This is a genomic window from Marinomonas shanghaiensis, from assembly GCF_003259175.1.
Lineage (GTDB): Bacteria > Pseudomonadota > Gammaproteobacteria > Pseudomonadales > Marinomonadaceae > Marinomonas > Marinomonas shanghaiensis.
Map to the genome: position 1 here is coordinate 57,672 of NZ_QGOK01000012.1, position 115,343 is coordinate 173,014.

Annotated in this window: 104 protein-coding genes (2 of these 104 cut by a window edge); 53 read left to right on the forward strand and 51 right to left on the reverse strand. The window is 43.9% G+C overall.

The window, feature by feature from the left end:
- A protein-coding gene (locus DKT73_RS10670) for a hypothetical protein (protein WP_111638540.1) crosses the window boundary here: on the forward strand, positions 1-172 show its 3' portion. It extends 194 nt beyond the left edge of the window; 172 of the gene's 366 nt are visible here — the last part of the coding sequence; its start codon lies off the left edge, out of view; the stop codon is at positions 170-172.
- Positions 173-287: 115 nt separating this feature from the next.
- On the opposite strand, the gene DKT73_RS10675 is transcribed toward DKT73_RS10670, so the two are convergent.
- From DKT73_RS10675 to DKT73_RS10695, 5 genes are read right to left on the reverse strand one after another with little or no spacing between them, the layout of a single operon-like run.
- Positions 288-2,237: an EAL domain-containing protein gene (locus tag DKT73_RS10675; protein WP_111638541.1), complete on the reverse strand. Its 1,950-nt coding sequence runs from the start codon at positions 2,235-2,237 to the stop codon at positions 288-290.
- A 10-nt stretch (positions 2,238-2,247) separates the two neighbouring features.
- On the reverse strand, positions 2,248-2,937 hold the full coding sequence (locus tag DKT73_RS10680; protein ID WP_232827843.1) for a transglutaminase-like cysteine peptidase: 690 nt from the start codon (positions 2,935-2,937) through the stop codon (positions 2,248-2,250).
- 7 nt (positions 2,938-2,944) lie between these two features.
- Complete coding sequence (locus DKT73_RS10685) at positions 2,945-3,238, reverse strand: DUF1244 domain-containing protein (protein ID WP_198666599.1); 294 nt, start codon at positions 3,236-3,238, stop codon at positions 2,945-2,947.
- A gap of 42 nt (positions 3,239-3,280) precedes the next feature.
- Entirely contained in the window at positions 3,281-3,886 is a 606-nt protein-coding gene (locus tag DKT73_RS10690; protein ID WP_111638542.1) for a tRNA-uridine aminocarboxypropyltransferase, read from the reverse strand.
- 24 nt (positions 3,887-3,910) lie between these two features.
- On the reverse strand, positions 3,911-4,636 hold the full coding sequence (locus tag DKT73_RS10695) for a pyridoxine 5'-phosphate synthase (RefSeq protein WP_111638543.1): 726 nt from the start codon (positions 4,634-4,636) through the stop codon (positions 3,911-3,913).
- Between the two features lie 145 nt (positions 4,637-4,781).
- Between DKT73_RS10695 and DKT73_RS10700 the strand changes: the two genes are divergently transcribed.
- From DKT73_RS10700 to DKT73_RS10710, 3 genes are all read left to right on the forward strand, one after another.
- The gene (locus tag DKT73_RS10700) at positions 4,782-5,456 is read left to right on the forward strand and encodes a DNA-3-methyladenine glycosylase I (RefSeq protein ID WP_111638544.1); all 675 of its coding nucleotides are present in this window, start codon (positions 4,782-4,784) and stop codon (positions 5,454-5,456) included.
- Between the two features lie 38 nt (positions 5,457-5,494).
- On the forward strand, positions 5,495-6,136 hold the full coding sequence (locus DKT73_RS10705; protein WP_111638545.1) for a DsbA family oxidoreductase: 642 nt from the start codon (positions 5,495-5,497) through the stop codon (positions 6,134-6,136).
- Positions 6,137-6,312: 176 nt separating this feature from the next.
- Complete coding sequence (locus tag DKT73_RS10710) at positions 6,313-6,507, forward strand: (2Fe-2S)-binding protein (protein WP_111638546.1); 195 nt, start codon at positions 6,313-6,315, stop codon at positions 6,505-6,507.
- A gap of 13 nt (positions 6,508-6,520) precedes the next feature.
- Here DKT73_RS10710 and bfr (DKT73_RS10715) read toward each other — a convergent pair whose 3' ends face one another.
- The 3 genes from bfr (DKT73_RS10715) to parC all read right to left on the reverse strand — a co-directional run bounded on the left by bfr (DKT73_RS10715) (position 6,521) and on the right by parC (position 9,849).
- The gene (gene bfr, locus DKT73_RS10715) at positions 6,521-6,985 is read right to left on the reverse strand and encodes a bacterioferritin (RefSeq protein WP_111638547.1); all 465 of its coding nucleotides are present in this window, start codon (positions 6,983-6,985) and stop codon (positions 6,521-6,523) included.
- Positions 6,986-6,994: 9 nt separating this feature from the next.
- Entirely contained in the window at positions 6,995-7,468 is a 474-nt protein-coding gene (bfr, locus tag DKT73_RS10720; protein WP_111638548.1) for a bacterioferritin, read from the reverse strand.
- Positions 7,469-7,548: 80 nt separating this feature from the next.
- Positions 7,549-9,849, reverse strand: coding sequence for a DNA topoisomerase IV subunit A (parC, locus tag DKT73_RS10725; protein ID WP_111638549.1), 2,301 nt, complete (start codon positions 9,847-9,849; stop codon positions 7,549-7,551).
- Between the two features lie 184 nt (positions 9,850-10,033).
- Between parC and DKT73_RS10730 the strand changes: the two genes are divergently transcribed.
- Complete coding sequence (locus DKT73_RS10730) at positions 10,034-10,759, forward strand: hypothetical protein (protein WP_111638550.1); 726 nt, start codon at positions 10,034-10,036, stop codon at positions 10,757-10,759.
- 13 nt (positions 10,760-10,772) lie between these two features.
- Here DKT73_RS10730 and DKT73_RS10735 read toward each other — a convergent pair whose 3' ends face one another.
- From DKT73_RS10735 to DKT73_RS10805, 15 genes are all read right to left on the reverse strand, one after another.
- On the reverse strand, positions 10,773-11,660 hold the full coding sequence (locus tag DKT73_RS10735) for a GNAT family N-acetyltransferase (protein WP_111638551.1): 888 nt from the start codon (positions 11,658-11,660) through the stop codon (positions 10,773-10,775).
- 325 nt (positions 11,661-11,985) lie between these two features.
- Positions 11,986-12,864 carry an N-carbamoylputrescine amidase gene (gene aguB / locus DKT73_RS10740; RefSeq protein ID WP_111638552.1) on the reverse strand — a complete coding sequence of 293 codons (879 nt, stop codon included), beginning with the start codon at positions 12,862-12,864 and terminating at the stop codon, positions 11,986-11,988.
- Between the two features lie 49 nt (positions 12,865-12,913).
- Complete coding sequence (gene speA, locus DKT73_RS10745) at positions 12,914-14,818, reverse strand: biosynthetic arginine decarboxylase (protein WP_111638553.1); 1,905 nt, start codon at positions 14,816-14,818, stop codon at positions 12,914-12,916.
- Positions 14,819-14,978: 160 nt separating this feature from the next.
- Positions 14,979-15,938, reverse strand: coding sequence for a lipoyl synthase (gene lipA / locus DKT73_RS10750; RefSeq protein ID WP_111638554.1), 960 nt, complete (start codon positions 15,936-15,938; stop codon positions 14,979-14,981).
- Position 15,939: 1 nt separating this feature from the next.
- Positions 15,940-16,584 (reverse strand): lipoyl(octanoyl) transferase LipB, encoded by a 645-nt coding sequence (gene lipB / locus DKT73_RS10755; protein ID WP_111638555.1) that lies wholly within the window; start codon positions 16,582-16,584, stop codon positions 15,940-15,942.
- Complete coding sequence (locus tag DKT73_RS10760; RefSeq protein ID WP_111638556.1) at positions 16,585-16,890, reverse strand: HP0495 family protein; 306 nt, start codon at positions 16,888-16,890, stop codon at positions 16,585-16,587.
- A 30-nt stretch (positions 16,891-16,920) separates the two neighbouring features.
- Positions 16,921-18,069, reverse strand: coding sequence for a D-alanyl-D-alanine carboxypeptidase family protein (locus DKT73_RS10765; protein ID WP_111638557.1), 1,149 nt, complete (start codon positions 18,067-18,069; stop codon positions 16,921-16,923).
- Positions 18,070-18,150: 81 nt separating this feature from the next.
- Positions 18,151-19,095: a septal ring lytic transglycosylase RlpA family protein gene (locus DKT73_RS10770; protein WP_111638558.1), complete on the reverse strand. Its 945-nt coding sequence runs from the start codon at positions 19,093-19,095 to the stop codon at positions 18,151-18,153.
- Entirely contained in the window at positions 19,082-20,140 is a 1,059-nt protein-coding gene (gene mltB / locus DKT73_RS10775) for a lytic murein transglycosylase B (protein WP_232827845.1), read from the reverse strand. Before mltB ends, DKT73_RS10770 begins: the two co-directional genes overlap by 14 nt.
- Positions 20,137-21,258, reverse strand: a complete 1,122-nt coding sequence (rodA, locus tag DKT73_RS10780) for a rod shape-determining protein RodA (RefSeq protein ID WP_111638560.1) — start codon at positions 21,256-21,258, stop codon at positions 20,137-20,139. Before rodA ends, mltB begins: the two co-directional genes overlap by 4 nt.
- Positions 21,248-23,131: a penicillin-binding protein 2 gene (mrdA, locus tag DKT73_RS10785; protein WP_111638561.1), complete on the reverse strand. Its 1,884-nt coding sequence runs from the start codon at positions 23,129-23,131 to the stop codon at positions 21,248-21,250. The genes rodA and mrdA overlap by 11 nt, the downstream gene beginning before the upstream one ends.
- Before the next feature lie 10 nt (positions 23,132-23,141).
- Positions 23,142-23,609 (reverse strand): 23S rRNA (pseudouridine(1915)-N(3))-methyltransferase RlmH, encoded by a 468-nt coding sequence (gene rlmH, locus DKT73_RS10790; protein WP_111638562.1) that lies wholly within the window; start codon positions 23,607-23,609, stop codon positions 23,142-23,144.
- A 10-nt stretch (positions 23,610-23,619) separates the two neighbouring features.
- Positions 23,620-23,973 carry a ribosome silencing factor gene (rsfS, locus tag DKT73_RS10795; protein ID WP_111638563.1) on the reverse strand — a complete coding sequence of 118 codons (354 nt, stop codon included), beginning with the start codon at positions 23,971-23,973 and terminating at the stop codon, positions 23,620-23,622.
- Positions 23,974-23,987: 14 nt separating this feature from the next.
- The gene (nadD, locus tag DKT73_RS10800; RefSeq protein ID WP_232827846.1) at positions 23,988-24,656 is read right to left on the reverse strand and encodes a nicotinate-nucleotide adenylyltransferase; all 669 of its coding nucleotides are present in this window, start codon (positions 24,654-24,656) and stop codon (positions 23,988-23,990) included.
- Positions 24,646-25,905 carry a glutamate-5-semialdehyde dehydrogenase gene (locus DKT73_RS10805; RefSeq protein ID WP_111638565.1) on the reverse strand — a complete coding sequence of 420 codons (1,260 nt, stop codon included), beginning with the start codon at positions 25,903-25,905 and terminating at the stop codon, positions 24,646-24,648. Before DKT73_RS10805 ends, nadD begins: the two co-directional genes overlap by 11 nt.
- 135 nt (positions 25,906-26,040) lie before the next feature.
- On the opposite strand from DKT73_RS10805, the gene tsaA reads away from it, so the two are divergent.
- Both tsaA and DKT73_RS10815 read left to right on the forward strand, forming a co-directional pair.
- On the forward strand, positions 26,041-26,760 hold the full coding sequence (gene tsaA / locus DKT73_RS10810; RefSeq protein ID WP_111638566.1) for a tRNA (N6-threonylcarbamoyladenosine(37)-N6)-methyltransferase TrmO: 720 nt from the start codon (positions 26,041-26,043) through the stop codon (positions 26,758-26,760).
- Between the two features lie 11 nt (positions 26,761-26,771).
- A complete protein-coding gene (locus DKT73_RS10815) occupies positions 26,772-27,020 on the forward strand; it encodes a hypothetical protein (RefSeq protein WP_111638567.1) in 249 nt (82 codons plus the stop codon).
- A 144-nt stretch (positions 27,021-27,164) separates the two neighbouring features.
- On the opposite strand, the gene rpsA is transcribed toward DKT73_RS10815, so the two are convergent.
- The 6 genes from rpsA to gyrA form a co-directional block, all read right to left on the reverse strand.
- A complete protein-coding gene (gene rpsA, locus DKT73_RS10820) occupies positions 27,165-28,847 on the reverse strand; it encodes a 30S ribosomal protein S1 (RefSeq protein WP_111638568.1) in 1,683 nt (560 codons plus the stop codon).
- Between the two features lie 180 nt (positions 28,848-29,027).
- Positions 29,028-29,711 (reverse strand): (d)CMP kinase, encoded by a 684-nt coding sequence (cmk, locus tag DKT73_RS10825; RefSeq protein ID WP_111638569.1) that lies wholly within the window; start codon positions 29,709-29,711, stop codon positions 29,028-29,030.
- Positions 29,712-29,730: 19 nt separating this feature from the next.
- Positions 29,731-31,941: a bifunctional prephenate dehydrogenase/3-phosphoshikimate 1-carboxyvinyltransferase gene (locus DKT73_RS10830; protein WP_232827847.1), complete on the reverse strand. Its 2,211-nt coding sequence runs from the start codon at positions 31,939-31,941 to the stop codon at positions 29,731-29,733.
- Positions 31,942-32,000: 59 nt separating this feature from the next.
- Positions 32,001-33,122 carry a prephenate dehydratase gene (gene pheA / locus DKT73_RS10835; RefSeq protein ID WP_111638571.1) on the reverse strand — a complete coding sequence of 374 codons (1,122 nt, stop codon included), beginning with the start codon at positions 33,120-33,122 and terminating at the stop codon, positions 32,001-32,003.
- A gap of 57 nt (positions 33,123-33,179) precedes the next feature.
- Positions 33,180-34,262, reverse strand: a complete 1,083-nt coding sequence (gene serC, locus DKT73_RS10840; RefSeq protein WP_111638572.1) for a 3-phosphoserine/phosphohydroxythreonine transaminase — start codon at positions 34,260-34,262, stop codon at positions 33,180-33,182.
- An 89-nt stretch (positions 34,263-34,351) separates the two neighbouring features.
- Entirely contained in the window at positions 34,352-37,069 is a 2,718-nt protein-coding gene (gyrA, locus tag DKT73_RS10845; protein WP_111638573.1) for a DNA gyrase subunit A, read from the reverse strand.
- Positions 37,070-37,389: 320 nt separating this feature from the next.
- On the opposite strand from gyrA, the gene ubiG reads away from it, so the two are divergent.
- The 3 genes from ubiG to DKT73_RS10860 all read left to right on the forward strand — a co-directional run bounded on the left by ubiG (position 37,390) and on the right by DKT73_RS10860 (position 41,966).
- Positions 37,390-38,112 (forward strand): bifunctional 2-polyprenyl-6-hydroxyphenol methylase/3-demethylubiquinol 3-O-methyltransferase UbiG, encoded by a 723-nt coding sequence (gene ubiG, locus DKT73_RS10850; RefSeq protein ID WP_111638574.1) that lies wholly within the window; start codon positions 37,390-37,392, stop codon positions 38,110-38,112.
- A 20-nt stretch (positions 38,113-38,132) separates the two neighbouring features.
- Positions 38,133-38,876 carry a YciK family oxidoreductase gene (locus DKT73_RS10855; RefSeq protein WP_111638575.1) on the forward strand — a complete coding sequence of 248 codons (744 nt, stop codon included), beginning with the start codon at positions 38,133-38,135 and terminating at the stop codon, positions 38,874-38,876.
- Positions 38,877-38,948: 72 nt separating this feature from the next.
- The gene (locus DKT73_RS10860; RefSeq protein ID WP_232827848.1) at positions 38,949-41,966 is read left to right on the forward strand and encodes an insulinase family protein; all 3,018 of its coding nucleotides are present in this window, start codon (positions 38,949-38,951) and stop codon (positions 41,964-41,966) included.
- Here the strand turns inward: DKT73_RS10860 and DKT73_RS10865 are convergent.
- Together DKT73_RS10865 and fabV are read right to left on the reverse strand one after the other, a co-directional pair.
- The gene (locus tag DKT73_RS10865; RefSeq protein ID WP_111638576.1) at positions 41,952-42,512 is read right to left on the reverse strand and encodes a hypothetical protein; all 561 of its coding nucleotides are present in this window, start codon (positions 42,510-42,512) and stop codon (positions 41,952-41,954) included. The two genes, DKT73_RS10860 and DKT73_RS10865, sit on opposite strands and share 15 nt — an antisense overlap.
- A 103-nt stretch (positions 42,513-42,615) precedes the next feature.
- Positions 42,616-43,818, reverse strand: a complete 1,203-nt coding sequence (gene fabV, locus DKT73_RS10870; protein ID WP_111638577.1) for an enoyl-ACP reductase FabV — start codon at positions 43,816-43,818, stop codon at positions 42,616-42,618.
- Positions 43,819-43,982: 164 nt separating this feature from the next.
- Here fabV and DKT73_RS10875 point away from each other — a divergent pair, with 164 nt between their 5' ends.
- Entirely contained in the window at positions 43,983-45,221 is a 1,239-nt protein-coding gene (locus tag DKT73_RS10875; protein WP_198666591.1) for a glycosyltransferase, read from the forward strand.
- Between the two features lie 12 nt (positions 45,222-45,233).
- Here DKT73_RS10875 and DKT73_RS10880 read toward each other — a convergent pair whose 3' ends face one another.
- The 3 genes from DKT73_RS10880 to DKT73_RS10890 all read right to left on the reverse strand — a co-directional run bounded on the left by DKT73_RS10880 (position 45,234) and on the right by DKT73_RS10890 (position 47,348).
- Positions 45,234-45,428, reverse strand: a complete 195-nt coding sequence (locus DKT73_RS10880) for a DUF1289 domain-containing protein (protein ID WP_111638578.1) — start codon at positions 45,426-45,428, stop codon at positions 45,234-45,236.
- A gap of 70 nt (positions 45,429-45,498) precedes the next feature.
- Entirely contained in the window at positions 45,499-46,215 is a 717-nt protein-coding gene (locus tag DKT73_RS10885; RefSeq protein ID WP_111638579.1) for a YebC/PmpR family DNA-binding transcriptional regulator, read from the reverse strand.
- Positions 46,216-46,445: 230 nt separating this feature from the next.
- Positions 46,446-47,348, reverse strand: a complete 903-nt coding sequence (locus DKT73_RS10890) for a 1-acylglycerol-3-phosphate O-acyltransferase, YihG family (RefSeq protein ID WP_111638580.1) — start codon at positions 47,346-47,348, stop codon at positions 46,446-46,448.
- Between the two features lie 231 nt (positions 47,349-47,579).
- On the opposite strand from DKT73_RS10890, the gene DKT73_RS10895 reads away from it, so the two are divergent.
- The 9 genes from DKT73_RS10895 (at position 47,580) to DKT73_RS10935 (ending at position 58,501) form a co-directional block, all read left to right on the forward strand.
- The gene (locus tag DKT73_RS10895) at positions 47,580-48,986 is read left to right on the forward strand and encodes an ATP-binding protein (RefSeq protein WP_111638581.1); all 1,407 of its coding nucleotides are present in this window, start codon (positions 47,580-47,582) and stop codon (positions 48,984-48,986) included.
- Positions 48,987-49,017: 31 nt separating this feature from the next.
- A complete protein-coding gene (locus DKT73_RS10900; RefSeq protein ID WP_111606598.1) occupies positions 49,018-49,695 on the forward strand; it encodes a response regulator in 678 nt (225 codons plus the stop codon).
- Between the two features lie 17 nt (positions 49,696-49,712).
- A complete protein-coding gene (locus tag DKT73_RS10905; RefSeq protein WP_111638582.1) occupies positions 49,713-50,669 on the forward strand; it encodes an AEC family transporter in 957 nt (318 codons plus the stop codon).
- 84 nt (positions 50,670-50,753) lie between these two features.
- Positions 50,754-52,832: a PAS domain-containing sensor histidine kinase gene (locus DKT73_RS10910; protein ID WP_111638583.1), complete on the forward strand. Its 2,079-nt coding sequence runs from the start codon at positions 50,754-50,756 to the stop codon at positions 52,830-52,832.
- A 1-nt stretch (position 52,833) separates the two neighbouring features.
- Entirely contained in the window at positions 52,834-54,207 is a 1,374-nt protein-coding gene (locus DKT73_RS10915) for a sigma-54-dependent transcriptional regulator (RefSeq protein ID WP_111638584.1), read from the forward strand.
- A 149-nt stretch (positions 54,208-54,356) separates the two neighbouring features.
- Positions 54,357-55,244: a helix-turn-helix domain-containing protein gene (locus tag DKT73_RS10920; protein ID WP_111638585.1), complete on the forward strand. Its 888-nt coding sequence runs from the start codon at positions 54,357-54,359 to the stop codon at positions 55,242-55,244.
- 13 nt (positions 55,245-55,257) lie between these two features.
- On the forward strand, positions 55,258-55,794 hold the full coding sequence (locus DKT73_RS10925; RefSeq protein WP_111638586.1) for a flavodoxin: 537 nt from the start codon (positions 55,258-55,260) through the stop codon (positions 55,792-55,794).
- Between the two features lie 242 nt (positions 55,795-56,036).
- Complete coding sequence (locus DKT73_RS10930) at positions 56,037-56,351, forward strand: DUF3301 domain-containing protein (protein ID WP_111638587.1); 315 nt, start codon at positions 56,037-56,039, stop codon at positions 56,349-56,351.
- Between the two features lie 260 nt (positions 56,352-56,611).
- A complete protein-coding gene (locus tag DKT73_RS10935) occupies positions 56,612-58,501 on the forward strand; it encodes a methyl-accepting chemotaxis protein (RefSeq protein WP_111638588.1) in 1,890 nt (629 codons plus the stop codon).
- Positions 58,502-58,591: 90 nt separating this feature from the next.
- Here the strand turns inward: DKT73_RS10935 and gltX are convergent, their stop codons facing one another.
- Together gltX and xni are read right to left on the reverse strand one after the other, a co-directional pair.
- Positions 58,592-60,073: a glutamate--tRNA ligase gene (gltX, locus tag DKT73_RS10940; protein ID WP_111638589.1), complete on the reverse strand. Its 1,482-nt coding sequence runs from the start codon at positions 60,071-60,073 to the stop codon at positions 58,592-58,594.
- 102 nt (positions 60,074-60,175) lie between these two features.
- Positions 60,176-60,967, reverse strand: coding sequence for a flap endonuclease Xni (gene xni, locus DKT73_RS10945; RefSeq protein ID WP_111638590.1), 792 nt, complete (start codon positions 60,965-60,967; stop codon positions 60,176-60,178).
- Between the two features lie 171 nt (positions 60,968-61,138).
- On the opposite strand from xni, the gene DKT73_RS10950 reads away from it, so the two are divergent.
- Both DKT73_RS10950 and DKT73_RS10955 read left to right on the forward strand, forming a co-directional pair.
- Positions 61,139-62,365, forward strand: a complete 1,227-nt coding sequence (locus tag DKT73_RS10950) for a hypothetical protein (RefSeq protein WP_111638591.1) — start codon at positions 61,139-61,141, stop codon at positions 62,363-62,365.
- Between the two features lie 195 nt (positions 62,366-62,560).
- A complete protein-coding gene (locus DKT73_RS10955) occupies positions 62,561-63,886 on the forward strand; it encodes a TolC family outer membrane protein (protein ID WP_111638592.1) in 1,326 nt (441 codons plus the stop codon).
- A gap of 68 nt (positions 63,887-63,954) precedes the next feature.
- On the opposite strand, the gene DKT73_RS10960 is transcribed toward DKT73_RS10955, so the two are convergent.
- Positions 63,955-65,253: a M18 family aminopeptidase gene (locus DKT73_RS10960; protein ID WP_111638593.1), complete on the reverse strand. Its 1,299-nt coding sequence runs from the start codon at positions 65,251-65,253 to the stop codon at positions 63,955-63,957.
- 124 nt (positions 65,254-65,377) lie between these two features.
- Here DKT73_RS10960 and DKT73_RS10965 point away from each other — a divergent pair, with 124 nt between their 5' ends.
- The 5 genes from DKT73_RS10965 to DKT73_RS10985 all read left to right on the forward strand — a co-directional run bounded on the left by DKT73_RS10965 (position 65,378) and on the right by DKT73_RS10985 (position 70,893).
- Positions 65,378-67,426 (forward strand): carboxy terminal-processing peptidase, encoded by a 2,049-nt coding sequence (locus DKT73_RS10965; RefSeq protein ID WP_198666592.1) that lies wholly within the window; start codon positions 65,378-65,380, stop codon positions 67,424-67,426.
- Positions 67,427-67,522: 96 nt separating this feature from the next.
- Positions 67,523-67,852 (forward strand): LexA regulated protein, encoded by a 330-nt coding sequence (gene ybfE / locus DKT73_RS10970; protein WP_111638595.1) that lies wholly within the window; start codon positions 67,523-67,525, stop codon positions 67,850-67,852.
- 97 nt (positions 67,853-67,949) lie between these two features.
- A complete protein-coding gene (locus DKT73_RS10975; RefSeq protein WP_111638641.1) occupies positions 67,950-68,528 on the forward strand; it encodes a thymidine kinase in 579 nt (192 codons plus the stop codon).
- Between the two features lie 2 nt (positions 68,529-68,530).
- Complete coding sequence (locus tag DKT73_RS10980; protein WP_111638596.1) at positions 68,531-69,427, forward strand: recombination-associated protein RdgC; 897 nt, start codon at positions 68,531-68,533, stop codon at positions 69,425-69,427.
- Between the two features lie 299 nt (positions 69,428-69,726).
- Positions 69,727-70,893 carry a cation diffusion facilitator family transporter gene (locus tag DKT73_RS10985; protein ID WP_111638597.1) on the forward strand — a complete coding sequence of 389 codons (1,167 nt, stop codon included), beginning with the start codon at positions 69,727-69,729 and terminating at the stop codon, positions 70,891-70,893.
- 220 nt (positions 70,894-71,113) lie between these two features.
- On the opposite strand, the gene rmuC is transcribed toward DKT73_RS10985, so the two are convergent.
- Positions 71,114-72,427 carry a DNA recombination protein RmuC gene (gene rmuC, locus DKT73_RS10990; RefSeq protein ID WP_111638598.1) on the reverse strand — a complete coding sequence of 438 codons (1,314 nt, stop codon included), beginning with the start codon at positions 72,425-72,427 and terminating at the stop codon, positions 71,114-71,116.
- A 139-nt stretch (positions 72,428-72,566) separates the two neighbouring features.
- Between rmuC and DKT73_RS10995 the strand changes: the two genes are divergently transcribed.
- From DKT73_RS10995 to DKT73_RS11025, 6 genes are all read left to right on the forward strand, one after another.
- Positions 72,567-73,184, forward strand: a complete 618-nt coding sequence (locus tag DKT73_RS10995) for a YigZ family protein (RefSeq protein WP_111638599.1) — start codon at positions 72,567-72,569, stop codon at positions 73,182-73,184.
- A gap of 2 nt (positions 73,185-73,186) precedes the next feature.
- The gene (gene rapA / locus DKT73_RS11000; RefSeq protein WP_111638600.1) at positions 73,187-76,015 is read left to right on the forward strand and encodes an RNA polymerase-associated protein RapA; all 2,829 of its coding nucleotides are present in this window, start codon (positions 73,187-73,189) and stop codon (positions 76,013-76,015) included.
- An 18-nt stretch (positions 76,016-76,033) separates the two neighbouring features.
- The gene (locus DKT73_RS11005; protein WP_111638601.1) at positions 76,034-76,672 is read left to right on the forward strand and encodes an RluA family pseudouridine synthase; all 639 of its coding nucleotides are present in this window, start codon (positions 76,034-76,036) and stop codon (positions 76,670-76,672) included.
- A 1,668-nt stretch (positions 76,673-78,340) separates the two neighbouring features.
- Complete coding sequence (locus tag DKT73_RS11015) at positions 78,341-79,282, forward strand: hypothetical protein (protein ID WP_111638603.1); 942 nt, start codon at positions 78,341-78,343, stop codon at positions 79,280-79,282.
- A gap of 35 nt (positions 79,283-79,317) precedes the next feature.
- The gene (locus tag DKT73_RS11020) at positions 79,318-80,190 is read left to right on the forward strand and encodes a restriction endonuclease (RefSeq protein WP_198666593.1); all 873 of its coding nucleotides are present in this window, start codon (positions 79,318-79,320) and stop codon (positions 80,188-80,190) included.
- A gap of 59 nt (positions 80,191-80,249) precedes the next feature.
- Complete coding sequence (locus DKT73_RS11025; protein WP_111638604.1) at positions 80,250-80,873, forward strand: hypothetical protein; 624 nt, start codon at positions 80,250-80,252, stop codon at positions 80,871-80,873.
- Positions 80,874-80,941: 68 nt separating this feature from the next.
- On the opposite strand, the gene DKT73_RS20200 is transcribed toward DKT73_RS11025, so the two are convergent.
- Positions 80,942-81,157, reverse strand: coding sequence for a hypothetical protein (locus DKT73_RS20200; RefSeq protein WP_111638605.1), 216 nt, complete (start codon positions 81,155-81,157; stop codon positions 80,942-80,944).
- A gap of 549 nt (positions 81,158-81,706) precedes the next feature.
- Between DKT73_RS20200 and DKT73_RS11035 the strand changes: the two genes are divergently transcribed.
- Positions 81,707-83,866 carry a KAP family P-loop NTPase fold protein gene (locus tag DKT73_RS11035; RefSeq protein WP_111638606.1) on the forward strand — a complete coding sequence of 720 codons (2,160 nt, stop codon included), beginning with the start codon at positions 81,707-81,709 and terminating at the stop codon, positions 83,864-83,866.
- Positions 83,867-83,996: 130 nt separating this feature from the next.
- Positions 83,997-84,158: a hypothetical protein gene (locus DKT73_RS20055; RefSeq protein WP_157959175.1), complete on the forward strand. Its 162-nt coding sequence runs from the start codon at positions 83,997-83,999 to the stop codon at positions 84,156-84,158.
- 222 nt (positions 84,159-84,380) lie between these two features.
- Here the strand turns inward: DKT73_RS20055 and DKT73_RS11040 are convergent, their stop codons facing one another.
- From DKT73_RS11040 to DKT73_RS11060, 5 genes are all read right to left on the reverse strand, one after another.
- Positions 84,381-84,653 (reverse strand): BrnA antitoxin family protein, encoded by a 273-nt coding sequence (locus DKT73_RS11040; RefSeq protein WP_111638607.1) that lies wholly within the window; start codon positions 84,651-84,653, stop codon positions 84,381-84,383.
- Entirely contained in the window at positions 84,646-84,939 is a 294-nt protein-coding gene (locus DKT73_RS11045) for a BrnT family toxin (RefSeq protein ID WP_111638608.1), read from the reverse strand. Before DKT73_RS11045 ends, DKT73_RS11040 begins: the two co-directional genes overlap by 8 nt.
- Positions 84,940-85,286: 347 nt before the next feature.
- Positions 85,287-85,604, reverse strand: coding sequence for a HigA family addiction module antitoxin (locus DKT73_RS11050; protein ID WP_111638609.1), 318 nt, complete (start codon positions 85,602-85,604; stop codon positions 85,287-85,289).
- Between the two features lie 6 nt (positions 85,605-85,610).
- Complete coding sequence (locus tag DKT73_RS11055) at positions 85,611-86,558, reverse strand: histone deacetylase family protein (protein ID WP_111638610.1); 948 nt, start codon at positions 86,556-86,558, stop codon at positions 85,611-85,613.
- Positions 86,559-86,631: 73 nt separating this feature from the next.
- Positions 86,632-87,735 (reverse strand): HD domain-containing phosphohydrolase, encoded by a 1,104-nt coding sequence (locus tag DKT73_RS11060; RefSeq protein WP_111638611.1) that lies wholly within the window; start codon positions 87,733-87,735, stop codon positions 86,632-86,634.
- Positions 87,736-87,903: 168 nt separating this feature from the next.
- Between DKT73_RS11060 and DKT73_RS11065 the strand changes: the two genes are divergently transcribed.
- A complete protein-coding gene (locus DKT73_RS11065; RefSeq protein WP_111638643.1) occupies positions 87,904-88,362 on the forward strand; it encodes an EVE domain-containing protein in 459 nt (152 codons plus the stop codon).
- Between the two features lie 112 nt (positions 88,363-88,474).
- Positions 88,475-89,422 (forward strand): OmpA family protein, encoded by a 948-nt coding sequence (locus DKT73_RS11070; protein ID WP_198666594.1) that lies wholly within the window; start codon positions 88,475-88,477, stop codon positions 89,420-89,422.
- A gap of 7 nt (positions 89,423-89,429) precedes the next feature.
- Here the strand turns inward: DKT73_RS11070 and DKT73_RS11075 are convergent, their stop codons facing one another.
- Positions 89,430-90,134 carry a hypothetical protein gene (locus tag DKT73_RS11075; RefSeq protein ID WP_111638613.1) on the reverse strand — a complete coding sequence of 235 codons (705 nt, stop codon included), beginning with the start codon at positions 90,132-90,134 and terminating at the stop codon, positions 89,430-89,432.
- 205 nt (positions 90,135-90,339) lie between these two features.
- Between DKT73_RS11075 and miaB the strand changes: the two genes are divergently transcribed.
- The 5 genes from miaB to lnt are packed head-to-tail and all read left to right on the forward strand — an operon-like array spanning position 90,340 to position 95,698.
- Positions 90,340-91,695, forward strand: coding sequence for a tRNA (N6-isopentenyl adenosine(37)-C2)-methylthiotransferase MiaB (gene miaB, locus DKT73_RS11080; RefSeq protein ID WP_111638614.1), 1,356 nt, complete (start codon positions 90,340-90,342; stop codon positions 91,693-91,695).
- A 28-nt stretch (positions 91,696-91,723) separates the two neighbouring features.
- Positions 91,724-92,770 (forward strand): PhoH family protein, encoded by a 1,047-nt coding sequence (locus DKT73_RS11085; protein ID WP_111638615.1) that lies wholly within the window; start codon positions 91,724-91,726, stop codon positions 92,768-92,770.
- On the forward strand, positions 92,770-93,234 hold the full coding sequence (ybeY, locus tag DKT73_RS11090) for an rRNA maturation RNase YbeY (RefSeq protein WP_111638616.1): 465 nt from the start codon (positions 92,770-92,772) through the stop codon (positions 93,232-93,234). Before DKT73_RS11085 ends, ybeY begins: the two co-directional genes overlap by 1 nt.
- A gap of 12 nt (positions 93,235-93,246) precedes the next feature.
- Positions 93,247-94,119, forward strand: coding sequence for a CorC family transporter (locus DKT73_RS11095; protein ID WP_111638617.1), 873 nt, complete (start codon positions 93,247-93,249; stop codon positions 94,117-94,119).
- A gap of 7 nt (positions 94,120-94,126) precedes the next feature.
- Positions 94,127-95,698: an apolipoprotein N-acyltransferase gene (lnt, locus tag DKT73_RS11100; protein ID WP_232827850.1), complete on the forward strand. Its 1,572-nt coding sequence runs from the start codon at positions 94,127-94,129 to the stop codon at positions 95,696-95,698.
- 449 nt (positions 95,699-96,147) lie between these two features.
- Here lnt and DKT73_RS11105 read toward each other — a convergent pair whose 3' ends face one another.
- Entirely contained in the window at positions 96,148-96,585 is a 438-nt protein-coding gene (locus DKT73_RS11105; RefSeq protein ID WP_198666595.1) for a hypothetical protein, read from the reverse strand.
- Positions 96,586-96,774: 189 nt separating this feature from the next.
- Here DKT73_RS11105 and leuS point away from each other — a divergent pair, with 189 nt between their 5' ends.
- The 7 genes from leuS to dapA all read left to right on the forward strand — a co-directional run bounded on the left by leuS (position 96,775) and on the right by dapA (position 106,318).
- Positions 96,775-99,222 (forward strand): leucine--tRNA ligase, encoded by a 2,448-nt coding sequence (gene leuS / locus DKT73_RS11110; RefSeq protein WP_111638620.1) that lies wholly within the window; start codon positions 96,775-96,777, stop codon positions 99,220-99,222.
- Between the two features lie 66 nt (positions 99,223-99,288).
- Positions 99,289-99,804, forward strand: coding sequence for an LPS-assembly lipoprotein LptE (locus tag DKT73_RS11115; RefSeq protein WP_111638621.1), 516 nt, complete (start codon positions 99,289-99,291; stop codon positions 99,802-99,804).
- A 25-nt stretch (positions 99,805-99,829) separates the two neighbouring features.
- Complete coding sequence (gene holA, locus DKT73_RS11120; protein WP_111638622.1) at positions 99,830-100,861, forward strand: DNA polymerase III subunit delta; 1,032 nt, start codon at positions 99,830-99,832, stop codon at positions 100,859-100,861.
- A gap of 41 nt (positions 100,862-100,902) precedes the next feature.
- Positions 100,903-101,559 (forward strand): TIGR02466 family protein, encoded by a 657-nt coding sequence (locus tag DKT73_RS11125; RefSeq protein WP_198666596.1) that lies wholly within the window; start codon positions 100,903-100,905, stop codon positions 101,557-101,559.
- 184 nt (positions 101,560-101,743) lie between these two features.
- Positions 101,744-102,352, forward strand: a complete 609-nt coding sequence (locus DKT73_RS11130; protein WP_111638623.1) for a flavin reductase family protein — start codon at positions 101,744-101,746, stop codon at positions 102,350-102,352.
- Positions 102,353-102,378: 26 nt separating this feature from the next.
- Complete coding sequence (locus DKT73_RS11135; RefSeq protein WP_111638624.1) at positions 102,379-104,994, forward strand: cyclic nucleotide-binding domain-containing protein; 2,616 nt, start codon at positions 102,379-102,381, stop codon at positions 104,992-104,994.
- A gap of 451 nt (positions 104,995-105,445) precedes the next feature.
- Positions 105,446-106,318 carry a 4-hydroxy-tetrahydrodipicolinate synthase gene (gene dapA / locus DKT73_RS11140; protein ID WP_111638625.1) on the forward strand — a complete coding sequence of 291 codons (873 nt, stop codon included), beginning with the start codon at positions 105,446-105,448 and terminating at the stop codon, positions 106,316-106,318.
- 74 nt (positions 106,319-106,392) lie between these two features.
- Here dapA and DKT73_RS11145 read toward each other — a convergent pair whose 3' ends face one another.
- Complete coding sequence (locus DKT73_RS11145; protein WP_111638626.1) at positions 106,393-106,632, reverse strand: GlsB/YeaQ/YmgE family stress response membrane protein; 240 nt, start codon at positions 106,630-106,632, stop codon at positions 106,393-106,395.
- A 229-nt stretch (positions 106,633-106,861) separates the two neighbouring features.
- Here DKT73_RS11145 and DKT73_RS11150 point away from each other — a divergent pair, with 229 nt between their 5' ends.
- The gene (locus tag DKT73_RS11150; RefSeq protein ID WP_111638627.1) at positions 106,862-107,545 is read left to right on the forward strand and encodes a P-loop NTPase family protein; all 684 of its coding nucleotides are present in this window, start codon (positions 106,862-106,864) and stop codon (positions 107,543-107,545) included.
- Positions 107,546-107,630: 85 nt separating this feature from the next.
- Here DKT73_RS11150 and DKT73_RS11155 read toward each other — a convergent pair whose 3' ends face one another.
- The gene (locus DKT73_RS11155) at positions 107,631-108,494 is read right to left on the reverse strand and encodes an oxaloacetate decarboxylase (protein ID WP_111638628.1); all 864 of its coding nucleotides are present in this window, start codon (positions 108,492-108,494) and stop codon (positions 107,631-107,633) included.
- A 533-nt stretch (positions 108,495-109,027) separates the two neighbouring features.
- Positions 109,028-110,761, reverse strand: a complete 1,734-nt coding sequence (locus tag DKT73_RS11160; RefSeq protein WP_111638629.1) for a tannase/feruloyl esterase family alpha/beta hydrolase — start codon at positions 110,759-110,761, stop codon at positions 109,028-109,030.
- Positions 110,762-111,104: 343 nt separating this feature from the next.
- Here DKT73_RS11160 and DKT73_RS11165 point away from each other — a divergent pair, with 343 nt between their 5' ends.
- From DKT73_RS11165 to DKT73_RS11175, 3 genes are all read left to right on the forward strand, one after another.
- Positions 111,105-112,391 (forward strand): cation:proton antiporter, encoded by a 1,287-nt coding sequence (locus DKT73_RS11165; RefSeq protein WP_111638630.1) that lies wholly within the window; start codon positions 111,105-111,107, stop codon positions 112,389-112,391.
- A gap of 188 nt (positions 112,392-112,579) precedes the next feature.
- Complete coding sequence (locus tag DKT73_RS11170) at positions 112,580-113,425, forward strand: alpha/beta fold hydrolase (RefSeq protein ID WP_111638631.1); 846 nt, start codon at positions 112,580-112,582, stop codon at positions 113,423-113,425.
- Between the two features lie 110 nt (positions 113,426-113,535).
- Positions 113,536-114,447: a homocysteine S-methyltransferase family protein gene (locus DKT73_RS11175; protein WP_198666597.1), complete on the forward strand. Its 912-nt coding sequence runs from the start codon at positions 113,536-113,538 to the stop codon at positions 114,445-114,447.
- A 50-nt stretch (positions 114,448-114,497) separates the two neighbouring features.
- Here the strand turns inward: DKT73_RS11175 and DKT73_RS11180 are convergent, their stop codons facing one another.
- Positions 114,498-115,094, reverse strand: coding sequence for a PqiC family protein (locus DKT73_RS11180; protein WP_111638632.1), 597 nt, complete (start codon positions 115,092-115,094; stop codon positions 114,498-114,500).
- Between the two features lie 18 nt (positions 115,095-115,112).
- Positions 115,113-115,343, reverse strand: partial view of an intermembrane transport protein PqiB gene (gene pqiB, locus DKT73_RS11185; protein ID WP_111638633.1) — the end only. The gene runs 1,416 nt beyond the window's last position; only the last 231 of its 1,647 coding nucleotides appear in the window; its start codon lies beyond the right edge, outside the window — the gene reads right to left on this strand; it ends in the stop codon at positions 115,113-115,115.

Genomic DNA, 115,343 nt, shown 5'->3' on the forward strand with positions numbered 1-115,343 from the left:
GGATTTAATCGATCTATTAACAGAAAAACGCTTAATACAATTTACCGAGTTACCTATCGCGGCACAGAAAAAGTTATTAAGCCGAAAATGGGTACGTGGTGTTCACAATCATCATGACGATAGCTTAATGATAGACAACACCAATGAAGGCGACGATGACGTATTGATTTAATGGGAAAGTAAGACAAGCCAGGAGGTTAAGGGATGACCAAACCATTCAATATCATCGCTTGTCTTACCTGAACTGTCTATCAATCAACACGCAATCAAAGCCTAAGATCGCCACTTTACATTTCTTGCGCTCGGCCTAATAAAAAGCCTTGTCCACCAGTGACATCAAATCGCTTCAATGCATTCAGTTGTTTCTCGCTTTCAACTCCCGTTGCAATGACTTCAATATTTAAGCTGCTAAACATTTTACAGAGAGTATGCATAAAAAAGGATTCCGATTCTTTTCCTGTCGCCATACGGGTATAGGATGAATCTACTTTGACATAATCTGGCATCAGAGTCTGTAAATACTGAAACGCAGAGAACTGCTTACCCACATTATCAATACCGAATTTCAGGCCTTGCTTTTTCAGCATTCGAATTAACGTGTTGGCCTGCTCTTCTTCAATCAAGACGCTCTGCTCTGAAATTTCAAACATCAATTTTCTTTTCACATCACTAGAAAGTTGACCCAAGGTCTTATCAAGCCATTCGATAAAAGCAGGCTTGGCATAAGACGAAGCGGACAAGTTCACTGTTAATGGTGTTGTTAAACTCTTCGTTTTAATGAATTCAATCACCCGTTCAATAATGACCTGATCAATCTGACTGGCCAAATCGAACTGCTCAGCGAGACCAATAAAATAGCCAGCATGGTACTCCTTACCACCATGCTCTAGCCCCATAAAGACTTCTTCATGAAGCGTAATTGATGACTCATCTAAGGTGGCTATTTTTTGCTTTTTCAGCTTAAAGGAACGATTCTGAATAGCCGTTTCCAGTATTCCTTTCCAAGAGGTTCTGTTAATGGCCATGTTTTGACCCATGTTGAGATCAAAAACTCTATAGGTATTTATACCCTCTCGTTTTGCTTCACGTAGAGCGGCATCCGCTTGAGACATAGCGCCTGAGCGTTCAACTGAAGCATCAATCGTCACCGCACCGATGTTCGCTACCGCAACCGAGTAACTAATACTCGCCGTATTCAGTTCCATCAATTCATGCATAATATCACTGACCACTTGCTTTAATTGGTGGTGATCAATGTTCGGAATCAAGAGAACAAAATCAGCACCAGACAAGCGCGCTAAGGTCGCAAAAGATGAGAGTGTAGCCACTTTTTTGGACAAAATATCCGCAGCAGACTGAATAAACATATCCGCCGATTCATAGCCACGTTCATTATTAAGCTTGGCTAAATCCGCTAAGCTAATAAGAGCCAAACCATCAACACCACGTTCAGCTTCTGTAAAGTGTGACTTAATCTGGCTTTCAAAAAAGTGGCGATTTCCCAGCCCACTCACTGGGTCTTTAAAAGCTTTCGCCTGAAGCCACTGCGCTGTTTCCACTTCAGAAGCAAACTCTTTTTCTAGCTTCTCAGCCATGCGGTTCATCGATAAAACAACCGCTCTTAGCTCTCGCGTCTTCGGCACTTTGATCATTTTAATGAAGCGCCGCTGCTGTATCGCTTCCGCTTGTTTTTCAAGCTCAACCAGAGGTTGAAATAAATACCGAAGTGCGATGCTTCCTAACACCAGCGTGATAAACCCAATCACCACGAAGGAAACCAATAAATCCCGTGACGCAAGCCATAATTGATAGTAACCGTAACCCGCACTGCCAGTAACATAGACTTGACCTAATTCATTCCAACCATTTGAAACAACAGAGCGCGCCACTGGCACTTTGAAATCGATTAACTGAATAAACCAAGCAGGAACACCATCAATTTTGGTTTCATTAGAGCGAACTATGTTTTCATCGGTTTCATAAACATGGATACGCACCTCCGAGAAATAGCCACTATCAAATACGGCATTCACACTGCTTTGTACGGACGCGTAATCTTCCTGTGCCATAAAATCAGACACAGACATACTTAAAGACGTGGCAGAGTCTTGCGTTGTCGATTGCAACTGACTGATTAAATAACCTTTCGTGGTATTAAAATTGATGCCCATAACCACAACCAGCATCAATGAGAATATGGCAACAATCGTCATTATTAATTGGCGGAACAGCGTCATCCAAGTTCTCCTAATTCGTCATCGTATTAAAACGATTATTTAAGTCTGTCCACAAGCTCAATCGTGATGAGCCCCCTACCAAGACACCGCGCCCTTTCTCTTTTGACAACCACAAATTGTCAGCATTAAACGAGTAAATAGGTAAAAGGTCATTACGTTTCGACGCGGGTTTTAATTCTTTATCAAGATTGTCCAACAACACAGGAATGGACGTTGGCTTATGATAGTACGCCAACACCATGTGATGCTGATTCAAAGTTAAGGCTTTAACATAAACCAGACGAAGCTTTTCGTCTGGCACCCCAAGCTCTCTGAGCGTAAAATATTTCGCAATGGTGAAGTCTTCACAATCTCCGGCACGCATACCCAAAAATTCAATAGGAGTCGCCCAATAATCTTCCTTGCCCCATAACGTAATATCGTCCACGAAGTCCATTTGATTAAAAAAATCGTTCACTTGGGCAAGTTGATCCGTGATAGGCAAGGATTTGGCGTCATTAATCAGCCTCCGCCAAGCAAGAATACGCTTTTCAGCATCACTGCCGTAAACACTTCCGGCCTGTTTCGCCAGTTTTTGATATTTATCTGACACATCAGCGTAAAGCCACCAGTGTGGGATACACAAAACAATAAGACACACACAAGCCATACGTTTGCGTGTTTCAATAAAAGAAAAAAACGAAGCGATTCGTTTTTTCACAGTAACCTTATTGGCCAGTCTTAGATTTTGCATTAAAAGCAGCCAACTGTTCGGCTGTGGCCTCAGGCTGATACTTGGCTTTCCAAGTATCATAAGGCTCGCCATAGACAAACTCGCGCGCCTCATCGTAGTTTATTGTAACGCCTTGTTGCTCTGCCTCCGCCATATACCACTTGCTTAAACAGTTACGACAAAATCCCGCTAAATTCATTAGATCAATATTTTGCACAGACTTATTGTCGTCAAGGTGCTTCAAAAGGCGACGCAGGACAGCGGCTTCAATTTCAGTTTGTTTGCTCATCATAATTTCACATCTCTCTACTGTCTTATAAGACATTAATGATTAATCAAGGTGTCGATGCTTCAACGGTTGCTGACGCCACTGCCATTCTTGCGCCGCCACCATAAACACCCTTAACGGTTGCATATTCTCGCCTGCAATTTGCTCTATGGCATAGGCGCAAGCTTCTAAAGTCGATAATGACTGAACATTGGGTGATTTGCGAATACTGTATTGCCCTTCGGGCGGATGCGAAAAGCACACGGCACCGAAAGTACGCAATAAGGGCTCGGTAAAATACAACTTCTTCGCTTTTCGCCACGTCGCATCTAACAGAATGATCCCCTCAATCTCAGCCGCCAATTCGGTGCCTAAGGATTCTATGCAAACAGCACTATCTGCTGGAAACACCAAACGCCATTTTGCAGGATCTTTTTGTTTCAAAACCTCGTGCAATATGGCTTGATTTGCTGTCGAAACGCATTCCACCGACGGCAAACCTAATAACAGTAATGATACGGTGTTTTTAGCGTGTTGTGCTTCTTTCGGATCTTGCAAAATCAGGACGTTTAATCGTGTAGCAAGCTCAGGTATCCATGGACAAACACACTGATTCACTAAAAAATCACATCGACCACAGCGTGTTCTTGTTCTGCCTTGCCTACTCAAGTTGCTAAACCTGCAGCCACTTTCTCAAGCCAACTTCTCTAGGTAGGCTTTTACCACGTTATTCCAACCTAGATCCAAGGATTCAACAGTCAATGCATGGCCGATTGATACTTCCATAATTCTACCCTCTGCACACAAAGCCTGGACATTATTTAAATCTAAGTCATGACCTGCATTTACTTCTAAACCAACATCCAAGGCGGCTTGGGCGGCTTGCTGGTAAGTTTCCAGTACATCGTCGAAACCGTCTTTGCCAAACGCATTAGCATAAGCCTCTGTATAAAGTTCGACTCTGTCCGCACCCACTTCCTTCGCCAGAGCCATATTTTCAGGCTCTGGATCCATGAATAAAACAACACGGATCCCCTTTGCTTTGAGTTTAGCAATGACGGGACGTAATGCATCTTGATCACGAGCAATATTCCATCCGTGATCAGACGTCAACTGATTGGGGTCATCTGGCACTAAGGTGCATTGGTCAGGCTCTACCTCTAATACAACGTCTAAGAATTGAGCATCGGGAAACCCTTCGATGTTTAATTCAGCGCCTGGAAAACGTTTCAATAATTCTTTCAAATCATAAGCATCTTGATAAGTAGCATGACGCTGATCTGGCCTTGGGTGAATGGTAATGCCAAACGCACCTAGCTGTAAGGTACGCTCTGCCATAGCAATCAAATTTGGATAATCTCTTCCACGAGAATTTCGAAGTAAGCCAATTTTATTTAGATTAACGCTTAAGTGTGTCATGTAACTTCTCTCGACAGGGTCATTTATTGGCATTATAGGACAAACACATAGCGTCCATCACTAAAATACCAAACAAGTTATTCACTCAGTCATTATATGACGCAAAGCTTATGGTAAACTGGCCGCCACAAAATAGGAGTCCACGATGAAATACGAACTCTTTCAATCTATTTATGACCGAGCCGCCCTTCGACATGGCGGAGCAAAACACCTAGAAACCATGCTTTCGACTCCGCTAAGCACGGCACAGCTTAATCAACACACGGATGATCGATGGCTGGCGGCTTTCTCTCAAAAAGTCTTTCAATCCGGCATTAATTGGCAAGTAGTGCGCAACAAATGGCCCGGTTTTGAAACGGTATTTTTTGGTTTTGACATTGAAAAAATGCTACTCATTCATGACGAAATGTGGGAAGAAAAAGCCAAAGACATACGCATCATTCGTAACTTCGGCAAGGTGATGACGATTAGAGAAAACGCCTTAATGATTAGCGAATGCCAGGCCAGTCATGGATCCTTCTCTCACTTTGTTGCTAGCTGGCCAAAAGATGACATCATCGGTTTATGGGCTTATTTAAAAAAACATGGAGCCCGTCTTGGTGGCAACACAGGACCTTACACATTAAGAGCAATGGGCAAAGACACCTTCATGCTCACCAGAGACGTTGAAGGGTATTTACGTCAGCACGAGATCATTACCACAGGAAGAGATACCCAGTCTGCATGGAAAGCCGCACAAACCGCTTTTAATCATTGGCATAAAGAAAGCGGTCGCTCTTACACAGAAATCAGTCAATGCATTGCGCTGAGCGTCAATTAAACACCACCGCCTCTATTTTTTAATTTTTAGGAGAAAACATGGCCGACCTTCGTATCGACATTATTTCAGATGTCGTTTGCCCTTGGTGCTATTTAGGCTACTCTCGCCTTAAACAAGCGATTGAACAATTGGGGGATGATTATCGCATCGACATTCGCTGGCAACCCTTTGAGCTGCATCCCGATATGCCGCAAACAGGAGCTGATCGAGAAACCTATCTTGGCGAACGTTTTGGCAGCCCAGAAAAACTCAACGAGGCGACTCACGCCATTCAGCAAGTGGGAATTGAAGCCGGTATTCAGTTCAACTTTTCAGAAAAAGATCGCATCCCTAACACCAAACTGGCCCATCAATTTGTACTGGCGGCAACAAAGTCACAGCTAGCGACCCCTTTTGTCTTAGCGCTCTTTCACGCTTACTTTACCGATGGCAAAGACATAGGAAAACAAAACATTCTTGAAGAAATTGCCTTGGGTATTGGCATGAAAACCTCAGACATTGAGTACGCACTGAGCGCAAAGGCAAAAACATTGACAGAGAAAAAGCTACAACAATTACGCAGTATCGATATCCATTCGGTTCCAACCTATGTCATCAATGATAAGTACCTGATTCAAGGCGCTCACACGCCAGAGTCCTTTCTGAAAGTTCTCAATGACATTGCAGAAAAAGAATCATAGCCACTAACACTCAACACTAAGGCCAATAAAGCGCAATTAAGGTTGTTTGCGCTTTATTGTCCGTCGCAAAAAAAACTATCAAATATCAGAAATAGATAAATTTTTATCTATTGATAATCATTAACATTAAAAATAGAATCGCATTACTAGAATATTGGTGAGAGTGATTTTCATTTATGTACGTTTGTATTTGTAACAGTGTTTCAGACAAAGCCATTAAGGCCTCTATTCAGGAGGGCATGACTACCATGCGTGACCTCTACAAAGAACACAACATTGGCAGTCAATGTGGAAAGTGCTGTCAGTGCGCAAAAAAGCTACTAAACAGTGAGTTAATCAAAATTGCTGAAAACCAAGTTCAAGTCGCTTAATTGCAGCATTGAGTTACATCTGCGACTGAAGGTAATTTTCAATGCCAGAGCTTGCGATTAGATGCTGCTGTGTTTCAAGCCAATCAATTTGCTCTTCCTGCTCTTCTAAAATTTTCTCCAAAGCATCACGGCTGATAAAATCCTTCTTCTGCTCACACAAATCAATCGCCGCTTTTAATGTTGGCAAAGTATCCAATTCAAACTCTAAGTTAGCTGAAATCATTTCTTCACTGTTTTCGCCAATACGCAGACGACCAAGATCCTGCAGGTTTGGCAAACCTTCTAAAAACAACACTCGTTCAATCAAACGGTCTGCGTTTTTCATTTTCTGAATAGATGTTTTATAGTCCGCTTTGTCAAGCACACTAAAACCAAAGTCTTTAAACATACGGGCATGAAGAAAATATTGGTTAATGCCAACCAATTCATTGGCCAATACCTTGTTTAAACTTGAAACAACCTCACGATCTCCTTTCATAACGCCCCCTTAATTTGCCATTTGAGATTGATAATAGTTTTGCATGCCAATTTTATCCATCAGACCAAGCTGTTTTTCTAACCAATAAACATGATCTTCTTCCGTATCAAACAACAAACGCTCAAGTGTCTCTCGCGTTTGGTAATCGCCTTCTGACTCACACACCGCAATCGCATCTCTCACGCTGCTCACCACTTCCAGCTCAAGAATCAAATCGTTACTCATCATGGAGCGCACGTCGGAGCCGATCAGCAAGTCGCGACGCTTTGTCATGCAAGGTACGCCTTCCAAAAACAGAATCCGCTTGATAAGCCAGTCTGAATGCTGTGTTTCTTCTTCCATCTCATGATTGAGACGCTCATAGAGCTTATTAAGCCCCCAATCGTCGTACATACGAGAGTGAATAAAATACTGATCAATCGCCGCTAATTCATTCGCCAACAATGAGTTCAAACTGTCTATTACTTTTTTACTGCCTTTCATGTTCATTTCCTCTTATTGAGAGTCAATTCATTTTTGCATCGTAAGATGATAAGTTTATGACCTTGACGCCAATTTATCCATTATTCAAGCAACCCTTGAGTTGTTGACTCTTCTATTTTTGCCAACTTACCTTCGCCGACTTTCACTTCTAGGCTATCAATTCTTTGCAACCCGCGAGGCAATTTTAAACCTCTACGGCCACGCTCACCTAGATATTCCTCCAGCTCTTTTGCCGCAAAGGAAATGAAACGCTTACCAGCATGAGCGATTAGCAAATCATCTGGCTGTACACATGCCAAAGCCGCCACTAGCTCTTCTCTATCGGCAGCACGAGCACTTGGTATACTGATCATTTTGTTGCCTTTACCCTTTGCCATTTGCGGCAAAGAAGCCACATCGAAAGCCAACATACGACCTTCATTGGAAATCGCCACCACACGACCTTGCTCAGGGTTTTGAACAAACACAGGCGCCATCACTTGAGCCCCTCTGGGCAAGGATAACGTCGCTTTACCCGCTTTATTTTTCGCGTAGAGCTCTTTGAGCTGAGCGACAAAACCATAACCGGCGTCACTCGCAATCAGATAGTAAGCCTCTTCGTTATCCAGTACCGCAGATACAATGGTGGCGTCTTTTTCTAATGAAATACGCCCTGTAATAGGTTCTCCCTGACCACGAGCAGATGGCAATGTATGCGCTTTAATGGAATAGCTTCGACCATTAGAAGCAAGCAATACCAAGGTTTGATTCGAGCGCCCCTTAGTGCTGACAAGGAACTCATCTCCAGACTTGTAGCTCAGACCATTAACGTCAATATCATGACCTTTCGCGGCACGAATCCAACCCTGTTTAGATATAACAACGGTAATTGGATCGTTCGACAATAAATCCTCCTCACTGAACGCCTGCGCTTCTTTTCGAGCCACAATGGGCGTACGGCGGTCATCACCGAAATCATTAATGGCTTCTTGAATTTCATCGGTAATCAATTTTTTTAACTTGCGATCCGAGGACAACAAACCCTCTAACTGCTTACGCTCTTTTTCTAACTCGTCTTGCTCCCCCTTGATGCGCATTTCTTCTAGCTTCGCAAGGTGACGCAACTTCAATTCTAGAATCGATTCAGCTTGCATATCACTCAAACCAAAACGCGCCATCAGCTCAACTTTGGGTTTTTCTTCTGTTCGAATAATATCAATGACTTCATCAATGTTTAGATAGGCAATTAACAGACCTTCTAAAATATGCAGACGGTTCATTACTTTATCAAGACGAAACTGCAATCGACGTCGGACAACATCGATACGGAAGCGAAGCCACTCAGACAAAAAGTTCTTGAGAGGTTTAACTTGCGGCAAACCATCCAATCCAATCACATTCATGTTAACACGATAGGATTTTTCTAAGTCTGTTGTGGCAAAAAGATGCGTCATCAGCGCATCAATATCCACTCGATTTGACTTAGGCACAATCACCAAACGCGTCGAATTTTCATGGTCAGATTCATCGCGTAAATCGACCACCATAGGCAGTTTTTTCGCCTGCATCTGCGCCGCAATTTGCTCTAGTATTTTACTACCCGAAACCTGATGAGGCAGTTCGTTAACCACCACCTCCCCTTCCTCAATGGTAAAGCGAGCTCTTGCTTTAATCTGCCCTTTACCCGTTTCGTATAATTTAACAATATCATTTCTTGGCGTAATGATTTCGCCACCTGTAGGGAAGTCTGGTCCTTGTACAAAATTAAGTAGATCGTCTAATTCAGCGTTAGGATTATTCAACAGATGAATACAAGCACCGCCGATTTCACGTAAGTTATGTGGCGGAATATCCGTCGCCATCCCTACAGCAATGCCTGTCGTACCATTAAGCAATAAGTTCGGTAAACGAGATGGCAAAACGGAAGGTTCTTGTAAGGTACCATCAAAATTGGCAGTCCAATCGACCGTACCTTGACTCACTTCCCTTAGTAGGACGTCCGCGTATTTTGACAAGCGGGATTCTGTGTAACGCATTGCGGCAAAAGATTTTGGGTCATCGGGTGCCCCCCAGTTACCTTGCCCATCAACCAGAGGATAACGATATGAAAAAGGCTGAGCCATTAACACCATGGCTTCATAACAAGCACTGTCTCCATGCGGATGAAATTTACCTAACACATCCCCCACGGTACGAGCTGATTTTTTATATTTCGCGCTGGCCTTTAAGCCCAATTCACTCATTGCATAAATAATACGGCGCTGAACTGGTTTTAATCCGTCACCAATGTGCGGTAAAGCGCGATCTAAAATAACGTACATCGAATAATTCAGATACGCTTTTTCTGTATAGTCTTTTAATGAAAGGGTTTCATTCGACTCGAAATTTAACAACTCACTCAAGGAAACTTTCCTTCTACTATCGTTTGCATAGGCAAATAATCAGCCTATGGGGTTTTCATAAATAAAGATGGGCTCAACTATAAAGAAACACCCTAACTCACTGCAACATTACCGCTAAGATTATCATGGAAAGCTCACTATTCTCGTGTTTCAATACACTGCACAATTAAAAAGGTATCTCTTGGTGAACACATCTGATCAAAATACCCTCGGTTTAATGAGCCACAGCCTTGGCGACCCGAGCAAGCGCTTTATAACATGCCAGCGGGAAGATCTTTTTGTTGCTCATGAATCCCTTTATCAACATGCTACGCCAACACGCTTTTATCACCATCAAGCAGACACCTTTGTCTTTATCATTAAAGGTGAAGTCTATCTGCAGCAAAAAACACCCCTCAGTCTTCACCCAACTGAAAAAGAGACGGTTCTTAAAACCCATCAAGGAATGTGGTTAGCAGCACAGACGCTCACCAATGTGACCCTATTAACCCCAACGGTTGAACTTTGCCTAATACGTTTGCATTCAACTGGACACATTGAAGAAAATGAACGGTTCAAAAAAGTGTCTTCCGGCACAGTTGAGTTCACCCCAGGCAGAAACCATATAAAAACCTGGCCTCTTTGGCAGGGCGCAACAGGAAAAATCGCCCTAGAATTATACCCACCACATTACAAAGAAACGCTCTACTACCAAAAAGCAGCCACTCAATACCTTTTCCCTTTAAATGGTATCACTTATGTCTCTAATGGCAAAAAGCCACCTGAAGCCTGTCCTACTCTAGGAAAAATCATCTGCAAGCAAGAGCGTCGAGCCATTTTAAATCCCAGCAAAGAAAGCATCACACTATTGACTGTCGTGACAGGGCCACAAAGTAAAGGGCGAATCCTAGTACTCAGCAAACAAAATTAAACACCCTATTCCGTCAGCGTAATACTAAGGCTGTTAAAATATGATCTTCCCAACAGCCATTGATCTTCAGATAGTCTCTCGCAATCCCCTCTTTATCGAAACCCAGTTTTTTTAGCACCGCCGCACTTTTGGCATTTCTTGGCATATAGCTGGCTTGAATTCGATCAATATGTAACTCTTTGTGTATATACTCTAACCCTGCACTAAGCACTTCATTCATAATGCCCTTACCCTGCTCACTTTCACGTAAGCTGTATCCGAGGTTACACGCTTGAAAAACACCGCGGATTATATTTGAGTAATTGCTGTAAGCGAGCATTCTGTCTTCAGTGGGAGATAAAAAACAAAACACCACACCCTTGTCTTCTAAAAAATCTCGACGCATTTCTCGGACACGCAATTGACAGGTTTCAAGGGAATAGTAAGCCTCACTGCGTTGCGGCTCCCATGGGGAAAGAAAGGCCTTTTCCTGATTAACATAATCGTACAAAAGTGGGGCTTGAGATTCGTTCAGTATCGTTAAGACCCCCCTTTTTGTCACAATCCGAGGAAAACGAGACGCATGCAAAGCTTGATTAGAGTTCTTAAATGACATATCACTCTTCACTTCAAACAATTTTAACGAATATTCTTCGTACCAAAAATTCTCACCGATGGATAAGATTCTACGCAGCATATCATGATTCAACCATGCCTCAGCGGACTCTTTCGTTTGCCAATAAGTAATCAGCAAATCCATTTCCCCAGCAGCGTATTCGGTGCCAAGAAAACCAGACTGAACTCTCGCCAGTTCAAGCACTTTTTCCGTCATAATACGGTAAGTGACATCGTTCAATATAAGCTTGCTAGACAAAGAAACAGCAAAATAAGGCAGTACCATTGGGGAACTAAATACCTTCATCGACACTCAAAACTACACGCTGATTTGTTTAATAAACACACAATATTAAAATTATGCCCGCACTTTTTAAAATATCGGACTATAGTTAGGATAGATCTACACTGATAATCAAACGCCCGAATAGAGTGACATAACCTGCACACCTAGAAGGCATTTAACTTGTTGTCAGTGATATTTAGGATTGCACTATACTACTTATAATTTTTTAGGCTTAGTGACGGCCAAGTGCAAATAGATCTCCCTTATTGATGTTCCCCCCTTCAGTCAATAAGGATAAGGACAGCTTGTGCCCGCGTTATGCGGGCACTTTTTTATGCTTTAAACACTATTTTTCCCAAGAGCTGCCGGCACCCGCCGTGATCGCTTGATATTGATCAGGGCGGCGATCTCTAAACAGTCCAAAAGATCGACGAGCCTTACGGATAGCCTCTAAATCATAGTCAGAATACAGAATCGTACTTTCGTCACGACCCGCAACACACTTCATTGCTCCCATTTCATCCGTCATAAAAGAAGAGCCATAAAACTGAATAAAGCTATTTTCCCCTTCTTCTCGACCAACGCGGTTCGCTGCAATAACAGGCACCATGTTAGCGGCTGAATGCCCCTGCATGGTTCTTTGCCAATGATCCTTAGAATCCCATTCTGGGTAAGGAGGTTCTGATCCTATAGCGGTAGGATAAAAAATCAGCTCTGCGCCTTTTAACGCCAATTCTCGAGCTAATTCAGGAAACCACTGATCCCAGCAAATACCACAACCGATACGACCAAACTGTGTGTCCCACACTTTCACACCAGTATTGCCAGGGGTAAAATAGTATTTTTCTTGATAACCTGGGCCATCAGGAATGTGCGTCTTACGGTACAAGTCCATGACGTCGCCATTCGCATCAATCATCACCAAAGAGTTATAAAACACATTACCATCACGCTCAAAAAAACTGATTGGCAATACAACACCAAGCTCTTTAGCAAGGCTGCTCATGGTTTTAATCGCTAAGCAATCATTAACGGGTTGAGCCCAATCAAAATAAGCGGGTTTCTGATCAATACAAAAATACGGCCCCATAAACAATTCTTGCAACAGAATAATGTTCGCCTGATTGGCAGCGGCCTCTCTGACTTGCGCCACCGCGTTATCTAAATTTGCCTGAAAATCTGTACTGACCGCCATCTGAACGCAGGCCACTTTTACATTACTCATACTCTACTACCTCCAAAATAATCCTGTACAACAAGCCAACATACTTATTTTATACTTGAGTCAAATAGGTGGTGCCTGCTAAAACTTTTTTATACGTTGCCAGCAAAGTGACTTTTTCTTCTTGGCTTAGCGGGCTCGCAGCAATCTTATCTTCATAGCTTTTTATTAATTCCAGTTCATTATAGCTAACCGATTTAAGTACATCCTGAACACTATCGCCTTTTAGCACATGATCAATTCTAAAACCGTCGTCTGTCAAATAAACATCCACAGAACAGGTATCACCAAAAAGATTATGCAAATCCCCTAGCGTTTCCTGATACGCACCCACTAAAAAGAACCCCATCAGATAATCTTCACCTTTTGGCGGTGGTGGTGGCAAAGGCAAAGAAGATTCAATACCTTGACCATCTACATAGCTGTACAAACAACCATCTGAGTCACAGGTCACGTCTTGGATTTTACCGCGAAAGGACGGTGCTTGATCTAAGCCTTGTAAAGGCAACACTGGGAACAATTGATCGATGCCCCAAGCATCTGGCATGGACTGAAATACCGATAAGTTCACAAACAATTTTTCAGCTAAACGCTCGTTCAATTCGTCAATCACAGCGCGATGACCGCGATTACGATTATCTAAACGCGGTAACAAGTTTCGACATGCGGATAAAAATAAGTTTTCCGCTTGTGCCCTTTGCGACAGATTTAGCTGACCATGATTATAAAGCGTTAAACTATCATTAAAGTCATCAAGTAAATCATGGTAAATTTCAACTAGAGAGCGACTTTCTTCGTCATTCTGCCCTTTCAAGCTTTGATAACAAGCCCAAAGGCGTTGCAATTCAAGCTCGCTGTCCTCGGCAGGTTCTTCAATCGGTAAAAGCTCAGCACCGTGAGAGAATACATCTGCAATCATCATGGCATGATGAGCCGTAACCGCACGACCTGATTCAGAAATCAAATGAGGGTGTGGCAATTCATATTGTTCACAGACATTGTGGAAAGCAAACACCACATTATTAGCGTATTCCCCAATGCTGTAGTTTGCAGAAAAATCATTTTGACAGCGAGTGCCTTCATAGTCGACACCCAAACCGCCACCTACATCGACCCACTTCACTTCGACACCCATTTGGTGAAGTTCTGCGTAGTAGCGAGCACACTCTTTTAAGCTGTTTTGAATATCACGAATACGGGTAATCTGTGAGCCTAAATGGAAATGAATAAGCTCAAGGCAATGCAACAAATCTAACTCACGTAGACGTTCGATAGCACGCAATAATTGCGATGTCGTTAATCCAAATTTCGATTTTTCACCACCACTGTTACCCCAGTGAGTGGTGCAAGTTGATGCCAAACGGATACGAATACCAATACGAGGCTGAACCCCTATTTTGTCGGCTTCTTCTAAAATCCAATCGAGCTCGTGCATTTTTTCAACGACAATAAACACCTGATGACCCATTTTTTCGGCCATCAAGGCAAGATGAATAAACTCACGGTCCTTATAACCATTACATACAATGATGCCATCGGCGTTTTTATGCATGGCTAACACAGCCATGAGTTCAGGCTTACTACCAGCCTCTAAACCCACAGTGGAGGCATTGTCTGGCTGACAGGCCGCAATTTCTTCTACCACACGACGCTGCTGATTGACTTTGATTGGATACACAATGGCGTATTTTGCCTGATAATCGTAATGATCTATGGCCTGCTGAAACGAATTGGTAATTTTCTCTATACGCGAATGAAGAATATTCGGGAATCGGACCAAACAAGGATAAGGAATACCTTGTTGTTTTAGAGCCACTGAAAGCTCTGTTAGATCAATACTATTTTCCCTATCAGGTAACGCAATAGCACGCCCTTTGTCGTTAATTGAAAAAAAACCACTGCTCCAATGGCCTACATTGTAAAGTTCCATCGAGTCTTTAATTGACCAAGGTTTCATATCATCTCCAAAAGTCTAAATAACTATAAAATAGCGGCTGTTTCTAATCAGACAATCATAGTAAAACACGTACATGTTATACTTTTTAGATTGAGTTAAAATAAAAAAAAGCGGTGCTAAGAAACCTCTTAACGCCGCTTTATTCTAACGAACGAACAAATTAAGAAACGCGTTCACCATGGGCTTGCTTATCCGCATGGTACGACGAGCGGACCAAAGGACCACACGCAGCATGCTTAAAGCCTAGTTCTTTTGCCACTTGCTCATAGCGCGCAAACTCTTCAGGCGGCACAAAGCGAGCCATAGGAAAATGATGCTTTGACGGCTGTAAGTATTGCCCGATTGTTAACATATCTACATTATGAGCTCGTAAATCTTTTAGCACTTCAACGATTTCTTCAAATGTCTCGCCCATACCAACCATCAAGCCTGATTTCGTTGGTACATCCGGACAACGATCTTTAAAGTTTTTCAAAAGATCTAAAGACCATTGATAGTCAGATCCAGGCCTTACTTGACGATATAAGCGAGGAATGGATTCTAAGTTATGGTTAAACACATCAGGTGGTGCTATTGAAAGCGTATCAATAGCCACTTCCATGCGACCACGGAAATCGGGCACCAATGTTTCGATTTCGATATTAGGGCTTTCTGCTCGTGTCTCTCTAATACAATCAACAAAATGCTGAGCACCACCATCACGCAAATCATCACGATCCACAGAAGTGATTACCACATATTTCAATTTCATATCACGAATAGCCGCGGCCAATTCTTTCGGCTCATCCGCACTAAGCGGATTAGGTCGACCATGTGCCACATCACAAAAAGGACAACGACGAGTACAAATTTCACCCATAATCATGAAGGTAGCAGTGCCATTACTGAAGCACTCACCCAAGTTTGGGCAATTTGCTTCTTCGCATACGGAGGCAAGCTTATGCTCGCGTAGCGTTGCTTTGATACGAGCAATCTCCGGTGACGCTGGCATACGAACACGAAGCCAATCAGGCTTACGTGGTATCTCTTCTGTAGGAACAATTTTAATCGGGATACGCGCCATTTTATCGGCACCACGTAGTTTTTCCCCTTGGACAACGCGCTTGCGTTCTGCTGTCATTCTATTTCCACCCTTGTTGGATAGCCGGATAACTATATCCGAGTTGCTCAGCCAGCTGATTCGCCAACTGAACCTTTACATTTGATAAAATAGCGTCTTTGTTTAGACGCTTCATATCCACCATCTGCAAGCCTTGATAGCCGCATGGGTTGATACGATTAAATGGGGTGAGATCCATATCAACATTTAAGGCCAGTCCATGAAACGAACAGCCCCTACGAACACGCAATCCCAGCGAGGCAATTTTCTGCTCATTGACATAAACGCCTGGCGCATCAGGTTTTGGGTACGCTTCTATTGAGCTTTGAACTAAAGTGCCGACCACGGCATTCTCTAACACACTCACTAGATCTCGAACACCAATACCTAAGCGCTTTAAATCCACCATCACATAGGCCACTAATTGACCGGGCCCATGGTAGGTAACTTGTCCACCACGATCAACCTGAATAACAGGAATATCACCTGGAGCAAGAAGATGCTCTTCTTTGCCGGCTTGTCCTTGGGTAAACAAGGAGGGATGCTCTAACAACCAAATTTCATCAGCATCGTCTTTAGAACGAACCTGAGTAAATTGCTTCATCCTCTCCCATGTTACAGCGTAATCGATCACGCCCAAATCACGGCAAATCAAATCACGCCCCATTTACATGACCATCTTAACGGCATCAATTGACATCAAATCTCGATGTAATGCCGATAATTGATTTTCACTTTGAGCCACAATGCGAAAACTAAAGCTTACAAAGCGTCCTTTACTAGAGCGATTTGTATTCTCAGCTTTAGTGTCCATCTCTGGCGCGTGAACAAGCAAACACTCCGTAATCTTTGCATGAACATCATCAACATCAAGTGAAACGACCTTGATAACATAATTTTCGCAAGGAAACTCTATTTTAGGTGCATCCGCCGTTTTTTCAGCTTGATCACCATTTTTTGTAATTAGCGCCATTAATTCAATCTACCATTCACCTATTGGGGCTTAAAACAAGTTCATAAAGAAAAGTTTAATTTTATCAAACATTCGCTTGAAGAAACCACCTTCTTCTACTGCTTCCAACGCAACCACTGGGCGTTCTAGCAAAACATTACCTTCTGTGCCTACCGTGATCTTACCAAGCACATCGCCTACCGCGATTGGTGCAACGATCTCCGGCTGCATGTCCAGCGTTGCAGTCATAGCGTCACTTTGCTGACGAGGCATAGTGACCAGAACATCTTCGGCAAAGCCAACTTTCACACTAGACTGGCTACCACCCCAAACTTGGGCATTATTCACCACTTGACCACGGCTGTAGAGTTTACGAGTTTCATAATATCTAAAACCAAAGTCTAATAATTTTTGCGCTTCTGCGGCACGAGCTGCATCTGATTTGGTCCCCATTACCACTGTAATCAAACGCGTTCCATTACGTACTGCCGATGCCGCCAAGCAATAACCCGCCGCTTCTGTGTGTCCCGTTTTCAAGCCATCAACAGTTTTGTCACGCCATAACAGACGGTTACGGTTAGGCTGACGAATATCGTTGTAGACAAACTCTTTTTCAGCGTACATGGTGTAGTTTTCTGGAAACTGCAGGATTGTCGCGCGGGATATTTTTGCAATATCATGAGCACTTGAATAATGATCTTCTGCAGGAAAACCTGTCGAATTGACAAAGTGCGTGTTGGTCATGCCCAGCAACTGAGCGTGCTGGTTCATCAAATCAGCAAAAGCCGACTCACTGCCAGCGATGTACTCGGCTGCTGCCACACTCGCGTCATTACCTGATTGAATGATGATACCGCGCAACAAATCTTCTATAGAAACTTGCGTCCCTTCACGTATGAACATACGTGAACCTTCCATACGCCACGCATTTTCACTCACCGTCACTTTATCTTGCAAAGACAAGTTTCCACGAGCAAGTTCATACTCAACAATATAAGCCGTCATCAATTTAGTCAGACTCGCTGGCGGCAAAGCCTCATCAGCGTTGTGCGCTACTAAGACATCACCAGTATAGGCATCCATCAAAATATAACTACTTGCTGATAACTGGGGAGGCGTCGGTATCAACGCAGGTGCAGCGAATACAGAGCCGCCAATAAAGCCAAACACGAGGGATAAAGTAACCAGAAGTTTTTTCATACTCAAAAATATCGTCTTCTTAAAAATGTTGGTGAATAATACTAGAGCATTCTATGAATCTCTAGCCCAAACAAAATAGCACTAAGGCAATAAAGCTACCCTTACTGGGCTACCAAAACCTTCTTGCTGTAATTTTTGTTGCCATTCGGCCAGAGAACCTTGGCTTTCAAAAGGTCCAGCCAAAACTTTATACAAGCCGTCATCCTGCTTATGAATGGTGACTTTAATACTGGTATCAAACGCCTCAAAGAGACGCTGCTTTAGTTTGTTCGCCGATTCTTCTGCACTGAAAGCACCAACTTGAAGATGGGAAAAAACTATATCAGATGATGCGCTTGTGGACCCTTTTGACAAGGACGAAACCGTAGGCAAAGCCTTAGCTGGCAAGCTTTTCAATGGTTTGGTTTGCGTTTCAAGAACGGCTTTAGAGGGGCGATAAACATCACCTTTTGCGGGTGTGATTGCCTCAACTCTAACCCGTGCGACGCCTTTCTTGTGATAGTCCAATCGTGCCGCTGCGGCATAAGAAAGATCAATCAAACGGTCCCCATGAAACGGCCCCCTATCATTGACTCGCACTATAACAGAACGATGATTATCGAGATTTGTCACTTTGACATAAGTGGGTAGTGGCAGCGATTTGTGTGCTGCGGAAAAGCCATACATGTCATATGTTTCCCCATTTGACGTCTTATGTCCATGGAATTTATTGCCATACCAAGAGGCTTTACCTTCTGCAACGTAACCCTGAGCGGAAGCCATCACCCAGTACTGATTCCCCCAAACTTCATAAGGACTCTTGTTTCCGCCTCGACTTTTTGGCTCCCACTTGGGTACCGGCTCAGGAATATGATCGGTATTAAAATCCCCAGTCGGACCATGATCTTGCAATATAGTATAGCGCCCTCCACCAGACGCTTTCTCATAGTCAATTTCATCTTTCCCAAGCACATGACGCGTACTCATACACCCATTCAATACTAGCAAGCTTAAGCCAGCAACAAATAGCATATTAATGATTTTCATAGCTACCTATACTCTCAGCGAGTTCCAATACCGACATGGCATATCGCCTACTAGGGTTGTAATCCATAATGGTAAAAAAGTTCTTATAACCTAACCAGTAAGACATCTCTTCAGGCCCTGTTCTCAAAGCAATTAAACCTGTTTTTTGAGGTATAAAAGACTGAGTCGGCAACACATTCAGTGCTGACCAAGCGACCATATCTTTACTCGGTTCTCTACCACGATTAATTTCATCTTTTACTAACTCGGGATCGCCAACAGAGGCCATCACGAACCAAGGCTGATCTTTCTGCCAACCATGATGCTTAAGATAATTAGCAACGCTCCCTATCGCATCTGCATCAGAACCCCATAAATCGATATGACCATTTCTGTCGTAGTCTATAGCCAATTTTTGATAGTTACTGGGCATAAACTGCACCATTCCCATCGCCCCACTATATGACCCCTTTGTTTCCCCAATGTTCCATCCTTCTTGACGCGCTAATAATAAATACGCTTCAAGTTCACTCTGGAAGTAGACTTTACGTCTGGGATAATCAAAAGCAAGCGTCGTGAGAGAGGTAAAAACATCTCTAGACCCCGTAATACGTCCGTAATATGTTTCCACACCAATAAGAGCAACAATAACATATGGGTCAACGCCAAACTCCTGTTCAGCTTTTCGTAACCAATCAGCGTTTCGTTGTGCGTAGTGATAGCCTAACTTAGCCCTTTCTTCGTTCACAAAACGCGTTTTATATTCATAATAGGGTATTAATACTTCAGGCTGGTTATCGGATTTTTCTATTACTTTTGGACGCACTTTAATGCGAGAAAAAGCCAATTCCAAACGTTTTCTATCGTAATTATGCTCTTTTACGAGACGGTCAATAAAAATCTGAACCTCTGGGTTACCCGCGTAAGAATCTGCCCATTCTGCTGGCATATCTTCCAAAAGCGCTTCACTAACGCCAGAACTTAAAGGCAACTCCGAATGATCCACACTACTACACGCAGTTAGACCAAGCGTTAAAAATACCACTACAGCTTGCTTAATCATCATCTCGCTCTTTTATGTGTTTGTACTGACATTAAAATTCCGAATGTCGCCATGATAGTAATAATAGAGGTACCACCATAACTGACCAGAGGTAAGGGTACCCCAACAACTGGCAGAATACCTGATACCATGCCAATATTTACAAACATGTAAACAAAAAAAGTCAGTGTCAAACTGCCTGCTAACAAGCGCGCGTAATTATCCTCAGCATTCGCTGCAATATATAAGCCCCGAGCAATAACAAGACAATAAGCCAGAATCAAAACACCGCAGCCCAGCATGCCGAACTCTTCAGCCAAAACAGCAATGATAAAGTCTGTGTGGCTTTCAGGTAAAAAATCCAACTGAGCCTGCGTTCCTTCTAAAAAACCTTTACCGTACAGACCGCCAGACCCAATCGCTGTTTTGGACTGAATAATGTTCCAACCAGATCCAAGCGGATCACTCTCAGGATTCAAAAAGGTCAATACTCGCTGACGTTGGTACTCGCGCATAAACTGCCACAATATATAACCAGCGATAGGCGCCAAAGCTGCTGCACCAATAATATAACGCCAGCCAAGCCCAGCTAGAAAAAGGACAAAAACCCCAGAAACAGCCACCAGCAAAGAGGTCCCCAAATCTGGCTGTTTAGCAACCAATACCACAGGAAGAGCAATGAGCACCATCACGGTGACGATTTGTTTAAAACTCGGCGGCAGCTGCTTATCAGAAAAGTACCATGCAATCATCATAGGCATAACTATTTTCATAATTTCTGAAGGCTGAAAACGCAAGCCTCCAGGCAAAGCCAACCAACGCTGAGCCCCCTTCGCCCCCACACCAAATAACAACACGCAAATCAATAATATCGTAAGAAAAATAAACAATGCAGGCGAGGCTCGACGCATATATTTAGGAGGTAACTGCGCCAGCACTAAACATACCAACATACCCACAGTTAACCGAAACACCTGCCGCTCAACCATGGCCACATCTTGCCCTGAAGCGGAGTACAAAATAACTAAGCCCCCGGCAATCAGCAACAACAAAGAGCCAAGCAATAAGATATCAACATGAACCAAAAGCCATAAACGCGCGTTGGTAAAGGATATTGCCCTGCGGTAAAAACTATCCTTCATCTTTGTTACCTTTTAAATAGTCGTATTCTGCTGGATAATCATCATACAAATACGCATCGAACAATTTTTTGGTCAAATCCGCTGGTTTCGAACTACTGCCACCGTTTTCAAAAATAGCAAAAACAGAGATTTTGGGTTTATCTGCCGGAGCAAACCCTATAAACAAAGCATGGTCATGCAAACGCTTCTCTAGCGAATCCGCGTCATATTCTTGATCCTCTTGAAGACTGAATACTTGCCCAGTCCCCGTTTTACCCGCGATTTCATAGGGCGTGCCCTGCAACCGCCGTGCCGTACCTTGTGAGTCGGTGATGACTTTACGCATCGCTTCAACCATTCGCTCCCAATTACGCTGATCCTTAAGAACAATATCATGCTCTTCGCCAAGCCCTTCTTCAAACTCAGCAGGCTTATCACCTATGGTCGCCGCCATCCTAGGATAAAAGTAATGGCCTCGACTTGCTAATGCGGACGTCGCCGAAGCAATTTGGATGGGTGTGGCCACCATGAAGCCTTGACCAATGCCAACGTTAACGGAGTCTCCCGGATACCAAGGCTCTTTGTATTTTGCCTTTTTCCACTCATTTGATGGCAATAAACCAATGCTATCACCATTTAAATCAAGCAAGGTACTGCGCCCAAAACCAAAACGTGACAAAAAATTATGAATGGGGGTAATACCCATCTTATTGGCTAACTGATAATAATAAGTATCGACCGATTCAATAATAGAACGCTCTAAATCAATCCATCCATGTCCTGTACGCTTCCAGTCACGATAGCGACGACCATCTGGATTAATTTGATAATACCCTCTCGCAAAATACCGTTCTGTCCAATTGGCAAAACCATATTCTAATCCGGCCAGCCCCATAAAAGGCTTAATGGTTGACGCAGGCGGATACCCCCCCCGCAAAGCACGATTAAAAAGCGGTAATTTAGTAGACTTACGAAGTGCGGAGTAATCATCATAAGAAATGCCCCGAACAAATAAATTCGGATCAAACCCAGGCTTAGAAACAAGAGCAAGAATCCCGCCTGTTTCAGGATCTATGGCCACAACAGAACCAGTATAGTCACCTAAAAGATCATAAGCGTACTGCTGAAGCCTAGCATCTAAATACAAATGCAAATCTTTACCCGGGGTAGGATTTTGTCGCTCCAGTTCGGACATAATGCGACCACGAGCATTCACTTCCACCTTACTAAGACCGGCTTCACCAAAAAGCGTTTTTTCGTAAAAGCCTTCTATGCCCGTCTTACCTATGAACAAAGCACCTTGATAAGCCAACCTATCAACTCGCTCCAAATCATCGGTTGTGATTCGTCCAACATAACCAATAGCGTGAGCAAAAGCTTCACCATAGGGGTAATAGCGCGTCAATTGGGCTTCTACCTGAACACCATCAAGCCTATAGAGATCAACCGACACTTTCGCCCATTCTTCATCGGTTAATTGTGACTTTAAAGTAAGAGATTGATAAGGCCGACGGTACTCTTTTAGGCGACTCTCAAAATCTTCCCACTCGCTATCGCTGATAGCGACTATCCCCGAAAGCATTTGCTTTAATTTAGAAAAGTCTTCAACCCGTTCAGGAATCACAGTCAAGCTGTGTATCGGCCTATTATCAGCGAGTACCAAGCCATTACGATCGTAAATCAGACCTCTAGGGGGTGGCTCGGTAACCAACATAACACGGTTATCATCCGCCTTGGTTTGGTAGAGTTCATGTTGTACCACTTGCAGATAAAACAATCGCGCCATCAGCACAAGCGCCATTAACAGAACAAAAATAGCGGACGCAATAACACGACCTTGTGTCAGTCGCTGCTCTTGACGATAATTTCGGAAGTTTTGATGTCGACGGCTCACCAGGTTTACCTTATCTGTGATACGGATGGTTATTCATGAGCGTCCAAGCACGGTAAATTTGTTCTGCCAGAATCACTCTCACCATAGGATGCGGCAATGTCAAACGGGATAAAGACCAAACTTGGTCCGCACGAGCCGTACATCTAGGATCGAGACCATCAGGTCCACCCACGAGCAAACTCACGTTATGACCATCCATCCGCCACTGTTCAGTCTGATCTGCCAGCTGATCGGTGGACCATTCCTTTCCAAGCACTTCCATGGCGATGACTTTGTCTCCAGAAGGTATAGCCTCTAGCATGCTATCTCCTTCTTTGCGAATGGCTTTTGGTATATCCGTATTTTTCCCACGTGGTGACATAGGAATTTCAACAAGTTCTAAGGAAAAATCCTTTGGCAAGCGCTTAGCGTACTCATCGTACCCCTCAGTCACCCACTTCGGCATTTTACTACCAACAGCAATCAAACGAACGCGCATTAAAGGAGCCTTACATTTTTTCTGGCTTAATATCCCACAACTTCTCGAGATCGTAAAATGCTCGAGCTTCATCAGTCATCACATGCACAACGACATCATGTAGATCGACTAAAACCCAATCACTGCCCATACCACGACCTTCAGAACCTAATGGTTGAAGACCCTGTGTTTTCAAATGTTCAAATACGTTTTGACCCAAAGCATTCACATGACGTTTTGATGTACCCGTACAAATCACCATGTAATCCATCATATCCGTATGATTACTTACGTTTAATACGGTGATTTTATCACCTTTCACATCTTCCAATGCTTCAACAGCAAAAGCCAAAATTTGATCTGCCGTTAAGTTAAGCTGACTCATATAATTACGTTACCCTATCGATATAATTGATGTCGTTCTATGTATTTTTGGACTGGCTCTGGCAAAAGGTAAGCAATTGACTCGTTATTACGAGCAAGCGCTCTGATCATGCTAGAGGATATCCCCAAAGGAGTGAGAGTCTCAAACCAGACCCGCCCTGAGGGCGCGCATTGTAACTCATGCGAGGAGGCGGCACGATAGTTTTCGCAAAAACCGCTTAATTCAGAGATTAAATCGGGCTCCCAGCCAGGTCGAGAGACAACCAGTAGGTGAGCATACTGAATTATCTCTCGCCAATTATGCCAGGTTGGAAGCGATAAGAAGCTATCCATCCCCAACACCATAATCAGCGGTTCATCTGGACCAATTTCAGATCGTAAATCTCGCAGTGTATCAATACTATAACTTGGACCTTCCCTATCAATCTCACGCGCATCGACACTCAAGCGCGCATCACTCGATATTGCCAGTCTGGCCATTTCTAGCCGCTGCTCAGGCAAAACACTTGGGCGATCTTTATGAACCGGCTGAAAACAGGGTATCAACTTCATAGCCGAGTAATGGTAACGATCTAAAATCTCAACCGCGGTTCTTAAGTGGCCATTATGAACAGGATCAAATGTCCCGCCCATAATCGCTAGGCCCGACTTTATTACCACACGCTTTGTACTATTAATTGTCACGGGTATGACCATCACCCAACACTATGTACTTTTGGCTGGTCAATCCCAACAATCCGACCGGGCCACGAGCATGAATTTTGTCGGTAGAAATACCAATTTCTGCCCCAAAACCATATTCAAAGCCATCAGCAAAAGACGTCGAAGCATTCACCATCACCGATGATGAGTCCACCTCAGTCATAAACGCCCGTGTTTTTGAATAGTTCTGCGACACAATCGCATCGGTGTGATGGGATCCATACTTATTAATGTGCGCAATCGCTTCATCCATATTAGATACTATCTTAATAGACAATTTAGGCGCTAAATATTCCGTATACCAATCTTCCTCTGTCGCGGCCTCAATAGATGCATCGATAGCACGAGTCTGATCACATCCCACCAAAGACACACCCTTTTCTTGCAAAGCCGACACCAATTTTGGCAAGATTTTTTCAGCGACTGCACAATGTACCAATAAAGACTCCATAGCATTACAGACACCGTAACGACGCGTTTTGGCATTCATCGCAATAGCAAAAGCTTTGTCCAAATCCGCTTCATCATCGATGTATACATGACAATTTCCATCTAAATGCTTTATCACAGGAACACGGGCATCTTTACTGATACGTTCAATTAAACTCTTGCCACCACGCGGAACGATCACATCAACAAACTCCGGCATTGAAATTAGCATCCCAACCGCATCTCTGTCTGTCGTATTAAGAACTTGAACCGCATGCTCAGGCAGCCCAGCCGCGACAACACCGGCCGTTACCGCTTCAGCTATGGCTTGGTTGGAATAAAACGCCTCAGACCCACCGCGTAAAATAGTCGCATTACCCGATTTTAGACACAAACTTGCCGCATCAATCGTCACATTTGGTCGGGACTCATAGATAATGCCAATCACGCCTAAAGGAACACGCATTTGCCCTCGTTGAATTCCAGATGGCAAATACACCATATCAGAAATTTCACCTATCGGATCAGGCAAAGCAGCTACCTGCCTCAAACCTTCGATCATGCCATCAATACGCTTGTTATCTAACAGCAATCTATCCAACAATGCAGAATCAAGCCCTTTGGCACGGCCATTTTCCATATCTTTAGCGTTCTCAGATATCAATCGAGGTCGAGCATTTTCCAAAGCCTCAGCCATAGCAAATAATGCCATGTTTTTTTGCTGGGTGGACGCTTTAGCAAGCAGACGAGAAGCCGCCCTAGCTTGCTGACCAATTCGACTCATATAGGATTCTAAAGACATTTTCACTCTCTGATAAAAGTTAAAAAGAACAGAACAACGAATCGCTAAATTAAGTCGCGACCCGTTTCATCTAAGCAGTATACTATCACATTATTTTTATTCATTTAGCGCAGATTTACACGAAAGGATCGTTCATTGTCATCCCTTAATTCTTTTAACCTAACCACCATTGGCGTAATACATTCTTGCTACAAGGAAAAGTTCGGCATTCCACGCCAACCGGGGCTTGTCACGGAAGCAACGGCACGCTTAGAGCTTATCCCACCCTACAACCGATTGGACGCCTTAGAAGGGCTCGATGGCTTTTCACACATCTGGATCCAATTTATTTTCCACGCTTGCATGTCGGAAAACTGGAAAGCCAAAATACGACCTCCACGTCTAGGTGGAAAGATCAAAATGGGCGTCTTTGCCACACGAGCTACCCATAGACCCAACCCGATTGGACTCTCTGTCGTCAAAATTGGACGAATCTACCAAGAAGATAAAAAAACCTTTATCGATCTGCATGGAGCGGATTTGTTGGATGGCACTCCCGTTCTGGATATAAAACCCTATCTACCTTATGCAGACAGTATCGCCGACGCAAAAGGAGGCTTTGCCCCAACACCAGCGCAAACATTGAAAAAAACAGTCATTTTTTCCGAACTAGCAAAAAATCAATGTGCGCAGTACCAAAACTTGCACAATAAAGAAATAACCACTTTAATAAAACAGATTATTGAACAAGACCCAAGACCATCGTACCTATCAGAACAGTTAGACAGAGAGCATGGTATTAAGATTTGGGACCTCAACGTGAAGTGGTGTGCAAGAATCGATCACTTTGAAATACTTCGAATAGAGCCAACTTAAGAGACTAAGAAATGAATAAAAAACAGTTCTTAAACACTTATAAAAAAATCGATGCTCTTGAAAAAGAAAAACCAATAACGGATGAAAAGCCATCACTTTATCGCTCTGAGCACGATGAACGCCTTATAAAAGACTTTCATTATGCAAAATTCCAAAAAAACCTTCATAACACTCAGCAAAGCCAAGCACTAAAAGCTTTATTAGAAAAAGACAGCTGGACAGAAGAAGACACTAAAACACTGCTAAACTCTTTGCGCTAAAGAAACATACACCAGGTCTATACCCATGGTTATCCACATGTTATGTGTATAGTTTTCTTGTCAATAAATTCGATAAAAAACGATAAAAAATTCAAAAAAAAAGCGGACCCAAGTCCGCTTTTTATCACAACCCAAAATCAAATCTTAGTTTTGATTTTCTAGTTGCGCTTTGATCAAATCACCAATGGTAGTAGGACCATTTGATTCAGCTTGTTGTTTCTCAGAATGAGATTTCAACGCAGCCTTCTCTTCAGTCGCATCTTTCTGCTTGATAGATAGGGTAATAGTACGAGCTTTACGATCAACATTGATGATCGCTGCTTCTACTTTGTCGCCTTCTTTCAATGCAGTCGTTGCATCTTCGATACGCTCACGGCTGATTTCAGACACTTTCAACGTAGCTTCTACGCCTTCAGCAAGAACAACAACCGCACCTTTCGCATCTACTGAAGAAACAGTACCGTTTACGATAGTGCCTTTGTCATTTTCAGCAACGAAAGCAAGGAATGGGTCTTCTTCAAGTTGTTTAACACCCAAAGAAATACGCTCACGCTCAGCATCGATAGACAATACAACAGTTTCTAGCATATCGCCTTTCTTGTATTGACGTACGGCTTCTTCACCCGTTTCGTCCCAAGATAGGTCAGATAGGTGAACAAGACCATCAATACCACCGTCAAGACCAATGAACACACCAAAGTCAGTGATAGACTTGATTGCGCCAGAGATTTTGTCGCCTTTGTTGAAAGACGTCGCGAATTCTTCCCATGGGTTCATTGTGCACTGCTTGATACCCAAAGAAATACGACGACGCTCTTCGTCAATATCAAGAACCATAACTTCAACTTCATCACCAATCTGAACAACTTTAGATGGGTGAATGTTTTTGTTAGTCCAATCCATTTCAGAAACGTGTACTAGACCTTCTACGCCTTCTTCAAGTTCAGCGAAGCAACCGTAATCAGTCAAGTTAGTTACTTTAGCAGTAACTTTAGTGTTTTCTGGGTAACGAGCTTTGATAGCAACCCATGGATCTTCACCCAACTGTTTAAGGCCTAAAGACACACGGTTACGCTCGCGGTCGAATTTAAGAACTTTAACATCGATCTCATCGCCAACAGCAATGATTTCGCTTGGGTGCTTAATGCGTTTCCAAGCCATGTCAGTGATGTGTAGAAGACCATCAACACCACCAAGATCAACGAACGCACCGTAGTCAGTAAGGTTCTTAACGATACCTTTAACTTCTTGACCTTCTTCAAGAGAAGCAAGTAGTGTTTCACGCTCAGCGCTGTTAGTCGCTTCCATAACGGCACGACGAGATACAACAACGTTGTTACGTTTTTGATCAAGCTTGATAAGTTTGAACTCTAGATCCACACCTTCCAAATGAGATGTGTCGCGGATTGGGCGAACATCTACCAAAGAACCAGGCAAGAAAGCACGGATATTAGCGATATCAACTGTGAAGCCACCTTTGACTTTACCATTGATAACACCGTGAACAATGGCGTTTTCTTCGTAAGCTTTTTCTAGAACAGACCAAGTTTCTGCACGTTTAGCTTTTTCGCGAGACAATTTAGTCTCACCGAAACCATCTTCAACAGCATCAAGCGCAACTTTAACTTCGTCACCGATTTTTAAGTTGAACTCACCACTTTCCGTTAGGAACTGAGAACGAGGAATTACGCCTTCAGATTTAAGACCTGCATGAACAGTTACCCACTCACTGTCAATATCAACAATGATACCAGTAACAATTGAGCCTGGCGCCATTTCGACGGTTAATAGGCTTTCTTCAAACAGTTCTGCGAAGCTTTGAGTCATTGTATTTCCTATATAGTCGGCCTATATAAATAACTAGGCCATATCCACATTGCCAGCGATGCGGGTCAGTTTTTTTGGATGATGCGATAAAAGCTTGCTGGCACTTTTATCGACTTGAATAACATTTGAACTATTATAGCACATTCTAGATACAAAAAAGTAGACGCAAAAAACAACAGATTACACAAGACCTGCTTTCACAGCCTCTGCAAAAACGATCTCAACAACCTGCTCTATCGTCAACTCAGTACTGTCTATTACCAAAGCGCCTGCAGCAGGCACAAGAGGAGCGATGGCCCTATTGGCATCTCGCTCATCTCGCTCTTTTATCGTTTTAACCAGTTCCGCGAGATTAACCTCCTCACCTTTTTGCTGCAATTGCTGCAAACGACGCTGTGCACGCTCTTCTGCGGAAGCCGTTAAAAATATTTTAATCTGGGCGGAAGGGAAAACCACTGTCCCCATGTCTCGACCATCAGCCACCAAACCAGGCGTTTGTGAAAAAGCACGCTGACGTAATAACAACCCCTCTCGAACCTCAGGAATAGCCGCCAATTTTGACGCACAATTACCCACATCTTCGGTACGAATAGCTTGAGTAACCACTTCGCCCTCGAGAATAATTTCAACCTTACCCTCTTCTGACTGCTGAAACTGTATATCCAAATGCTCTGCCAGAACCTTGAGAGTATCAACATCATCAGACGACATACCATGATGAGATACAGCCAGCGCAAGCAATCGATATAAAGCACCGCTATCCAGTATATGCCATCCCAGCTTTTCTGCGATTAACTGACTTACAGTGCCTTTACCCGCACCACTTGGACCATCAATCGTAATAACTGGGCCTTGGTTGATCATAACTATTCCTCTTAAAAAACTACTGCGTCACTGAACAATGAAAACCTAATTGCACAGAAACACTCTCCAACTCGTTAAATTCTTCTAATAATTTTTGGCAATCATTCACTTTCGTTATGGACTGGCTGCGCGCACCCAACGCCAACATGGCAAGCGCTAATTTGTCATCGCCAGCGCAATCCAACTCACCACCCTGAGGCAACCCGCCTTTGATTCGTAAATCACCATTTTCGTACACGCAAGCAATTTTCATGTGCTCAAGCGCATCAATAAAGGCCAATACCCTGTCCTCGTGATAGTAGGGTAGAGAACCTATACCCTGAATAACACTCTCACCTTTTGCATAGGCCGCCGCCACACACAGCAAAGGCAACTGCTCTCTGAAACGATAACTTTGCTCTGGCAATAAATGGAACGACTGCAATTCAGCAAAACTCGCCTGCACTCGGCCGTCAAACAACCCAGAGCGGCCTTGCTGGGGCAGAGACACATCAGCACCGATCGAATTCAAAAAAGTCAACAAGGCAAAGGACACTGAATCCAAGCCAGCATTCTCAATCGTCAAATCCGAACCAGGCAAAAGACTTGACAGCAACACCCACCACGTCAATTCATATTCATCACCTGACAACGTTATGTCCGCCCCGACCAATGAAGCAGGAGACACCTTAAACCCTTCTGAATCATCCTGTATTGTCACACCAAAATGACGCAACAACACCTCACAATGAGACAGTTCTTTTGACAATGTCGTAACACTACCTTCTGCTGGCGAATACAAGGTAGCCAAAAATGCCGACATGCGCAGACGCTCAGAGCCTGCTTTTAAATTCACAGACACATCTAAAGGAGTACCGGGCAGCAGATTAACAGGTAAACAATCCGCCATTTCAGATACAACACGACCACCCATTTGACGCACTAAAGAAAATAAATCCGCCATCGACTGATTCAAAAGCTTACCTTCTGCAACAACAGACACAGGAAATGACTGTCCAGCCAGCACCGGCAATAATAAATACAAGCTTTCTCTAGATTGATGGACATTAATGGGCGCAATCGGCGCCTTTAACCCTCTAATCCCTACACCATGAACCCGCAAGTGATCCACCGAAGCCTCTTCTATGACGACTCCCATATCTCGAAAAGCCTGCATAGTAATGCGCACATCGCCCGTCAAATCGATGTTCTTGATTTCACTCACGCCTTCTGACAGCGCGGCTATGGTAATGGCTTTATGTGACAAAGATTTGTCACCCAACAAAGAAACTTCGCCTTTAATGGCTGAAGCAGGCAACACAGAAACAGATACCGGACGAACCTCTTTTGTGGAGCCAATTGTACGCTGCTCTAGTAATCGAAGAAAATGATCTCGCGCAGACTTTGCTCGGGTAAACACACCGAACATACTGGCACCATCACCCAGCTCAATAGCTGTACGCATGTCCGCTAATCGATCGGTAAAATGATCCAACGTTGCGAGTGTCGCGTCTTTATTCGCTAAAAAAACATCTCGCCACATAACCGGGTCACTCGACGCGATTCGCGTAAAGTCACGAAAACCACCCGCTGCAAACTTAAAGATATCTTGGCTGCGTTCACCATTCGCAAGCGCATCAACCAAAGTATAAGCTAGCAAGTGAGGCAAATGACTAGAAGAGGCCAACACATGATCATGGTGATTAACATCCATACTCACCACGTCAGCACCCACCGCACGCCAGAGGCGATGCAGGCGGTCAAGCAACACAGGACTGCTGTCTGCCAAAGGCGTTACGATTGCCATATGCTTTTCAAAAAGCTGAGAATTGGATGCCAAAACACCGCTTTTTTCTGCACCGGCAATTGGGTGACCAGGAATAAAGTTCGTCGGCACATAGCCAAAGACACGACGCACCGCCTCGACCACACTGCCTTTTGTCGAACCCACATCCGTGACTAGCGTCTGATCAGACAAAAAAGGCTTAAGATCCGTTAAAACAGACTCCATCGCCCTGACAGGCGTTGCAAGAACGATAACATCCATCTTAGAGACAAACTCTGCTGAAAGCTCAGCTGGATGATCAATCACCCCGGTAGACACCCCTAAGGACAGCTCACCATCACGGCGATCAACCGCATACAAAGTCGCCAAACCACGCTCTTTCAACGCCTTTGCGAAGGAGCCACCTATCATGCCAAGACCAATGATCATGACATTGCCGAACTTCTTTTTTTCCTGAGACGCCATATCTATGGACGCCTGAAAATCACTTTCACCAATCAAAGCATAACACTCTCAAGTAATTGCTAAAGCACAGCCACTGGGTAGGAACCCAACACCTTCACTTCCGATGCACGTTCACGTAAGTCATCAATCACAGCACGGCAATCGTCGTCCAAATAATGACCAACGAAGTCGATATAAAATATATACCCCCAACGGCTCATTAAAGAAGGACGTGTCTCCAAGCGAGTCATATCAACACCATGACGCTCAAACGCTTCAAGCAACCGATACAAAGCACCAGGTTCATTTTTAGCACTAATAAGCAAAGACGTTTTATCCTTGCCGCTTGGCGGCACATCTTGATTACCAACGATTAAAAAGCGCGTCGTGTTATCAGGACGATCTTCAATATTAGAAGATACTTTCGATAAACCATACAATTCACATGCCACTTCGCCCGCAATCGCCGCAATCGCACGACCACTTCGACCGGCATCTGCGACAAGACGAGCAGCTTCCGCATTCGAACTGACAGCAACACGTTCAACGTGTGGCCAATAACGATCCAACCACGCACGACATTGCGCAAGTGATTGTTGGTGTGAATAGATATGCGTCACATCATCCGCATTAATATTGGGGCTGACCAAAAGATGATGGTGAATACGCTCTTCCACTTCACCACAAATTTTCAAACGCGAATCTCGAAAACTATCCAAGGTATGATTGACCACGCCCTCTGTGGAGTTTTCAACAGGCACGACACCATAGTTTGCTGCACCAGACTCTACCTCACGAAACACTTCATCTATGGCAGCCATTGGTGCACTGATAATAGATTTACCAAAATGCTTCAATGCCGCTTGCTGAGTAAAGGTTCCTTCGGGGCCTAAAAAGGCAATACGCATCGGTTTCTCAAGCGCCAGACAAGAAGACATCACTTGACGAAAAATCTTCGCCATTTCTTCATTACCCAAAGGCCCTTCGTTACGTTCCATCACCCTGCGTAAAACTTGTGCCTCACGCTCTGGACGATAAAAAACAACGGCCTCACCTCCCTGTTCAGCCAGTTTTACCTCCGCTACCTTTTGAGCGCATCTCGCGCGCTCATTTATCAGCATTTGTATTTGTGAATCAATAGAATCGATACGATCACGCAATAAAGGCAGCGTATCGGGCACTGCTTGCTTAGAGTTTGACATGCTATTAATTATCCGTGGTTCTTGTTGCCGGTTAGGTTCTTGCTGCTTTTTTGATATTCATTGTCCGTGGCGTTCTGCAAAGCCACGCATAAAATCAATCAAAGCCTCAATCCCTTCCATCGGCATAGCGTTATAAATGCTTGCTCGCATACCGCCTACTGAACGATGTCCAGCTAACGTACGTAAACCAGCCGCTTCAGACTCTTGTAGGAAAAGAGACTCAAGAGACTCATCCGCCAAAATAAACGGCACATTCATACGCGATCTGTAAGCAGGATCAACCGGGTTGGAGTAGAAATCACTCGCGTCAATAAAGTCATATAGAGCTTGTGCTTTGCGAATATTGATCTTTTCAATTGCTTCGACACCACCTTGAGCCTCTAACCACTCAAACACCAAATCGGCCAAATAAATGGCAAAGGTTGGCGGTGTATTAATCATGGAGTCATTTGCCGCTAAATTGGCAAAATTCCAGATAGACGGCAATGCATCACTGCTACGAGCGAGCAAATCTTTGCGGATAATACAGATAACCACACCCGCAGGCCCCACGTTTTTCTGAGCTCCAGCATAAATTAAACCGTATTTACTGACATCTATCTTGCGAGACAAAATCGTGGAAGACAAATCGGCAACGATAGGCAAATTTGTTTCAGGCAAGTCAGAGAACTCTAAACCACCGATGGTTTCGTTTGGACAAAGATGCAAATACGCCGCACTTTCATCCAATGCTAAAGTGGAAAAATCGGGAACGGTGAGATAGTTTTGCGCTTTTGACGAACCAACAACATTGACTTTCGTATATCTTTTCGCCTCGTTTATCGCTTTTGAAGACCAAGCACCGGTATCCAAAAAGCAAGCAGAATCAAAACCATTCACTAGGTTTGCAGGAATCTGAGCAAATAAAGTAGACGCACCACCCTGAACAAACAAAATCTCATAGTCGTCACTGATATTCATCAAACGTGACAAGCGCGCCTTAGCCGATGCAAGAATGGACATAAACTCAGCACTACGGTGGCTCATCTCCATAACAGAAACGCCAGCACCATGCCAATCTAACATTTCAGCTTGTGCTTTTTTCAAAACCGCTTCAGGAAGCGCTGCTGGACCAGAACAAAAATTATATACTCGGCTCATCCTGCTTGTTACCTCTAGTATGTTCAGGAATTACTTTACAAGAACGATCTACAACAAAAGCGACGCACCTAGGTGCGTCGCTTTACTATCTACTCTGCATCAGAATCAAGATTGTCAGGTGACTCTTCGTCATCCGTCGGAGATTGATCAATAACAGCATCATCTGCATCATCTGCCTCATCAATCTCAACGTCCCCTTCATCGTGCTCAACGACAGCTTCGTCATGTTCAACAACACGCTCAATGCCAACCAGATGCTCATCATTCGTCAAACGAATCAAGGTCACACCTTGCGTATTTCGGCCTTGACAAGACACTTCAGTCACTCGAGTTCGAACCAAGGTTCCTTGATCTGTAATCAAGATAATCTCATCGGTTTCATCTACCTGAGCAGCACCGATCACTGGACCGTTACGCTCTGACACTTGAATACCGATAACACCTTGACCACCACGACCATAGACAGGGAAATCTTCGACCAAAGTACGCTTACCGTAGCCGTTTTCACATGCCATCAATACCGCAGAGCCATCTTGAGGAACAATAAGCGACACGACTTTAGCGTCTTCACCCAAGCGAATACCACGAACACCAGCAGCAGTACGACCCATTGCACGAACATCAGACTCTTTAAAGCGAATGGTCTTACCAGAAGAAGAAACCAACATAATGTCGTTCTCACCATTGGTAACCGACACACCAACCAACTCATCTGTTTCATCTAGACTAAGCGCAATCAATCCCGTTGAGCGCGGACGAGCAAAATGTTGCATCGCCGTTTTCTTAACGGTTCCATTTGCTGTTGCCATAAAGATATAGCTACTGGCTTCAACAATCGCGTCATCAGCAACGTCTTCATCTGTTTCAGAGTCAGCGTCAACGGCTTCAACCACTGGCAAAGGCAACAGAGCAGAGATAGACTCTCCCTCTCTTAAAGGCAGCAAATTGATAATAGGACGCCCTTTCGCACTGCGACTCGCTACCGGAATCTCAAACACACGCAACCAATACACTTTACCAAAATTACTGAACAGCATAATGGTGTCATGACTACTGGTGACCAATAAATGCTCAATATGATCTTCGTCTTTCATACTTGCAGAAGACTTACCACGACCACCACGACGCTGAGCTTGATACTCTTCTAGCGGCTGAGATTTCGCATAACCCGTATTTGAGATCGTCACCACCATTGGCGCTTCATCAATCAAATCGGCAATCGTCAAGTCTTGGCGAGAGGTTAGAATCTCCGTACGACGCGCATCACCAAAAGTATCTCGAACTTCTTCTAGCTCTTCACGGATAACTTCCATCAAGCGATCAGGATTCGACAAAATATTCAACAACTCACCGATGGTTTCAATAAGTGCTTTATATTCACCTAGTAATTTATCATGCTCTAAACCCGTTAAACGATGCAGACGCAAATCCAAAATCGCTTGTGCTTGGTCAGGCGACAAGTGGTAGGCACCATCGACAAAACCATACGCTGCATCCAGATCATCTGGACGACACGCATCCGCACCAGCACGTTCAAGCATGGCCATGACATTACCTGGTTGCCAAGACTCACTGACGAGTTTTTCTTTCGCCTCGGCCGAAGTAGGCGAGGTACGAATTAACTCAATCACGCGATCAATGTTGGCTAAAGAAACCGCCAAACCCTCAAGGATATGACCTCGTTCACGCGCTTTACGCAGTTCAAAAATAGTACGGCGAGTCACCACTTCACGACGGTGCTTCACAAAACATTCTAAAATCTGTTTTAGATTCAGCAATTGAGGACGGCCATCAACGAGAGCCACCATGTTCATGCCAAAAACAGACTGTAATTGCGTTTGTGAAAAAATATTGTTCACCACAACGTCAGGGTTTTCGCCACGACGCAGTTCAATAACAATACGCATACCATCTTTGTCAGACTCATCTCGAAGCTCACTGATGCCCTCGAGTTTTTTCTCTTTTACCAGCTCCGCGATTTTTTCGATGACTTTCGCTTTGTTTAACTGATAAGGAATCTCAGTAAAGACGATGGACTGGCGATTACCTTTCTCCATGTCTTCAAAATGATGGCGGGCACGCATATAAATGCGACCTCGACCTGTTTTATAGGCTTCTATAATGCCTGCACGGCCATTAATAAAAGCGCCTGTAGGGAAGTCGGGCCCTGGAATATGGTCAATAAGCTCATCAATAGTAATGTCAGCATTGTCAATAATCGCTAGACAACCATCGATAATTTCACCCAAATTATGAGGTGGGATATTAGTCGCCATACCCACTGCGATACCCGCTGAACCATTTACTAACAGTCCAGGCACGCGCGCAGGCAGCACTTCTGGCATAAACTCCGTGCCATCGTAGTTTGGCACAAAATCAACGGTTTCTTTCTCAAGATCCATCAAAAGATGATGAGCAATTTTCGCCATTCGAATTTCGGTATAACGCATTGCCGCAGCACTGTCACCATCGACAGAACCAAAGTTACCCTGACCATCAACCAAGGTGTAACGCATTGAAAAAGGCTGCGCCATACGAACAATCGTATCGTATACAGCAGAATCACCATGCGGGTGATATTTACCGATTACATCACCGACGATACGCGCCGACTTTTTGTACGGTTTATTCCAATCATTTTTAAGTTCATTCATCGCAAATAGAACGCGACGATGAACAGGCTTCAACCCGTCTCGTACATCAGGTAATGCTCGACCGACAATAACGCTCATCGCGTAATCTAGGTAAGATCCCTTAAGTTCATTTTCGATACTGACGGGAATAATTTCTTTGGCTAATTCACCCATAGATACAATCGATCCTTATGCCTTGGAGTCAAAAAGACTCCCTAATATCTTTTTATAAGCGCCGCATTGTAACATAAGGAAATAAATAACACCCCTTTGAGGAGCATGTTTTGTGACTCAATATAGTAATTATGCCCCACACAATCTCAATTCAGCACCCCCCATTTCATCCAAGCACGCTAAGTGGTTATACTATTAATACAAAAGAAGTTTACTATTGGTCACCTGTTGGGTTGGCGCTATACTACTAAAATGAGCTTTATCCATTTAACATCACTTTACTTCAGCCTCAGCAACACTGAAAAACGGAAGCCAAACAAATGACAAATCCTCAGCAAAACAACGTAGATCTAGATGAAGTTGCCAAGTTTGAAGCGCTCGCGAGCCGTTGGTGGGATACCGAAAACGAGTTTAAACCATTACACGATATCAACCCTTTACGCACCAACTACATCAATGAACGCGCCGAAGGCTTACAGGGCAAAAAAGTGATTGATATCGGTTGCGGCGGCGGTATTTTGTCAGAAGCCATGGCAAAACTAGGCGCCAACGTCAAAGGCATTGACATGGGCGAAGCACCGTTAGCGGTAGCCAAACTGCACTTGGCAGAATCGATGCTTAACATTGATTACGAGAAAATCACTGCCGAAGAAATTGCACAACGCGAAGCGGGTCAATACGATGTTGTCACATGCCTAGAGATGTTAGAACATGTACCAGACCCAGCGTCGGTAATAACCGCCTGCATGGCGTTAGTCAAACCAGGCGGACATGTCTTTTTCTCTACCATAAACAGAAACCCAAAAGCCTACCTGTTTGCCATTATAGGAGCGGAATATGTGCTCAAAATGCTACCAAAAGGCACCCATGATTATGCTAAATTTATCCAACCAGCTGAACTCAACAACTACGCAAGACAAGCGGGACTAGACGTCATCCATATGACTGGAATGACCTACAACCCTCTGACTAAAGTGTATAAACTGAACGATAAAGATGTGTCAGTCAATTATCTAATGCACACCCAGAAAGTCAACGTCTAACAAAGACGCAAGGAGGAGATATGTTTGATTATCAAGCCCCAAACCAACTGCTTAAAGACAAAATAATCCTTGTAACAGGCGCAGGTGACGGCATAGGAAAGGCAGCCGCCATCACTTATGCAAAACACGGCGCCACTGTCATTCTATTGGGTCGAACAACCAAGAAACTGGAAGCGGTTTATGACTACATAGAAAAACAGCACTACCCACAGGCCGCTATCGTTCCGTTAAATCTAGATGGTGCTGCAGGACATGACTACCTGGAACTGGCCAACACCATTGAAAGTGAATTCGGCCACCTTGACGGCATCTTGCACAATGCCAGTCTTCTGGGTGAACGCACCAGCCTAGCAAACTATGATCCCGTACTGTTCGAGCAAGTAATGCGCGTCAATGTGACCAGTCAATTATTACTCAACCAAGCCTTACTGCCTCTTATGCAAAAGGCTGACAATGCGTCTATTATTTTCACCTCCTCTGGTGTTGGAAGACAGGCCAAAGCAAACTGGGGAGCCTACGCCATCTCTAAGTTTGCCACAGAGGCGATGATGCAACTCCTGTCTAGCGAGCTGCCAAATCTCTCACCCAACGTTCGGGCAAATGCCATCAATCCCGGAGCAACAAGAACCAACATGAGAGCCAATGCCTACCCAGACGAAGACCCTCAAACACTTCCTAGCGCGGAGGATATCATGCCGCTTTATCTTTATTTAATGGGCAATGACAGCCTTCATATAAACGGCCAATCCTTAGACGCCCAATAAAACACTCTTTTTTGGCAATGGACAGAAAACTTGTCCATTGCATCTCACCGCAGGCTTCAGTAATCTGAGGCCATGACAAACACCATTAAAAAAATCACTCACTATTTTGCACTTATTCTTTTACTTGCTTCTTTTTCGATTCAAGCAAGCCACTCTATCCCAACAGAAAACCACCATCAGCCAGACATAAGCAACCCGATAATGCCAAGCACAACACACTATGCAAAACCCGTTAACGACGAAATAAACACAGCCAATAACGGCGCTCCCTACCCCCCTTCAGCAGCAATGCATATGATTCAGATCCCCAACAAAAGCCTAACAGACCAAAACGACTATCGACTGATCACCCTACCCAACCACCTCAAAGTCTTGTTGGTTAACGACCCACAAGCAGAACGCTTTTCCGCCTCACTGGCGGTCAACGTTGGTAGTTTTCAAGACCCAAAAGATCAACAAGGCCTGGCACATTTTTTAGAGCATATGCTGTTTCTTGGCACCGAAAAATACCCAGAACCTGGGGACTATCAATCCTATGTAAACACCCATGGTGGCTCAAATAACGCTTACACCAGCTCAGACACCACAAACTATTTTTTCGATATTAAACCTTCAGCATACGAAGGTGCGCTGGATAGATTTTCACAATTTTTCACCACACCTCTGTTTAGCGAATCCTTAACACAAAGAGAGAAAAACGCCGTTGACTCTGAGTACAAAGCCAAACTGAAAGACGAAAGTCGTCGCAATAACCAAGCTTTTAAAACCCTATTGAATAACAATCATCCGTACAGTGGGTTTTCCGTCGGCAATCTCGACACATTGAAAGACAGACCTGAGAACTCATTAAGACAACAGCTTTTATCACTGTATAAGGAATACTATTTCAGTGAAAATATGGCGCTTGTGCTGATCACTAACCTCCCCCACGAAGAGATGGCCACTTTCGCAAAGCGCTACTTTTCCGACATACCTAGCAAGCAGGCACCAACAAAACACACTTACCCAGCACTGCTTACCACGGGTCAGCCACAGCTGCAGTTTGTCAAACCCCTAATCGATAGCAATACACTGTCTTTCCAATACCAAATTGATGCCCAAGACAACAACTATAAAACCCGCCCCACACGCTATATATCATACATCCTAGGCAACGAAAATGAGGGGTCTCTGTATGCATCACTCAAAGCAGATGGGCTAATAAACAGCCTTTCAGCAGGCGTTAGCCCAGACTATGGAGATAACGCTTTTTTCACCATTACAGCACACCTAACAAATCACGGCCTGGAAAATATAGACACGGTAGCGCAACGCATTTTCGCCACCATTGGACTGTTACAGTCGACACCAATCAATCCCATGTACCAACAAGAAGGAGTACAACTCAGCCAACTTATGTACAACAATCAAAACTACACTCCTCCTCAAAGCCTCGCTCGCACACTCTCTGCAAAACTGCTAAAAGTCCCTGCCACTGACATTTTAAGCAGCTTTCGTATCGAAAAAGCAGCGGATAACCAACACGTTCGCCAGCTCCTAAAACAACTCGATACAAACAATCTATTAGTGCAGGTTGTCACCAACAGAACCTTCCCTGAGCATTGGGCAAAACAAAAGCCGATATGGCAAATTGAACCTTGGTATCAAAGCACATACAGCAACAATAATTTCAGCACTTTGTTTTTAGATTTTATCCGCCTATCGGTGAAAAACACCCACGTCAGCCTACCTGAGAAAAACCGTTTCATACCAGAAAATCTAGACTTAGTTGACGAAACAGACACCACACCATATAGCGTTTTTCAGCAACCAGGCTTTACTTTTTGGCACAAATCCGACCCAAGCTTTGGCAAACCTACCGCCATGAACTTCATGGCGATACGATTCAGCCACGCAGCCAACACCCCAAAAAATGCTTTATTAAATCAACTATGGAGTCGACTTTATAACGACAGCATAAGCGAGCTTACCTACTCACCTTATGTTGCTGGGCTAGGCTACCAATTTTACCCTCATGCCAATGGCGTCACTTTACGCACCAGCGGCTACTCAGATAAACAAAATACCTACGCCACCTGGCTGATCGACCAAATTTTCTTATTTCGCCCAAGCACAGAACGCTTTGATCAAATAAAAACCCAACTAACCAAAGACCTTGCCAATCAAAAAAGCAGACAAGCCTACGGCAATGCCTACAGTGCGCTCAGCACGCTCATAACGAAAGACAGTTTCACGACAGAGCAACTTGAAAGCACACTCACAGAACTATCGTTTAAGGACCTAGAGGAATACATAAAAGACGCTCGCGCAAGCTTTGACCTCGTTGGCTACAGCACAGGCAACGTCACTAAAGAGCAAACTCAAGCGCTCGCTCACTCTCTACATGAACGCTTTGTTGGACGACTCACCCCAAAAGACCCAGTAGAAATCCAAAGCAAAAACATTCCAGCCAATCAAAAAATGCACTACTCATTTACCTCAACCAGCAGTGATAATGTGGTGTTATACACATTGATAGATACGAGCCAAGATGCATCGAGCAAAGCCATCACAGAAAAAGTCTACTTCGCCCTACTGAGAAAACTCATTAACAGTCGATTTTATCAGGAACTTAGAACCCAAAAGCAACTTGGCTACATCGTTGGAACACAAGATCTAAGCGCTCGAAATACACCCATTTTAGGTCTATTGGTGCAATCCCCTAATCAGAACACGGTAACGATCATCCACGCGATTGAAGATTTTTTAAAAGAAGAGGAAAAACAGCTCAAAACTCTAACGGCGGAAGAGTTTAGTTTCACAAAAACCGCGCTATTAGACGAACTTAACATGACAGCCAAAAATCTAAGCGATAACGCTCTGGAAGAATGGCATCAAATTGCCAAACCTTCACCAGATTTTCAAACAAAGACAGCGTGGATAGACGCGTTAGAAGCCATAGACAGAGCAGACTTCATGGATTTTCTCGAAAACAAACTTTCATCACCCAGTATCAGCAGAATTATCATTCACAACCAGGCCTTTCCCGCAGAACTGACCTCACAATATGGCTGGATAGAAACCTCACCCGAACAATTAACCACCGATTAATTGCTCAAGTCTCTCCTTGTCCGTTGCAGGTGCACTTTTTGCACCATTGCTCTGATCTGGCACATTAGGCTGACCTGAAGAGACCCCCTTACCGATAGGAGAAAAATCGCCTGCATTGGGTGCCGAGTTATCCTCGGGCTGCACTTTCGGCTCAACTTGATCACCGAAAATGCCGATTTCAGGCATCATACGAAGACGCTTTTCTTGAATCTCTTCGGGAATATTTCCGGTAAACAAAACGGTAAAAGGCGCCTCTTCGGTTCGCTTATTTACTTCATCATAGATAGCTTGCTCACGTTCAGCGATCGCATTCTCTTCCAAATAGGACAACCCCTGACCATCTGCTGTTATCACCACATTTGGCCCCAAGGTCCCAATAGCCTTTTCAGCAGGAATCACGGCCACCTCTTCTTTCGAACTCACAACCACTTGATGTTGAGTACGAATCACTTGATTGCCATAAATGATATCCACTGGCTGACGCTCGATTGTCTGAGCATTTGCGACTAAAGAAACAGCACACAACAATGCTATTGAATATTTCATACACACCCCGAAACCCAATCTCCTTCACTATAGGAGATTACAAGCTATAAAAAAAGGAGCCAAAAGCTCCTTTTTAGTTTTTACCGCACAAGACCTAAGACACTTATAGTGTCACAACATCAAAGTCCACTTCTGGATTGACATCCGCATCATAGTCGACACCGCCCAAGCCAAAACCAAACAGCTTCAAAAATTCGTCTTTATAAAGTTGATAATCCGTTTCCGCAAACAAATTAGCATCATTCACTTGCGGCCAAAGCTCACGACAAGCCTGCTGAACGTCTTCACGCAACTCCCAATCATCCAAACGAAGACGATTTTTATCATCTGTCAATTCTGCTGGATTATGATTATTGTACAAACGCTCTGAGAACATGCGATAAATCTGATCCATACAACCTTCATGGATACCTTTCTCACGCATGACTTTGAATACCATCGCCAAATACAAAGGCATAACAGGAATAGCAGAAGAGGCCTGAGTCACAACAGACTTCAACACCGCCACGTTCGCGCCACCACCAATCTTAGATAACTGAGCATCAATAGCCGCTGAAGCACGATCTAAATCTTCTTTCGCCTTGCCTAACGCACCATGCCAATAAATCGGCCAAGTAATGTCAGAGCCAATATAAGAATAAGCAACGGTACGAGCACCTTCAGCTAAAACACCCGCCTCTTGCAAAGCCGACATCCAAAGTTCCCAGTCTTGACCACCCATTACCGTGGTTGTCGCAGCCACTTCTTCTTCTGTTGCAGGCTCAATTTCCGCTTCAATGATCACATCTTTATTCGTATCAATAGCTGTAGAGCGATACGGCTGACCAATCGGCTTAAGCACTGAACGAACCACTTCACCAGTATCCGGCATTTTACGAACGGGAGAAGCAAGAGAGTAAACCACCATATCCACTTGACCAAGATCCTGCTTAATCAAATCGATAACCGTGTCACGCGCTTCATTAGAGAAAGCATCACCATTGATACTTTTAGCATAAAGACCTTCTTCTTTAGCCACCTTGTCGAAAGCCGCGGAGTTATACCAACCCGCTGTTCCAGGTTTCTTATCCGTTCCTGGCTTTTCAAAGAAAACGCCAATAGTCGCCGCGCCAGAACCGAAAGCCGCTGCAATACGAGAAGACAAGCCATAACCACTTGATGCACCGATTACGAGTACTTTTTTAGGACCGTTTTCAATTGCCCCTTTGCTTTTAGTAAAAGCAATTTGCTCTCTTACGTTTTGCTCACAACCAACTGGATGTGTTGTTGTACAAATAAATCCGCGAATCTTTGGTTTTATGATCATAATATCTTCTCAACGTCATGTTTTGCTTACGTCTTGCCTGACAATCCCTACAAACGAGGCAGGCAAGACAAATCTGTGCGCCATGATACAATAGCCAGACGAATATGTCCTGATTCTCGTAAAAATACAGAATCAAAAGCTCACAGAGGTCTCAAGAAATCACCGTGCATCTACTTATTATTGGCTACGTCTGGCCTGAACCCAACTCCTCTGCTGCAGGCAGCAGAATGATGCAACTGATCAACTGCTTTTATAAACAGCAATGGCAAATATCGTTTGCAAGCCCAGCCCAACAAACGGAACACATGGCTGACTTGTCTCAACTAGGCATCGACGCCGAGCACATAGAACTCAATAAAGCCTCATTTAACACCTACATTTCAAATAAAAAACCCGATGTTGTGATATTTGATCGCTTCATGATGGAAGAGCAATTTGGTTGGCGCGTGGAGAAATTCAGTCCAGACTCGCTACGTGTTCTTAATACAGAGGATCTTCATTCATTAAGACAAGCTAGACACGATGCGATTAAGCAAAATAGACCGTTTGTCATAGAAGCTCTTTACAATGATCATGGCATTCGTGAAATCGCAGCCATTCATCGTTGCGATTTAACCTTGATGATTTCCGAAGTCGAGACAAAATTGTTAATCGATGAATTTCACGTACCAGAAACTCACGTATTTCACCTACCCTTTATGCTACCCGCACCACAACACACCGACACCTTACCAAGCTTTGAAGAGCGTCAGCACTTCATCAGTATTGGCAATTTTCGCCACGCACCAAACTGGGACGCCGTATTACAGCTAAAAACAGACATATGGCCAAAGATTCGCAAACGCCTCCCCCACGCTGAAATGCATATTTATGGCGCCTATCCTCCGCCAAAAGCCACCCAACTACACAATGCAAAAGAAGGTTTCCTGATAAAAGGCTGGGCTGAAAACGCTCAAAAAGTCATGCAACAAGCGCGACTTTGCTTAGCTCCATTACGCTTTGGCGCAGGTATTAAAGGCAAATTGGTGGAAGCTATGCAAATGGGCACACCAAGCATAACTACAACCATTGGCGCAGAAGCCATGAATGGCGCATTCCCATGGAACGGAGTGATAACGGATGATATAGACACCTTTGTCGACGCTGCTGTTTCCCTCTATGAAGACAAAGAAAGCTGGCTACTGATGCAACAAAATGGCAACAGAATTCTACAAGCTCGCTATCAAGCAGAGGAGTGGGAGCCAAAATTAATCAATCGATTAACACTGCAGGTTCAACTGAAGGACAGCTTAAGGAAAAAACATTTCTTGGGGTTAATGCTGCGACACCACAGCCTAAAAAGCACGCAATACATGTCGCAATGGATAGAACTGAAAAACAAAAATGGAGCGGAACAAGACTAAGAGCTCAACGCACTAGCCAGAAACAAAATGACTTTTGGCTTCCCGCTCACGAACTTTTTTCATCACCGCCTGCTGTGAGGCTTTGTTCATACTACCCCATTGACTGATTTCTTTACCGGTTCGATAACAACCAACACAAACATCTTCATCATCAAGAAGGCAAACATTAACACAAGGGGATTTAAGCTGAGGTTTTGGCTTAGTCATTGTTCATCAACATCTATAAGGGACAGGAAACAAAAAGCCTTGGCAGAAAACACCACCAAGGCCTTTGATGTTAGTATTCAGCGTTATGATAAACGCGCTGAACATCGTCCAAATCATTCAAAAGATCCAAGAAACGGTCAAACTGCTCCACTTCTTCACCTTGGATTTCTGTCATATTTTGCGCGACGAACTGAATTTCATCGACCTCAAATTCGATATCGCCAAACGCATCGGTCAACGCCGTTTTTGCTTTACTGTAATCAGTATGAGGTGCAAAAACTGTCACTTTACCGTCTTCTAGCTCAATGTCCGTCACATCCACATCAGCTAACATTAAGGCTTCTAAAACAGCCTCTTCATCTTTACCGGCAAAAACAAAAATGGCGCTGTGGTCAAACATATGACTGACACTGCCTTGGCTGCCAATTTTGCACTTCACTTTGTTGAAGCACGTGCGCACATCACCAAAAGTACGGTTTGGGTTATCAGACAAGCAATCCACGATAACCATAGTATTACCTGGACCAAAACCTTCGTAGCGAGCTGTGTCGAAATCTTCGCCACCACCACCTTTCGCCTTATCAATCGCTTTGTCGATAACGTGAGTTGGCACCTGATCTTTTTTTGCACGATCAATCAGTGAACGCAGTGCCAAATTGCCATTAGGATCAATACCACCGGATTTTGCACAAACATAAATCTCACGGCCGTACTTACTGTAAACCTTGGCTTTTTGGTCAGACGTTTTTGCCATGGACTCTTTGCGGTTTTGAAAGGCTCTGCCCATTACATATTCCTATTTTATAAAGTCTTAAAAGTAAGATTCTAACGTGTCACCCAAAAAGAAGGAACTGCTAGCCAAGCATAAATACGATAAAAAGCCAGCCCAACCCTCACAAAATTGCACCAAAGCAAAAAACTGAATCGATATGGACAGCTTACAAGCAAGATAACCGCATAACTCCAGTCACTAACCACACACCAAGAGAGCAATACTCTGCGAACAAGGGTATCTCGTCAGTCACAATCATTGCCACCAGACTGCATTAAACGCTCAAACTGTTGATCTTTTTGTTGCCAAAGATCATTTACCCATTGCTGAAAAGACGCTCTATACTCTGCGTCGTTTTGATAGTCACCCAGCAAAGCACTGTCAATCGGCATCATCCTGATATGCACCTTGATTACCTTCACCTTGCCACAAAGGTAATCAAAAAAGCTCGGAATGCCATTTGGGTAAACGATGGTGACATCAATCAATTTATGTAACTTTCCATCCATGGCGTTTAACGCAAAGGACAAACCGCCAGCTTTAGGCATAAGAAGGTGTTTATAGTGACTGGATTGTTGATGATGTTTTTCCCCTGTAAATCGAGTCCCTTCTAGAAAATTCATAATAGAGACAGGAAAGTGCTGGAATTTATCACACGCTCTTTTCGTTACTTCAATGTCTTTTCCCTTCAGTTCAGGCCGTTTTTTTAACAAAGCAGGGCTGTAACGTTTCATAAAAGGAAACTCTAGTGCCCACCAAGCCAAACCGATAAAAGGCACCCAAATAAGCTCACGTTTTAAAAAGAATTTAAGAAACGGAATACGGCGATTAAAAAGTCGCTGCAAAACAAGAATATCAACCCAAGACTGGTGATTGGCCGTAACCATGTACCAGTCATTCAAGACAAAATCTCGCGCCCCAGACACATCAACCTTCGAACGCCCTAAACAACGCTGATTGATGTTATTAACGCCAATCCAAAATGTCGCGATGCGATCCAACACCACATTGAGTAATGCACGCACCGCGACAAACGGCAACACACATTTCAATAGGGCCAACACCATGACGGGCACAAAACAAATCAACGTATTCATAACGATTAAGATGAATGAAGCAGACCCTTTTAACGCAGCAAAAACAGGCATAGATAGACTCAAAAATACAAAATTGACGCATAATACTAAAGGAAACCCTTGATTGGAAATCCTCATTATTTACACTCGAACTAAGTAGCCAGCTTTCACTCAAAAACTGTATAGTAAACAGACGATTAGATTCACTGATAAATGAGTTCAATACGAGTGACAAACTGTCGTTTTTTTAAATTTCCTGTTCAACCTCCCGAAGCAGGACATCAAAGGATTTAAGCCCCAACCATGACCATTACCAAAGGGTTAAAGATTCGCCATAAATTATTTGCCGTCTTTGTTTTGAGTAATATTTTACTCATTGTTTCTATGTGGCAGGTATTTCAATGGAGTTTTGACCGAGGATTTGTGTCCTACGCAACAGAGCGAGATCGTGACTTTTTAGAGCAAATGGCAAACCGAACCGCCAATCTCTATATCTACTACGATGATTGGTATTTCTTAGTCCAAGAGAGCCGCATGGAAAATGAGTGGCATCAAGCCAAACTCGATAATTTGCGTGACCTCATCCCCCCACCAAGCACGCCTAATTTGGATCTCATTTATCCATCACAATATTATCGCCAACGTTTTCTTTTGTTTGACAGCCAACAAAAACCCATCATTGGCAAAGTACGCTTCACTGATGCCGAAACACATGCTGTTAAGGTTAATAAAAAGATCGTAGGCTATGTGGGATTACGCTCCATTAGAGAGCTTGTACAAGATCAAACATTACGATTCGTGCGCCAACAGGGTGAGGCGTTTTTGCTCATATCCGCCTTTATGCTCGCCATTGCAGCTTTGCTCACATGGCCTTTAGCACAATGGCTAAGTCGACCCATTACATCCATGCAGCAGGCAACCAAAAAGCTGGCAGCAGGAAAGTTTGATACGCGCATTACCGTGAAAGGCTCTGACGAACTGGCAAAACTAAGCTGTGACTTCAATAACTTGGCGTGCACTTTAGAACATACTAGGGAAGCCCGTAAGCGTTGGGTTGCCGATACCGCCCATGAGTTAAGAACACCAGTGGCGATCCTGCGAGGTGAAATTGAGGCGATGCAAGACGGCATCATCAAAGTCACGCCCGAAAGCCTTGCTTCGTTACAGCAAGAAACGCTGCATATCGCGCGCCTAATAGATGACTTAAATCAATTATCCATGCATGATATGGGAAATTTAAGCTATCAAATGGAAGATACGTCGTTAAACGAGATTATTGAACAGACAGTTCAATCCATGACACTCCCCTTTAATGAGGCTGGCTTAGAATTAGCGTTTGAATATTCGCAAAAAAGCCCTATTGTTATGAATGGTGATTCGGACCGATTGCATCAGCTTTTTGCGAATTTGATGAATAACTCATTAAAATACACCAACGCACCAGGGAAGCTTACTATTAAGCTATCCAAAAAGAATAAAAAAGCCATTATCCTTTTTGAAGATACCGCTCCAGGCGTTGATGATAATGATAAAGACAAGATTTTTGAACAGTTTTTCCGTGTCGAAAACTCCAGAAACAGGGCAACAGGAGGCAGAGGTTTGGGCCTTGCTATTTGCTCTAATATTGTCGATGGGCATCAGGGTACGATCAGTGCTTATCACTCCCCAGACGGTGGCTTAGGAATAAGAATAGAATTCCCTTTAAACTAGTCTCTTAAAATGAATAGGAACGAATAACATTATGAGCAAAGTACTGATTATTGAAGATGAACCAAAACTCGCAGAACTCATGGCGGCCTATTTAGATCAAGCGGGCTATGAGCATCATCACCTTGATCGTGGAGACATCGCGGTTAATTACATCAAGAACAATCAAGTTGATATTATTCTACTGGATTTAATGCTTCCAGGCTTAGATGGTGTTGAGATATGCAAGCAAGTACGCCAGTTCAGTGGCGTTCCTATCATCATGGTAACGGCAAAAGCAGAAGAAATTGACCGTTTGATTGGCCTAGAAATGGGCGCCGATGATTACGTATGCAAACCATTTAGCCCTCGCGAAATCGTTGCACGCGTGAAAGCGAACTTGCGCCGCGTTGAATTAGATCAGGCAGAATCACCACGAACAGATGGCTTTGATCTAGATGTTGATCGTTTGCGTGCGACTTACAAAGGCGATTTAATTGATCTGACAACAGTTGAGTTTCAGCTACTACAACTATTGATCAAAGAACCTGGTCGCGTTTTTGGTCGAGACCTCATCATGAAAAGCATCTATGCTGACAGCCGTGTTGTAAGTGATCGCACCATAGACAGCCATATTAAGAAATTGCGCAAAAAGATTTCCGCTGTGGCTCCAGAACTAAATGTGATCCATTCAGTGTATGGCGCAGGCTATCGCTTCGAAAACAACGATTGATTTCTCAGCTCTAAGGAATGGCGTTGAACAACTTTTTAGACGTACTGGTATTTTCCTTCTCCATTACCATGCCAATATTTTTAATATTGGTGTTAGGAGTTATCCTTTACCGGATACGTATCATCAATGACAACTTCATTGATGTTGCCTCAAAATTAGTGTTCAACGTCACGCTCCCTGCCCTACTTTTTATCAGCATTTCCAAAACAAACTTAACCAGCAATACCGATCTGTCTTTGGTTCTTTATGCCCTAGGGGCCGTCACTCTTACCTACATAGCACTCGAACTGGTACTGTCTATTTGGTTTCCTGACAAAGCGGAGCGTGCTGTTTTAGTTCAAGGTGCTTTTCGCTCTAATATGGGCATTATTGGTTTAGCTTATTGTATCAATGCCTACGGCAATGACGTTTTTGCCGTGGCGTCCGTGTATTTAGGTGGCGTCACCATATTGTTCAATATATTGTCCGTAATCGGTTTGAGCCGTGCCTTGGGGACAAACCCCAACGCGACCAGCATTTTAAAAGGAATAGCCAAAAATCCGCTCATCATTGCCATTTTAGCGGCTTTTGCTGCCTCTATGACAGGCTTGTCCCTGCCTTCTACCCTATACAAGGCCGGTGATTATTTTGCACAAATGACCTTACCCTTGGCCTTACTTTGCGCTGGCGCATCACTGAATTTTAGTTCATTAAAAAATGGCATGAAGGGCGCCATCGTGGCTTCAATAGGAAAACTACTATTTATTCCTTTTGCACTGACTTTTGGGGGCTATTTATTAGGTTATCGCGGCATGGAGCTCGGGGTACTTTTTTTAATGTCATCCGCTCCAACCGCCTCTGCGAGTTACATTATGGTTCGCGCTATGAAGGGTAACTCAGCGCTGGCTGCAAACATTATTGTTATTACAACCATCGCCTCCTTGCTTAGTACCAGCATAGGGGTGACTTTGCTAAGAAGCTTTGGTCTAATCTAATTCACTAAGCGCTTTACAAAATCATGGCCATTATCAATATTATGTAAAAAAACAAAACCATAATAAAAAGCCAGCGAGATTTTTTTGATTTCACAGTTCCGTAAACATCGTCTCTTTTTTCTGTCGTTTGGGTGCACCCTATTAACGGCGCTGTTTTTTCTCGTCAACAGCGTCGCCTATCAGGTACTGATTATTGACAAGCATTCGCAGGGACAAGACCAACTCCTCAGTTATGTGATTGAGCTTCGTAACGAACTAAAAAACTACCATATATTGCCTTATGCTTTAGCGGACAATCCCACCTTGCTAAGTTTTATGAATAACCCTAAAGACAAAGCACTCACACAGAGACTACAGCGCCAATTAGAAGACTTAACACATGTATCTAAGACACAGGATTGGTTTATTCTTTCAGCCCAAGGCGATCTGCTTGTTTCGAGTGAACAGTCACCTAACTTTGACTTAGACGACTACTTCAGCAAAGAAAATCTCACTAATGTATTAAAAGAGCAACAAGGCGAATACATACTTGTTTCGGGTTACAGCCCTACACACTCCAAATCGGCCCACCTTGTACTGGCGCCTGTTTACACCGCTGCCGGATTAGCGGGTGCTGTTGCGGTTCGGATTAATGTCAGCAATTTGATTGAACGCTGGAACCTTTTAGACGATCTGGTGGTGATGACAGACCAAAACAGCCTGCTATTTTTAGCCAGCAAATTGAATGGCCTTTTAGTCAGCAACTGGCTAGACAATCACACAGACATTGAGTTTTTCAACAACACCCGTTCTAAAGTTTACCACCTAAAAGATGAAAACTACTTGCTGCAAAATGTCACTCTCGATGACCTTAAATGGCAAATCCACTATTTATCTAATCTCAAAGGCATTCATAAAAAAGCACAAAACATTGCTTTTATCAGCCTAGGCGTCTTTGCGTTAATTTTTCTTTTCTGGCTTTATCGTCGTGAACGCGCCTTGAAAATTGCCTCCAAACTTGAAAACGAAATTCTCATAGCAAACAGCGCCCAACAGCAACGCGTTTTGATTGAAAACACACACGTAGGACTCTTGCAACTGACAAAACACGGTGAAATATCCTTCGTTAACCCAATGGGAATACGCTATTTTGGCCAAAGAACACAACTTAATACACATTATCTCTACGAGTTTTTACCCGATTGCCCAGACAATCAAACCGCTTTATCTTTTTTAAAATCGCTAAAAAACCACGAATTAAACAACACACAAAAAAGTAACTTGCTAGAGCAAGAAGTGGTTTTACAAAAAGACAACGGCCTGTTTTTTCCCGCACTTTTGTCTGTTTCTTCTTTGAAGTGGAGCGGTTCACAAGGCTATCTGGTTACTTTACTCGACATTAGTAAACGCAAAAAAGCAGAGCTGAATTTACTGGAGGCCAACACCCGTCTGGAAGAGCGAGTATTGGAAAGAACAAAAGCCCTAGAAGTGGCACAAAAGGAATTGTTAAGAACAGAAAAGCTGGCGGCCATAGGGCAGATGTCAACGGCAATAGCACATGAACTCAACCAACCACTCACGGGTATCAGAACACTGGTTTACACAGCAGAACTGTTGTTAAAACGTCAACAAGCAGAGCAAGCACTGAGGACACTTATTGATTTAGAGTCCCTCGTCGTCAGAATGCAAAAGCTCACCAGCGAATTAAAAGTGCTCGCGTATCGAAGACCTGAACAACTTGCACCAACCTCTATTAAAGACTCTATCAGCAAAGCCATAGCAAGCCTTGGTGATGACGCACAAGACATTGATTGGCACATCACGCTTAACAACACCGACACAGTGATGGCGGAGCCCACCAGACTAGAGAGAATATTTGCAAATCTCATCAGTAATTCAATACAAGCTTGCTCTGAACTTAAAATCACTCCTCGTATTCGAATATCTTTACAAGTACAGCATGACAAAGTAACCCTTTGTTATCAGGACAATGGTCCAGGCATAGAAAAAACCAAACTGTCTCATATTTTCGAACCCTTCTTTACCACCAAACCAATTGGCAAAGGTTTAGGGCTTGGACTTGCCATCAGTGCAAACTTAGCCAAAGATATGAACGGAACACTGACAGCGAACCACAACGATGAATCGCAGCTGGTCTTCCACTTAACACTGCTAAAGGCTTAATATGGAAAACCGTATCCCCAATAATAAAATTGAAATTTGGCTGTTGGATGATGACGAGATTGTTCGTTCAACTACAGCACAATGGCTTCGTCTGTCTGATTATGTGGTAACAGAGTTCCATCAAGCTCAGGCGCTCATTGACCAGTTTCATAGCGGCTTACCTTGCATCATAGTCAGCGATATTCGCATGACACCGATCGATGGCTTAACACTTATGGCAGATTGCCTAGCCAAAGAGCCTGAAATACCTTTTATCCTTATCACCGGCCACGGTGACGTAGACACAGCAGTGAATGCCTTGCGCGATGGTGCGTTTGATTTTCTTGAAAAACCCTTTGATCCCAACAGATTGTTAAAAACGGTCGAAAAGGCGATTCAGCTAAGAAGTGTGCAACGTCAACATGCCAATCAATCTCAATACCTTGGCGATCTTCATGGTTTAGAAGAAATTATCATAGGGCAAAATGAACAAATCGTCCGTGTTAGACAGCAAATTCGCACTTTTGCCAGTATGGACACACACGTTATTGTGTATGGTAAAACAGGCTGCGGAAAAGAATTAGTCGCAAAAGCCCTTCATGATTGTAGCCCTAGAAACAACCAACCCTTTGTGGCGATAAACTGTGCTGCCATTCCGGCAGATTTATTTGAAAGTGAACTGTTCGGCCATGAAGCAGGTGCATTTACCAGCGCCAACAAACAACGAATTGGTAAACTCGAACACGCCAGTGGCGGTACCTTGTTTTTAGATGAAATCGAAAGCATGCCATTGCCCATGCAAATAAAACTGCTGCGTGTCCTACAAGAAAATCAACTCGAACGGGTCGGTAGCAATAAAATCATTCAAATTGACCTAAGAGTTGTGGCAGCGGCGAAAAATGACTTACAAACATTAGCCGACTTTCGACAAGACTTATTTTTTCGCTTAAACGTCTCACAGATACATTTACCTGACTTGCGCCATCGTGGCTCAGATATTCCCCTGTTATTTGAGCACTTTTGCCGTATAGCGGTAAAAGAACGTGGGAAGGATTTTAAACAACTTAGCCCAATAGATCACGAAACACTGACACTTTATGGCTGGCCTGGTAACGTACGCGAGCTGCGAAACGTCGCGCTACGTTATGCGCTAGAACCCAACACTAGCGTGGCAAAAATTTTAGCGGGCTATCAAGCTCAAGATGATATCGACACCATCACACCGCTCCCTCTCAGCGTAAAAGTCCAAGAATTCGAACGCAGTCTCATTGAAGCCAGCATACGACAGCAAAAAGGCAATATTCAGCTGGTCTTAGAACAGCTTCAATTACCGCGCCGAACCTTAAATCAAAAAATGCAAAAATACGGGCTAAACCGTGCGGACTATTTAGACTAACCGGCAAAGCCCATACGATCCAATCTCACTCCATCATAGAAAAATATTAATAAAGTGATTCTCATATAAAATATTTAATGAGAATCACTTGCATCACAAGACAAAAAACTCTTTAATGATAACCATTATCAGATTAGAGGCAACATACGATGCAAATCAGCATGCGCGATGTGTATGACACGACTGGAAACATCCAAGAAGACGTAGCACAGTGGCTATCCGGTCATAAGCAAGCGCTCGCCCTTCTTCCTAATTTGCACTGGTTAAACCAGCACTTGAGTAGCAACACCGATCTATCTATCCAGGAAGAAGCGCAATCAGGACTGTATTTTTCATTTTTAGGAAACGGACCGATAAAAAGCGCCCAAGACATAAACTCGGTACAGATCGCGTATCAAGCACGACCCATTAGTGGTCATTTTTATATCGCTAAAGACGAACAGTACAGTCTACTGCAAGCACGCATCAGCCCTGCGCACTTAGCCGCCGTTTTGGGCGAAACAGAAGAACAGATTATCCAACATTTTACCAACATGCGTGACAAGCTAGGCAATGAAAATGCCACGATTCAACTACCGGTGACAGGAAGAACACGCAGCTTAATCGAACCTATTCTCGCTCACAAAGGTCACTCAATAAGCCTTGCAGGCCACCTTTATGCACTCATCTTCACACTCATTGAGCAACTGCAAATGCTCAATCATTTATCGCAATGTGAAGACTGCCAAAGAAAGTTATTCCATGCACAAAATTTAATAGAAACGCCCCAACATGATGCACTGAATATCCAGCATTTAGCACAACAAGTTGGACTTAACACTGAGGCCTTAGCAATTGGTTTCAATCTTATCGTTGGGCAATCTATTGAGATCTACTGCACTCGCAGCCGCATAAAGTCTGCGGCCGCTAAATTGAGACAAGATCCCTCAGCAAAACCCTTTATTGTTGCCCAAAGTGGCTTTTCAGAAGACCAATTTGAAGCAGCGTTTATTCAACACTTTGGTGTCAGTAGTCACCAGTACGGACAAATCCATTAGTAATAGGAACACCATGGCACATTCATCCATAGCCCTTATTTACGGCACAGACACAAACAACACCGAAGAAGTTGGCCATAAAATAGCCAAACAATGGGAAGAGCTTGGCGAGCAAGTCGATTTATTTAACATTAAAGACGTAGAGCTAAGCCAACTTGAACAGTATTCCATGCTCATTCTCGGCATCCCAACGTGGGATTTTGGTGGCATTCAATCTGACTGGGAAGACATTGGCGATGATCTAGCTGGTTTAACACTAGATGACACGGTTATTGCCTTGTATGGATTGGGCGATCAGTTTGGTTATGGTGATTACTTTGTCGATGCCATGGGATGGCTATACGAGAAACTATTGCCAACAGGTGCAACCTTTATTGGCCAATGGTCTACAGAGGGCTATGAGTTTGAAGCCTCACGAGCTTGTGTGCACAACAAAGAACACTTTATCGGTTTAGCGATTGATGAAGACCAACAATTTGAACTCACTGACCAGCGAATTGAGCAGTGGGTTATTCAACTTTACGCAGAGAGAGCAGTAGAAGCCGCATAAATTATCACCTGACTGGCCATTGAATTTAAGCAAACGACTCAAATTTGGTTCCCACACATTCGCTGCCCCGAATGCCCAAATTTAGCTTATTTTCAATGCGATAATTATGAGACTTGCTCTACATTGCGTGAAGAACGTGGCTACCTCTCCTTTCTCTCCTGCTTGGAGGTAGCCACGTATTTCTTTTCCTAACAACAATTCGTTATGATGCTATCACTTTTATTAAGTTAGCATTGGCATCTATGAACCTACAACTTTCTGATATTGTTATTGTTCTTATTCTCTCCGTCGGTATCTATGCATGGTGGCGAAACACGTCGATTCGAGAACAGGCACTGATAAGCACGAAAAAACACTGTGAATCATTAAACCTGCAATTACTTGATGACAGCGTAGCGGGAGCTGAATGGCGACCAATCTGGTCACAAGGTCAGATTAAAGTAAGAAGAAGCTATAAGTTTGAATTTAGCTCCAGCGGCATAGCGCGTTATCAAGGGAAAGTAACCTATCTTGGCAATCGACAAGTAGAGATATGGTTAAGCCCTCATGATTTTTAAAAAACAGGTAAGCAAAAACATTCTGTTTATACCTTTCTTAACAAAGCCTAACTTGCAGATCTATCAATTCGCTGCAATGATATAGATAAGTACCATATTTTTGTGTCATTTAATTGCAAATAAGGCCATAGTAGAAATAGAATGCTTACGTAAACATTTGTAACGTTTTAGATAGGCTAGGCCATAAAACAATAAAAGCGTACTGATTTGTGCCTGGATGCCTATCGGTTCAATCTATAATAAAAAATGCAGGATATAATATGTTGGCAAATCTTAGTTTTCGTACCAAGTTACTCTCTTTGCTCATCGCAGCTATTCTTGGATTCGTTGTTGTAACTGCTGTTGCTTTACAAGGATTGAATGTTCAAGAAACCTCTTCTGCAAAATTTGAGCGCCTCACAAAAGTAGACAAAGACCTATCCTCTCTCATTATTACCTTAATGGATGAATATGAGACGCTATCCAGTATCGATAACAGTACCTATGCCGCTTTTCTTGAACAGCTTAACGCTAACAATGAAAATTTCATGGCAACGCTTAGTGAAGACACAGAGCTTTTAAGAGAAGACCCTGAAGCACAAAAGAATTTGAGCAATATTACAGAGTCTTTGACAAACTATAATGCGGCTTTAAAACTGTTGGTTAATCAAAGACAAAAAGTCGGTTTTAATGGCTCTTCTGGACTAAAAGGCGAAATTTCTCAGCTTGGTGAAAAGGTCACCGAAGAGATTTCTTTTCTTAGTCTAGTAAAACAAGAATTCTTGCCCGTACGAGAAGCCGAAAAGAATTTTATTTTTGAACCTGTTGCGGACAACAAAGCCGCTTTTATGGACCGCTATGACAAGTTCTATAAGCGCGTTACCAATTTTGGTTTAGAGGAGCGCTTTGGTGACGTCATTAACCAATATTTCACTGCTGTCGAAAACTTCGACAAAGAAAACCAGCAACTTAAAAACTTACAATCACAATTTGTCGCGAGCAAAGAAAACTTCAGTCAGACTCGCTTAGCGGCTGTGGAATACATGCAAAGTGCGGTAATAGAAGCCCGCCAACAAGCTTCTGCTAACTCTCAACAAGCCAGCATTAGTCTGATCGTTGTAAGCATTGTGGTGGCTATTGTTGCTGCCCTTATGATGATGGGCATAGGCAGCAGCGTTAATAAAACGCTCAATCAGATCATTAGAGATCTTGGTAAAGTGAAAAGCGGGGATTTAACCGCTCGCTTACACGTTAATAACAAGCGTAATGATGAATTTGATTCGCTGTGTAGCTCAGTAAACGAGATGACCAATGGACTCGGTTCCGTTATTGGCGAGGTTGTAACGACAACACAAGGCGTCAATAACATGGTTTCTGAGTTAAATATCTCTGTTAGCAATATTGCGCAAAGTAACCGCTCTGTCAGCGAACAGACCAATTCTCTGGCGGCAGCGACAGAAGAGATATCAACCACGATTTCAAGCATTTCTAGCACGACAGAAGACCTAAGCAGCCAATCACAAAACACTTATGAATCGGCTAAAGTAGGCGCTGAAACCATTAAAGGGGCACTGTCTAACCTCTCAAGCACCATCAACGTCGTCAACAAGACCAGTGAGCAATTAAACGAACTTGGTCAATTGTCAAAAGACATTGATAATGTAATAGGAATGATCAACGATCTAGCAAACCAAACCAATCTTCTTGCACTGAATGCTGCTATTGAAGCCGCTCGAGCAGGTGAAGCTGGTCGTGGTTTCTCTGTTGTGGCAGACGAAGTACGCTCACTTGCAGAAAAAACCGTTGATGCAACAGCTAAAATCACAGACATCGTTAGCACGATTCAATCGTCTACTCAAACAGCGATTGAAACCATGCACAGCGGTCAAGAAAGTCTACATTCGATTGAAGAGTTTAGTGAAAAAGCGGAGTTGGCTATTCGTGAAATTGAGCGAAACGCTCAGACAAGTTCGGCGTCCTCAATTGATATGGCACGATCCATTCAAGAAGTGGCCAAAACAGCCGTTCATATGAGCGAAGAAATGGACAAGATCGCTCAACAACTTCAACGAGACAATAGCTACATCACTAGCATTGAAGGCAATACTCGTGATATTCACAATCAAGTCAGTAGCTTAGACAAGAAGACCAGCGTTTTTACCACTCGCTAGTTTAAACAGTAAATACATCATAAAAAAACCGGCTTATGGCCGGTTTTTTTATTCTTTATTGCTCTTGATATCCGTAAAAGACACGGCTCCTTACAACTCAGAAAACTCTTTTTCCCAACGCTTTGCTTCTTTCTTAGAAGGCCCACCTAGAACATTGACCGCAGTACGCATACGTGCACGAGAAATGTCAGAGCCTAAAATCGCCATCGAATCAAAAACTGACACAGACGCGGTAGTACCGGAAATAGCAACAAACAATGGTGCAAAAAAGTCTTTCGGCTTGATGTCCATCGCTTGCGCTAATGTTTTCATTTCATTGAAGATTTCGTCTTTTTCCCATTTACTCAACGCTTCCAAACGCCACAAAGCAAATTGCATTGCTCTACGCAGCGTGTCTTCTTCCATTTTAATGGTAGAAAAATCTTCTTTTGTGATAGGCAACAACCCTTTCAGGAAAAAACCAGCCACATCAGCAACGTCAGAGAAGGTTTCAACTCGCGGTATCACCAGCGGTAAAATCTTCATCAAGTATTCAGGATTCAGCGCCCATTCAACGTATTTTTGTGCAAAGCTTTCTGACGTTAAGTTCTCACGAATCCACATACCATTCAGCCAGCTCAACTTCTCAACGTCAAAAACTGGCCCGCCCAAAGAAACACGCTGGATATCAAAATGCTCAACCATGTCATCCAATGTGAACTTTTCGCGCTCATCTGGCATGGACCATCCCATACGACCCAGATAGTTAATTACCGCTTCTGCCATGTATCCCATACGTTGATAGTAGAGAATACTGGTTGGGTTTTTGCGCTTTGATAACTTAGATTTATCTGGGTTACGCAACAAAGGCATATGACATAAGGTCGGCATATCCCAACCAAAGTATTGATACAATAAAATATGCTTAGGTGCCGAGTTAATCCATTCCTCACCACGAATAACGTGGGTAATTTTCATCAAATGATCGTCAACCACGTTTGCCAAATGGTAAGTCGGCATGCCATCTGCTTTCAGCAAAACCTGCATATCCACTTGTGCCCAATCAATTTCGATTTCACCACGAAGCATATCTTGAACAACACAAGTACCCTCTTCTGGTACTTTCATGCGAATCACATAAGGAATTCCAGCATCAAGCTTTGCCTGTACTTCTTCTGGTGTCAGCGCCAAAGCGCGGCCATCGTATTTTTGTGGCAAACCTTGTTCTTTTTGCTCAATACGCATCTGATCCAATTCTTCCGTTGTCTCAAATGCATAAAACGCATGACCTTTCTCAATCAATTCTTGAGCATATTGACCATAAATATGACCACGCTCACTTTGACGATAAGGACCATATGGTCCGCCAACATCAGGACCTTCTGCCCAATCAAGCCCTAACCAACGCAACGCATCCAAAATCATTTTTTCAGATTCTGGCGTGCTACGCGTCTGGTCCGTATCTTCTATGCGTAGAATGAACTTACCACCCATTTTACGGGCAAATGCCATATTAAATAATGCGATATAAGCTGTACCAACATGTGGATCACCTGTTGGTGAGGGCGCAATACGTGTTCTTACCTCTGACATAAAACTCTCATTTATCCGTTGCCTGAAATGCCCTTATTATAAGCTGCTCACCCCTTGCGGGTAAGAGGCCCAAGCCATCTTTTCTGCTTAGATGTTTGATATTCACTCAACTTTACGTGGGTGATAGCGAAGTTGCGAAAGACGCACCCCAATATCCACATCGGTTTTTAAAGCAACCAAAGACCGAGATTGCAAACATTGCTCATACCCACCAGCTAAAAGAGACTGAATACGCTCTGAAAAAAACGATAGGTTGGCATAAATTTCTTCTATTGTAGGAAATGAATGCATGATGGTTAACGCGGTTTTGGGGCCGATACCTTTAATACCCGGAATGCGATTGGTGGTATCGCCAACCAAGGCCCAATAATCCACTAATTGATGAGGTTCAACGCCATACTTTCCAGGCACCCAAACTTTGTCATACCCCAACTTAGCAAAATAATCGTACTGTAATACACGCTCATCATCCAACAACTGGGTGAAACCTTTATCAGTAGATACTATGTAGGACTTTATATTATGGCTTGCTGCTTTGACGGCCAAGGTAGCAATCAAATCATCGGCTTCCCAACCTTCCATTCTCAAACAAGGCAAGTGATTAAAACGAAAGACGCGCGCAAAGTCAGGCAAAGACTCCAAAAGACTGTCATCCATAGGGACACGCCCCAATTTATAATCTGGATACACCCTGTGGCGCCACGTTTTACCATTTGAGTCAAAAACCACCACGGCATAGGATGGCTGAAACTGATGTGTTAATTTCGCCAAGGCCTCAACGGCAATGCTTTGGGTGCGTTCAACCCTTCGAACCGAATCCTGTTCAGATTCCAACGCGGCATAGAGACGTCTGATTAAATTCAAACCGTCAATTATGAGTAATTTTTTCTCCACCCTAAGCCCTTATTTTTACTACATTGCATTGCTGTTAAATCGTCTAATTAGGATATCATGTACAAAGACGCATCACGACAACGAGAGACTTCTATACCGATTTACAGTCCACAGTCGCAATGAGTGCCAGGTCAATTGTCGTACACATTAACAAGCAAGAAGGACGCTATTATGAAACAATCCGCTTATTTCTGCGTTGGTATTCTGTTAAGCACAGTCGCACCACTGACGTTTGCTTCCCCCATCAATGCCGTGATTGGACTGGATAACAGTCAAATCGTAGAAAACAGTTCACAGTTAAGCTTTCAGCCAAATCCAGGTACGTTGCTGCCATTACAGCAAAACTTCCCTCCCATCACTCACTTACAAAACAATCTTGATTCCCAGTGGTTCGATGAAATTGGTCAAAAAGTAAGAGTGGAACACAAACAAAGAGACTTAAGCTACACTGGGATGCTGACTCGAATTGAGCAAGACAAGCGTACTTTTTTAATCTTGATCGATGAGCGACCCACCACTCTGCCACTGGACGATTTCTATCTCATTCCACTAGAGAAAGTGGACTCTACTCCTTCAGCAAAGACGGATTTACAGGTTAGCTATCAGACCAATCAGCTGTCTTGGACCCCTCAACTTAGCCTCATTTTTGAAGGTAACAACGTAAGCGTTTCCCAGCAAGCACTCTTACATAACCAGTCAAGCGAGACAATCACGCTGCAAGATAGCCTCCTTCATTACGCGAGAAATGCGCCAAACCGTTTATTCAAAGCAGAACGAAACGCCTTGGCCATGAGCGCGGATCAATCCTCAATGGACTACCAAGACAATGAAATAAGTTATCCTCTTGGCAACAAAGCCATTCAAATGGCCCCGTATTCAAATGCCCTTATTCCTTTACCAAGCAGCACCAGTAAAGTAGAAAAACAAACCCACACAGCCAGCCTTTACACCCATGAAAACAGTTCAGGTAACATTGAGCTAAATTTTTATAACAATTTAAGCTTCTCATTCAAAAATGACGGGCTGCCTGGTGAATACCGAACCTTCCAAAAACGTGGAAATTTACTGATCCCAAGCAATACCGTCTTTTTAAATACGGTAAGAGCGAACTACCCTATTAACGTTGTTACGAATAAAAGCCAAGACATAACAGGATCTCTCACCTTAATAAGTGCCTCTTCGCAAAAGCTGCCCGCTTCGCAAACTTGGCAGGCCACGATTGATAACCTATCAAACCAAGATCAAGACTATGCGATAGAGCAAAACATCAATGGCATTATTGAAGTATTGGAAGGCGATGAAGCGACAAAATTGACGGCAAGCAGCCTTATTATTAAGGGAAAAATAAAAGCCCACTCGAAAAAAACCGTAACGTATAAAATCGAATTAAAAAATTAATGGTAACCAAGCGCCCGTATTGAGCCGAAAACCCTCGGCTCTTGCATCAATTTTCCACATTGAAGGCCTATTTAAAATATTTCGTTATGATATGGTCAATAGTCATAATAGATATAGCGAGAATGGCACTGCCACAAGTGAAAAACTTGAGGTAGTATTATAACTATATTTCATACTACGAGCCCACAGAGATCTATGAAAAAGCATATTATATCATCACTCATCGCTGCAGCCGTCCTAAGTAGTACGACTGCTCATGCAGAAAGCATTTACGAAGTATACAAGCTCGCTAAGCAACACGATCCTGGCTTAAGAGCAGCCGCCGCGACTTACCGCGCTGAAAATGAAAGCGTTACTGTCACCAAGGGTAACCTGTACCCTAACATCAGTTTTAGCGGCAATCTTGGTTACAGTAAAATAGACGGCCCTTCAAGCGATTACAGTAACCAAAGTAATGGCATATCATTAGACATGAACTACCCTATCTATTCACCCGCTCTGGGTTACGCGGTAGATGCGGTTGAGCTCAGCTACGAAAGTGCTGGCATTAGCTTTGATAACACCGAAGAAGATTTAGCGTTAACGACATTAACAGAATACTTCAATCTGCTCATCGCACAGTCAACGTTGCAAACAACTGAAGCTCTCGTGAAAAGCACCGCAAGCCAACTAGACCGCGCCAAGAAGCAATACGAAGTAGGATTGGCCTCTATTACCGACTTACAAGATGCTCAAGCGGAATACGACTCTGTTCGGGTAACAGAGCTAAGTGCTCGTTCTGATGTGTCTTATGCACAAAAAGCACTTTACCAAAGAACCGGTCGAGAAATTCAAAGCATTCCTCAACTGTCAAAAGATTACCCTATTCGTCTTGACCCGACTATGACAGTGGATTCTTTGATCGCAAAAGCACACCGTGACAACAAAGAGCTGCGCATTTTAAACCTCTCTGTTGCCAGTGCTGAGAACAACGTTAACATCCAGAAAGCCAATGGTCGCACCCCAACAGTCTCGATTACTGGCTCACTATCACGCTCTGACAATAACTACAGCAGTGCTCCAACCTCAATGCAAGACGGTGCCACCAACACTTCTTCGATTGGTCTAGGTGTAAGCATCCCGCTTTACCAAGGTGGCGCTATTGATGCCTCAGTAAGACAAGCCGTTGCGCAAGCAGAATCGTCAACAGAGCAAAGAGCCAGCTCATTGCAAACCATTGAGCTGAATATTCGTAGCCTTTACCTTGAGCTGCAAACAGCGGTTGCTCAAATCGAAGCACAACAGCAGTTAATTCGCTCGCGTACGAGTGCACTTGAAGCCACGACGGCAGGTTACGATGTTGGTACACGAAACCTTGTTGAGTTGCTTGACGCACAATCTAACCTGTTCAATGCTCAAAACACCTATGAACAGTACCGTTATAATTTTGTGGTAAAAAAACTCAGTCTACTCGAAGCAACAGGAGATCTTACTGAAGATAAGATCAAAGAGTTAGACAAGTGGTTAATCGCTAAAAACTAATGTTACGGACATGGCAAAGAAAAGCCGCAAAAAAATGCGGCTTTTTTATTTGCCTATCACGACGGATATTAACGAGTGATTAACTTTTCTCGCTGCGTGAATCGCGTTAATACTTTGTACAAACCATACGCATCACGACTCCCCGCTAATTCACGAATCGAATGCATACCAAAGGTGGGTAATCCAATATCAATTGTTGGAACACCAATTTCACCCGAGGTAATAGGTCCGATCGTGCTGCCACACGCCATATCACTGCGCACAACAAAACACTGAACCTCATAGTTTTCTTCCGCAGCAATATCACGATAAATACTGGCTGTTTCACTGTTGGTTGCATAGCGTTGATTGGCATTAACTTTAATCACAGCGCCTTTGTTAATGGCTGGCGCATGATTCTTGTCGTGTTTGTGTGCATAGTTAGGATGTAAACCATGCGCATTATCGGCAGACACCAACATAGAACGCTGAATAGCTTGCACATACAGCTCTGGATTAGGTGTTAAACGACGTAGAACATCGTCTAGGAACGGGCCATTGGCACCGCATGCTGACAAGCTGCCAATCTCCTCATGATCCGTACAAATTAACAGACTTGGGCGCTGTAAGCCCGAGCTCAGTAACGCTTGCAGGCCGACATAACAGCTCAGTAAGTTATCCAATCTTGCAGAACAAATATACTCTTTGTGCAAGCCTACCAAAGCCGCAGGCTGGGTATCATACAAGCTTAATTCGAAATCCAAAATCGCATCAATTTCCAAATTAGCATGTTGCTTTTGCAACTGAGATTTTAACAAGGTATGCAAATCGAATTCATTTTCTGCGCCACATAAAATCGGCAAAATTTCTTCTTGAGGATTAACAGAGAAACCTTCATTCGCTTGACGATTCAAATGAATGGCCAGATTCGGAACAACCGCAATCGGGTCTTTGAAATCCACCAAACGACTGACAATCTCACCGTTCTGCGTTTTTAGGGTGACACGTCCCGCAATCGATAAATCACGATCCAACCAAGTATGAAGCAAAACACCACCATAAACTTCAACCCCCAGCTGATGATAACCAAAACGATCTACCTGTGCGTTAGGCTTCAGCTTTAAACATGGGCTATCGGTATGAGCACCTATCATGCGCCAACCATTTTGACTAAAACTAAGCTGTGGTGTCGTAAACGCAATGAGAGAAGAACCATTGCGCGTTACAAAATATCGCCCGCCCTCTTCGATGACCCAGTTGTCTTCTTCCAACAACTCAACGAAGCCTTCTTCTAACAAGGCATTACGCATACTATCTGTCGCATGAAAAGGAGTGGGAGAAGATCTAAGAAATGACAATAAAGCGTCATTAAAATTTGAAAATTCCATAATATCCTATAAGCACAATTGCTTTAAAAAAGTGACTTTTTAATACTTAGACTAGCCTTACAGCTCAGTGTCTAATATGATTTTACCAGTGACGTATAAAACAGACAGAGAGAGCCCATACCGGATGAACTATAAACGCCTTTTGCTTTGCCTTCTAATCGGCTACACCTTTGCATCAACATCGGCGTCGGCTTATCAGGAGCTACAACCTCCTCATGAATACGACAAAGTCTCCAAAGAACTCGTTGAAATGATAGAGGGCATACATTATAACAGACCTCACATTGACGATGCCATTTCAGCCAAAGCGTTCGACTACTATATTGACGCCCTAGATCCGAGTAAGAGCTTCTTTTTACAAAGCGATATCGATGAGCTATCTCAATACCGCTATAGCTTCGACGATGCACTTAGAAATGGTGATACGCAAGTTGCCTACACAATCTACAACCTCTATCTGAAACGTTTGGAGACTAGACTCGATCATATCCAAAAGAATTTACCAAACATAGTAAAGAGCTTTGATTACGAGGTCGATGAGTCACTCAATGTCGACCCAGAAGCGCAAAAATGGGCAACCACTCAAGCCGAGTTAGACGATTACTGGCGTAAACGTCTTAAAAACCGCGCCCTGACGCTCAAACTAAATGGCGAAAATGAAGAAAAGATCATTTCCACCATCGAACGTCGCTATAAAAATCAGCTCAAACAAGTGGATCAAACCAATGCCACTGACGTTTACCAAATTTTCGCAAACTCAATCACTGCGGCACTTGACCCTCATAGCAACTACTTTGCCCCACGTGCTTCCGAAACCTTTAACATCAACATGAGCTTGTCTTTAGAAGGCATTGGTGCTGTCTTACAAATGGACGATGACTACACTAAAGTCGTGCGCCTTGTTCCTGGTGGACCAGCAGCGACACAAAGCGATTTATCCCCTAACGACCGCATTATTGCCGTTGGACAAGAGGGAAAACCCATGATAGATGTCGTGGGAATGCGCCTTGACGACGTAGTGGATATGATTCGTGGCGAAAGAGACACAACGGTTATCTTGGAAGTGACGCCAAGCAAAGGTGACACTCAAACCAGCAAACGCATCAGCATTGTTCGCAAAAAAGTGAAACTAGAAGACCAATCTGCTAAAAAAGAAATTGTCGAAATTGAGCGTGACGGTGAAAAATACAAAGTGGGCGTTATTACCCTGCCTACCTTTTATTCTGACTTCGCCGCGATTCAAGCTGGCGACAAAAACTACAAAAGCTCTACCAGAGACACCAAGCAATTGATTGATGAATTACGTGAAGAAGGCATTTCTGCACTGATTCTGGATCTAAGAAACAATGGCGGCGGCTCTTTGCAGGAAGCCAACGCCTTAACCGGACTGTTTATTCCCTCCGGTCCAACAGTACAAATACGGGATCAAAGCGGGCGTGTTACGCCTTTAGGAGATACTGACACAGCGATTGCTTACAGTGGGCCGATGGCGGTTTTAGTGAACCGTATGAGCGCCTCTGCATCAGAGATCGTTGCCGGTGCACTACAAGACTACGGACGCGCCCTCATTCTTGGCGACCAAACTTTTGGTAAAGGCACAGTACAAGTATTGCAAGAACTGGATAAAGGCCAGCTAAAAATCACACAAGCGAAGTTTTACCGCGTGTCTGGTGAAAGCACTCAACATAAAGGCGTAATGCCTGACATTCCTTTCCCTTCTCTTATCGATAAAGACACCATAGGTGAAAGCGCTCTAGACAACCCACTGCCATGGGACAAAATTCATGAAACTCGTTACCCTGTGTATTGGAACATACCAGCTTACTTGCCTATTTTAGAACCACGCCACGAAGCCAGAATGGCAAAAGATCCTAACTTTGTGGCAATAAACGATCAAATCAGTGAATTTAAATCCCTAGCAGAAAGCTATAAAACCGTATCTTTAAAAGAGAGCACTCGAATACAGCAACGAGAAGAAGGCAAAAAAAGAGAACTTGAACGAGAAAATACGCGTCGCAAAGCACTTGGCTTAGAACTGCTCACATCGGTTGAAGACATAGTACCAATCGAAGAAGACACCTATGCAAAAGAGGCTTCTGAAATACTGTTGGACTTCATTGCTACCAACCAAGTGGCACAACAGCAAGCCGATAAACAAACCGCACAAAAGTAAATAACAAAGCCAGCAACAAAATGCGAAAATCGCGTTTTGTTGCTGGCTTTTTTTATATAAAATCCCCCTTCCACATTAATACGAATTACATCAATCATGGCAAAAGCGTCTTCCGATCGGAACACTATCGACTTATTTGGCAAGTCTCCAGGCCGCCCTCGAACGCAACCTCTGACCCGAAAAGACCAGCTCAAGCTGAACAAACGTGCTCAGCGAGAAAAAGAGAAAGCTCAGGGATTAAAACGATTAGAATTGATTGTTGAACAAGACATTATTGATAAATTAGATGAGCTATGTGAACTGAATGGGATCAAACGTGCCGAATGGCTAACCTTACAAATCAATAAAAGCCTTGCCAAATCAAAAGCCATTAAATCGCCTAAAAAATCTGCGAAACCCGTGAGCACGACAACAAGTGCAGAATAAGACAGTCACAGTCTTCTTACAAAGCGCTCTCATTCACAATAGTGATTTGCTATACTAGTTGGCCAAATTCACCAATGACCTAACAAACAGACCTGATATGGCTAAACTGTACTTTTACTACTCGGCAATGAACGCTGGCAAATCCACCGTTCTATTGCAATCCGCTCACAATTATCGAGAGCGGGGCATGCGAGTTTTACTCCTTACAGCCTCAATAGACGACCGATTTGAAACAGGACAAATCGCCTCTCGTATTGGCATATCGGCCAATGCCAGCGTATTTGACAATGGCACTAACCTCCTAGCGCTAGTGAAAGAAGAACACCAAAGTCAGCCATTAAGCTGCATATTGATTGATGAAGCGCAGTTTTTAACCAAAGAACAAGTGTACGACCTTACTGAGATCGTCGATACCTTACGCATTCCTGTTTTGGCGTTTGGCATTCGAACCGATTTCCAAGGCGAGCTATTTGAAGGCAGTAAGTCATTACTCGCTTGGTCAGACAAACTCATTGAATTAAAAACTGTGTGTCATTGTGGTAGCAAAGCCACCATGGTGATTCGACTCAATGCACAAGGAATCCCTGTTAAAGAAGGCGCACAAGTAGAAATCGGCGGCAATGACCGTTACTTGTCCGTTTGCCGAAAACACTTTAAAGAAGCCGTGAGAGACTAATTATGTGGTTCAAGAACGCCCAAATTTTCCAATTAAAAGACACCGAATCACTAGATACGAATGAATTGATCGATAAGATCCCCGAGTTCCCATTAAAAGAATGTGGCTCTCAGGAAGAGTTCTCTTTCGGCTGGTTACCGCTTATCCGCAACAGCGAGCAATGGAGTCTTGCCAGTGACCGTTGTTTGCTGTTCCGCGCAGGCAAAGAAGAAAAGGTCTTACCGTCTGCCGTGGTTCGTGAAGAACTGGAAGCCAAAGTGGCTGAGATCGAATTAATTGAAGGTCGTAAAGTCGGTCGTAAAGAAAAATCCGACATGAAAGACGAGCTGGTTTTCACGCTTCGTCCAAAAGCGTTTTCAAAACGCACCGATATTTGGGCATATATTGATCTACAAGCCAAAATTCTGGTTCTCAACAGCACCAACGCCAGCATGACAGAGCTGCTTTTTAAACATTTACAAACCACGCTTGGCAGCTTCCCCATGACACCTCTACAGGCGCAAGTGTCGCCCTCGTCATTAATGACAGATTGGTTAGTCAAAAATGAAGTCCCAGCCAGCCTAGAAACCGGTGACGAGTGTGAGATACAAGATTCGTCTGAAGACAAAGCCACCATTCGATTTAAGTCTTTAGAGCCATTGTCTGAAGATGTGACTCGCCACTTACAACAAGGCATGGCGGTTAAAAACCTAGGGCTTCGTTGGACCGACAAACTCAGTTTCGTTCTCCATGATGATCTGACATTGCGTAAAATCAAATTTGACGATGCCTTAAAAGAAGCGGCTTTTAATGATTCACAAGGTGGTGGTTTATCCGATATGGACGCCAACTTTTCTCTAATGTCATTGACCATGAGAGAGTTTTTCACCTCTTACTGTTTGTGGTTTGAAATCAACTAAAACCCCGTACTTTCTTTGCTCGCCAACCTTTTCCACAGATATCGTGGATAAGGTTGGGGAGAACATTGGGTAAGCTAGGCTACAAGGCGTTCTTGCCATAAAGCCTCAAAATGCACCAATTTGAACACACATAATTTGTTCTTATTAGCAAAGAAAAAATCAATAAAAATATCACTTAAATCTAAGATTAATTCCCACTTAAGCTTAACCGCTTAATCGAAACGTAAGACAAATTGGCTAAGATGCATTATGTTAAGCCAGCCTAGTATTTCAATCTTTCCAACAGGTCAAAAAGCCTCATGACAAAACAACAGCAAGAACAAGACATAGCCATAAGAGTTACCCTTGTCGGCGCCGTGTGGGACGCCCTACTCGGCCTAGCCAAAATAGTAGCTGGGTATTTTTCTCAATCACAAGCCTTAATCGCGGATGGTATTCACTCTTTATCCGACTTAGTCACCGATGTCTTTGTCTACTTTGCTTCTGCAAACTCTCGTCAAGGGCCTGATGAAAATCACCCTTATGGCCACCTGCGTTTTGAAACACTCACCACCGTCTTTCTTGGCATGGTTTTGATTATTGTCGCGCTTGGTATCGCCTACGAATCCATTACGGCATCGGCTTCCCAAGCGCAATTAACTTGGTATGGTCTTGCCGCCCTGATCGCAACCATTGTCATCAAAGAAGCCATCTTTCATTACACCAAAAAAGCCGGCGATGAAATTGGTAGCAAAATGCTGGTCGCCAACGCATGGCATAGCCGCAGCGATGCACTGTCCTCTGTCGCCGTGCTTATTGGTTTAATCGGTGTGTATTTTGGCTACGGCTGGGCCGATAGAGTAGCGTCGATTGTGGTTGCCCTTCTGATCGGTAAAATGGCCATCATCATGGTCTGGGAAAACTTAGCGGAGCTCGTGGACACGGCCCCTGATCCAAAGCTGATTGCACAAATCAAAGACACTGCTAATGGCCTAAAGCATGTCATGGCGCCTCATGATGTCAGAGCAAGATCCATGGCAGGGAAAATCTACCTAGATATGCACATCCATGTACCAAGCCATGCCAGCGTCAGTGAAGGCCATTACCTTGGGGATCTGGTTGCCTACACCATCAAAAAAGCCCACCCGCAAGTACAAGATGTCATGGTACATATTGACACAGACGACAAGATCCAAACGGAAAGCTTCCTCCATGAATCCGGTAAGCCACCGCATTTAAAACTGCCTGCACGACATCAGATACTGGCCGATTTGGGCTTTTTGCTGCGCCAACATACCGCCTATGTGGACATCCCTAACACTCGATTGCACTACCTAGACAATCGTCTTGATTTGGAAATCATCGCCAATTCAGCCAAGATTCCAGAAGGCACAGACTTGCAAAAACTGACCACTAGAATTCTTCAGGAACTGCAAACCACCAACTACATAAATAAGGCCACTGTGCTTTGGGTTTTCCCAGAATAATTAAGAAAATTAATCAGCTATGTTTTTTTGTAGGTCGGGATTTATCCCGACAAGGCCTAAAATGTCGTTATGAGCTTTTTGGGGCGCGCTTTAGTACGACAAAACGTCATTTCTCGTGAAGAAGGTTTTGTTTTTGTGTTGAGGGCTTTTTTGTCGGCCTAAAGGCACGACCTACAATTTACGCCAAAAACGACGAGTGATGAAACACGAAAAAATTCAATTACTCGTTCGGTTCGTCGGTAAAAACATCGTCATTGAGATACTCCACTGGCAGCGCCTTACTGGTCTTCGCGCCCATTAATTTAAGTTTTTCCGCTCTGGCGACGAGATTTCCTCGCCCTGCCGTAAGTTTTTTCAAGGCGGCATCGTGCGTTCGGCTGACCGCATCCAATTTGCTGCCGATGTCATCCATATCTTGAACAAAGCTCGAAAATTTATCGTACATGGCCCCCGCTTGGCGGGCAATCTCAATGGCATTTTGACTCTGTTTTTCATTGCGCCAAATATTTTGAATGGTGCGTAGGGTTGCCAATAAATTAGACGGGCCGACGATAATGATATTGTGCTCAAACGCTTCGCTGAACAAACCATTATCGCCTTGTAAGGCCAAACCAAAAGCGGCTTCAATGGGAATAAACAACAACACAAAATCCAACGACGTCACGCCGGGCAAATCATGATACGACTTGGCGCTTAACTCTTTCATATGACGACGTACAGCGTCTAGATGCTGTTTCAATGCACGGTTTTTATCTTCTTCTGTCTCTGCTTCCATATAAGCCAAGTAACTGATCAACACCATCTTTGAGTCAACAATTACTTGCTTACCTTCCGGTAAATGAATCACCACATCCGGCTGCAAACGTCGACCTTCCGCTGTTTGATAAGAAGCTTGCGTCTCATACTCACGGCCCTTTTCTAGTCCTGAGCGTTCTAATATTCGCTCTAAAATCACCTCGCCCCAACCGCCCTGCAGTTTATTTTGCCCCTTTAAAGCATGGGTCAGACTCACCGCATCGTCGCTGATTTTCTGATTCAGTAGCTGCAACCCTTTTATTTCTTTCACCAGAGAAAAACGCTCGCGAGCTTCTTCTTGATAACTCTTTTCCACACTTTCCTGAAACTTTTGGATTTGCGAACCCAGTGGCGTTAGCAAGGAGCCTAGCTGACGCTCATTTTCTTTCGCCAATTGTTGGCCTTGCTGACTCATGATGTCATGGGCCATTTGCTTAAATTCAATCGTATTTTGCTTTTTTTGCTCGCGATAAAAGGCTTCTTTTTCCTGCCACACACTTTGCGCGGCGGCAAATTGTTGCTCCAACGTTAGGGACTCTTTTTCCAAATAATGAATCTGATCTTTCGATTGCTGCAAAAGACGCTGTAATTCTTCATTTTGTTGCTGCATTTTTTCGTGTGTGATCTGCCACTGGCGGCGCATAGCCTGTACAATAGCGCCAGCAATACCAGATAGAAGAATCGCGCCGATACAAAAGCCCGATAACACCCAAACTGATTGCGAAAGCCAATCTGTCATATGAATTAAAACTCGCTAATAAAAGGTTTTTTAACAAAGTGAGGTCTTTACATGACGTCGCGAACAAAGGCAAAACGAGTCTATTTTTAACACTGTATTGGCGCGCACAGCGGTCATGCTAAGGTTTCGATAAGTTTACATGGATTACTACCTAAGCCCAACACACACGCAACGCTTTGATCTAGAAATAAAAAACAGTCAATTCATTACGACGGTTTGTCGGACGAACGGTCGTGACGCGGCCAAGGCTTTTATCGAAGAGACCCGTCAGCGTTTCCCTGATGCAAACCATCATTGTTGGGCGTTTATTGCTGGCATGCCGAATAACGCGCATTTGTGGGACCAAAGTGACGATGGCGAACCCAAAGGCACGGCAGGAAAACCCATGCTCAATGTGTTGCAGCATTCCAATTTTGGCGAAACCACTGTGGTGGTGACACGCTTTTTTGGTGGGGTAAAACTCGGTGCTGGCGGCTTAGTTAGGGCATATAGCCAAGCCGTGCAAGAAGCGCTTTCGCAAACAGAATATGAAAATGTGTACCCACGCCGCCCCATCCAGTTAAAAATCGCCTACCCTTTATTAGGTAAGGTTGAATATTGGCTAGAACAGAGCGATATAGAAATCACCAACAAAACCTACAGTGACAGCATCGTGATTGACCTTGCTGTTATTGAACGTACTTGGCCTGAGCATAAAGTCACATTGACGGATTTATGCCAAGGCAGTTTAACTTTAATTGAACCGGACAACGCATAACTATGTACCAAACTGGACAAAGATGGAGTAGCCGCAACGAGCCTGATCTCGGCGTAGGCATGATAGTAGACACACAGAACAAGTCTTTTACCTTGCACTTCCCTGACGCGGAAGCAGATCGTCAATACTCAAATGACCAGACCAGTCTTGTTCGACGCACTCTCACTGTCGGCGATCAACTGCACTTCCAAGATGAAACCTTTACCGTATTGGAAGTAGAAGAAATTAACGACCTGATCGAATACCGTATCAGCGAAGACGACGATTGGTTAGAAGAGTCGGTTATTCAGTTTCCACGTAACGACAAAAACGAGCTCGATTCGTTATTGGCATTGTCGCCTGCTCGTCGCATGTGGTTTGACCTACGTCGTCATACCCTTGAGCACCAAGCAGCCAACGCCGCCTCGCCAGTACGTGGTTTGATGGGCTTAAAAGCCGAACTCTTGCCACACCAGATTTATCTGGCACATGACATCGCCAATCGCCCAAAAGCGCGCGCGCTTTTATGTGACGAAGTGGGCATGGGGAAAACCCTAGAAGCTGGCTTAATCTTGCATCAACGCCTACTAAATGGCCTTTGCAAACGCGTGCTGATACTGACACCAACCAATCTGCAACATCAATGGTTGGTTGAGATGCTACGCCGTTTCCACCAGCCTTTCTCACTGATTAATGAATCTGTGTACGAAGACTTCATGGAAGGTGACGACAACCCATTCGAACAGCAGCCTTTCGTTATCTCGCCAATCGATTGGGCGAGCCAACATCCGAAAGCCACTCAGCACATGCTCGATGCAGAATGGGATATGGTCATTGTCGATGAAGCACATCACCTTGCTTGGCATCCAGAAACACCTAGCATTGGCTATCAAGTTGTGGCTCGCTTAGCCGCGAAAACAGAATCTCTGTTACTGTTGAGCGCAACACCAGAGCAAACCGGTGAACGCGAGCATTTCTCTCGCTTACAGCTCTTGGATGCCGATCATTATCATGACTTCGAGCATTATCAAGCACAACAGCAAGCCTTTAAACAAGCCGCTGAATTGGCCGAAGCATTGCTGCCTTTTAGCCAAGAAAACAGCGCACCAGAAGCACTGGATTGGCAGGCTGCTTTTGGCACCTACCTAAAAGAAGTAAGCGCCAAAGAATGGTTCCAGACACTCACCACCAAAACCGGTGCTGAGCAAACCCAAGCCGCAAAAGAAGCCATCAGCTGGTTAATCGACCGCCATGGCACAGGCCGTGAGATGTTCCGCAACACCCGCGCAGCGGTAGGAGGCTTTCCTGATCGTTACCTGCATTCTTATCCACTGGAGAATAACGAACACTTTGCATCGGCTAACCACCATGTACAGCCAGAAACAGAAGTGGCTGATGGCCTGTGGGAAAAAGATCCACGTTGGGTATGGTTAAAAGAATTCCTCGAATGCCAGGCAGACAAGGTTCTCGTCATTTGTCATACCGCGGACATGGCACAATGGCTCAATGACCAGCTGACTTTTGCAGGCTTCCAAAGCGCCGATTTCCACGAACAAATGCCATTGATTCACCGTGACCGTGCAGCGGCTTACTTTGCCGACGAAGACGGAGCACAAATCCTCGTGTGTTCAGAGATCGGCAGTGAAGGCCGTAACTTCCAGTTCAGCCACCACATCGTCATGTATGACCTGCCAGAACACCCAGACTTGCTAGAGCAACGCATTGGTCGTCTTGATCGTCTAGGACAATTAAACGACGTACAAATTCATGTGCCCTACATTAAGCAAAGCGTACAAGAACGCCTGTTCCACTGGTATCACCACGCTCTTAATGCCTTTTGTCGCACTACAGGCTCTGGCGATAAAGTCGAAGAAGCCTTTGGCGACAGCTTACACGCCTACTTACATGGCCAAGACGACGACACAGATCTGCTAAAAGAAGCGAATATCTATCATGAAGCGTTACTCAAGCAGATGGAAGAAGGCCGTAACCGCCTACTGGAAATGAGCTCATGCCGTCCTGAACAAGCTCGTGCATTGATTGATCAGATTAACCATCAAGCCACAAAAGGTCTGCATCATTATATTGAGCAAGTGACTCACGCCTTCAACATCTACGCAGATTGCATTAATGACGATCCAGATCGCGCGGCTTGGTTCATCCGCCCTTCTACCGACATGATGCTCGAAGCCCTTCCAGGCATCGAAGAAGAAGGCAAAATGCTCATGCTTGATCGCCGCCAAGCCAGCCAACGTGAAGACGTAGCCTTCGCCACCTGGGAACACCCGTTAATCACCATGCTGATGGACGAAGTTCAAGGCTTTGACTCAGGCAAGCTTACTTCGGCTATCTTGCCAATCGCTGCATTGCCTGAAGGCACCGTGTTGGTGGAAAGTATGTTTGTCATCGAAGCGACGGCACACCCACGTTTGAAATTGGCGCAATCTCTGCCAATGACCCCCATGTGGCAATTGTCTGACTCAAACGGCAAATTCCTCCATCAGCAATTTACCGCCGACAAGTGGGCAGAAAAACTGAAAGGCGTACCAAATCGCGTTGCTGAACAATGGGTAGCGGCCTTACGCAAAACCTTGATCGAAGTGCTGCAAGCTCACCAGCTAAACGCCCAAGACCAAGCACGCCCTATCGTTCAGGCCGCAAAAACGTCTTACCAGCATCGCTGCCAGAATGAAATCGAACGTCTAGTGGAATTAAAAGCCTTCAACGACACCATTCGTGACGAAGACATCGAACGGCTTGAAATCAACATGCAAGAAGGTTTGACTCGCATCGACGAACACCAAATCCGCTTGGATGCCATTCGTATCATCTTAACAACGAAACCGGAATAACGTCCTGTGCAGGATGTCATGCCGAGTTTAGAGCCATCTCGCTTAGAGATAATATACGAAGACGAATGGTTTGCTGTGATAAACAAACCTGCTAACTGCTTATCTGTGCCCGGACGTGGCGCAGATAAGCTCGATTCTATCTTGCATCGAGCAGAATGTTTATTTGGTCAAGCCTTTGCAATTCACCGCTTGGATGAAGCCACCTCAGGCTTAATCCTCGTGGCGAAAACCCACGAATGTCAGAAACGCATGTACGCGCATTTTCGTGAACGAGAAGTGCAAAAAGAATACCGCGCTTTACTGCGCGGTCATCTTTTGGGTGAAAAAGGCGAAGTACGGAAACCCCTTCGCTGTGACTGGCCCAACCGACCAAGACAAATCATCTGCACCGACGAATGGAGCAAAGATTCCGTCACTTACTGGGAAAAAATAACTTACGAAGACAACACCACCCGTGTTCGACTCGTGCCCTTTACTGGTCGTTCCCACCAACTCCGCGTCCACATGCAAAGCCTAGGACACTCGATCATTGGTGACGAATTCTACGATCCAGAATATCAACACGACCCTCGCTTGCTACTGCACGCCTATCGGCTCGAGTTCAGGCATCCGTTTACCAAAGCATGGATTGCTTTTGTCGCGGCTTGTCCTTTTTAGTTCTTTTCTTTAAGTTCCATTCAAACACTTTGTATTCCCAATCTTTATTCCGCCCCGCTGGGCGGGTAACTTTTTTATCGGACTTTCAGCCCAAACGTATCATTCATCCTGTTTAAAATTATCTTTAGTGAAACGCCATAAAGTCGCGCAACTTCGTCGCGCCGAACTGACTGCATAGTGAATTCAGTGATGGAAACCGAAGACCGTAGGTCTGATGAGACGAGGAACGAGGCGTAATCTGACGATGGAAGCGAAGCTTCCATAATCCGCAGAATCTATCTACACGTCGCTTGTGCCTTTTGAATCGCTAAAATAAGAAACTAGACAGATAGACAGATAGACAGATAGACAGATAGACAGATAGACAGATAGACAGATAGACAGATAGACAGATAGACAGATAGACAGTTAGACAGATAGACAGATAGACAGATAGACAGATAGACAGATAGACAGATAGACAGATAGACAGATAGACAGATAGACAGATAGACAGATAGACAGATAGACAGATAGACAGATAGACAGATAGACAGATAGACAGATAGACAGATAGACAGATAGACAGATAGACAGATAGACAGATAGACAGATAGACAGATAGACAGATAGACAGATAGACAGATAGACAGATAGACAGATAGACAGATAGACAGATAGACAGATAGACAGATAGACAGATAGACAGATAGACAGATAGACAGATAGACAGATAGACAGATAGACAGATAGACAGATAGACAGATAGACAGATAGACAGATAGACAGATAGACAGATAGACAGATAGACAGATAGACAGATAGACAGATAGACAGATAGACAGATAGACAGATAGACAGATAGACAGATAGACAGATAGACAGATAGACAGATAGACAGATAGACAGATAGACAGATAGACAGATAGACAGATAGACAGTCTATTTTTACGATTGCCAATTTTTCGCTTGGTTTGTGTAATAAATAATCATAATTTTGCCTGTTTGAACTGGCAGCAATCCAGAAAGACCTTTAGTATCAATGGATAAGAATATTGGCAGACGAAATAACAGGCTGTGAATAAATGTGTAAACCCGCACGCTCGGATTTCCAACTAACCAGCCTGTGGGAAAAATCGACCGTTCATAAGACACGCACTTTAGAAAGTCAGTATTTACAAGGTTTTTAACATGTGTGTCCTGATAAAATTCTCGTCGCGCCGAACTGCCTGCATAGTGAATTCAGTGATGGGAACCAAAGACCGTAGGTCAGATGAGACGAGGAACGAGGCGTAATCTGACGATGGAAGCGAAGCTTTCATAATCCGCTGAATCCATCTACACGTCGCTTGTGCCTTCTGAATCGCTAAAATAAGAAACTATACAGATATACAGTCTGTTTTTACGATTGCCAATTTTTCGCTTGGTTTGTGTAAATAATAATCATAATTTAACCCGTTTGCACTGGCAGCAATCCAGAAAGACCTTTAGTATCAATGGATAAGAATATTGGCAGACGAAATAACAGGCTGTGAATAAATGTGTAAACCCGCACGCTCGGATTTCCAACTAACCAGCCTGTGGGAAAGATTAAAAAGTGCCATAGAATCAGTTTTTTATAAGGATTTATATGGAAATTAAAAACAGTGTAGATGCGCATGCGCACTATTAAAATGTTAGAAATAAATCATGAAGCAAAGCAATTTTTACTTAAAAGTTAAGAAAGAGCATTCTTTTGAAGACTTTGATCTTGACCAATTGAAAAACCACGAGATTGCAGATGTGTTTTCTGCTTATATTTCGAATATGGAAGAAGTAATCTCTGTGGTTCGATCCTCTTTTAAGCTAACACTGCATGGTCAAATACTGGAAAGTGCAAATAGACTTCATGATAGAAACCTAATGTTGGCATATGCTGATGGCCTTGAGCATGGCTATTCAGAAGACAAACATCGTATCAATAATGAGGCATCGCTGAAGACAAAAAGTGCGATAGAAAATGAAGAGTTGGGTGATGATCTTATAGAAAAAACAATATCAATACTCGAACAGTTTGCAAACGACCCTGTTATAAGCGGATCAAACCTCGCGACTCTTAGGCAAAGTGTTGTTATTGTCTGGAGCGCTACTGAAAGCCTTATTCGAGATGCTATTAAAGTTACGTTGAACTCCGATTTAGAGAAGGCTATTTCTTTTTTTGAGAGTCCAGATACCTCACCATATTGGAACAAAAAGCAAATATCATTTGAACACCTTAAAAGCCATGACTTTCATCTTTATGATAAATTAGGTGATATAGCTTTGGATATTAATCCATGCAGTAATTTGAGTGCCATGTTAGCTGCATACTCTAATATATTCGGACGTGATGTTAATTCTACTCAAAAGTTAAGAAGCTCTGGATTTTATCAGCTTTACAAACTTAGGAATGTCATAGCGCATAGAAATGGTATTGTTGACGAAAAGTATAAATCTGAAACATCCTGTAAAGAAGATATTGGTGAGCGTGTTCGAGTTTTACCAGACGATTTCTCAGAGTGTTTTCTTCAATCAAAATCATTTGCAGAAAGCTTGTTGCTCGAGCTTTCTAACAAGAACGGGCTTGGGACTCGTACCTCGCCCCAGCCGTAAACGTTATCTTGATGTCAAACCATTACGGAGACCTGATGAAAGACGGTAGAGCATACGAAGAATTTGTTGGACGACTTCATGAGGCACTCTTGCGTGCGGAAGATATAACCGCACAGAAAAACATTCAGGTCGAGAGAAACAAGAAGTTGATCGATAACTGCGGAGTGGCACGTGAGTTTGACTTGTATTGGGAGTACGAGCTGGCTGGCGTGACATATAAAACGGTGATTGAGTGCAAGGATTACAAGTCCACGGTTAGCGTTGAAAAGATTGATGCCCTAATAGGTAAAATTAGAGATTTTCCAGATCTCCGGGCGCTTTTTGCTACAAAGAGAGGCTATCAATCAGGCGCTATACAGAAAGCTCGACAAAATAGAATAGACCTTCTAATCGTCAGGGAGCAGAACGAATCCGACTGGACAAGCTTGGACGGAACACCCCTTATTAGGACGGTGCGTATAAACATGCATATACAGGCAGCCGCTAGGATAAAGAATTTTGCGCCGACTATAGATGGCGATTGGGTCAAACAAAATACCAACATCGATGTGTCGAAAGCGCTTAACATGACCGGCCGTACCGATGAAATTGTCATCGAAGACGCCGCTCGCAGTCAGAAGTACTCGCTTCACGAGATGACAAGCCGTCTCGGCCCAAAGGGTGACTTGGATCATGGCGAGTTTGAAGATCTAGCCGAGTTCGAAGAAGCGTATCTTCTCTACAACGGCCTTCGCCTCAAGATGCGCGCTTTTAGGTTAGTGTATGAGATAGGCAAGCCTCATGATCAACCAATAGAAATAGATCTGTCGAAAGAGTTGGTAGGGGTCATAGAGTATCTGCAGCGAGGAGCAAAGACTTCAATATTCAAGAATGGCGTCATAAAAACAGACGACGGCGAGAAAAGATAACAAGGCAATGCACGCGACAAGCGCGTGATTGCGACGTTATGTGTTTAATGGAGTAATCAGTGGTGCTAGAAGTAATAGTTTCTACAATTAAAGATGCTAAGGAGCATGTTGCGAGTTATGGAGAGGCTTTGATTGATTTAGCCGTCGACAATGATGCCTGGAGCAATATTCCATTGGTCGAGCATGCAGTTAAAATATTGAATATTGCAGACACTTACAAACTGAATCTATTAAAAAGAAACTATGCAGCCTTTATAAAAGCAGTAAGCTGCCTTGATTCAGGCGAGGCTGAGTTACTTTTACAGAAAATTACGTTAAACACTGAGCTGTCCGAAGAGTCGACTGAGGTGATATTTCATGTAATCGTAAATTCATTTGGCTCACTCAAATCAGAACTATTAGGAAATTCTCTCGTGGCTGTTGCTCGAGGTTCAATTAATCTTGAAGAATTCAACACTTTGGCACTGATAGTTGAATCAGGATCGATAGCTGCGTTGAGGTGTTTACCAGCTTTCTTAGATGGTAATGAAAACAAGCTTTATAGAAGTATTCCTTCTGCCGCTCCACATGAAGGGTTATTATTTTCGCTTGGTGTAGCCACTCGTCACGGAAATATGTTTAGGTTAGATGAAAATGCTAGGAAGTTGGCTGAATTTGGCTTTGGGATACAATTAAACACATAATCGGGTAGCCGGAGGTCTCTAACCTCCAGCTCCCACAACACCCTGCATGCGGCTCCGCACAGGGCGTTTCATTTAGGATAATGAAGCGCGATCCAACCATCACGCAACGAATAAAGCTCTTCGGATTTTAAGTAAGCAAGCGATAAAGCCTGATTGATCCTCGGAGTTTTAGCACTGCGCCATGACCCTTTGCTGGTAATGCCACATGCAACTGCGGCCTTAACATGCACACCTAATCTCATCAAACTTCTTACTTTGGTACGTGGCTTTCGCGGACCGTTCATAAGACACGCACTTTAGAAAGTCAGTATTTACAAGGTTTTTAACATGTGTGTCCTGATAAAATTCTCGTCGCGCCGAACTGACTGCACAGTGAATTCAGTGATGGAAACCAAAGACCGTAGGTCAGATGAGACGAGGAACGAGGCGTAATCTGACGATGGAAGCGAAGCTTTCATAATCCGCAGAATCCATCTACACGTCACTTGTGCCTTGTGAATCGCTAAAATAAGAAACTAGACAGATATACAGTCTATTTTTACGATTGCCAATTTTTCGCTTGGTTTGTGTAATAAATAATCATAATTTAGCCCGTTTGCACTGGCAGCAATCCAGAAAGACCTTTAGTATCAATGGATAAGAATATTGGCAGACGAAATAACAGGCTGTGAATAAATGTGCAAACCCGCACGCTCGGATTTCCAACTAACCAGCCTGTGGGAAAGATTAAAAAGTGCCATTGAATCAGTTTTTTATAGGGATTTATATGGAAATTAAAAACAGTGTAGATGCGCAAGCGCACTATTAAAATGTTCGGCGGCTAAGGGCGGCACATGAATTGGTTCAAGCAAATTTTTTACTGTAAACACTCTCCACCTGAGAGGCCAACTCCCTTAACCAAGGTCGAAAATCGTGAGCCTAGGCGGCAGACGACCATCGCCGCAGACAACCCTATTACTAGCGAAAGTGATGACGCCCTCAATAGAACAGCGATAGCGCATTCTTTTGCAGACCAGATACAAGCTATCGATGCACGAAATGGATTGGTCGTAGGCGTCCTAGGGCCGTGGGGTTCCGGCAAAACTTCTTTCATCAATTTGGCGCGCAGGAATCTAGAGGATGATGGGATTGCAGTTCTCGATTTCAACCCTTGGATGTTTAGTGGTGCCGATCAGTTAGTCCAGGCCTTCTTTGTCGAGGTAACAGCACAACTAAAACTGCGGCCTGGTTTTGCGGAAATTGGTGGATTGATAGAAGAGTATGGAGAAGCGTTCTCAGGTCTCGGATGGCTGCCATTCGTTGGCCCGTGGATCGAACGCGGACACAAAGCGACCGGAATCCTGGCTAAATTGCTTCAGAGTAAAAAAGAAGGCGCAGGGGGACGGCGCGCTAAAGTAACCCGAGCACTAACGGATATACCCGCGCCCATCGTTGTGGTTCTGGATGACATCGATCGGCTGACGACGCCCGAAATTCGTGATGTGTTCAAGTTAGTTCGGCTCACGGCAAATTTCCCCAATATTGTCTACCTGTTGGCGTTTGACCGCGTTCGCGTTGAGCAAGCTCTCGGTGAGCAAGGTATACCTGGGCGAGATTACCTAGAAAAAATTCTGCAGATTGGAGTCGATCTTCCGGCAGTCCCCTTCGATGTACTTAATTCTCAAATATTTACAGGTATCGATGGGGCGCTGGTCGGTATCGAAAAGCCAGGAGATTTCGATTCCAATGTATGGCCAGATGTATTCATGGAGATCATCAGGCCACTAATTCGAAATATGCGCGATGTCAGGCGATTCGCTGCAGCAATCCATGGGGCCGTGCGCGACCTAGGAGGGCAAGTCGCATTGGTTGATGCCTTGGCACTTGAAGCCATTCGGGTCTTCCTTCCAGACGTCTTTGCTCGGCTCCATTCATCAATGGCAGGCCTGACCACAACATCCAGCGATTTCGGTAGGGGGCGGGAGCCGGAGCATTTGAAAGAGCAGATTGATGTGCTAATTGAGTCAGCTGGCAATCATCAACAGGTTGTTAGGAGCTTGATTGAGCATTTGTTCCCTGCCGCGCAACGGCACATTGGAGGGTCTCACTACGGCGGCGACTGGAGGAACGGATGGCTCGTGAACCGGCGAATCGCCCATGAAGACATCCTTCGCCTCTACCTTGAGCGTGTGGTTGGTGAGCGCCTGCAAGCATTTTCTAGTGCTGAAATTGCGTGGTCCAAATTAGCAGATAAAGGTGCCTTTAGCGAATTTCTCGGCGATCTCCCGGTGGAGCAACTCCGCGAGGTAATATCTATGCTTGAAGCGTACGAGGAGAAATATACGCTTGAGCATGTAGTCCCCGGTTCAGTAGTTCTATTGAATTTGCAGCCGACCATTCCAGACGTTCAGCGTGGAATATTCGATTTTGGGGCGCGAATGACGGTAACGAGAGTCGTTTACCGATTAGTGAGATCACTAGATGGGCCTGCAGCGGTTGAGGCAGCTGTGCGCGAAATTCTTCCCCAGGTTTCGCTGCTTTCTCCAAAGCTGGATTTGATAACCATCGTTGGCCATCGGGACGGCGCTGGTCACAAATTGGTAACCGAAGAGGCAGCAAAGGTGCTTGAGCGGGAGTGGCGAGCCGAAGTAAGGGACGCGGATCAGGCGCTGCTTTCTCAGGAAGTGGATTTGATCAGAGTGCTCGGGCTGGCAATAGATGATGCCAACGAAGACGAGCCAACGATCTCGGTGCCAGACCTCCCCGAAATTACGCTTGCACTGCTGAAATCAGCGAAGAGCGAGGTGAAAAGCCAGGCAATGGGGAGTCGTGCTGTAGTTAGAAAGCCGCGCCTTCATTGGGAAGGCTTAGTCAAGATATACGGCGATGAGGGAACGCTGAGGCAAAGAATCGATGCATTGAAGGCTGCAACGACGGAGGTCGACAGGGTTTTAGTTGAGCTAGTCGACAAATATTTGAGTGGCTGGCGTCCGAAGGAGTTTGATGATGATTAGGTGCGGAGCAAAGCCGCCGAACAAATCGCTGCAGGTGACGTTTGACTCGCCACGCACTTTTACTGTCGCAAAAGCACGCCTCGCCTCAAACACACCTGAGCTCAGGCGTTAATTGTCTCAAGGATATTGCGTGAACCTCGACCAATATAAAGAAAAATATACCGCAGATGGTGCTCCGGGTTGGTTAGCAATTGATGAAGTTGTAGAAAAACTTTACCCACACCAAGAACCCAAGCATTGGGCTGCTACCCCTCACCATGCCATTGGCGGCAAAGATCCAATTGATAGTTAACAACCCACCCAACAGCAATCACTGTACTGATCTAGGTTCAAGTCTATCAAGCAGTTTGATATTGCCATACCCTACTTTACTGGAAGTAGCCACTATGGGCATGTATCAAAAAACCATCACTCTGACTAAACAGCAAGATAAGTGAGTAACCGTCATAACAATTGGCTGCACAGCGGCAATTTCTCCGCTGCTTTGCAGCTCCAAGACTGCGCGTTTACACCTTTAAGCGTTACGGCTATGTTTAACATCATCAGCAAGCCAAACTTTAATTAATGATTGGTAGGGCATATCAAGCTTATTAGCTTCTATTTTGATGCTCTCTAATAAGCCTTCTGGAAGTCTGAGTGATATGGTTTTTGTTGACGGTTTTAAATTTGACATTGAGACAGAGTGAGCATTTTTCCAGTCAATATAATCACTGGAGTCATGAATTTCCCAAAATTCTCTTTCTTCAGCTTCAGTCTTAAAATTAGGTATTTTTTTAGTTTTACTCATAAATCTTCCTCTCTTTCCGGTGCATGTCACGAGCTGAAATAACACGTATTAACGTCTCAGCAGAGCGAAGGGTAAAAGTAATATGCAGCAGCCTTGTTTCATTTGTCTTTCCGAGCACATGATAACGCTCTTCACCTTGGCTATGTTTAGGGTCTGCCAAAATCAACAAAGGCTGGTTAAAAAACACTTGTTCAGCCTCAAAGCGGCTAACAGAATGCTTTTCAACACTTTTTCTTTCATTTCCAGCGTCCCAGTCAAAACCGGTAACTTGTTTCCAATTAATCATTTATGTATATTGCCATCATATACATTAAAGTCAAGTGCTAGCAAAACAGCTATCTTTAGAAGCTAATCAAACCAAGGATTAGCCTTATAACCCAAGCAAATTGGTGTGATATTGTCATACTTCTACTTTGTTAAGGGCACCCATTATGAGCATGTATCAAAAAACCATTACTCTGACTGAACAGCAGGATAAGTAAAGAAAGTAAGCCTATTGATATAGCCATTATCAAAGCGGTTGACCGTAAACAAACGAAGACTGAGTCGTTAGACTGGCCTTCTGGATTAACGAATCACACTTTTCATATCAAGGGCTACAAAACTAGATATAAGGGATAAATGTATAATTTGTTATGCATACAATCCGTCTTTCTTACCCACCACCAAAGGCTTTACCTGTTTCGCCTCCTCTTGATAGCGGTTTCGTGTATCCCAAAGATCGACGACGTGTTGAATGTTTAACCAAAACTCTGGTGTATTGCCAAAGGCAGCTGCTAGCTTTATTGCGATTGGTACGGTTAACACACCACCATTAATAAGGCTGCTGATGGTATTACGATGCACGCCCATGGCATCTGCCAACGCTTTGGAGGTAATGTTCATCGGTTCTAGAAACTCAATTTTAAGCATTTCACCAACGCTAACTGGGCGACGTTTTGTTTTACGCATTTGCTGCTACCATAATGTATGGGTGTCGTTCAAAAAATATTCCTGCCAAACCTGATTCGCGGCTTGGTGCAGCAAACTATGTCGCCATGCAACTCTATCTTCCTGTCTGTCGTAACCACCGCCGATGACGCAAGCAGTGGGAAGTTTAAGGCCGACACAGGTTTCGATAACGTATTTATCTCGATCTAAAATACCTTGATCCGTTAAATTAACATAGCCAAGCCGGTCGTCTTGATGGACGTCGACACCCGCGTCGTAGAAGACAAAGTCAGGTTGATGCTCGGAAAGTATTGCAGGCAAGGTGCCTTTCAGAATGGCTAAGTATTCTTGGTCGTTGGCGCCTTTAGGGATGGCAATATTAATGCCGTCGGTTTGTTTGACTGGCGGGTAGTTTTCTTCACAATGCCAAGAAACTGGAACAATGTCACTTCTGTCTTTAAAGAAAGCAACCGTGCCGTCGCCTTGGTGTACATCACAGTCTAAGATCAGAACTTTCTTGGCTCGACCCGACGCTATCATGGCGAGCGCTGCGACAGCTAAATCATTAAAGATGCAAAAACCAGATCCATAGGAAGGATGAGCATGATGCGTGCCACCAGCAAGGTGACAAGCCAAACCATGTTGCCAGGCCAATTCGCTGGTCAGTATGGTGCCAGAGACAGCACGAAGAGTTCGTTCAACTAGCCACTCAGACCAAGGCAGCCCAATGTCTTTTTCTTCTTTTTTACTCAGCTCTCCACGAATAAAACGCTGCACATACTCTCTATCATGCGCTGCCATTAATACGTTGAGTGATAACGGCGCGGGTGTGTGTTCGTTTTCGTCCGTTAAAATACCCAGTTTTCTTAACACCTCTGCCAACAGACCAAACTTTGCCATAGGAAAACGGTGCCCTGCTGGAAAAGGAATACTGTAATGGGGATGAAAAACAAGAGGTAACGAAGCGGCCTTCATAAATCAAACAACTTAATTTTTTACAAGAGAGCCATGCTAGCAAGAGTCACTGAGATAAGGCTACTGTCTTTTATTATTTGCTCTTAGCAACGAGTACTTTACGAATGGCAGCGTTAAACGATTCAATCAGATGCGGTGGGAAACCTTTACCACTTTCAAAATTCACCATCTGCACAGCACGCATAGCGCTTTTATTGTATTCGCTGCCCGATTTCCCCCATACGGCATCAATAAACATGACGGCCATAGATAAAATAAAGGCGCCCTGCGGGATCAATGAACCAACCAAACCTTCTGGGAAGCCCGTTCCGTCGAACCGTTCTTTATGGGCTTTTACCATTTCAACCGCCTCCTCCCATCCTTTGTGTTTGGCCAATAGCTTGGCACCAACCATTGGATGGTTATGCTCTGCTTGACGTTTTGCTTCCTCGTCGTCCTTACAGTTTAAAATAACCGCCATGCCCATGTTATGCATGTAAGCAGCCGCACTCAGTTGCGCACGATCGACGGGCTTTTTACATTCAACATTAATTAACTGGCAAAGCTTCAAAATACGCTCACTGCGCTCAGAAGAATAACCCAGCAAACGGTTAAGTTTTTGACTAAATCCAATAAAGAGCTCTATGTCATGTTTTTGTTCTTCTGTGAAGTCAACTTTCACTATCACCGACGTCGTCGCGACTGGCTCTTCTTTCGCGGCCTCGACTATTTGATGACTCTTATTCAGTAATGCCGCCGCCATTTCTGGTCGCTTACTGTCGTCTTCTTCCGCATAAATTTTATCAAGCCCCTGCTGCAACTCATCCCGTAAGGCACTTTCAGCAACATGTGAGCGATAAATCTGCTGTAACAAATCGTACACTTTTTCAATAACGACAATAATCAATTCCCCCAAGTAAGGGTGGTATTGAATGTATCCGCCACGCATGCCATCAACGATTTCTTCAAGCTTGTGAAGCACGCCCACTAAGGGATCAAGAAAACATACCGAACAGTTGCCCTTCATGCTGTGCAAGGAACGAAAGAGCTTATCTAATTTATCAAATGAAAAACCATCCCCTTCAATACTATTGATGGTTTCTTCAATTTCTTGCTGTGCCTCTACATAGCACTCTAACAAATCATCCTTGAGCTCTTTCTCTAACGCTGAAAACGCTTTACAAGCAAAGTGGCTCATTCTTTTCTTCCATTACAAGGAACGGTTAGCCTAAAAAAATATTGAGGCCAATTACATCATTCTGTAGTCTCAGGTATCACTCTTCTTATTGTAGATAGATTTATTGTAAGCATGAACACATAGAGTGTTTCTTTGTGTAGTATTTTTCGTGGCGCTGTCGAGGTCTCCATGCCAAATTACTGGTTAATGAAATCAGAACCAGATACGTTTTCAATAGACGATCTGAAACGTTTAAAAGTATCGCCTTGGGATGGTGTTAGAAATTACCAAGCTCGAAACTTCATGAAGGAAATGAAGCAGGACGATTTGGTGTTTTTTTACCACTCAAGCTGCTCTCCTCCAGGTATTGCTGGCATTGCCCGAATAGATAAAGAGGCTTACCCAGATCACACCAGCTGGGACCCAAACAGCGACTACTTTGACAGCAAGTCTTCAGAAACGGATCCTAAATGGGTAATGGTTGACGTAGCGTTTGTTGAGAAATGGTCTTCCATTTTAACCTTAACAACATTAAAGCAAAGCCCTGTACTGGCCGATATGTTATTAACCAAGAAAGGCAGCCGCCTTTCCGTCATGCCAATCACAAAAAATGAATGGGAATACATTACCACTATGTTAAAAACATAAACATCCATTAGCGGGCTGAATAACGACTTACCACCGACAGTAAGTTCTCCGCTAATGCATGATTGGAAGGAACGTACATCATGCAAAAAGAACAATAAAAATGATTTCGCCCATGACACGAACCGCTATCATTTTTTTCGCTTTCAGTAGCAGCCTAGCGACAGGGCAGATATTGTATCCGACGTTAGTTGAGTCATTAAAAGACTCAGACAAAGATGGTGTTATTGATGTCAGAGATTTATGTGCAAATACGCCGCGTGGGACAGAGGTCAATAATGATGGCTGCCCACTCACTGAACTGGAATATTTTCGCTTTAACTTTGCAGCGCAATTTGAGGTAGGCCGCTACCAACTGAAAAACGAATTCCATTCATCACTTCACACACTTGCTTCGCTTTTACAAGACAACCCAGAGACGCTGGTCCTAATCGAAGGCCATACAGATAATATTGGCACAGAATCATTCAATCTTACTCTGTCTCAAAAACGCGCCCACGCCATTGCACATGCATTAACCTCTGTTTTCGATATTTCACCAGATCGCATTAGAGCCTTTGGTTACGGCCCAAATCGCCCCATAGCGTCCAATGAAACAGAAACTGATCGATTACTTAATCGTCGAGTCAGTGGTGAAATTGTCAAACCTTTGCTGAACAAAAATCTGGATGTGACCATTCACTTTAAAATGAATCGTGACAACATGAACCAAGAGTACCGCTTACTGTTAAAAAACATAGGGCAGCAACTGCGAGACAACCCTGACGCCCTAGCGCTTATAGAAGGCTATACAGACAGTACAGGAAGTCAGCGCCAGAACACCCTATTATCAACCGCACGAGCCAATAAGGTGGCCGAGATTCTCCGCACGGAATATGACATTCCAGAAGAAAGACTAAAGACACTAGGCCACGGAGAGGCGCATCCTATTGCGTCAAACCGTACCCTAGAAGGCAGACAAAAGAATCGTCGTGTTACCATTAAGATCGTCACCCCATTCAAAGCAACAACCGAGATTTTGTTGCCTAAATGGACCATATGGAGTGTTGATCAAAACCAATAGGCACACATTAATGAAATTCACGTTCCCGTTGCTTTAAAGAGACCGCGTAGTCGAAGTAATACTGCACAACCACACCCAAATAATCGTAGTCTTGTCCTGTTCTTGCGATAACACCTAGGCTACCCACTTGCCGATATTTTTTAGGCTGAAAATGGGTTTCAACACGCCAACCTACATCATTCACATTGTATTTTTCTCGGTACAAAGAGGCACGAAGATCCTCGTTAATATAGTAGCTTAAGCCAATACGAGAACTGGTGATATTGCTCAGTGTCGTTTCTGTCGAAATGTAATTCGTCGTCAAAGAAAAATCCCGCAAGAAAACTTCACCGATAAACTGAGCAATGACATCACGCTCACTTTCTTGTTCATCATCTAAGGGTTCTAACTCGGAAATTCCTATCCCCAAGCCCAGCCTGCCATAATCGTTATGCAGGAACCAGTTTGATGAAAACTCGGATTGCGCAAAACTGTCTTTTGATGAACCGGTTATCAAATAATTACTATTCAACAGTACCTGCGTGGAAAAATGCTCACTGATAGGAATATTCACTTTAAAATCAATATTCAATAACGATTTTTGATCTAAAAGCCCATACCCCAAACCAAAAGCGAAATTGGGTGCGTCGTTTGCATTGGATACCGTATCATTGGCCTGAACCGCACCACTTAAGAGCAAAGACGAAAGAAAAAAACGAGAAAATACGTTCAAAACACATCCATACTGAATTGTAAATTGTAGGTCTATTGTGACGGGTCTTAAGCAAAAGCTCCAGTAGGAAAAAGAAGTGGCTATTTCGACCTACTTTTTACTTAAAATGAAAGGGAATTGAGAACACCCCTGTGATTCGAGAGCAAAGCCCAATATAATAGATGCAAAGTCGATTAGACGAACACATTTTAGGTTAATACGTTACATGGCAAAAAAACTTTTTATCCAAACTCATGGCTGTCAAATGAACGAATACGATTCCTCTCGTATGGCAGATTTACTTGGCGAGAGCCATGATATGGAACTCACAGACAATGCAGAAGAAGCAGACGTTTTGCTGCTTAACACCTGTTCGATTCGTGAAAAGGCCCAAGACAAGGTCTACCACCAATTAGGACGCTGGAAAAAACTGAAACAGAAAAACCCGAACCTTGTAATCGGTGTGGGTGGTTGCGTAGCAAGCCAAGAAGGTGACGCTATTCGAAAACGCGCCAAACATGTGGATATGATTTTTGGGCCTCAAACACTGCATAAGCTACCTGAAATGGTCAATGCAGCGGGAAAACACATTCCGATTACGGATGTTACGTTTCCTGAAATCGAAAAATTTGACCACTTACCTGCTCCTCGTGTTGAGGGGGCAGAAGCGTTTGTATCGATTATGGAAGGCTGCAGTAAATACTGCACTTTTTGTGTCGTGCCTTACACTCGTGGCGAGGAAGTCAGCCGTCCTTTCGATAGCATATTGAAAGAAGTGATGCAGCTTGCCGAACAAGGCGTGCGTGAGATCCACCTACTCGGTCAAAACGTGAATGCCTATCGTGGTGACACGGCCGAAGGTGACGAAGCGGATCTTGCAGACATCATTCATGCAGTGGCACAGATCGATGGTGTCGAGCGTATTCGTTTTACCACGTCTCACCCAGTGGAATTTAGCGATAGCTTAATTGAGGCTTTCCGCCACGAACGTAAATTGGTGAGTCATTTGCATTTGCCAGTACAAAGTGGTGCTGACAACATACTCAGCGCGATGAAGCGCGGCCATGATCGTCAATACTATATTGATAAGATCAACCGCATCAAAGAAGCTCGACCAGGTATCAGCTTATCTTCTGACTTTATTATTGGCTTTCCAGGTGAAACCGATGACGACTTCATTGATACCATGAACCTGATTCAAGAAATCGGCTTTGATCACTCATTCAGCTTTGTGTACAGCCAGCGCCCAGGCACACCGGCCTCTAATTTAGAAGACGACACACCGGAAGACGTAAAAAAAGAACGCCTTGCTATTTTACAACGTCGTATCAGCCAACAAGCTTATGACATTAGTTTGTCAATGGTCGGCGAGGTACAGCGCATTCTGGTCAGTGGTTATTCACCACGTGATCCTGGACAACTTCAAGGTCGAACCGAAAATAATCGGATTGTAAACTTCCGCGCCTTCGATCCTCAGCTCATTGGTAAATTCGCAGATGTTGTTATCACAGACGCTTACCCTAATTCGCTATTAGGTGAATTGGTCAGCTCTGAACTCGACTCCGACTTTGTACTACAATAAAAGCGTACTTTAATCACAAAGGTAACTCTTGGAAACCACACAGACAACTCAGCAAATCCGTTTAGTCCCTGCCGAAGCCAATGCTTTGGTTGGGCTATGTGGACAACTCGACGAGAACATCAAGTTAATCGAAAAAAGACTTGATGTGACCATTAAATATCGTGCCGAACTCTTTGACATTTCTGGTGAAAATTCTGAACACGTAGCCGCCACAAAAACGCTACTTCAGAACTTATACCGAGAAGCATTAGCGAGTAACGACATCACGCCTGAAACCATTCATCTCTATTTGCAAGAGTCAGCGATTGAGTCGCTCACGGAGAAGAAGAGAGAGAACGCGGATCAGCTGGTGATCAAAACCCGCAAAGCGTTTATCAAACCAAAAGGCAAAAACCAGCAAGGCTACGTCAAGCAAATTCGCAAACACGATATTAACTTTGGCATCGGACCCGCTGGTACAGGCAAAACCTATTTAGCCGTTGCTTGCGCCGTTGAAGCCTTAGAAGCGGATCGAGTTGAACGTATCATGCTCGTTCGCCCTGCGGTTGAAGCAGGGGAAAAACTGGGCTTTTTACCGGGTGATTTATCACAAAAGATCGATCCATACCTTCGTCCACTTTATGATGCCCTATACGAGATGCTTGGCTTTGAGTTAGTGGATAAATTGATCGAAAAAAATGTCATTGAGATAGCACCGCTTGCCTTTATGCGTGGTCGCACCTTAAACAATGCCTTCATCATTCTTGATGAAAGCCAAAACACCACCCGCGAACAGATGAAAATGTTTCTGACGCGAATTGGCTTTGGCTCAACAGCTGTGATAACAGGCGATACCACACAAGTCGATCTACCTCGTGGCACCACATCAGGTCTGGCTCAGGCGATGCATGTATTAAAAGACGTAAGCGGCATTAGCATGACCTTATTTAGCTCGTCTGACGTGGTTCGTCATCCGTTGGTGCAACGCATTGTCGAAGCCTATGACAAGTTTGATGTTGAAGTCGAAGCGGAAAAAAAAGCACGCTCTGAAGCTCGTTTAACCGCACAAGCAGAACAGTCTGCAGGTAGCAAATAATGGCGTATTTAGAACTTGACCTACAAATTGCCACAGAAGACACGGCCCACTTACCCAGCGAAGCCGACTTTAGACTGTGGGTTGAAAAAGCCTTACCCGATTCAGATGAAGAATTTGAAGTCACCATTCGGATTGTTGACGAAGAAGAAAGTCATGCGCTGAATCACGAATATCGCGGCAAAGACAAACCAACCAATGTGTTGTCCTTCCCATTCGAGGCACCACCCGGTCTCGAACTGCCACTATTGGGCGATTTGGTAATTTGCGCACAGATTGTGGCAGAAGAAGCAGAAGAACAAAAAAAACCATTGCTGCATCATTGGGCGCATATGACCATTCACGGGATCTTGCATTTACGCGGCTATGATCATATAAATGACGATGAAGCAGATGAAATGGAATCGATAGAAACCGAGTTACTCGCGTCCCTATCTATTTCCGACCCTTATTTGATTAAAGAGTGAGCTAATACCCTAATGAGTGATGACCGATCGAGCTTATCCAACGATCAACAAAAATCTTGGTTTGAACGTTTAACCCAAGCATTTAATGATGAGCCACGTAGCCGTGGCGATATCGTTAAACTTCTAGAAGCCGCCGTAAAATCCGATATTATAGATCGTGATGCCTTCACTATTGTTGAAGGTGCGCTAGAAGTGTCTGAAGTACAAGCACGTGACATTATGATTCCACCGTCTCAGATGGTGGTTATTAAGTCCGAAGATGACCCAAAAACATCCATTCGTAAGATAATAGAATCCTCTCATTCTAGATTCCCTGTTGTTGGCGAAGACTCCGATGAAATTCTCGGTGTTTTACTGGCTAAAGACTTGCTGCCTTTATTATTCAAAGAGAGCGTTGTTACCATAGAAGACATTTTAGCGCGCTTACGCCCAGCGAATTTTATTCCTGAAAGTAAACGCCTCAACGTACTGCTAAATGATTTTCGCACCAAGCGCTATCACATGGCATTAGTACTAGACGAATACGGCAGCGTTTCGGGCCTTGTGACCATTGAAGACGTACTGGAACAAATTGTCGGCGAAATCGAAGACGAAACAGACAAATTAGATGACGAAGGCATACAAGTCACCACTGTGCCAGGCGTATACCTAGTGCCAGCTCTCTGTCCAGTAGAAGACTTTAATGAATTCTTCAAAGTTGAACTCAATGAAGAAGAGTTCGACACGATTGGTGGCATACTGGTACAACAGTTTGGCCACGTTCCACTCCGTGATGAAGAGTTATCTTTTAATGACTTTCATTTTCGCGTGGTTAAATCAGATGGCCGTCGCATCAAGACCATTCAAGTAACCAAACCCAATTTAAACACTAACTCATCAGATTGATATGACCATGCCCCACCCCGACTTTACCAATATTAAAACGGGGTGGGAGCCTCGTTTAAGCGCAAAACTGTCTCAGCTTCCGCCCCTTGTCGTTGGCTTGATTGCCGTCATAGCTGGCGCAATAGGCGTAACAAGTTTTTCGCCATTCCATTTTTGGCCCGGCTATTTCATCAGTATAGCTGTCTTTGGCCTATTGATTTTTACCAGCACCAGCTCAAAAGCGGCTTTCTGGCGAGGCAACGCTGTCGGATTAGGCTTTTTTGGCGCAGGCGTTTCTTGGGTTTATGTCAGTATTGCCGAATATGGTCAAGTTGGTAGCATCATTGCTGGCGCGATCACCTTTGGGTTTGTTGCATTACTTTGCGCATTCTGGGGCTTTTCCGCTTGGCTGTCTTGGGCACTGATTCAACGCTTCCCCCTACTGCCAGCCAGCCTTTTAGTCACACTGAGTTTGTTAGGGGGTGAATTGGCTAGAAGTTCGCTCTTTACTGGCTTCCCTTGGTTACTGCCTGGCTATGCCATTGAAAACACCTGGTTGTTTGAGCTTTTACCCATTGGCGGTATTTGGCTAACGAGTGCATGTGTCATCCTCACGTCTTGTGTAACCGCCAGTGTATTGCTGAAAGCTAAAAATCAACTTGCGTTGATTGTCACACTGATCATTTGCTGGGGCGGAGCCGCTTTTCTAAACTATTCACCTGTATCATGGGTGCAACAGACAGGCACACTCAAGACCACGCTCATTCAAGGCAATGTCAAACAAGATGAAAAGTGGTTAACACAAACCGCGGCACAATCTCTTGCTTATTATCAACAAACAACCATTGAGCATTTAGACAGTGAACTGATCGTCTGGCCTGAAACCGCTATCACCTATACCTACCCTCAAATAAAACCTTATTTTGCCGCTTTCAGCAAAGAGCTAGAAGACAGTAACACCACGCTCATTACAGGCATTCCAGACGTCAGTGCCGACAAGCAAAATTACTACAATGCCATCTGGGCCACTGGTAATGGTTTTGGGCTTTATTACAAACGCAGATTGGTTCCTTTCGGAGAATACATCCCTTTTGCAGAATACATAGGCCCAATCCTAGATGTGTTTGGTATGCCAATGTCGAGCTTTAAATCAGGCGATGAAAACCAGCCAGTACTGCAAGTTGGCGAATGGGGAATCGCTCCCTTTATTTGCTATGAAATTGTTTACGCGGAACAAGTAAGGCGCATGGTAAGAGACAGCGATTTCTTAATTACGATCAGTAACGATGGCTGGTTTGGCACCTCTTTTGGCCCTTGGCAGCATTTGCAAATTGCGCAATTTAGAGCAAAAGAAGCGGGCCGCTATGTCATTCGCGCAACCAACACAGGAATAACGGCATTTATTAACGAGAAAGGTGAAGTGGTCGCTCAGGCACCACAATTTGAAAGAACCACGCTCACCGCTGAGGCCAAAGCCTTTACAGGCAATACACCTTATGTGCAATGGGGCTATTGGCCAACACTATTGCTACTTGGCATTTGCCTAGTCTTTACCTATTTAAATGGCTTAATTCTAAACCGTAAAACAGATAACCAATAAAGAAATGAACCTTGGAATTTGATTCATGCTGACGCTTGGATCTTGCGAAACAGGCACAAGTATATGCATTACCACGCTGGAGCGTGGGAACGAGGGAAGGCTCATATACATTACCACGCTGGAGCGTGGGAACGAGGGAGAAAGAAATGAACCTTGGAATTTGATTCACGCTGACGCGTTGAGCTTGCAAAACAGGCACAAGTATTTTTTATTTTAAGAACTGAATACCAAGGTTCATGCTATGCATTACCACGCTGGAGCGTGGGAACGAGGGAGACAGAAATGAACCTTGGAATTTGATTCACGCTGACGCGTTGAGCTTGCGAAACAGGCGCAAGTGAATTGAATACCAAGGCTCATATGCATTACCACGCAGGACACCTACAGGGATGTAGGTGGTAGAGTCGAGTCAGGAACAGAGACCGAGCGTGGGAACGAAGAACAATGAACTACTCCGTTTTATGAGTCTGATCATCATGGGTCGACATCAAACCATAATGACAGATTTCACAGGGCATCAAAGCTTGCTTGGTTTCAATGACATTGTCATGCCCACACGACATGCAGTGATAAGTCCCTGGATCAACCATAGCACCAACAACATGACACTCTTCCAGTGGCACAGGGTTATTATTGACATGATTGATTAACCATAACAAAGCAGCATCTTCTTTTTCATCTAGCTCCTCAACCAATTCGTGCCCTTCATCAAGCACATAATGCCAATTTGCGTCTATCCAAGCTTCGGTATAGCCCATTTTGTCATGCCAATAGGCTTTCATTAGTGCGACGTCTTCCAAAAACCAGTCTTTAGCGCCAAGCAAGGTTTTGCGCGCTTCTTCAACTAAATTAGAATCGGTTTCGCTTTTTAATGGATCTTTTTTCATAGATTTCATAACTCCTTCTCTATGCAGCTTCTAATTAGGGCGTCATCTCTATAAAATAGCGGATATTTTCAGACTCTGTTAGCAAAAGCACTGGTATCTTGTGCTATATCGCTATAATAACGCCCCTCTTTACAATAAAGAGAATACAGGTCTACCAACCTTACGTCGATCACGGGATAAGAATACATTATGCAAGAGCAATATAATCCGCAGCAAATCGAACAAGCTGCTCAATCTTTTTGGGACGAAAACAAAGTCTTCAAAGCTGTCGCGGACTCCAACAAAGAGAAGTTCTACTGCCTGTCTATGTTCCCTTACCCAAGTGGCCGCCTGCATATGGGTCACGTACGTAACTATACAATCGGCGATGTTATTTCTCGCTACCAACGCATGCAAGGCAAAAACGTATTGCAACCAATGGGTTGGGATGCTTTCGGTCTTCCTGCTGAGAACGCGGCCATCAAACACAAAACCGCACCAGCAAAATGGACAACCGAAAACATTGCCTACATGAAAGGCCAACTGAAAGAACTTGGTTTTGGTTATGACTGGGACCGCGAGATCGCTACCTGCACACCAGAATATTACAAATGGGAACAATGGTTCTTCACCCAATTAGTAGAAAAGGGCTTGGCCTACAAAAAAACCGCAGCGGTAAACTGGTGTCCAGAAGACCAAACGGTCTTAGCAAATGAACAGGTAGAAGAAGGCTGCTGCTGGCGTTGCGGTACGACCGTAGAAAAGAAAGAAATCTCTCAATGGTTTATCCGTATAACCGCTTACGCTGAAGAATTATTGACTGACCTAGATACGCTTGACGGCTGGCCAGAAAAAGTAAAAGCCATGCAGCGTAACTGGATTGGCCGCTCTGAAGGTCTAGAGCTCAGCTTTGCGGTAGAAGGCAAAGAAGAACGTCTATCTGTTTACACCACTCGTCCAGATACCATCATGGGTGTGACCTATGTTGCGGTGGCCACTCAACACCCTCTTTCTTTGGAAGCATCGGCAAAAAATGCAGACTTAGCGACCTTCATTGAAGAGAGCAAAAAAATGTCGACGACGGAAGCCGACATGGCAACCGTTGAGAAAAAAGGCATGGATACGGGCTTTAAAGCAATCCATCCAATCACAGGCGAAGCGGTTCCTGTTTACGCAGCCAACTTCGTATTAATGGATTACGGTTCAGGTGCCGTCATGTCGGTACCTGCTCACGACCAACGCGACTTTGAATTCGCGAAAAAATACAACTTAGCCATCAAACAGGTCGTTCAGCCTGCTAACGACGAAATCGTTGACCTAGAAAAAGCTGCTTTCACTGAGAAAGGCATTCTGTGTAACTCTGGCGAATTCGATGGTTTGGCCTTCAAAGAAGCTTTCGATGCGATTGCCACTTGGATGACAGAACGCAATTTAGGTGAAGTGAAAGTAAACTACCGACTACGCGATTGGGGTGTTAGCCGTCAGCGTTACTGGGGGACTCCTATCCCTACTATTAACCTAAAAGACGGTTCGGTTGTGCCTGTGCCAAAAGACCAACTGCCTGTCGTACTTCCAACGGATGTGATCATGGACGGTGTGAATTCACCGATCAAAAACAACCCTAGTTTCTCATCTGTTATGTTTAATGGCGAAGAAGCGGAACGCGAAACCGATACCTTCGATACTTTCATGGAGTCGTCTTGGTACTTTGCCCGTTACTGCTGCCCAGACTCTACGGATGCCATGTTAACCGAAGAAGCGAACTACTGGCTTCCTGTTGACCAATACGTTGGTGGTGTGGAGCATGCGATCCTTCACCTATTGTACTCACGCTTCTTCCATAAGTTGCTTCGTGATGCTGGTCTGGTGAACTCTGACGAACCATTCAAACGTCTACTGACGCAAGGCATGGTAAACAAAGACGGCACTAAGATGTCTAAGTCAAAAGGCAACACAGTCGACCCTCAAGAAATGATTGAGAAATACGGCGCTGATACGGTTCGCCTGTTTATGATGTTCAGTGCGCCACCAGAGCAGTCTCTCGAATGGAATGATGCCGGAGTAGATGGTGCATCACGTTTCCTACGCCGTTTGTGGGCATTGTGTTACCGTCACACCAATGCCGGCAAAGTGGGTTCTCTGGACATTGCGGCACTCAATGGCGCACAAAAAGCGTTACGCCGTAAAGCCCATGAAACCATTCAGAAAGTCACTGACGATATCGAACGTCGCCAAACCTTCAATACCGCCATTGCCGCTGTAATGGAGCTTTGTAACGACATCAGTAAATTCGAAGACACATCTGAATTGGGCCTTGCTGTCACGCAAGAAGCTTTGGAAGCGGCGACGTTGCTACTCTCCCCTATCGTTCCTCACATTGCCCATCAATTATGGAGCGAGCTAGGTCATAGTGACAATATCGTTAACACACCATGGCCAGCACTAGACGAAGAAGCCTTGGTAAAAGACGAATTGACCATTGTGGTGCAAGTACTAGGTAAAAAACGTGCCGAACTGACGGTATCTGCCAGCGCCGATGACAAAACGATTGAAGCCGAAGCGCTTGCTCATCCAAGTGTTGTTAAATACCTTGAAGGCAAAACAGTTCGTAAAGTCATTGTCGTTCCAGGCCGCTTGGTCAATATTGTGGCCAATTAATCCAAGCATAATAAGGGATGGCATGACCATCCCTTATTCTTTCACACGATTTCAGGGATCAAGAACATGACAGTCTCATTAACACACATCACTCGCTTATTTTTATTAGCCTTGCTCACCATGAGTATTGTCGCTTGTGGCTTTCATCTTCGAGGCAATGGGAGTGTTCCAAGCCAACTCAAAGTATTAACCCTCACTTCTGAAAGCGGATCAGACAGTTTTGATAGAGCACTGCGCATTGAATTAAGCAAAGCAGGCATTGTGATTCTAGACAAAAACAAAGCGACAAAAGAAACGCTAAATTTAAAAATCAATTCAATCACGACGGCAGATACTGAATTGGCTCGCGATGGAAACAATGATGTATCGCAGATTCAACGTCGTCTAAGCAGTGCTTACTTCATTCGCCAAGCGGATGGAAAATCCGTATATGGACCACGCACCATTACGACAGCGAAAACACTTACCAATCAAAACGCGGAAGAAAGCGCTAAGATGTCTTATAACCAAGCACAAGAAGAAAGCCTGAATGAAGACCTTGCTCGGCAGCTAATTTACGATCTAAATTATGCGCCATTCTAGTTGGCAACCTGGTTAGGTTAATAAAATGAAAATACGTCCTGAGCAACTAGAACAGCAGCTCAAAAAAAACCTCCTACCCATTTATATTATTTCTGGCGACGAGGTTTTATTGTGTCAAGAAGCCGCCGACCAGATTCGCAAAGCCGCTCAATTTCATCAAATAGACGAACGGCTACGTTTTGTGGCAGATGCACAATTTGATTGGCAAGACGTCATTAACGAAAACCAAAGCCTATCACTGTTTTCTAATCGCCGTATGTTTGACATTCAAATAGACAAAATGAGTGAAAAACACAGTAAGGCCTTAACGCAATTAGGCCAGTCTCTCAGTGAAGACAATGTTATCTTATTAACTCTTCCAAAAATCGACGCTCGCTCGCAAAAGGCAAAATGGTTCTCTCAACTGGAAAACCAAGGAGTATTTGTACAAATTTGGCCGATTGATGCCAGTCGATTACCAGCATGGGTACAACAACGAGCGCAGTCACTTGATCTATCGCTAACACGCGACGCTGCCAGTATTATCTGTGAGCGTGGAGAAGGTAACCTACTGGCCCTGTCTCAGGAATTAGAAAAGCTGGCATTATTGCATGGACAAGGTGCCAAAATTGACGCAGAGAAAGTGATTGAATCCGTCGCAGACAGTAGCCGTTACTCTATTTATGATTTAAGTGATCGCTTATTGATGGGAAATACCAAGGGCGCCATGCACTGTCTCAGTCAACTCGTTGCAGAAGGCGTCGAAGCCAGTATTATTCTTTGGTTGTTCAATCGAGAAATTCAGACCTTGGCAAATCTACTGCAAACTATGCAATCTTCTAGTTTTCGGCAAGCCTGTCAGACAGAAAAAATCTGGGACAAACGCGTGCCTTTTTATGAAAGCGCCCTATCTCGACACAACAAAATCACCCTACCCTATATGCAAAACTATCTAGCATTATTGGATAAAAGTATTAAAGGATTAGAAGGACCGGACAGTGAAACCGGTTTTCGCAATCTTGTCATGATGTTTTGTGGCTACAAGCCTACGATGACAGAACTGGATATTCCAGCTTAACAACCCTCTTTATTCCGCCCTTTTTTTGTAGGTACCACGCCATGATCAATAACGCCATTATCGAAGAACTCACGGTCTGGAGTACACCGCTCTTTGTCACGCAAATGCCAGACCACGACTTTCTAAAAGAGGCGTTGCTTGCAGCGGTTTACCAACAAAAAGCCACTCAAACAACCGCCATTGAAAGTCAAATCGCCCCTAAGGCGAAATACGCCTTACACGAAAGCACGTTGGATTTTCTGGATTTGGCTGACGCCAATGTAATGGAAGCAAAGCGTGCTTTAGAAGAACTTATTCTCGAGATTGCCGCTTCCGTCAACCACGCCTTTTGGCCCGAAGACATGGAAGCCGACGCGCATATTATCGAGTCTTGGTACCATGTAACGCAAAAAGGCGGCTACCATGACGCACACTCTCACCCAAATTGTTCTTGGTGCGGCATCTACTATTTAGAGCCAGGTGACGCTCACATCGAAGGCAACGGTGGACTGAATCGCTTTTATGACCCTAGAGTCAACGCAGAACATTACGCCGACCCAGGTACCGCTTACCTTGGTGGTCACGGTGTTTGGGACTTTACGCCAACAGAAGGTCAAGTCATTATCTTTCCCTCATACCTAAAACATTCTGCATTACCCTATTTTGGTGATAAAGATCGTGTGGTAATTGCCTTTAATAGCATCATCGAAGCCTATTAAAGGTGCATACGACACACTGCTAGCAAGGATGGGCCTTCACTTCCTATTGAACTGGCTCATCTCTTCGTCCGTATTGATATTCTCGTTGTTACAATAAATTTCATAAGTTTCCATTCAAAGATTCACAATGGAATGCAATTTGTAGTAATTTAACAAGGAATGTTTCATAACCACGGGGAAGTTTATGCGTTTCCAGTTTGATCAACTCAGCGGCAGTCAGCGCTATCACCTGATCACTCAAACTATTACACCACGCCCCATTGCGTGGATCATGACAAAGAATGAAAACGACAGTTTTAATCTTGCCCCGTTTTCTTATTTTGCTCCCGTTTCATCAGATCCAGCTCTTCTTATGGTGTCTATTGGTAACAAAAGCGCGGAAGTAAGCAAAGACACCAAGTTCAACCTGCAAAGAGAAAAGGAATGTGTTTTGCATATTCCAAGTGGGGATGTCATGAACGCCGTTAACGAGAGTGCCGCAACCTTATCTTATGGTGAATCTGAATTACCCAGAACCGGATTATCACTAACCGATTTTACTAAAACATTGCCGCGTATCGCACAAGCAAAAGTCGCGCTTCACTGTAAATTATTCGACATACACGCACTAGGCAACTCATCGTTTAATGCCATTTATCTGGAAATTATAGATTTATATCTTGATGATGACATTGTGACGCAAATGGATAATCACCTTGTTATTGATAACAAAAAGCTCAACCCCCTTTCACGACTAGGTGGCAATGATTATGCGCTTCTAGGTGAAACGGTCACGATCAAACGTCCTAATTAGGGCAATACAGATTTGAGGAACGAAAGATGGACGTAACAAAACAAGTACAAGCCTTCCCCTTTATGGAGAATGTGGACGCTGAACTCACCGCCGCCATGATTGGTATGGCGAACGTTAAAACACTTAAAGCCGGTGAAATTCTCGCCAAACAGTTCGAAATTGGTCAACATCTCTATTTTCTTATAGAAGGCGAAGTGGCGATTTCCGTACCACTGCAAGATACAGGTAAGTCTTATAATGTTGGATTGATACACAACCCACTCTCTCCAATTGGCTGGTCAGCATTTCGACACCCATCGCGCTACGCCACAACATTCACTGCAACCAAATCCTCCACTTTACTCTTTTGGCCTATTATTGAACTACAAAAAATTCTCGACAACAATTTGACCTTTGCGAACACATTTCTGCAATTTGTATATCAAGAATCTCTACCTGTTCTCGCTGATATTCAAAACCAAACGCGCCCTTTTTTCTCGAATGAATCCTTGGCGTTTGAAGAAACACGCCCGTTAATTGATTCTGAAACCCAAACACATGCGCTAAAAGATGCCATCAGCCTGCTCAATTATGCACCGTTTTGTGAAACCTTTACGCAAGCAGAGATACATACCTTGGCGAAAAAGTCTGCGATCTTGCTGGCTCACCAAGGCGATATTATTAGCCAACAAGATCAACTCGCTGATGGCTTATACTTGCTCATCAAAGGCAAAGTTGTGATTAGCTATCAGACAGAGTCGGGTGACATTATAACCACGCGGACAATCGCCCGAGCAGGCACTGTTCTGGCATGGGCGACACAAAATGGCAGCATGAAAAACCGCACCTCCATTATATCTTCTCGAGACAGCAGCATCTTACGCATTAAAAGAGAAGATTTGTTAGAGATGTTTCAAGATAGCCCCAAATTTTCGGTGAAATACCTCTACCGCCTTATTTGGTTAATTGGTGCCCACCTGCTCGCTGCTCGAATGCGTTATCTTTCTCAAATAGCCAATGATGAAGTGCTCGCGGTTAGCAATGTCATCGAGCAAAATGCAGCGCTATTACCCGTTAGTTCGCCTTTGTATAAAGTCAGCGAACTCTTGAAAAGTGCCATTACCACAGATGAAGCCTTTGGAGTCCTCTACAAATGCCTGCATTTTGGCTGCGTACTAGAACGTACTATTTCCGGCATGTGCTTGGATATTCTAAAAGACCTACAACGCGAAAACGCTTTTTACCGTCATCTGCAAAATGTCTATGACACCATCAATAATTTGCCCAAAGACACACCAGCTCTGGATGCGAGACGTTTAGGAACAGAGTTGTTTAAACAAGCTTTTCAGCAAGTCCCCTATGTGATCAAAGGGCTAGAAAATTTACCGAAAAAAGCAGGTTCTTTATTTATTTATAACCACCTACTAGGTTCCCCGACAAACCGACTTCCTAATGGTTTCCGCTTTTCTATGGACGCGCAATTTATCAGTGCTATGATCATAGATAAAGAATATGGTATTTCAGGGCAACGCGTTGTGCGCCGCAGTAAAGAAAGTGAGTTTTGGCGTGATGATTTTTACGGTCGATTTGGCAATATTTTTATCAACAGTTGGGACAACCTTGCTAAAGACACGCCAGAATATGATACCTTCATTAAACAATCGCAGCAGACCTTACAGCAAAACTTTCCACTCATGATATCGCCAGAAGGCCAGAGCTTTGGCACACATCAATCGCCCGGTACTTTTTTACCACATGCTTTTGAACTCGCCGGTTCTATGGGTTCTGACGAACCATGGATTGTGCCTATCGTTGTGGCGAACTTTGATAAACGAGCGGATCATAATCTGTACACCGTGATTATCAAACCTGCGTTTAAACTGTCTAGCCGAGTAGACTACAAAGATAAAGCGGCCTTAAATCAATTCCTGATGGCCTATCAAGAAGAATACAAAGGGTATGTTGAAGAAGCCGTTGAGCTATCAAGAGAAATACGCCAATACCCGATTTTCAGTGGTAAGAACGGTTATCGCTCTAATGTAATGAGCTTAAATCAGATTGACATTGAATTCGAATCTGATGTTCGAGAGCTTGAGTTCCACCTAGCCTATCAAAAATACAAAGAGCGGCCTGTGGCGTTTTATGGTTCCTCTACCATGCGTTTATGGAATGATTTTGCCCATCACTTCCGCGATAAGGATGGTATAAACCTTGGCTTTGGTGGTGCAACTCTCGAAGCGTGTGTGTATTATTTTGAACGTATCATCTTGCCCCACAAACCACGCTCAATGGTGATTTATGCTGGCGATAATGACATAGGCAATCATTGTGACAGCAATAAAGTGGTTGACCTTTATATTGAGCTATTGCAAAAAATAGATCGTCATTTACCTGGCATTCCCGTCACGCTCATTAGCATAAAATGCAGCCCTGTTCGCTTAAAAATGCGCAAAACCATAGAGAAAGCCAATGAGCAATTAATCAGATTGGCAAAAACGCGCCCTAACACGCAATACTTGGATTTGTTTTCGACGCTATTAGATCGAAAGGGAGAAATAAAAGACAATCTTTTCGAAGGCGACAAATTGCACTTGAACCACAAGGCGTATGAACTTTGGACCAGTAAATTACTGGAAACGGAAGCGTTTATTTTTAAAAAATAAACGCGTTCCATGACAATAAAAACGCTCGATGACGGCCCTCCCAATAGGCATTTTCTCGCCATTGGGTATCTGCCCCAGTCCGAGCGTTTTTTTGTTGCCGAAAAAAATCACCATAGGTCATATCAAGACCAACTGATACCGCTACTGGGATTCAATGCCCTCACTCCCTAGCACATCGTTGCTCACATCACGCCCCCTAATAAAAAGAAGAGGACGTATTGACCTTTAGCAAAAAAAAGGTCAGCATAGAAAAACCACCTATATTAAGAATTCAGATTATTTTATGAATAACAATGTCTTAAACAAACGCAACGGCGATAAACGTAAAGCTAAAAAGCTTTGCGGCGCTGACGTGTGGAAATAAGATACAAACAACTCCCCGGCAGCATTCTCGCTGACGGTCTATCTCTCTTTTCAGCAGAATGCATACCGGCCTAAATGAGGCAACAGTATGTTTTACGGCGCAATCACAGCATTAGTCACTCCTTTTCGTAACGGTCAGCTAGATGAAGACGCCTTGCGCAACATCGTGCGCTGGCAAATTGACCAAGGTATCAATGGTCTCGTGCCTGTTGGTACCACAGGGGAATCTCCCACATTAAGCGAGCACGAACATAAACGCGTCATTGAAATTACCGTACAAGAAACCAACAAAGCCGTTCCAGTGCTAGCGGGTGCTGGCTCAAACAACCCAGTCGAAGCGGTGAATTATTCAGAATTTGCCTATCAAGCCGGGGCAGATGCAACGCTGCATGTAGCGGGATACTACAACCGTCCTAATCAAGCGGGCTTGTACGAACACTTCAAATATGTCCATGACAACAGCAAACTTCCTATCATTCTTTACAACATTCCACCACGCTCCGTTGTTGGCTTAGAAGTGGCAACCATGGCTCGCCTGGCTGAATTACCCAGAATCATTGGCGTTAAAGATGCAACCGGTGATTTAACACGACCTATTCGTGAACGCGCCCTAATCAACAAACCTTTTAATTTCTTAAGTGGTGACGACATTACCACAGTGGCTTATAACGTTGGCGGCGGCAATGGTTGTATTTCAGTGACATCAAACGTTGCTCCCAAACAAATCGTGGAATTACAACGCCTGTGTCGAGAAGGAAAATATGTAGAAGCTGCCCACTTGCAAGACAAGCTATTTGCGTTGCACACCGCCCTTTTCATTGAACCCAATCCTACAGGCCCAAAATACGCCATGTCGTTGTTAGGTCTGTGTACAGAAGAGTGCCGCTTGCCCATGGTTCCTTTGCAAGACAGCACAAAAGCGACAATTCGTCGTATCATGGAAGAGTTAGAACTGATTTAACAACCCACGACGGAATATGAAATCAATAAACAGCCCACCCCAAAAAGTTGGGCTGTTTTATTGTCTCCTTGACGTTAAGACTTCGCCAAGCGAACCACATACAGCAGGATAATGGCCCCCACGGTTGCGGTGACAAGCGACCCTAAAAAACTACCAGAATACAAACCTAAAAGCTGGAACGTAAAGCCACCAACAAAAGACCCGACAACACCAATAACAATATTACCGACCAAACCAAAACCAGCGCCTTTTACAAACTGACCCGCTAACCAACCCGCTAATGCACCAATAAACAAAAAAGCTAAAATTTCCATAAAATGATCCTTATATTGTGTATAGCATAATCTTTTAGACTAGCATCTATTCACATCAGGTACCTAGAAAAGCGCTAAATTCTCCATACTGCTCACCCGTTTATTCTTTTTTCTGTTACTTTGTCATGAAAGTATCATGCTTTTTGAATAAATATTGATACAGTGTCCTTGGGGCGTTCGGAACCCCCCTTTAAACATGGTGACATTAAGCTTAGATGAGGAAATCTAGATGGGTAAGGTACATTTTGTTGGTGGTGAAAAAGGCGGTGTAGGCAAATCCATGACCGCACGCGTATTGGCACAATATTATATCGATAATGATCAGCCTTTTTTAGGATTTGACTGCGACGCCTCTCACGGTACTTTTTCACGTTTTTACAATGAATTCGCCTCCCCTATTTTAATTGGCGAAGAAGACAGTTTGGACGGCATGTTAGCCGCTATTGAAGAATACCCTGACCGTGATTTGATTATTGACCTAGCCGCTCAAGCGGCACAGCCATTAGGAAAATGGATTGAAGAAACCGATGTATTTGGTTTACTGGATGAAATGGGCTACCAAGTTTGTCTATGGCATGTGATGGACGATGGCGCTGACTCTGTGACATTGCTTGACGATTTACTCGACCGCTACACGCAACCCTCTGTGGACTTTGTCGTGGTACAAAACCTCGGTCGAGGCACTGATTTTACTCGCTTTCAAAAATCAGAAACGTTCAAAAAAGCGATAAGCCGAGAGGCCTTGATCATCGAGTTACCAAAACTACAAAGCAAACTGACACAAAAAATTGATTTCAATAACAGCAGTTTTTGGGCGGTGGCAAACGATAAAAGCATCATGAACATCGCCGAACGTCAACGCATGAAAGTCTGGTTACGCAATACTTATGAGCAATTAGCACAACTTGGCTAATAGTTATCTATTTAAGCAACACAAAAAAGCCAACAGACGTTGGCTTTTTTGTGTTGTGTGCTAGATGCCGGTCAGCAGAGAAACATTACTCTTGGACATCCATATACTTATTCGCCCATACACGGTTTTCTTCTAGTGTAGAATAACGGGTAGAAAGCTCAGAAGCATTCAAAGTACCTTCCGCAATACCACGCTGCTCACGCAAGCAATCATAAGTGGCTTTAATCGCCGCAAAATACGCAGCATGACCATTTACCACTATCCGTACACCGTTGGCCGCCAAACGCTCACGATCACGTAATTCTGGATTGTCGTAAGCCACCAGCATGATTGGAATAGAAATATGTTGGCTAATTTCTTCTAAATGCGCAAAGTCACGAATACCAACCATACAGATACCATCAACCCCAACTGCCTGATACGCTTTGACGCGTGCAATGGTTTCTTCCGTTGTCAACTGACCCGCATTCGTACGTGCAATAATGCTCATTATAGGATCGATACGAGCTTCTAGAGCCGCTTTTAATTTACCAACCGCTTCTTCCACTGGGATCAAGTCTGTCGATTTATGACCGTATTTTGCAGGCAACAAAGTATCTTCAATGGTTAATGCTGCCACGCCAGCGCGTTCAAGTTCCACGATGGTTCGCATGACGTTAAGCGCATTACCATAGCCATGATCCGCGTCCGCAATTATTGGCAAACGCGCAACGCGCCCAATTCGAGTTGCTTGTTCCGTAAACTCACTCAACGTAATCAATGCAAAATCAGGAGCTGCCAAAACTTGTAAAGATGCAACAGAGCCACCTAAAATCCCTACTTCAAAGCCAAGATCTGCAGCAATACGAGCCGACATAGGATCAAATGTAGAAGCGGTGTAATAGCACTTGCCGCTTGCTAATAATGCTCGAAAATCATTACGCAAATCATGCTGGGAAGGTGTTGCCATAAATATACTCCTAAAAGATGTCACTAAATTTCATATTGAGACCTTTTCACGATGTCACAAGGAGAGGCAATACGAGGCAAAAATAAACGAGAAAGCGGACACTTACATGGATGTGAGTGATATGGCGTCGCAGGACGCAAAAGCCATACTCATGAGGTATAAATGAGCATTTCGAGTTTGTTTTTCACAAAGTATTGACGAGTGCGGCAGTCGTGCAAAGATCTCATATAGTGTAAATGCCGCGGATTATACTCTCCTTCGGCCTCTGCTTCATCAACAACAAACCAATTGGTTAGGTTTTGTAAGTAAATTACCACCTAAAAGCGACAAAATACCCTGTGTTGAAAAGAGTTTACAAACTTTGAAAAAATAAGGGATATGACTATTACTAGAGATAGGGTCACAAATACAATGTTTCTTGATGTTGCGACGTCCAACGAAGTTTATGAAAAAAACCAGTAAATCACGAGCAATATATAATAAGAGGGGAACGTCATTCCCCTCTTATTTGTAGGCAACAGGCAACAATCTTGCTAGCGATTAGGTATCGCACAAACAAAACTGTTGGCACTTTCAATGTTCCCTTTGCCATCATAAGTGGCAACACTAGGATAAGGACACAATGGACGCGTTCGCGTTGCACTCCATGAAACGGGTAACTCTTCGTTTACACCACCCGGATTGCCTTCGCCTCGCGCTGTAGCAATAACCTGCTGTGGTTTCTCTCCCTTTTCCACCCATGCCACCAAGGGCGTCAACATATCGAACTGGTCTGTCGACTGTCCGCCGCGACAATGCCCCATACCAGGTACAGGATAGAATTGAGCGAAATCGCCGGCATGTCCATTATTTTCAGCATTTAAGGCTTGATACCAAGCCTCTGTATCTTGAACAGAAAAAATGGCATCTGACACACCATGATACACCATGATTTTGCCGCCCTTGTTTCGCAAAGTAGACATATCTTCAGGTACGGGTGGTGTCATAAAAGACATCGCAGATTCCTTATAAACCGCGGTTGTGCTATCTACGTTTGCCACCAAGTCGTCAATATTGGCATTCCAAACAAAATCCGCGCCATTGAAATGGCGAATACTGTAGTCTTTTAATTCAACTGGCGGCGTATTAAAAATCATTGCCACCGCCCCTGAGTCTCGCTCAATCGGTGACGAATATTCCCACACCATTTGGTCACTATTATTGATGCCAACATCATAAGGGAAAGGAGAGTAAACACGTTTTCCATCACTCGTCGTCACGCCTTTAAAAATACGCTCAACTGCGTCTTTCTGGGGCTGTGTAAGACACATACCGTCACGTTCGCTATCGCAAGTAGCCACGTCGGTTTGAATACTAAAAGCCGTTTGACACGCTTTAAAGTCTTGTATCATGTCATCTTTAACACCATCAAGCGCATCGCATTTAGCCAAAATAGCGTTTGAAACAGTGGTGCGTTCTGTCAGTGTAAAAGCGGTTTGCAAATCCGCTTTATTGGTATTTGGAACCGATGCATACACATGAGCCCCCGCAATGCTAGCCACCGCGGCAAGTGGTAAGCGATAGCCTGGCGCACCAACTAAAATGCCATCATATTCATCGGCATATCGTGTTGCCGCGATCATGGCGTGTCGACCACCATTAGAGCAACCCGCAAAATAACTGCGATCAGGCCCTTTGCCATAAACTTGGTTAATGACTGTTTTAGCCATCGGCGTTAACTTAGCCACCGCCTGATAACCATAATCGAGTCGTGCTTGTGGGTCATACGCAAACGTTGGTAATGGTTTATCATGGCCCGCATCGGAACTAATAACCGCAAAACCCTGTAATAAGGCCCCCGTTAATGGACCCCCTCCCAAAGCGCCATCCGCCGTTCTGACTGCACCATCTAAACCACCATTTGCTTGGTATAAAAACCGCCCATTCCACGCTTTTGGTAAACGTAATTCGAAACCAATAGCATAGGGCTTGCCATCGACTTCACCGATTCGTCCATGCATTTTACCTTTCACCAAACAATGCTCTTCTATATCGTTGTCACCCTGTTTCAAAGCACCTTTCAGCACAGTTTCAATTGAATCTATCACTGTGTCGCTTGCAACCAAAAGCGAAGAAAGCCCTTCACAACGGGTCGACAGAACAGAGGGCTTAGCTTCACTCAACGATGAGGTGTGAACAACTGACGCCGCGTTCGTGAGACCGCTATAGACAGTAAGACCGCCGAGAGCGATTGCCAGTAAGCTAGGTTTGTACAAAAACGAATGCATGGTTGACTTCCTTATAGTGTTAATAATTATTGTTTTCCATATAAACAGAATATAAGAAAGTTACCCAAAAAACGGCATAATTTTTTCGCTCAATACATTCAAAAAACGCACAAAGCAAAGGGTTTTATGTGGTAATTTTCCTACATAAAAAAGCCTAAAATGTACTTGAAAGTTGTTTTTTGAAATAAAATTTCTTTTTTTATAAAAAAACGCTCTATTGAGGGCTAGTTTTTATACAGTGAAGCAGTGACAGAGACAAATTCTAGGGATAACATACAGCCCCAGCATCCCCCGTGCGCCCTTTTATGGTTTTCAATCCTATTGATAATGTTAAGGTTCTCGAATGAACGCTTGGTATCTCATCTGCTTTCTCTCGGCACTAGCGGTTTTTATCGCTTTTACCAACCAATATATACTCAAAATGCAAACAACAATCGCCATTACCACAGGGTCTGTGGTGATTTCTTTACTGCTGATTCTGGCGGTTAAAATGCTCGGTGATGAAACCGCTGTGTTCATCACTCAAGTGGTTTCTGATATAGACTTTAATCAGCTATTATTAAAAGGCATGCTAGGCTTTCTATTATTTGCAGGGGCATTGGAAATCGATCTTGCCGCTCTAAAAAGACAGCGCTGGGAAATCACTATCTTAGTGTTATTTTCCACTTTAGCGTCGACTTTTATTGTTGGTTATCTAAGCTATTACGTGTTTGCTTTACTTAGCTTCCCAGTACCGCTTATCTACTGCTTGCTGTTTGGCGCTTTGATTAGCCCTACTGACCCGATTGCTGTATTAGCTATTATCAAGCAAATGAGTGCACCACAAGGTATTTCGATTCAAGTAGAAGGTGAATCATTGTTTAATGACGGTGTCGGCTTGGTCATTTTTACCACCATCTTTGCCGTTGCCTTTTACGGCACAGAAGCCAGCTTCCAAGAAGTCGCTGAGCTCTTTTTAGTCGACGCCATTGGCGGCATTGTGTTTGGTCTCGTCATCGCCTTGGTGGGCCACTTTGTTATTATCAATTGCAAAGACATTAATACCCGTCTATTGGTCACACTCACGATTCCCTCTGCCGGCTTTGCGTTGGCGAATATTTGGGAAATATCCGGCGCACTTGCCATGGTGACCAGCGGTATTCTTCTTGGCAACATCACTCGTGCAAAAGCATCAAAACGAAGCGGACCAGATGGTACGCGCTATGTGAAAGACTTTTGGCATGCAACAGACAGCTTTTTAAACGCATTGCTTTTCCTCATCATAGGTATGCTGATCGTTACTATGCCGCTCACATGGGAAATCATTGGTTTGGGCTTAGTCATGGTGCCTGTCGTGCTGCTGGCTCGTTTTATCAGTGTCGGTAGCCCATACCTGATCTTCAAACGCTACCGTCAATATGACAAACATTCTGTTAAAATTCTGACATGGGGCGGTTTACGAGGCGGTTTAGCTTTGGCAATGGCGGCGGCTATTCCAACCAATAAAATGATGATTGAAGGTATGGATCTGCACGACATCATCGTTATCATTACTTATGTCGTGGTGATATTCTCCATCATAGTACAGGGCCTCACTATTTCGCCTTTGATTCAGAAGAGTATCCTAGCCGCGAAAGAAAAGACTAAATAATCGTCTGCGAACAAGGCAGCCATGAAAAAAGCCAACCCAGTGTTGGCTTTTTTCATTCTGATGTTGCAAACCTTGCTCTAGATCACAAATAGGCTTACGAAACCATTATAAAATACCGTTATAGCAATCGCTGAAATCTACCATGGTGTATGTTTTCAATCGCCGTTCAACTAGGAAGAAAACCCCTAATGTCACCTAAATCAAACCACATATTGCAACGTAATAATGTCAAGCTCTCTGGCAAAGGTGAACAAACCATGATGCTGGCGCACGGTTTCGGGTGCAATCAAACCCTGTGGCGTTTCATGCTTCCTTATCTAGAAGAAAAATATCAAATCGTCTTGTTTGATTACGTTGGCAGTGGTAATTCTGACTTTTCAGCCTACCAAAAAGATCGCTATGAGCATTTAGAAGGTTATGCCCTCGACATTATTGAAATCTGCGACACCCTAAATCTTAAGAACATCATTTTTGTTGGCCATTCGGTCAGCAGCACTATAGGTTGGATTGCGGCGAAACAACGCCCTGAACTTTTCTCACACCTTATCGCTGTTTGCCCCTCTCCTTGCTTTTTAAACATTGGCACAGAATACCAAGGCGGTTTTGAGAAACAAGATTTAGAAGGGCTTATTCAGTTGATGGATAAGGATTACATTGGCTGGGGAAACTATCTAGCCCCGATTGTCATGGGCACAGACTTATCCCCCATTGGCACAAGCTCAAATGAAGACGATGTCTTGGTACATGAGCTACTCAACAGTTTTTGCTCTACCGATGTTACTTACTCGAAGCCTTTTGCGCAGGCCACTTTTTTCTCTGACTATCGATCTTTACTGCCCGACATCCACCACCCCTGTCTGATATTACAAAGCTCAGACGATTCATTGGTTGCTGTTAGTGTAGGAGAATACACACAACGCCATTTGCAAAATGCCCAACTGCAAATCATAGAAGCAAAAGGACATTGTTTGCACATGACACGCCCTATGGACGTCGTCAAACATATGAACGCTTTTATTATTAATAATAAATAACGGCCATCTACAGATACGCTCTCAATTAACCTCTGTATGCCAATTTGCCATTGAATACTTAAAAAATCCGTCTAAAATCACGCCATACTTTAAAATAGGATAGGATTGTTATGACTTCATTTACCATTCTCGATGGCGGCATGGGCCGAGAACTTGAACGCCGTGGTGCCCCTTTTAAACAACCAGAATGGTCAGCGTTGGCAATGATGGAAGCACCCAATATAGTAAAAGAAGTGCATCAGTCTTATATTGCCAGTGGCTCACGAGTCATCACCACCAATAGCTATGCTCTAGTGCCCTTTCATATCGGTGAAGACGTTTTTAAAGAACAGGGGCGAGCACTCGCGGTACTTTCAGGTAAAGTTGCCCGCGAAGCGGCTGACGAAAGTGGCACTGATACTCAAGTCGCTGGATCCCTAGCGCCTTTGTTTGGCTCCTATCGCGCTGATCTTTATCAAGCGGATCGTGTTGAAGAACTCGCTGTCCCTCTGATCGAGTCTTTGACTCCTTACGTAGACCTTTGGTTATCTGAAACTCAAAGCCTCATCGATGAAGTCACTCGAGTAAAAGCGCTCGTGGATAAAATCGATGTTGATAAAAAACCGTTCTGGGTATCTTTTACGCTTGAAGATTCAGAGCCGACTACAGAGCCTCTATTGCGCTCCGGTGAAACCGTCGTTGAAGCGGTGAAAGCGATGCAGGCAATTGGAGTAAGTGCTATTTTGTTTAATTGCAGCCAGCCCGAAATCATTGGCGAAGCCATTCAAGTCACGCAAAAAACCTTAGCCTCGTTGAATGCATCGTCTATACAAATCGGCGCCTATGCCAATGCGTTCCCACCCCAACCCAAAAACGCCACTGCGAATGATGGACTAGACGAACTCCGCGCGGATTTGACACCGCCTGCGTATCTCGCTTGGGTAAAACAATGGCAAAAAGACGGCGCCACCTTGATCGGCGGATGCTGCGGAATTGGACCAGAACACATTGCCGCTATTTCGGCATATTGCGCAACAGAGTAAATTGACTGACTCAAAAGATGACGTTTTTCACGTCATCTTTTGAGGATGATTTATTCCTGCAAGACTTGAGCAATCTCTTGCACCATTGGGTTAAGTACTTGGTCAAACCAGCTTCTCGAAAGTGCTTTCACCATACTGCCATAGCCATCTGACTGCAGCTCAGTCTTAACATTAAAGGTGTTCGAAGCCGACAGCTCACCTGAGGCTGAAATAACCTGCCAGCGCCCTGATATATGGATAATGCCATTTAAATCTGCGTAAAAATTATCCACTTCAATATTTAATAAAGCGGTTGCACTAGCGGGAAAACGTTGACCACCAAACCATGTAATATTAGGCAACACCTTCTCAAAGCGCTGTTGAGTCAGACGGGTTAATTGACTCGATAAAGACTCCGCCCACAAGTTATTCTGCGAACGATAGACCTCTCCACTCTCGGTGACCAAGACAATCTCATTTCCGGCTAGATAATGAGCAACCACAATAGGCATAAGCCTTACTGCACTCTCTTTTGTCGGGTGAATCTGTCCTTTTTGTAGTCCATTATCCATTAACAAATATTCATTGCTGGGGACTGTCGGTGTGGCACAGGCGGCCAATATCCCACTTAGGACCACTAACAACAAAACACGCTTAACCATTCTCATATGCCTTCTATTCCTACACTATTTCGCCGCTTTTGGTTGAACATCTACACGAGGCTTACTATCAAAAATCAACGTATTCGGATTTTCTCGCACTTGACGAAGCAAAGGCTGCAACTCATTTAATGCGCGTCCTAGCGACTCCATATTTTCTTTTAATGGTCGGCCAATCTGACCATTCGCCTGATAACTTTGTAAGGTCAAGTTTAGCTCATTAATCGTAGACACCAAGTCAGCCGGTAACTGCTGAGT

What these genes read in the sequence shown, in the direction of transcription:
- DKT73_RS10700 (WP_111638544.1), top strand. Translation starts at nt 4,782, where the DNA reads ATGAAATACGAACTCTTTCAATCTATTTATGACCGAGCCGCCCTTCGA.
- DKT73_RS11170 (WP_111638631.1), top strand. Translation starts at nt 112,580, where the DNA reads ATGTCACCTAAATCAAACCACATATTGCAACGTAATAATGTCAAGCTC.
- DKT73_RS11130 (WP_111638623.1), top strand. Translation starts at nt 101,744, where the DNA reads ATGCGTTTCCAGTTTGATCAACTCAGCGGCAGTCAGCGCTATCACCTG.
- DKT73_RS10830 (WP_232827847.1), bottom strand. Translation starts at nt 31,941, where the DNA reads ATGGCGTCTCAGGAAAAAAAGAAGTTCGGCAATGTCATGATCATTGGT.
- bfr (WP_111638547.1), bottom strand. Translation starts at nt 6,985, where the DNA reads ATGAAAGGAGATCGTGAGGTTGTTTCAAGTTTAAACAAGGTATTGGCC.
- bfr (WP_111638548.1), bottom strand. Translation starts at nt 7,468, where the DNA reads ATGAAAGGCAGTAAAAAAGTAATAGACAGTTTGAACTCATTGTTGGCG.
- rpsA (WP_111638568.1), bottom strand. Translation starts at nt 28,847, where the DNA reads ATGACTCAAAGCTTCGCAGAACTGTTTGAAGAAAGCCTATTAACCGTC.
- leuS (WP_111638620.1), top strand. Translation starts at nt 96,775, where the DNA reads ATGCAAGAGCAATATAATCCGCAGCAAATCGAACAAGCTGCTCAATCT.
- DKT73_RS11145 (WP_111638626.1), bottom strand. Translation starts at nt 106,632, where the DNA reads ATGGAAATTTTAGCTTTTTTGTTTATTGGTGCATTAGCGGGTTGGTTA.
- DKT73_RS10895 (WP_111638581.1), top strand. Translation starts at nt 47,580, where the DNA reads ATGACCATTACCAAAGGGTTAAAGATTCGCCATAAATTATTTGCCGTC.
- DKT73_RS11005 (WP_111638601.1), top strand. Translation starts at nt 76,034, where the DNA reads ATGCCGAGTTTAGAGCCATCTCGCTTAGAGATAATATACGAAGACGAA.
- DKT73_RS10860 (WP_232827848.1), top strand. Translation starts at nt 38,949, where the DNA reads ATGACAAACACCATTAAAAAAATCACTCACTATTTTGCACTTATTCTT.
- lipB (WP_111638555.1), bottom strand. Translation starts at nt 16,584, where the DNA reads ATGGGGCGTGATTTGATTTGCCGTGATTTGGGCGTGATCGATTACGCT.
- DKT73_RS10890 (WP_111638580.1), bottom strand. Translation starts at nt 47,348, where the DNA reads ATGCCTGTTTTTGCTGCGTTAAAAGGGTCTGCTTCATTCATCTTAATC.
- ybfE (WP_111638595.1), top strand. Translation starts at nt 67,523, where the DNA reads ATGGCAAAAGCGTCTTCCGATCGGAACACTATCGACTTATTTGGCAAG.
- DKT73_RS10815 (WP_111638567.1), top strand. Translation starts at nt 26,772, where the DNA reads ATGAATAAAAAACAGTTCTTAAACACTTATAAAAAAATCGATGCTCTT.
- cmk (WP_111638569.1), bottom strand. Translation starts at nt 29,711, where the DNA reads ATGATCAACCAAGGCCCAGTTATTACGATTGATGGTCCAAGTGGTGCG.
- DKT73_RS11055 (WP_111638610.1), bottom strand. Translation starts at nt 86,558, where the DNA reads ATGAAGGCCGCTTCGTTACCTCTTGTTTTTCATCCCCATTACAGTATT.
- DKT73_RS11015 (WP_111638603.1), top strand. Translation starts at nt 78,341, where the DNA reads ATGAAGCAAAGCAATTTTTACTTAAAAGTTAAGAAAGAGCATTCTTTT.
- rapA (WP_111638600.1), top strand. Translation starts at nt 73,187, where the DNA reads ATGTACCAAACTGGACAAAGATGGAGTAGCCGCAACGAGCCTGATCTC.
- DKT73_RS11165 (WP_111638630.1), top strand. Translation starts at nt 111,105, where the DNA reads ATGAACGCTTGGTATCTCATCTGCTTTCTCTCGGCACTAGCGGTTTTT.
- DKT73_RS11065 (WP_111638643.1), top strand. Translation starts at nt 87,904, where the DNA reads ATGCCAAATTACTGGTTAATGAAATCAGAACCAGATACGTTTTCAATA.
- gyrA (WP_111638573.1), bottom strand. Translation starts at nt 37,069, where the DNA reads ATGGGTGAATTAGCCAAAGAAATTATTCCCGTCAGTATCGAAAATGAA.
- DKT73_RS10685 (WP_198666599.1), bottom strand. Translation starts at nt 3,238, where the DNA reads ATGAGCAAACAAACTGAAATTGAAGCCGCTGTCCTGCGTCGCCTTTTG.
- DKT73_RS11180 (WP_111638632.1), bottom strand. Translation starts at nt 115,094, where the DNA reads ATGAGAATGGTTAAGCGTGTTTTGTTGTTAGTGGTCCTAAGTGGGATA.
- DKT73_RS11160 (WP_111638629.1), bottom strand. Translation starts at nt 110,761, where the DNA reads ATGCATTCGTTTTTGTACAAACCTAGCTTACTGGCAATCGCTCTCGGC.
- DKT73_RS11125 (WP_198666596.1), top strand. Translation starts at nt 100,903, where the DNA reads ATGATCAATAACGCCATTATCGAAGAACTCACGGTCTGGAGTACACCG.
- DKT73_RS11155 (WP_111638628.1), bottom strand. Translation starts at nt 108,494, where the DNA reads ATGGCAACACCTTCCCAGCATGATTTGCGTAATGATTTTCGAGCATTA.
- DKT73_RS10925 (WP_111638586.1), top strand. Translation starts at nt 55,258, where the DNA reads ATGGCACATTCATCCATAGCCCTTATTTACGGCACAGACACAAACAAC.
- DKT73_RS10675 (WP_111638541.1), bottom strand. Translation starts at nt 2,237, where the DNA reads ATGACGCTGTTCCGCCAATTAATAATGACGATTGTTGCCATATTCTCA.
- DKT73_RS10960 (WP_111638593.1), bottom strand. Translation starts at nt 65,253, where the DNA reads ATGGAATTTTCAAATTTTAATGACGCTTTATTGTCATTTCTTAGATCT.
- aguB (WP_111638552.1), bottom strand. Translation starts at nt 12,864, where the DNA reads ATGAGTAATGTAAAAGTGGCCTGCGTTCAGATGGCGGTCAGTACAGAT.
- DKT73_RS10920 (WP_111638585.1), top strand. Translation starts at nt 54,357, where the DNA reads ATGCAAATCAGCATGCGCGATGTGTATGACACGACTGGAAACATCCAA.
- DKT73_RS10905 (WP_111638582.1), top strand. Translation starts at nt 49,713, where the DNA reads ATGGCGTTGAACAACTTTTTAGACGTACTGGTATTTTCCTTCTCCATT.
- DKT73_RS10805 (WP_111638565.1), bottom strand. Translation starts at nt 25,905, where the DNA reads ATGTCTTTAGAATCCTATATGAGTCGAATTGGTCAGCAAGCTAGGGCG.
- DKT73_RS11070 (WP_198666594.1), top strand. Translation starts at nt 88,475, where the DNA reads ATGACACGAACCGCTATCATTTTTTTCGCTTTCAGTAGCAGCCTAGCG.
- ubiG (WP_111638574.1), top strand. Translation starts at nt 37,390, where the DNA reads ATGACAAATCCTCAGCAAAACAACGTAGATCTAGATGAAGTTGCCAAG.
- DKT73_RS11020 (WP_198666593.1), top strand. Translation starts at nt 79,318, where the DNA reads ATGAAAGACGGTAGAGCATACGAAGAATTTGTTGGACGACTTCATGAG.
- DKT73_RS10765 (WP_111638557.1), bottom strand. Translation starts at nt 18,069, where the DNA reads ATGAAAAAACTTCTGGTTACTTTATCCCTCGTGTTTGGCTTTATTGGC.
- gltX (WP_111638589.1), bottom strand. Translation starts at nt 60,073, where the DNA reads ATGTCAGAGGTAAGAACACGTATTGCGCCCTCACCAACAGGTGATCCA.
- DKT73_RS10705 (WP_111638545.1), top strand. Translation starts at nt 5,495, where the DNA reads ATGGCCGACCTTCGTATCGACATTATTTCAGATGTCGTTTGCCCTTGG.
- lnt (WP_232827850.1), top strand. Translation starts at nt 94,127, where the DNA reads ATGCCCCACCCCGACTTTACCAATATTAAAACGGGGTGGGAGCCTCGT.
- DKT73_RS10915 (WP_111638584.1), top strand. Translation starts at nt 52,834, where the DNA reads ATGGAAAACCGTATCCCCAATAATAAAATTGAAATTTGGCTGTTGGAT.
- fabV (WP_111638577.1), bottom strand. Translation starts at nt 43,818, where the DNA reads ATGATCATAAAACCAAAGATTCGCGGATTTATTTGTACAACAACACAT.
- dapA (WP_111638625.1), top strand. Translation starts at nt 105,446, where the DNA reads ATGTTTTACGGCGCAATCACAGCATTAGTCACTCCTTTTCGTAACGGT.
- miaB (WP_111638614.1), top strand. Translation starts at nt 90,340, where the DNA reads ATGGCAAAAAAACTTTTTATCCAAACTCATGGCTGTCAAATGAACGAA.
- DKT73_RS10980 (WP_111638596.1), top strand. Translation starts at nt 68,531, where the DNA reads ATGTGGTTCAAGAACGCCCAAATTTTCCAATTAAAAGACACCGAATCA.
- DKT73_RS10735 (WP_111638551.1), bottom strand. Translation starts at nt 11,660, where the DNA reads ATGAAGGTATTTAGTTCCCCAATGGTACTGCCTTATTTTGCTGTTTCT.
- rsfS (WP_111638563.1), bottom strand. Translation starts at nt 23,973, where the DNA reads ATGAGTCAGCTTAACTTAACGGCAGATCAAATTTTGGCTTTTGCTGTT.
- DKT73_RS11135 (WP_111638624.1), top strand. Translation starts at nt 102,379, where the DNA reads ATGGACGTAACAAAACAAGTACAAGCCTTCCCCTTTATGGAGAATGTG.
- DKT73_RS10935 (WP_111638588.1), top strand. Translation starts at nt 56,612, where the DNA reads ATGTTGGCAAATCTTAGTTTTCGTACCAAGTTACTCTCTTTGCTCATC.
- DKT73_RS11105 (WP_198666595.1), bottom strand. Translation starts at nt 96,585, where the DNA reads ATGAAAAAAGATCCATTAAAAAGCGAAACCGATTCTAATTTAGTTGAA.
- mltB (WP_232827845.1), bottom strand. Translation starts at nt 20,140, where the DNA reads ATGATGATTAAGCAAGCTGTAGTGGTATTTTTAACGCTTGGTCTAACT.
- DKT73_RS10950 (WP_111638591.1), top strand. Translation starts at nt 61,139, where the DNA reads ATGAAACAATCCGCTTATTTCTGCGTTGGTATTCTGTTAAGCACAGTC.
- DKT73_RS11115 (WP_111638621.1), top strand. Translation starts at nt 99,289, where the DNA reads ATGACAGTCTCATTAACACACATCACTCGCTTATTTTTATTAGCCTTG.
- DKT73_RS10975 (WP_111638641.1), top strand. Translation starts at nt 67,950, where the DNA reads ATGGCTAAACTGTACTTTTACTACTCGGCAATGAACGCTGGCAAATCC.
- DKT73_RS10985 (WP_111638597.1), top strand. Translation starts at nt 69,727, where the DNA reads ATGACAAAACAACAGCAAGAACAAGACATAGCCATAAGAGTTACCCTT.
- rlmH (WP_111638562.1), bottom strand. Translation starts at nt 23,609, where the DNA reads ATGCGCGTTCGTTTGATTGCTGTTGGTAGTAAAATGCCGAAGTGGGTG.
- DKT73_RS11150 (WP_111638627.1), top strand. Translation starts at nt 106,862, where the DNA reads ATGGGTAAGGTACATTTTGTTGGTGGTGAAAAAGGCGGTGTAGGCAAA.
- ybeY (WP_111638616.1), top strand. Translation starts at nt 92,770, where the DNA reads ATGGCGTATTTAGAACTTGACCTACAAATTGCCACAGAAGACACGGCC.
- serC (WP_111638572.1), bottom strand. Translation starts at nt 34,262, where the DNA reads ATGAGCCGAGTATATAATTTTTGTTCTGGTCCAGCAGCGCTTCCTGAA.
- DKT73_RS10710 (WP_111638546.1), top strand. Translation starts at nt 6,313, where the DNA reads ATGTACGTTTGTATTTGTAACAGTGTTTCAGACAAAGCCATTAAGGCC.
- speA (WP_111638553.1), bottom strand. Translation starts at nt 14,818, where the DNA reads ATGAAACCTTGGTCAATTAAAGACTCGATGGAACTTTACAATGTAGGC.
- DKT73_RS11045 (WP_111638608.1), bottom strand. Translation starts at nt 84,939, where the DNA reads ATGATTAATTGGAAACAAGTTACCGGTTTTGACTGGGACGCTGGAAAT.
- DKT73_RS10695 (WP_111638543.1), bottom strand. Translation starts at nt 4,636, where the DNA reads ATGACACACTTAAGCGTTAATCTAAATAAAATTGGCTTACTTCGAAAT.
- holA (WP_111638622.1), top strand. Translation starts at nt 99,830, where the DNA reads ATGAAAATACGTCCTGAGCAACTAGAACAGCAGCTCAAAAAAAACCTC.
- DKT73_RS10930 (WP_111638587.1), top strand. Translation starts at nt 56,037, where the DNA reads ATGAACCTACAACTTTCTGATATTGTTATTGTTCTTATTCTCTCCGTC.
- DKT73_RS11060 (WP_111638611.1), bottom strand. Translation starts at nt 87,735, where the DNA reads ATGAGCCACTTTGCTTGTAAAGCGTTTTCAGCGTTAGAGAAAGAGCTC.
- DKT73_RS10855 (WP_111638575.1), top strand. Translation starts at nt 38,133, where the DNA reads ATGTTTGATTATCAAGCCCCAAACCAACTGCTTAAAGACAAAATAATC.
- lipA (WP_111638554.1), bottom strand. Translation starts at nt 15,938, where the DNA reads ATGACAGCAGAACGCAAGCGCGTTGTCCAAGGGGAAAAACTACGTGGT.
- DKT73_RS10885 (WP_111638579.1), bottom strand. Translation starts at nt 46,215, where the DNA reads ATGGGCAGAGCCTTTCAAAACCGCAAAGAGTCCATGGCAAAAACGTCT.
- DKT73_RS10995 (WP_111638599.1), top strand. Translation starts at nt 72,567, where the DNA reads ATGGATTACTACCTAAGCCCAACACACACGCAACGCTTTGATCTAGAA.
- DKT73_RS11050 (WP_111638609.1), bottom strand. Translation starts at nt 85,604, where the DNA reads ATGCGTAAAACAAAACGTCGCCCAGTTAGCGTTGGTGAAATGCTTAAA.
- DKT73_RS10770 (WP_111638558.1), bottom strand. Translation starts at nt 19,095, where the DNA reads ATGAAAATCATTAATATGCTATTTGTTGCTGGCTTAAGCTTGCTAGTA.
- DKT73_RS11035 (WP_111638606.1), top strand. Translation starts at nt 81,707, where the DNA reads ATGAATTGGTTCAAGCAAATTTTTTACTGTAAACACTCTCCACCTGAG.
- DKT73_RS10965 (WP_198666592.1), top strand. Translation starts at nt 65,378, where the DNA reads ATGAACTATAAACGCCTTTTGCTTTGCCTTCTAATCGGCTACACCTTT.
- DKT73_RS20200 (WP_111638605.1), bottom strand. Translation starts at nt 81,157, where the DNA reads ATGAACGGTCCGCGAAAGCCACGTACCAAAGTAAGAAGTTTGATGAGA.
- rmuC (WP_111638598.1), bottom strand. Translation starts at nt 72,427, where the DNA reads ATGACAGATTGGCTTTCGCAATCAGTTTGGGTGTTATCGGGCTTTTGT.
- DKT73_RS10955 (WP_111638592.1), top strand. Translation starts at nt 62,561, where the DNA reads ATGAAAAAGCATATTATATCATCACTCATCGCTGCAGCCGTCCTAAGT.
- DKT73_RS11095 (WP_111638617.1), top strand. Translation starts at nt 93,247, where the DNA reads ATGAGTGATGACCGATCGAGCTTATCCAACGATCAACAAAAATCTTGG.
- pheA (WP_111638571.1), bottom strand. Translation starts at nt 33,122, where the DNA reads ATGTCAAACTCTAAGCAAGCAGTGCCCGATACGCTGCCTTTATTGCGT.
- DKT73_RS11175 (WP_198666597.1), top strand. Translation starts at nt 113,536, where the DNA reads ATGACTTCATTTACCATTCTCGATGGCGGCATGGGCCGAGAACTTGAA.
- DKT73_RS11040 (WP_111638607.1), bottom strand. Translation starts at nt 84,653, where the DNA reads ATGAGTAAAACTAAAAAAATACCTAATTTTAAGACTGAAGCTGAAGAA.
- rodA (WP_111638560.1), bottom strand. Translation starts at nt 21,258, where the DNA reads ATGAAGGATAGTTTTTACCGCAGGGCAATATCCTTTACCAACGCGCGT.
- DKT73_RS10760 (WP_111638556.1), bottom strand. Translation starts at nt 16,890, where the DNA reads ATGGCGCTAATTACAAAAAATGGTGATCAAGCTGAAAAAACGGCGGAT.
- DKT73_RS10865 (WP_111638576.1), bottom strand. Translation starts at nt 42,512, where the DNA reads ATGAAATATTCAATAGCATTGTTGTGTGCTGTTTCTTTAGTCGCAAAT.
- DKT73_RS10900 (WP_111606598.1), top strand. Translation starts at nt 49,018, where the DNA reads ATGAGCAAAGTACTGATTATTGAAGATGAACCAAAACTCGCAGAACTC.
- DKT73_RS10880 (WP_111638578.1), bottom strand. Translation starts at nt 45,428, where the DNA reads ATGACTAAGCCAAAACCTCAGCTTAAATCCCCTTGTGTTAATGTTTGC.